At 62.9% G+C, this 115,343-nt stretch carries 100 protein-coding genes and 1 pseudogene (1 of these 101 running past the window's edge); 73 read left to right on the top strand and 28 right to left on the bottom strand.

What is annotated here, in order from left to right; genetic code table 11:
* The first annotated feature begins 324 nt into the window (after positions 1–324).
* The 35 genes from OU419_RS14765 (at position 325) to OU419_RS14595 (ending at position 45,017) form a co-directional block, all read left to right on the top strand.
* A complete protein-coding gene (locus OU419_RS14765; RefSeq protein ID WP_254476358.1) occupies positions 325–1,653 on the top strand; it encodes an MFS transporter in 1,329 nt (442 codons plus the stop codon).
* A 12-nt stretch (positions 1,654–1,665) separates the two neighbouring features.
* Positions 1,666–2,439, top strand: coding sequence for a 1,6-dihydroxycyclohexa-2,4-diene-1-carboxylate dehydrogenase (locus tag OU419_RS14760; protein WP_254476359.1), 774 nt, complete (start codon positions 1,666–1,668; stop codon positions 2,437–2,439).
* 181 nt (positions 2,440–2,620) lie between these two features.
* Positions 2,621–3,457, top strand: coding sequence for a PhzF family phenazine biosynthesis protein (locus OU419_RS14755; protein ID WP_254476361.1), 837 nt, complete (start codon positions 2,621–2,623; stop codon positions 3,455–3,457).
* Between the two features lie 496 nt (positions 3,458–3,953).
* Positions 3,954–4,898 (top strand): 3-carboxyethylcatechol 2,3-dioxygenase, encoded by a 945-nt coding sequence (gene mhpB / locus OU419_RS14750; RefSeq protein ID WP_254476363.1) that lies wholly within the window; start codon positions 3,954–3,956, stop codon positions 4,896–4,898.
* Between the two features lie 15 nt (positions 4,899–4,913).
* The gene (locus OU419_RS14745; protein WP_254476365.1) at positions 4,914–5,774 is read left to right on the top strand and encodes an alpha/beta fold hydrolase; all 861 of its coding nucleotides are present in this window, start codon (positions 4,914–4,916) and stop codon (positions 5,772–5,774) included.
* A gap of 13 nt (positions 5,775–5,787) precedes the next feature.
* The gene (gene mhpD, locus OU419_RS14740) at positions 5,788–6,609 is read left to right on the top strand and encodes a 2-keto-4-pentenoate hydratase (RefSeq protein WP_254476367.1); all 822 of its coding nucleotides are present in this window, start codon (positions 5,788–5,790) and stop codon (positions 6,607–6,609) included.
* Between the two features lie 11 nt (positions 6,610–6,620).
* A complete protein-coding gene (locus tag OU419_RS14735; RefSeq protein WP_254476369.1) occupies positions 6,621–7,553 on the top strand; it encodes an acetaldehyde dehydrogenase (acetylating) in 933 nt (310 codons plus the stop codon).
* On the top strand, positions 7,550–8,560 hold the full coding sequence (mhpE, locus tag OU419_RS14730) for a 4-hydroxy-2-oxovalerate aldolase (protein ID WP_254476371.1): 1,011 nt from the start codon (positions 7,550–7,552) through the stop codon (positions 8,558–8,560). Before OU419_RS14735 ends, mhpE begins: the two co-directional genes overlap by 4 nt.
* A gap of 246 nt (positions 8,561–8,806) precedes the next feature.
* Positions 8,807–9,250: a GlcG/HbpS family heme-binding protein gene (locus OU419_RS14725; protein ID WP_254476373.1), complete on the top strand. Its 444-nt coding sequence runs from the start codon at positions 8,807–8,809 to the stop codon at positions 9,248–9,250.
* A gap of 121 nt (positions 9,251–9,371) precedes the next feature.
* Positions 9,372–10,421, top strand: coding sequence for a WD40/YVTN/BNR-like repeat-containing protein (locus OU419_RS14720; RefSeq protein WP_254476375.1), 1,050 nt, complete (start codon positions 9,372–9,374; stop codon positions 10,419–10,421).
* Between the two features lie 34 nt (positions 10,422–10,455).
* Positions 10,456–12,828 carry an efflux RND transporter permease subunit gene (locus OU419_RS14715; RefSeq protein ID WP_254476377.1) on the top strand — a complete coding sequence of 791 codons (2,373 nt, stop codon included), beginning with the start codon at positions 10,456–10,458 and terminating at the stop codon, positions 12,826–12,828.
* A gap of 61 nt (positions 12,829–12,889) precedes the next feature.
* A complete protein-coding gene (locus tag OU419_RS14710; RefSeq protein ID WP_254476378.1) occupies positions 12,890–14,488 on the top strand; it encodes a DUF1302 family protein in 1,599 nt (532 codons plus the stop codon).
* 20 nt (positions 14,489–14,508) lie between these two features.
* Positions 14,509–15,771 carry a DUF1329 domain-containing protein gene (locus tag OU419_RS14705; protein WP_254476380.1) on the top strand — a complete coding sequence of 421 codons (1,263 nt, stop codon included), beginning with the start codon at positions 14,509–14,511 and terminating at the stop codon, positions 15,769–15,771.
* 59 nt (positions 15,772–15,830) lie between these two features.
* The gene (locus tag OU419_RS14700; protein WP_254476382.1) at positions 15,831–16,937 is read left to right on the top strand and encodes an alcohol dehydrogenase catalytic domain-containing protein; all 1,107 of its coding nucleotides are present in this window, start codon (positions 15,831–15,833) and stop codon (positions 16,935–16,937) included.
* Positions 16,938–16,947: 10 nt separating this feature from the next.
* Positions 16,948–17,487 (top strand): cupin domain-containing protein, encoded by a 540-nt coding sequence (locus OU419_RS14695; protein WP_254476384.1) that lies wholly within the window; start codon positions 16,948–16,950, stop codon positions 17,485–17,487.
* 266 nt (positions 17,488–17,753) lie between these two features.
* The gene (locus OU419_RS14690; RefSeq protein ID WP_254476386.1) at positions 17,754–18,749 is read left to right on the top strand and encodes an AraC family transcriptional regulator; all 996 of its coding nucleotides are present in this window, start codon (positions 17,754–17,756) and stop codon (positions 18,747–18,749) included.
* Between the two features lie 161 nt (positions 18,750–18,910).
* Positions 18,911–20,245 (top strand): Rieske 2Fe-2S domain-containing protein, encoded by a 1,335-nt coding sequence (locus tag OU419_RS14685; RefSeq protein WP_254476388.1) that lies wholly within the window; start codon positions 18,911–18,913, stop codon positions 20,243–20,245.
* A gap of 56 nt (positions 20,246–20,301) precedes the next feature.
* On the top strand, positions 20,302–21,162 hold the full coding sequence (locus tag OU419_RS14680; protein WP_254476390.1) for an alpha/beta fold hydrolase: 861 nt from the start codon (positions 20,302–20,304) through the stop codon (positions 21,160–21,162).
* Complete coding sequence (locus tag OU419_RS14675) at positions 21,159–22,556, top strand: amidase (RefSeq protein WP_254476392.1); 1,398 nt, start codon at positions 21,159–21,161, stop codon at positions 22,554–22,556. The genes OU419_RS14680 and OU419_RS14675 overlap by 4 nt, the downstream gene beginning before the upstream one ends.
* Before the next feature lie 147 nt (positions 22,557–22,703).
* The gene (locus tag OU419_RS14670; RefSeq protein ID WP_254476394.1) at positions 22,704–24,041 is read left to right on the top strand and encodes a Rieske 2Fe-2S domain-containing protein; all 1,338 of its coding nucleotides are present in this window, start codon (positions 22,704–22,706) and stop codon (positions 24,039–24,041) included.
* Positions 24,042–24,190: 149 nt separating this feature from the next.
* A complete protein-coding gene (locus OU419_RS14665; protein ID WP_254476396.1) occupies positions 24,191–25,210 on the top strand; it encodes a ring-hydroxylating dioxygenase ferredoxin reductase family protein in 1,020 nt (339 codons plus the stop codon).
* 11 nt (positions 25,211–25,221) lie between these two features.
* On the top strand, positions 25,222–26,565 hold the full coding sequence (locus OU419_RS14660; protein WP_254476398.1) for a zinc-binding metallopeptidase family protein: 1,344 nt from the start codon (positions 25,222–25,224) through the stop codon (positions 26,563–26,565).
* Complete coding sequence (locus OU419_RS14655) at positions 26,558–27,313, top strand: aspartate/glutamate racemase family protein (protein WP_254476400.1); 756 nt, start codon at positions 26,558–26,560, stop codon at positions 27,311–27,313. The genes OU419_RS14660 and OU419_RS14655 overlap by 8 nt, the downstream gene beginning before the upstream one ends.
* A complete protein-coding gene (gene iaaH, locus OU419_RS14650; RefSeq protein WP_254476402.1) occupies positions 27,310–28,758 on the top strand; it encodes an indoleacetamide hydrolase in 1,449 nt (482 codons plus the stop codon). The genes OU419_RS14655 and iaaH overlap by 4 nt, the downstream gene beginning before the upstream one ends.
* Positions 28,759–28,791: 33 nt before the next feature.
* On the top strand, positions 28,792–29,550 hold the full coding sequence (locus OU419_RS14645; RefSeq protein WP_254476404.1) for an SDR family NAD(P)-dependent oxidoreductase: 759 nt from the start codon (positions 28,792–28,794) through the stop codon (positions 29,548–29,550).
* Positions 29,551–29,627: 77 nt separating this feature from the next.
* The gene (locus tag OU419_RS14640) at positions 29,628–30,584 is read left to right on the top strand and encodes a VOC family protein (RefSeq protein ID WP_254476405.1); all 957 of its coding nucleotides are present in this window, start codon (positions 29,628–29,630) and stop codon (positions 30,582–30,584) included.
* Positions 30,581–31,444, top strand: a complete 864-nt coding sequence (locus OU419_RS14635; protein ID WP_254476407.1) for an alpha/beta fold hydrolase — start codon at positions 30,581–30,583, stop codon at positions 31,442–31,444. Before OU419_RS14640 ends, OU419_RS14635 begins: the two co-directional genes overlap by 4 nt.
* Positions 31,441–31,869 carry a lipocalin-like domain-containing protein gene (locus OU419_RS14630; RefSeq protein WP_254476409.1) on the top strand — a complete coding sequence of 143 codons (429 nt, stop codon included), beginning with the start codon at positions 31,441–31,443 and terminating at the stop codon, positions 31,867–31,869. Before OU419_RS14635 ends, OU419_RS14630 begins: the two co-directional genes overlap by 4 nt.
* Positions 31,870–32,846: 977 nt before the next feature.
* Positions 32,847–33,470, top strand: a complete 624-nt coding sequence (locus OU419_RS14625; protein ID WP_254476411.1) for a response regulator — start codon at positions 32,847–32,849, stop codon at positions 33,468–33,470.
* Positions 33,471–33,478: 8 nt separating this feature from the next.
* Positions 33,479–35,947 carry an ATP-binding protein gene (locus OU419_RS14620; protein WP_254476436.1) on the top strand — a complete coding sequence of 823 codons (2,469 nt, stop codon included), beginning with the start codon at positions 33,479–33,481 and terminating at the stop codon, positions 35,945–35,947.
* Positions 35,948–35,994: 47 nt separating this feature from the next.
* Positions 35,995–37,791, top strand: coding sequence for a response regulator (locus OU419_RS14615; protein ID WP_254476438.1), 1,797 nt, complete (start codon positions 35,995–35,997; stop codon positions 37,789–37,791).
* A 132-nt stretch (positions 37,792–37,923) separates the two neighbouring features.
* Complete coding sequence (locus OU419_RS14610; RefSeq protein WP_254476440.1) at positions 37,924–38,340, top strand: hypothetical protein; 417 nt, start codon at positions 37,924–37,926, stop codon at positions 38,338–38,340.
* Positions 38,341–38,628: 288 nt separating this feature from the next.
* The gene (locus OU419_RS14605; protein ID WP_254476442.1) at positions 38,629–39,498 is read left to right on the top strand and encodes a hypothetical protein; all 870 of its coding nucleotides are present in this window, start codon (positions 38,629–38,631) and stop codon (positions 39,496–39,498) included.
* 62 nt (positions 39,499–39,560) lie between these two features.
* On the top strand, positions 39,561–44,543 hold the full coding sequence (locus tag OU419_RS14600) for a YadA-like family protein (RefSeq protein ID WP_254476444.1): 4,983 nt from the start codon (positions 39,561–39,563) through the stop codon (positions 44,541–44,543).
* A 69-nt stretch (positions 44,544–44,612) separates the two neighbouring features.
* Positions 44,613–45,017, top strand: coding sequence for an outer membrane protein assembly factor BamE (locus OU419_RS14595; RefSeq protein ID WP_254476446.1), 405 nt, complete (start codon positions 44,613–44,615; stop codon positions 45,015–45,017).
* A 187-nt stretch (positions 45,018–45,204) separates the two neighbouring features.
* Here OU419_RS14595 and OU419_RS14590 read toward each other — a convergent pair whose 3' ends face one another.
* From OU419_RS14590 to OU419_RS14575, 4 genes are all read right to left on the bottom strand, one after another.
* Positions 45,205–45,675, bottom strand: a complete 471-nt coding sequence (locus OU419_RS14590) for an arsenate reductase ArsC (protein ID WP_254476448.1) — start codon at positions 45,673–45,675, stop codon at positions 45,205–45,207.
* Positions 45,676–45,702: 27 nt separating this feature from the next.
* A complete protein-coding gene (locus OU419_RS14585) occupies positions 45,703–46,986 on the bottom strand; it encodes an arsenic transporter (RefSeq protein WP_254476451.1) in 1,284 nt (427 codons plus the stop codon).
* Positions 46,987–47,006: 20 nt separating this feature from the next.
* Positions 47,007–47,354 (bottom strand): metalloregulator ArsR/SmtB family transcription factor, encoded by a 348-nt coding sequence (locus OU419_RS14580; protein WP_254476452.1) that lies wholly within the window; start codon positions 47,352–47,354, stop codon positions 47,007–47,009.
* 101 nt (positions 47,355–47,455) lie between these two features.
* A complete protein-coding gene (locus OU419_RS14575) occupies positions 47,456–48,379 on the bottom strand; it encodes a LysR family transcriptional regulator (protein ID WP_254476453.1) in 924 nt (307 codons plus the stop codon).
* Positions 48,380–48,539: 160 nt separating this feature from the next.
* Here OU419_RS14575 and OU419_RS14570 point away from each other — a divergent pair, with 160 nt between their 5' ends.
* Entirely contained in the window at positions 48,540–49,550 is a 1,011-nt protein-coding gene (locus OU419_RS14570) for a zinc-dependent alcohol dehydrogenase family protein (RefSeq protein ID WP_254476455.1), read from the top strand.
* A 176-nt stretch (positions 49,551–49,726) separates the two neighbouring features.
* Here OU419_RS14570 and OU419_RS14565 read toward each other — a convergent pair whose 3' ends face one another.
* Positions 49,727–50,068, bottom strand: a complete 342-nt coding sequence (locus tag OU419_RS14565) for a hypothetical protein (RefSeq protein WP_254476457.1) — start codon at positions 50,066–50,068, stop codon at positions 49,727–49,729.
* Positions 50,069–51,043: 975 nt separating this feature from the next.
* On the opposite strand from OU419_RS14565, the pseudogene OU419_RS29125 reads away from it, so the two are divergent.
* The 3 genes and pseudogenes from OU419_RS29125 to OU419_RS14555 form a co-directional block, all read left to right on the top strand.
* Positions 51,044–54,961: pseudogene (locus tag OU419_RS29125) on the top strand (beta strand repeat-containing protein); the annotation flags it as partial.
* A gap of 54 nt (positions 54,962–55,015) precedes the next feature.
* The gene (locus tag OU419_RS29120; RefSeq protein WP_456239213.1) at positions 55,016–56,779 is read left to right on the top strand and encodes an autotransporter outer membrane beta-barrel domain-containing protein; all 1,764 of its coding nucleotides are present in this window, start codon (positions 55,016–55,018) and stop codon (positions 56,777–56,779) included.
* 386 nt (positions 56,780–57,165) lie between these two features.
* Positions 57,166–58,095: a LysR family transcriptional regulator gene (locus OU419_RS14555; protein WP_254476462.1), complete on the top strand. Its 930-nt coding sequence runs from the start codon at positions 57,166–57,168 to the stop codon at positions 58,093–58,095.
* On the opposite strand, the gene OU419_RS14550 is transcribed toward OU419_RS14555, so the two are convergent.
* From OU419_RS14550 to OU419_RS14540, 3 genes are all read right to left on the bottom strand, one after another.
* Positions 58,086–58,529, bottom strand: a complete 444-nt coding sequence (locus OU419_RS14550) for a GlcG/HbpS family heme-binding protein (protein ID WP_254476464.1) — start codon at positions 58,527–58,529, stop codon at positions 58,086–58,088. The genes OU419_RS14555 and OU419_RS14550 overlap by 10 nt on opposite strands.
* Positions 58,530–58,531: 2 nt before the next feature.
* Positions 58,532–59,875, bottom strand: coding sequence for a metal-dependent hydrolase family protein (locus tag OU419_RS14545; protein WP_254476466.1), 1,344 nt, complete (start codon positions 59,873–59,875; stop codon positions 58,532–58,534).
* A 63-nt stretch (positions 59,876–59,938) separates the two neighbouring features.
* The gene (locus OU419_RS14540) at positions 59,939–60,115 is read right to left on the bottom strand and encodes a hypothetical protein (protein ID WP_254476468.1); all 177 of its coding nucleotides are present in this window, start codon (positions 60,113–60,115) and stop codon (positions 59,939–59,941) included.
* Positions 60,116–60,135: 20 nt separating this feature from the next.
* On the opposite strand from OU419_RS14540, the gene OU419_RS14535 reads away from it, so the two are divergent.
* On the top strand, positions 60,136–60,516 hold the full coding sequence (locus tag OU419_RS14535) for a nuclear transport factor 2 family protein (RefSeq protein ID WP_254476470.1): 381 nt from the start codon (positions 60,136–60,138) through the stop codon (positions 60,514–60,516).
* A gap of 205 nt (positions 60,517–60,721) precedes the next feature.
* Here the strand turns inward: OU419_RS14535 and OU419_RS14530 are convergent, their stop codons facing one another.
* A complete protein-coding gene (locus tag OU419_RS14530; protein ID WP_254476472.1) occupies positions 60,722–61,879 on the bottom strand; it encodes an alpha/beta hydrolase family protein in 1,158 nt (385 codons plus the stop codon).
* 182 nt (positions 61,880–62,061) lie between these two features.
* Complete coding sequence (locus OU419_RS14525; protein WP_254476474.1) at positions 62,062–63,000, bottom strand: LysR family transcriptional regulator; 939 nt, start codon at positions 62,998–63,000, stop codon at positions 62,062–62,064.
* 280 nt (positions 63,001–63,280) lie between these two features.
* On the opposite strand from OU419_RS14525, the gene OU419_RS14520 reads away from it, so the two are divergent.
* From OU419_RS14520 to OU419_RS14445, 16 genes are all read left to right on the top strand, one after another.
* Positions 63,281–64,222: a VOC family protein gene (locus tag OU419_RS14520; protein ID WP_254476476.1), complete on the top strand. Its 942-nt coding sequence runs from the start codon at positions 63,281–63,283 to the stop codon at positions 64,220–64,222.
* A 3-nt stretch (positions 64,223–64,225) separates the two neighbouring features.
* Complete coding sequence (locus tag OU419_RS14515; protein ID WP_254476478.1) at positions 64,226–64,573, top strand: Rieske (2Fe-2S) protein; 348 nt, start codon at positions 64,226–64,228, stop codon at positions 64,571–64,573.
* A 140-nt stretch (positions 64,574–64,713) separates the two neighbouring features.
* Positions 64,714–65,838 carry an FAD-dependent oxidoreductase gene (locus OU419_RS14510; RefSeq protein WP_254476480.1) on the top strand — a complete coding sequence of 375 codons (1,125 nt, stop codon included), beginning with the start codon at positions 64,714–64,716 and terminating at the stop codon, positions 65,836–65,838.
* 89 nt (positions 65,839–65,927) lie between these two features.
* The gene (locus OU419_RS14505; protein WP_254476481.1) at positions 65,928–67,601 is read left to right on the top strand and encodes a DUF1302 domain-containing protein; all 1,674 of its coding nucleotides are present in this window, start codon (positions 65,928–65,930) and stop codon (positions 67,599–67,601) included.
* A 14-nt stretch (positions 67,602–67,615) separates the two neighbouring features.
* On the top strand, positions 67,616–68,983 hold the full coding sequence (locus tag OU419_RS14500) for a DUF1329 domain-containing protein (RefSeq protein ID WP_254476483.1): 1,368 nt from the start codon (positions 67,616–67,618) through the stop codon (positions 68,981–68,983).
* Positions 68,984–69,118: 135 nt separating this feature from the next.
* Entirely contained in the window at positions 69,119–70,180 is a 1,062-nt protein-coding gene (locus tag OU419_RS14495; protein WP_254476484.1) for a WD40/YVTN/BNR-like repeat-containing protein, read from the top strand.
* 3 nt (positions 70,181–70,183) lie between these two features.
* Complete coding sequence (locus OU419_RS14490; RefSeq protein WP_254476486.1) at positions 70,184–72,670, top strand: efflux RND transporter permease subunit; 2,487 nt, start codon at positions 70,184–70,186, stop codon at positions 72,668–72,670.
* Between the two features lie 119 nt (positions 72,671–72,789).
* The gene (locus tag OU419_RS14485; RefSeq protein ID WP_254476488.1) at positions 72,790–73,971 is read left to right on the top strand and encodes an MFS transporter; all 1,182 of its coding nucleotides are present in this window, start codon (positions 72,790–72,792) and stop codon (positions 73,969–73,971) included.
* A 28-nt stretch (positions 73,972–73,999) separates the two neighbouring features.
* Positions 74,000–75,064 carry an aromatic ring-hydroxylating dioxygenase subunit alpha gene (locus OU419_RS14480; protein WP_254476490.1) on the top strand — a complete coding sequence of 355 codons (1,065 nt, stop codon included), beginning with the start codon at positions 74,000–74,002 and terminating at the stop codon, positions 75,062–75,064.
* Complete coding sequence (locus OU419_RS14475) at positions 75,057–76,010, top strand: PDR/VanB family oxidoreductase (RefSeq protein WP_254476491.1); 954 nt, start codon at positions 75,057–75,059, stop codon at positions 76,008–76,010. The genes OU419_RS14480 and OU419_RS14475 overlap by 8 nt, the downstream gene beginning before the upstream one ends.
* 10 nt (positions 76,011–76,020) lie before the next feature.
* Positions 76,021–77,085: an aromatic ring-hydroxylating dioxygenase subunit alpha gene (locus OU419_RS14470; protein ID WP_254476492.1), complete on the top strand. Its 1,065-nt coding sequence runs from the start codon at positions 76,021–76,023 to the stop codon at positions 77,083–77,085.
* A complete protein-coding gene (locus OU419_RS14465; RefSeq protein WP_254476493.1) occupies positions 77,082–77,855 on the top strand; it encodes an SDR family NAD(P)-dependent oxidoreductase in 774 nt (257 codons plus the stop codon). Before OU419_RS14470 ends, OU419_RS14465 begins: the two co-directional genes overlap by 4 nt.
* 11 nt (positions 77,856–77,866) lie before the next feature.
* Entirely contained in the window at positions 77,867–78,439 is a 573-nt protein-coding gene (locus OU419_RS14460) for a cupin domain-containing protein (protein WP_254476494.1), read from the top strand.
* Positions 78,436–79,428 carry a fumarylacetoacetate hydrolase family protein gene (locus OU419_RS14455; RefSeq protein ID WP_254476495.1) on the top strand — a complete coding sequence of 331 codons (993 nt, stop codon included), beginning with the start codon at positions 78,436–78,438 and terminating at the stop codon, positions 79,426–79,428. The genes OU419_RS14460 and OU419_RS14455 overlap by 4 nt, the downstream gene beginning before the upstream one ends.
* The gene (locus OU419_RS14450; RefSeq protein ID WP_254476496.1) at positions 79,419–80,402 is read left to right on the top strand and encodes an NAD-dependent epimerase/dehydratase family protein; all 984 of its coding nucleotides are present in this window, start codon (positions 79,419–79,421) and stop codon (positions 80,400–80,402) included. Before OU419_RS14455 ends, OU419_RS14450 begins: the two co-directional genes overlap by 10 nt.
* Complete coding sequence (locus tag OU419_RS14445) at positions 80,399–81,181, top strand: cyclase family protein (RefSeq protein WP_254476497.1); 783 nt, start codon at positions 80,399–80,401, stop codon at positions 81,179–81,181. Before OU419_RS14450 ends, OU419_RS14445 begins: the two co-directional genes overlap by 4 nt.
* A gap of 111 nt (positions 81,182–81,292) precedes the next feature.
* Here OU419_RS14445 and OU419_RS14440 read toward each other — a convergent pair whose 3' ends face one another.
* The 6 genes from OU419_RS14440 to OU419_RS14415 form a co-directional block, all read right to left on the bottom strand.
* Entirely contained in the window at positions 81,293–82,756 is a 1,464-nt protein-coding gene (locus tag OU419_RS14440; protein WP_254476498.1) for a DUF1254 domain-containing protein, read from the bottom strand.
* Between the two features lie 312 nt (positions 82,757–83,068).
* Positions 83,069–84,427 (bottom strand): chromate efflux transporter, encoded by a 1,359-nt coding sequence (chrA, locus tag OU419_RS14435; protein WP_254476499.1) that lies wholly within the window; start codon positions 84,425–84,427, stop codon positions 83,069–83,071.
* Positions 84,420–85,361 (bottom strand): chromate resistance protein ChrB domain-containing protein, encoded by a 942-nt coding sequence (locus tag OU419_RS14430; protein WP_254476500.1) that lies wholly within the window; start codon positions 85,359–85,361, stop codon positions 84,420–84,422. The genes chrA and OU419_RS14430 overlap by 8 nt, the downstream gene beginning before the upstream one ends.
* Positions 85,362–85,778: 417 nt before the next feature.
* Positions 85,779–87,077, bottom strand: coding sequence for an MFS transporter (locus OU419_RS14425; RefSeq protein WP_254476501.1), 1,299 nt, complete (start codon positions 87,075–87,077; stop codon positions 85,779–85,781).
* A 266-nt stretch (positions 87,078–87,343) separates the two neighbouring features.
* Entirely contained in the window at positions 87,344–88,210 is an 867-nt protein-coding gene (locus OU419_RS14420; protein WP_254476502.1) for an NAD-dependent epimerase/dehydratase family protein, read from the bottom strand.
* Between the two features lie 200 nt (positions 88,211–88,410).
* Entirely contained in the window at positions 88,411–89,289 is an 879-nt protein-coding gene (locus OU419_RS14415; RefSeq protein WP_254476503.1) for a LysR substrate-binding domain-containing protein, read from the bottom strand.
* 240 nt (positions 89,290–89,529) lie between these two features.
* Between OU419_RS14415 and OU419_RS14410 the strand changes: the two genes are divergently transcribed.
* The 7 genes from OU419_RS14410 to OU419_RS14380 are packed head-to-tail and all read left to right on the top strand — an operon-like array spanning position 89,530 to position 95,786.
* Positions 89,530–90,654, top strand: coding sequence for an aromatic ring-hydroxylating oxygenase subunit alpha (locus OU419_RS14410; protein ID WP_254476504.1), 1,125 nt, complete (start codon positions 89,530–89,532; stop codon positions 90,652–90,654).
* Between the two features lie 3 nt (positions 90,655–90,657).
* The gene (gene gloA / locus OU419_RS14405; RefSeq protein WP_254476505.1) at positions 90,658–91,062 is read left to right on the top strand and encodes a lactoylglutathione lyase; all 405 of its coding nucleotides are present in this window, start codon (positions 90,658–90,660) and stop codon (positions 91,060–91,062) included.
* Positions 91,062–91,406, top strand: a complete 345-nt coding sequence (locus tag OU419_RS14400; protein WP_254476506.1) for a Rieske (2Fe-2S) protein — start codon at positions 91,062–91,064, stop codon at positions 91,404–91,406. Before gloA ends, OU419_RS14400 begins: the two co-directional genes overlap by 1 nt.
* 21 nt (positions 91,407–91,427) lie before the next feature.
* On the top strand, positions 91,428–92,048 hold the full coding sequence (locus OU419_RS14395) for a hypothetical protein (RefSeq protein WP_254476507.1): 621 nt from the start codon (positions 91,428–91,430) through the stop codon (positions 92,046–92,048).
* On the top strand, positions 92,048–93,274 hold the full coding sequence (locus tag OU419_RS14390) for a YlbE family protein (protein ID WP_254476508.1): 1,227 nt from the start codon (positions 92,048–92,050) through the stop codon (positions 93,272–93,274). The genes OU419_RS14395 and OU419_RS14390 overlap by 1 nt, the downstream gene beginning before the upstream one ends.
* A complete protein-coding gene (locus OU419_RS14385) occupies positions 93,261–94,562 on the top strand; it encodes an amidase (RefSeq protein WP_254476509.1) in 1,302 nt (433 codons plus the stop codon). Before OU419_RS14390 ends, OU419_RS14385 begins: the two co-directional genes overlap by 14 nt.
* 9 nt (positions 94,563–94,571) lie before the next feature.
* Positions 94,572–95,786 (top strand): NAD(P)/FAD-dependent oxidoreductase, encoded by a 1,215-nt coding sequence (locus tag OU419_RS14380; RefSeq protein WP_254476510.1) that lies wholly within the window; start codon positions 94,572–94,574, stop codon positions 95,784–95,786.
* Between the two features lie 39 nt (positions 95,787–95,825).
* On the opposite strand, the gene OU419_RS14375 is transcribed toward OU419_RS14380, so the two are convergent.
* The 3 genes from OU419_RS14375 to OU419_RS14365 form a co-directional block, all read right to left on the bottom strand.
* A complete protein-coding gene (locus OU419_RS14375; protein ID WP_254476511.1) occupies positions 95,826–96,836 on the bottom strand; it encodes a fatty acid desaturase family protein in 1,011 nt (336 codons plus the stop codon).
* Positions 96,837–96,852: 16 nt separating this feature from the next.
* Positions 96,853–97,680, bottom strand: a complete 828-nt coding sequence (locus OU419_RS14370) for a PaaX family transcriptional regulator C-terminal domain-containing protein (protein ID WP_254476512.1) — start codon at positions 97,678–97,680, stop codon at positions 96,853–96,855.
* A gap of 212 nt (positions 97,681–97,892) precedes the next feature.
* Positions 97,893–98,516 carry a TetR/AcrR family transcriptional regulator gene (locus OU419_RS14365; protein WP_254476513.1) on the bottom strand — a complete coding sequence of 208 codons (624 nt, stop codon included), beginning with the start codon at positions 98,514–98,516 and terminating at the stop codon, positions 97,893–97,895.
* A 123-nt stretch (positions 98,517–98,639) separates the two neighbouring features.
* On the opposite strand from OU419_RS14365, the gene OU419_RS14360 reads away from it, so the two are divergent.
* From OU419_RS14360 to OU419_RS14330, 7 genes are all read left to right on the top strand, one after another.
* Positions 98,640–99,542 (top strand): crotonase/enoyl-CoA hydratase family protein, encoded by a 903-nt coding sequence (locus OU419_RS14360; protein WP_254476514.1) that lies wholly within the window; start codon positions 98,640–98,642, stop codon positions 99,540–99,542.
* 87 nt (positions 99,543–99,629) lie between these two features.
* Positions 99,630–101,414: an AMP-binding protein gene (locus OU419_RS14355; protein ID WP_254476515.1), complete on the top strand. Its 1,785-nt coding sequence runs from the start codon at positions 99,630–99,632 to the stop codon at positions 101,412–101,414.
* 487 nt (positions 101,415–101,901) lie between these two features.
* A complete protein-coding gene (locus tag OU419_RS14350; protein WP_254476516.1) occupies positions 101,902–102,294 on the top strand; it encodes a response regulator in 393 nt (130 codons plus the stop codon).
* Between the two features lie 50 nt (positions 102,295–102,344).
* On the top strand, positions 102,345–102,815 hold the full coding sequence (locus OU419_RS14345; RefSeq protein ID WP_254476517.1) for a hemerythrin domain-containing protein: 471 nt from the start codon (positions 102,345–102,347) through the stop codon (positions 102,813–102,815).
* Between the two features lie 55 nt (positions 102,816–102,870).
* Complete coding sequence (locus OU419_RS14340; RefSeq protein ID WP_254476518.1) at positions 102,871–103,083, top strand: hypothetical protein; 213 nt, start codon at positions 102,871–102,873, stop codon at positions 103,081–103,083.
* A gap of 91 nt (positions 103,084–103,174) precedes the next feature.
* Complete coding sequence (locus tag OU419_RS14335) at positions 103,175–103,726, top strand: ATP-dependent Clp protease proteolytic subunit (RefSeq protein ID WP_254476519.1); 552 nt, start codon at positions 103,175–103,177, stop codon at positions 103,724–103,726.
* A gap of 155 nt (positions 103,727–103,881) precedes the next feature.
* Positions 103,882–104,295, top strand: a complete 414-nt coding sequence (locus tag OU419_RS14330; RefSeq protein ID WP_254476527.1) for a CBS domain-containing protein — start codon at positions 103,882–103,884, stop codon at positions 104,293–104,295.
* Between the two features lie 37 nt (positions 104,296–104,332).
* On the opposite strand, the gene OU419_RS14325 is transcribed toward OU419_RS14330, so the two are convergent.
* The gene (locus OU419_RS14325) at positions 104,333–104,488 is read right to left on the bottom strand and encodes a hypothetical protein (protein ID WP_254476520.1); all 156 of its coding nucleotides are present in this window, start codon (positions 104,486–104,488) and stop codon (positions 104,333–104,335) included.
* 270 nt (positions 104,489–104,758) lie between these two features.
* Entirely contained in the window at positions 104,759–104,929 is a 171-nt protein-coding gene (locus tag OU419_RS14320) for a con-10 family general stress protein (RefSeq protein ID WP_254476521.1), read from the bottom strand.
* A 336-nt stretch (positions 104,930–105,265) separates the two neighbouring features.
* On the opposite strand from OU419_RS14320, the gene OU419_RS14315 reads away from it, so the two are divergent.
* Together OU419_RS14315 and katE are read left to right on the top strand one after the other, a co-directional pair.
* Positions 105,266–105,493 carry a hypothetical protein gene (locus tag OU419_RS14315; RefSeq protein ID WP_254476522.1) on the top strand — a complete coding sequence of 76 codons (228 nt, stop codon included), beginning with the start codon at positions 105,266–105,268 and terminating at the stop codon, positions 105,491–105,493.
* A 237-nt stretch (positions 105,494–105,730) separates the two neighbouring features.
* Positions 105,731–107,857, top strand: coding sequence for a catalase HPII (gene katE, locus OU419_RS14310; RefSeq protein ID WP_254476523.1), 2,127 nt, complete (start codon positions 105,731–105,733; stop codon positions 107,855–107,857).
* Between the two features lie 42 nt (positions 107,858–107,899).
* Here the strand turns inward: katE and OU419_RS14305 are convergent, their stop codons facing one another.
* On the bottom strand, positions 107,900–108,847 hold the full coding sequence (locus OU419_RS14305) for a methyltransferase (RefSeq protein WP_254476524.1): 948 nt from the start codon (positions 108,845–108,847) through the stop codon (positions 107,900–107,902).
* Positions 108,844–110,214, bottom strand: coding sequence for an iron-containing redox enzyme family protein (locus OU419_RS14300; RefSeq protein WP_254476525.1), 1,371 nt, complete (start codon positions 110,212–110,214; stop codon positions 108,844–108,846). The genes OU419_RS14305 and OU419_RS14300 overlap by 4 nt, the downstream gene beginning before the upstream one ends.
* A gap of 142 nt (positions 110,215–110,356) precedes the next feature.
* Here OU419_RS14300 and OU419_RS14295 point away from each other — a divergent pair, with 142 nt between their 5' ends.
* Complete coding sequence (locus tag OU419_RS14295; protein WP_254476526.1) at positions 110,357–111,481, top strand: carboxylate-amine ligase; 1,125 nt, start codon at positions 110,357–110,359, stop codon at positions 111,479–111,481.
* Between the two features lie 316 nt (positions 111,482–111,797).
* Here the strand turns inward: OU419_RS14295 and OU419_RS14290 are convergent, their stop codons facing one another.
* The 5 genes from OU419_RS14290 to OU419_RS14270 all read right to left on the bottom strand — a co-directional run.
* Positions 111,798–111,998 carry a methyl-accepting chemotaxis domain-containing protein gene (locus tag OU419_RS14290; protein ID WP_001513658.1) on the bottom strand — a complete coding sequence of 67 codons (201 nt, stop codon included), beginning with the start codon at positions 111,996–111,998 and terminating at the stop codon, positions 111,798–111,800.
* Between the two features lie 130 nt (positions 111,999–112,128).
* Positions 112,129–112,833, bottom strand: coding sequence for an IS6-like element IS26 family transposase (locus OU419_RS14285; protein WP_001067855.1), 705 nt, complete (start codon positions 112,831–112,833; stop codon positions 112,129–112,131).
* 666 nt (positions 112,834–113,499) lie between these two features.
* Entirely contained in the window at positions 113,500–114,141 is a 642-nt protein-coding gene (gene catA, locus OU419_RS14280; protein ID WP_001011941.1) for a type A chloramphenicol O-acetyltransferase, read from the bottom strand.
* A 149-nt stretch (positions 114,142–114,290) separates the two neighbouring features.
* The gene (locus tag OU419_RS14275; RefSeq protein WP_197465993.1) at positions 114,291–114,494 is read right to left on the bottom strand and encodes a hypothetical protein; all 204 of its coding nucleotides are present in this window, start codon (positions 114,492–114,494) and stop codon (positions 114,291–114,293) included.
* Positions 114,495–114,891: 397 nt separating this feature from the next.
* Positions 114,892–115,343 carry the end of an IS91-like element ISCR1 family transposase gene (locus OU419_RS14270; RefSeq protein ID WP_000050481.1) on the bottom strand. The gene runs 1,090 nt beyond the window's last position, so the window shows 452 of its 1,542 coding nt (coding positions 1,091–1,542); the start codon falls outside the window, past its right edge; it ends in the stop codon at positions 114,892–114,894.

Below are 115,343 nucleotides of genomic sequence, written 5' to 3'. Positions count from 1 at the left end.
GATCCATTGACTATGGCCCCGCCAACGAGCGTCCGCACAGCCGGAAGCGATGTCTGCTACCGGCCCGGAACGGAGGTCATCCACACCCAATCCCCACACGCTCTCCCGCTCATGAGGAACGGAATCACTCCGGCCCATTTCTGTTACGAGAAGTTTTCGCCAGCGCGAATTGAGGCCAACTATGGCTTGCATACCCTCTGGGTATGCAGGCATGCGGACAAAGTATTTTTCCTCTGCGTCGCCTCGCTCTAGCCTCCCGGCTGGGCCCTGGCTGGGCCGGCATAAAAATAATGAGCGCGGCATCGCCCGCGCAGCGGAGATCCTATGAGCCAAACCTGCAACATACCTGACGTGATAGATCACGCCGCCTTGAGTTCCTTCCAGTGGCGCGTTTTCGCGCTGTGTTTCCTGGTCGCCATCTTCGATGGCTTCGATACCCAGGCCATTGCCTACACCGGTCCGGCGATCATCGAGGCCCTGCAGCTCTCCACCAGCGGCCTGGCGCCGATTCTCAGTGCCGGCATCGTCGGCATGGCCCTGGGCGCCATGACGCTGGGGTTGTTCGGCGACCGCTTCGGCCGCCGCCCCACGGTGATGGGGGCGGTCGCGCTGTTCGCACTGGCCACGCTGGCGACGGCCTTCGCCACCAACGCCGAGCAGATCCTCGTGTTGCGCTTCCTCGCCGGCCTCGGCATGGGCGGTGCCACGCCCGTACTGCTGGCGCTCGCCTCCGAATACGGTCCGGCGCGCCTGCGCGGTGCCATCGTCACCGGCATCCTGCTGGGCTTGCCGGCGGGCGCCATGCTCGGCGGGCTGCTCGCCGCCCAGGTCATGCCGCTGATTGGCTGGCAGGGTATTTTCCTCGCTGGCGGGGTGCTGCCTTTGGTGCTGCTGGTAGGGCTGTACTTCGCGCTGCCGGAGTCGCTGCAGTTCCTCGCCAGCCGTTCGGGCGAGACGGAGCAGGTGCGCCGCATTCTCGCCCGCATCAGCTCGCGGCCGCTCGCCGAAGACGTGCGTTTCAGCGTGCCGGAGGCCGCCACCCGCACCAGCGTACGCGCCCTGTTCGGACCAGGGCTGGCGCGCAATACCCTCGCCGTCTGGCTGACCTACCTGTTCAATTGGGTGGCCTGGTTCATGTTCCTCTCCTGGCTGCCCACCGTGCTAAAGACCGCCGGGCTGCCGGTGGAGCAGGCGCCGCTGGGTACGGTGACGGTCAATGCGGTGTTCATCCTCTGCGCCATTCCGCTGTCGATCCTGCTGCCGCGGCTGAACACCCGCAACGTGCTGCTCGGCCTGTTCACTCTCGGCGTGCTGGTCAGCCTCGGCCTGTCGCTGAGCGGCGATAACTGGGCGCTGGTGTTCCTGCTAGTGGGCGCGGCGGGCCTGGGAATCGGTGGGCAGCAGATCGCCCTCAACTACCTGGTGGTTTCCGCATACCCGACCAGCCTGCGCGCTACCGCTACCGGATGGGCCATCGGCCTGGGCCGGGTGGGCGCCATCATTGGTTCGGCCCTGGGCGGAACCTTTCTCGAATGGGGCGGCGTCGGCGGTTTCTACCTGGCGCTAGCCGTCCCCCTGCTGCTGGCGCTGGTCGCCGTGGCCCTCATTCGTGGCAGCGAGAAGCCTTCGGGCGGGCTCGTGGCCGCACACTGACAGGAGAACGTCATGTCCCGTTTCGACAACAAGGTTGCCCTCGTCACCGGCGCCGCCCAGGGTATCGGCCGGCGCGTCGCCGAGCGGCTGGTGGAGGAGGGCGCGGCGGTCATCGCCGTGGATCGCTCCGAGATCGTCCACGAGTTGCAGGACGACCTCGGCCAGCGCGGCGAGGTGCTCACCCTGACCGCCGACCTGGAGCGCTTCGCCGAGTGCCAGCGCGTGGTGGACGAGTCCCTGCGACGCTTCGGCCGCCTCGACATCCTGGTCAACAACGTCGGCGGCACCATCTGGGCAAAGCCCTTCGAGCACTACGCCGAGGAGGAGATCGAGGCCGAGGTTCGCCGCTCGCTGTTCCCGACGCTGTGGTGTTGCCGCGCCGCGCTGGTGCCGATGCTGGAGCAGGGGGCGGGTGCCATCGTCAATGTCTCGTCCATCGCCACCCGCGGGGTGAATCGCGTGCCCTACGGCGCGGCGAAGGGTGGGGTGAATGCGCTGACCGCCTGCCTGGCCTTCGAGACCGCCGAGCGCGGTGTGCGGGTCAACGCCACCGCGCCGGGCGGCACCGAGGCGCCGCCCCGGCGCATTCCGCGCAATGCGGCGCAGCAGAGCGAGCAGGAGAAGGTCTGGTACCAGCAGATCGTCGACCAGACCATCGACAGCAGCCTGATGAAGCGCTACGGCAGCATCGACGAGCAGGTTGGCGCGATCCTCTTCCTCGCCTCCGACGAGGCCAGCTACATCACCGGTGTGACCCTGCCGGTGGGTGGTGGGGATCTCGGTTAATCTTCATCTCGACGTATCGAATGCGATCGGCCAGGCGGATGAGCTGCAAACGCCCGCATCTGGCCGATCGCTGCCTGCTCTTGCGGTATCGTGGCCTGAGTACCCTTCCATTGTCTGCGCGTAGCGACTAGCCTCGCCCTCCAGTTGGCGATGGTCAGCCGATAGCTATCCAGGAAATCTGATGCCGCTTTATTTGCAATTCGAACAGGTCGATGTATTTGCCGAACGTCCTCACGAGGGAAATGCGCTGGCCGTAGTAGTGGGGGCCGACGAGCTTACAACCGGGCAGATGCAGGCGTTTGCCCGTTGGACTCAACTTAGTGAGACCACTTTTATTCTGAAGCCTGAAGCGCCAGAGGCGCATTACCGCGTACGCATCTTTACCCCGCTTCGGGAGCTGCCCTTCGCCGGGCACCCTACTCTAGGGAGCTGCGAGGTATGGCTGAAACAGCAAGACCACCGCGATCACATCGAGATCATTCAGGAGTGTCCGGCTGGATTGATTCGTGTACGCAAGCAGGGCCGGTACTTGGCTTTCTCCGCTCCACCGCTGCTGCGCAGCGGTCCGTTGGACGCAATGACGCTGCACCAGATCGAGCAGGGGCTCGGTCTTTCTGCCGGGCAGATACTGGCGAGCCAATGGGTAGACAACGGTCCTGGCTGGGCGGGAGTGCTGCTTGCCAGTCGTGATGAAGTCCTGGCTATCAAACCCAACTACGCCGCACTGCAGGGGCTGAATGTCGGTGTCATTGCTCCTTGGCCAGGACCCGAGGCAGAAGCGGATGTGGAAGTCAGAACTTTCATGGGAGAGGAATGCAATGAGGATCCGGTCACGGGAAGTCTCAATGCAGGTCTGGCTCAGTGGTTGATTGGCGCAGGCATCCTTCGTGATCGTTACATGGTCAGCCAGGGCACGGTCATAGGGCGACGCGGCCGGTTACAGATCGAAGACATCGACGGGACAATCTGGGTGGGTGGAGAAGTGCAGCACTGTATTTCGGGAAGGGCTGTCTTCTGACGAGCCGGACGAACTGTAAAGGCGAGGGCGAGCGGTCGGCTTGCCCAACCGGGCGTCTGCCTGTGAGCGATTGCAGCCCTTAGTCACCGGCGCCTAGCGGGGGCTTGAGCTTAGTTCCCTTTATCGGTTGCTCCCTCCAGCGCACTTCCGGCAGTCGGTATTGGCTATCGGTGAGCGCCAGTTGCCGCGCCGAAACGGACCTTCAGCGGCGACGTCCCACGGATTGACTCAGATCCTGGCGTTTTTCGGATAACGCCGTGGTTCACGGGAGCGCCGCGTATCTCGCTGGCTTCTAGGATCGGCTCGTCTGCTGCCACCAGCGCCCGATCGACCGCATTGGTGCATATCACCTGGGCTGATCCTTCATGCCGGGCGGGTGGCGGCTGGATATCAGTCACCCGATCCGGAGTTGATTCGCCATGCAAGCCTGTACCCGTTCTGCCTGGTTCCCGACAGTTGCCGTGGGCGCTGATCTGCCTGTTATCGAGGCGTCGTTGTGAGCGCCTACTTGCACTGCCTCTCGCATACCCCCCTGCTGGGCTACGTCGATCCGGCGGACGAGGTCCTGGCTGAGGTCGACGAGGCGCTCGCTGCTGCCCGCGCGCGCATCGCAGCGTTCGACCCGGAACTGGTCATCCTGTTTGCTCCGGACCATTACAACGGCTTCTTCTATGACGTGATGCCATCCTTCTGTATCGGCATGGCCGCGCAGGCCATCGGCGACTTCCACAGCCTGGCGGGGCCGCTCGACGTGCCGCGCGAAGCCGCCGAGGCGTTCGCCAAGGCGGTGCTGGAGGATGGCGTGGATGTGGCGGTGTCCTACCGTATGCAAGTCGATCACGGCTTTGCCCAGCCGCTGGAGCTGTTGTTGGGCGGGCTAGATACCAAGCCGGTCATTCCAGTTTTCATCAACGGCGTGGCAGTGCCATTGCCGAGTTTCGAGCGCGCTCGCCGGCTCGGCGAGGCGATCGGACGCTGCGCGCAGTCCAGCGGCAAACGTGTTCTGTTCCTCGGCTCCGGTGGGCTTTCGCACCAGCCGCCGGTGCCGGAGCTGGCCAAGGTGGACGCCCGCATGGCTGATCGCCTGTTGGGCAGCGGACGCCAGCTACCGGCGGACGAGCGCCAGGCGCGCCAACAGCGGGTGATCAATGCCGCCGAAGGTTTCGTCGCCGACCCGGGCAGCCTGCACCCGCTCAACCCCGCCTGGGACAACCACTTTCTCGACCTTCTTGAGCAGCGCCGCTTCGCCGAGCTCGACCGGATGAGCAACGACGAACTCTCCGTGTTGGCCGGCAAGTCGACCCACGAGGTGAAGACCTGGGTTGCTGCCTTCGCCGCGTTATCCACCTTTGGTCCGTACCGGGCCAGCGAGCGTTACTACCGGCCGATTCCCGAATGGATCGCCGGTTTCGGCTCGCTCTCCGCCCACTCTCTTGCCTGACTTGCAGGACCTGCCATGACCCTCGAAATCAGCGAATCCACCACTAGCCGCTTCGCCCGCATCCGCGAAGGCGAACTGGATCTGCAACTGCATTACAACGACCTCGGCGAGGGCGCCGAGACTGTAGTGATGCTGCATGGCTCCGGCCCCGGCGCCAGTGGCTGGGCCAACTTCAGCCGGCACCTTGAGCCGCTGCTGAACGCCGGTTACCGCGTGCTGCTGGTCGACTGCCCCGGCTGGAGCAAAAGTGATCCCATCGTCTGCCGCGGCTCGCGCTCGGACCTCAACGCCACAGCGCTGAAGGGCCTGCTCGACGTGCTGGGGCTGGAGCGCGTGCACATTCTCGGCAATTCCATGGGCGGCCACAGCGCTGTGGCCTTCGCGCTGGCCCATCCGCAGCGCGTCGGCAAGCTGGTTCTGATGGGCGGCGGTACCGGCGGCGCCAGCGCTTTCGCGCCAATGCCCACCGAAGGCATCAAGCTGCTCAATGGCCTGTACCGCGAACCCACCATCGACAACCTGAAGAAGATGATGAACGTCTTCGTCTTCGACGCGAGCGCACTGACCGAAGAACTGTTCCAGGCCCGCCTGGACAACATGCTCGCTCGCCGCGACCACCTGGAGAACTTCGTAGCCAGCCTGGCCGCCAACCCCAGGCAGTTTCCCGACTTCAGCCCGCGCCTGCACGAAATCCAGGCGCCCAGCCTGATCGTCTGGGGCCGCAACGACCGCTTCGTGCCAATGGACGCCGGCCTGCGCCTGCTCGCCGGCCTGCCGAACTCGTCGCTACACGTGTTCAACAACTGCGGTCACTGGGCGCAGTGGGAACACGCGGAACCCTTCAACCGCCTGGTGCTGGATTTCCTCCAGCACTGATCCGAGGTGCCCCATGACCCTTTCCTCCAACACCCTCGAACGGCTGGCCGCCGACCTGCGTAGCGCCGAAGCTCAAGGTGCAGCCATTGCCCCGTTGCGTGAGACCATCGGCGTACAGGACGGCGAGGCCGCCTATGCCATCCAGCGCCTCAATGTCGAGCATTGGCAGGCGCAGGGCCGACGCGTCGTCGGTCGCAAGATCGGCCTGACCAATCCCAAGGTGCAGGCGCAACTGGGCGTGAACCAGCCCGACTTCGGCACCCTGTTTGCCGACATGTGCTACGGCGACAACCAGGGCATCGCCATCGAAGGCATCCTGCAGCCGCGCATCGAGGCGGAGATCGCCCTGGTGCTGGGGCGGGAACTGCCGCAGGTCGACACTACCTTCGACGAACTGTGCGCGGCCATCGACTGGGTCCTGCCGGCGCTGGAGGTGGTGGGAAGCCGTATCCGCGATTGGGATATCCGCTACGTCGATACCGTTGCCGACAACGCTTCCTGCGGTGCCTACGTGCTGGGCGGACCGGCGCGCCGCCTGGACGGCCTGGACCTGCTCGACTGCGGCATGCGCATGACGCTGAACGGCCAGGAAGTCTCCAGTGGACGGGGACGCGAATGTCTCGGTCATCCGCTCAACGCCGCCGTCTGGCTGGCGCGCAAGATGGCCTCGCTCGGCACGCCGCTGCTTGCCGGCGACCTCATCCTTACCGGCGCGCTCGGGCCGATGGTGGCGGTGAAGGCGGGCGACCGCTTCGAGGCGGAAATCGAGGGAATCGGCCGCGTCTGCACGCATTTCTACCGTTCCGCGTCCGACACCAACTTTCTCCCGACCTGAGTGGACCGAGCATGAACTCCAAACGCAAAGCCGCGATCATCGGCTCCGGCAACATCGGCACCGACCTGATGATCAAGATCCTGCGCAACGCGCAGCATGTGGAAATGGCCGCCATGGTCGGTATCGACCCGGCCTCCGACGGTCTGGCCCGCGCAGCACGACTGGGCGTCGCCACTACCCATGAAGGCGTCGAGGGTCTGACCCGCCTGCCGATCTTCAACGAGATCGACTTCGTCTTCGATGCCACCTCCGCCGGCGCCCACGTGAAGAACGATGCGTTCCTTCGGGGCCACAAGCCCAACCTTCGCGTGATCGACCTGACCCCGGCCGCAATCGGTCCGTATTGCGTGCCGGTGGTCAACCTGGAGCGGAACCTCGACCAGCTCAACGTAAACATGGTGACCTGCGGTGGACAGGCGACCATTCCGATGGTTGCTGCGGTTTCGCGCGTCGCGAAGGTCCATTACGCCGAGATCGTTGCGTCCATCGCGAGCAAGTCGGCCGGCCCGGGCACTCGCGCCAATATCGACGAGTTCACCGAGACCACCTCGAAGGCCATTGAAGTCATCGGAGGTGCGGCCAGGGGCAAGGCGATCATCATCATGAACCCGGCGGAGCCGCCGCTGATCATGCGCGACACCGTCTACGTCCTGTCCGAAGCTGTCGACCGGGCGCAGGTGGAGGCGAGCATCGAGGAGATGGCCGCTGCGGTGCAGGCCTACGTGCCGGGCTATCGCCTGAAGCAGAAGGTGCAATTCGACGAGGTCCGCGACCTCAACATCCCCGGCCACGGCCGTTTCTACGGCCTGAAGACTTCGGTGTTCCTCGAAGTCGAAGGCGCTGCCCATTACCTGCCGGCCTACGCCGGCAACCTCGACATCATGACCTCCGCCGCGCTGGCCACCGCCGAGCGCATGGCCCAGGCGATGGGAGCTTCGGCATGAGCAAGAAACTCTATATCTCCGACGTGACCCTGCGCGATGGCATGCACGCGATCCGCCACCAGTATTCGCTGGAGGATGTGCGTGCCATTGCCACCGCCCTCGACCTCGCCAGGGTGGATTCCATCGAGGTAGCCCACGGCGATGGTTTGCAGGGCTCGAGTTTCAACTACGGCTTCGGTGCGCACACCGACCTGGAGTGGATCGAAGCTGCCGCCGATGTGGTGAAGCACGCGAAGATCGCCACGCTGCTGCTGCCAGGGATCGGCACCATCCATGACCTGAAGGCCGCGTACGACGCTGGCGCTCGCGTGGTCCGCGTGGCGACCCATTGCACCGAAGCGGATGTCTCCAGGCAGCACATCGAATACGCCCGCGACCTCGGCATGGACACCGTGGGCTTCCTGATGATGAGCCACATGCAGACCCCGGAAGGGCTCGCAGGCCAGGCCAGGCTGATGGAAAGCTACGGCGCCACCTGTATCTATGTCGTCGACTCGGGTGGGGCGATGAACATGGACGACATTCGCGCGCGCTTCCGCGCCGTGAAGGCCGTGCTCAAGCCGGAAACCGAAACCGGCATTCACGCCCATCACAACCTGAGCCTCGGCGTTGCCAACTCAATTGCCGCGGTGGAGGAGGGCTGCGACCGCATCGATGCCAGCCTCGCCGGCATGGGCGCCGGTGCCGGCAACGCGCCGCTGGAAGTATTCATCGCCGCCGCCGACAAGCTCGGCTGGAACCACGGCACTGACCTCTACGCGTTGATGGACGCTGCCGACGACCTGGTGCGTCCGCTGCAGGATCGTCCGGTGCGGGTCGATCGCGAGACGCTCGCGCTGGGCTATGCCGGCGTCTATTCGAGCTTCCTGCGCCATGCCGAAGTGGCCTCCTCCAAGTACGGCATCAAGGCCGTCGACATCCTGGTCGAGCTGGGCAAGCGCCGCATGGTCGGCGGCCAGGAGGACATGATTGTCGATGTCGCCCTGGACCTGCTCGCCAGGCGCTAGTGGCAGCTTCGCAGGGCTTCTCGCGTCCGCGCGAATGATGGATGGCGGTGTCGACTCTGCGTGTCGTCGTCGAGCGCGGCGATACGGCTCCAGCGCGGATGGACCCGGCCGACGAAAGCTGTGCACCGCATGGCGATGTGATCGACGCTGCTCCTCGGAACGGTCCACGCAGCCGTTTCGCTCCGCTGGCCGGCCCCTGCGTGGGCCGGCCTTTTTTTCGTTCCTCTCGCCAGAGAAGGAGTTCACATGCTGTTGGATCGCAAGAGTCTGTCTTTGCAACTGGCCATGGAAGCCAGCCAGGCCGCGCTGGACCGGGCCCGGGAACTGGGTATCCGCGTCAGCATCGCGGTGTGCGACGCCGGTGGCCACCTCATCCATCTGGCGCACATGGACGGGGTGCCTGCGCACACACGCGAGATCGCCATCGACAAGGCCTACACCAGCGCCTGCTTCGGCTTTTCCACCAGCCTCTGGGCCGCGCGCCTGGACGGCATGTCGCGGATGGTTCTGGAGGGGCTGGCCAGCCGGCCGCGGATGATCCTCTTTGGCGGCGGTGTGCCGGTACTGGTGGATGGTTGCGCCGTGGGAGCGGTAGGGGTGTCCGGCGGCAGCGAGCTGGAAGACGTGGTATGCGCCGAGGCCGGCGTCCAGCAGGTGGTCGACCGCCTGGGCGTCGACGCTCGCGGGTGATTGTTGCAGGCAAGGGATAAGCCCGGCAGTAGCGGGATAGCTGCGCACCGGGCTCCCTCCCTAGAGTTGAGCTGCCTTCAGTCGTCGGTTACCGGGGCGACACCAACGTGCGGACTCAATCATGAACAAGCCTGTCACCCCATTCCCAAGCGCCTCGCCAAGGGTCGCACGGCTGCGCCCGACGCAGCGCGCGGCCAACCTGGCAGCCTCGGTTGCGCCTTGGGCGATCATCGCCGGCCTGCTCTGGGCCGGTCTTTTCATCAAGCCCCAGCCGGTGGGTGCCAGCGTTGCGCCACCGCTGCTGGAGCGCCGTGACCATCTCTACGGCCTGGCCCGCCTGCCTGATGGCGGCGTACTGGCCTGCGGCTCCAATGGCAAAATCCTCGCCATCACCGCCGCCGGTGAAATCCAGCGTCAGGCCACCCCGGCGCGCGAGACCCTGCAGGACATCGTCATGCTCGACGAGCGCCACGCGGTGGCGGTGGGCAACGACAACCTGATCCTCTACAGCGACGACGCCGGCCGCCATTGGCACAAGGCCGACCAGGTGCCTCGTTCGGAGGTGGCCAACAAACTCACTCGGGTGCGCGCGGGGCGAGGCGGCCTGGTCATCGCGACCGGCGAAATGGGCGCGCTGCTGGCCAGCCGCGATTACGGCCGCACCTGGCAGCGCCTGCGCAGCGAGGAGGATGTGGCCTGGAACGACGTTGCCATCCTCGACGACGGTGTGCTGCTGGTGGTGGGCGAATTCGGCCGCATCCTGCGCAGCGCAGACGCTGGCGTCACCTGGGAGGAGACGGCGGCGCCGGTGGCCAGCTCGCTGATGGCGGTGAGTTTCCGCGACACCAGCCACGGCGTGGCAGTGGGGCTGGACGGAGTGCTGTTGTCCAGCCAGGACGGCGGCCGCCAGTGGCAGGCGGTGAACCTGAACATGCACGACCACCTGCTCGACGTGTTGTGGAACCCCCAGAGCCAGCAGTGGTTCGCGGTCGGCACCCTGGGCCGCTGGGCCAGTGGCGGTGCCGATGCAGCCCAATGGCGCAGCGGCGTGCTCGGTGAGCGTGCAATGGCGTGGCACACCCGCGCTCTGGACGACGGCGCCGACTACTGGCTGGCCGGCGCCGACATTGGCCGCTGGAACGGCCAGCACTGGTCACCGCTGAATCCCTGAGACCTGCCCGACGCCTTCCTGCGAGTAACTCGAAATGATCGAACGCATCGCCGCTTTCTGTATTCGCCAGCGCCACTGGGTGGTGGCTGTCATCGCCGTGCTGACCACGCTGCTGGCCTGGTTCGCCCTGCACATCGAAGTGCGCACGGTGTTCGAGGACATGCTGCCCTCGCGCCACGAATACGTGCGCACCCACGAGAAGTTCAAGGACACCTTCGGCGGCTCGAACATGGTCACCATCATGTTCGAGGTCGACCAGGGTGACATCTTCCGCCCCGAGGTGCTGGACAAGGTTCGCCGCGTCACCCTCGGCCTGCGTGAGGTGGCGGCGGTCAACCAGTACCAGATCACCTCCCTGGCGTCGAAGAAGCTCAAGGAGGTACGCGCATCCACTGCCGGCATCGAGAGCCGCCCGCTGATGTGGCCGGAGGTGCCGGCAAATGCCGGGCAGCTATCCGAGCTCAAGCAAGCGGTGCTGCGCAACCCGCTGGTCTACGGGCCCTATGTATCCAAGGACTTGCAGGCGACGCTGATCACAGTCGACTTCAACGACCGGCAGATCGACTATGCCAAGGTCTTCACGCAGGTGAAGGCGCTGCTGGCCCAGGTGCAGGGTGACAGCGTGCAGGTGCGCGTGGTCGGCGATCCGATCCTCTACGGCTGGGTCAATCATTACCTGCCCGAGACCCTGCACCTCGTGCTCTATGCCCTGGCGGTGACCCTGGCCATGCTCTTCGTACTGCTGCGCACCTGGCGCGGCGTGGTGCTGCCACTGCTGGCAGGGCTGGTCAGCGCGGTCTGGGCGCTGGGTATCTGCCATCTGCTGGGGATCAGCTTCGAGCCGTTGGTGATCGTGGTCGCGATGCTCATCACCTCGCGGGCGGTGTCGCACTCGGTACAGATCGTCAACCGCTTCGACGACGAGCTGCCGCTGCTGCCACCGGGCGCCGGACTGTCCCGCGATGCGGCGCGCATCGCCCTGGCCGACCTGTTCCGCCCCGGCATGCTCGGGGTGATTGCCGACGCCGCGTGCATGGCGGTGGTGGCGTTGAGCCCGATCCCCATGCTGCAGAAGCTCACCGTGCTGTCGGTGGTGTGGGTCTGCACCCTGACCATCAGTGCAGTCATCCTCACTCCGGTGCTGCTGTCGTACATCCGCCGCCCGCATGGCGTGGCCCATCCGCTGGACTGCCAACCGCTGCTGCGCAAGCTGCTCGACCTGTGCGTGCGGGTAACCCTGTCGCGCGGCCGCTACTACGTGCTCGGCGGCGCCGCGCTGGTGGTGCTGGCCGCCGGTCTGTACTCGCTGAACCTGAAGATCGGCGACGCCAATCCCGGTTCGCCGATCCTCTGGCCGCAAGCTGACTACAACCGCGACGCCGCCGCGATCAACGCGCGCTTCGAAGGCGTCGACCGGATGTTCGTGGTGATCGGCCAGGATGGCCATCAGGGTTACGTGAAGAGCAACGAGGCGCTGCAGTCGATGAGCCAGTTCCAGCGCTTCATCGAGGCGCAACCGGAGATTGGCGGCTCGCAGTCCATTGCCGATGTGCTGCCGCAGGTCAACGCCAGCCTGCGCGAGGGCAACCCACGCTACCTGGAGCTGGGCGCGAGCGCCGACCTGAACGGCAGCCTGATGGCCATGCTCGATTCGGTGTCCGAGCCTGGCGATATGGATCGTTTCACCGATGCTCACTACGCCAACGGCGCGGTGACCCTGATGTTCCGCGACCGCCAGGGCGAGACCATCCGCACCGCCGTCGCGCGGATCAAGGACTTCATCGCCGCGCATCCGCTGCGCGAGGGCCACTGGCAGCTCGCCGGCGGGGTGATCGGGGTGATGGCGGCGGTCAACGAAATAATCCTCTCCAGCCAGATCGAGGCCATCGCCCTGGCGCTGCTGGTGCTGGCCGTGATCTGCATCGTCGTGTACCGCTCCAGCGTGGCCGGCATGGTGTTCATGGTGCCGGTGATCATTTCCAACATGCTGACCTTCGCCTTCATGACCTGGAAGGGCATCGGCATGAACATCAATACGGTGCCGGTGGCGGCGCTGGGGATCGGCCTGGGGGTGGATTACGCCTTCTATATCGCCGACCGCGTCAAGGAAGAGATCGCCATCGGCAGCACCCCCGAGCAGGCCATCCGCAAGGCGCTGCATTCCGCCGGGATGGGGGTGGTGGTCACCGCGAGCGTGCTGATCCTCAGCACCTTGCTGTGGTGGGTGTCATCGCTGCGCTTCCAGGCCGAGATGGGGCTGCTGATGGCCATCTGGCTGGGAGTCTCGGCGACCTCGGCGCTCTTCGTCATGCCTTCGCTGCTCTACGTGTTCCGCCCGCGCTTCGTTTTCGGCGAGGCCTCCCGCGCCTATGCCGTGACCGTCCATGCCGGGCCCCAGCTGTCGTGACGCGATCCAATAACAACAAGAACCCTCGTCCCTCACTGCCTCCACCTCGGAGAGAACGCACATGAATCACCTGCACGGGGCATCCGGCCCGCAACGCCAACTGCTGTTCGGGATGCTCCCGGCCCTGGCCCTGGCTTCGCTCAGCAGCCCGGCGCCGGCCGACGACAGCTTCAAGCTCGATGGCTACCTGCGCGAGGAGCTGTCCTGGAACACCAAGAACTGGGAGGACACCCCCGGCTACAGCGACGGCGGCAAGCTGTCGATGGCGCGCAGCACAGTGCGCCTGAACATGGATTGGAAACCCACCGACGGTTTGCTGGTGGTGGCCAAGGCGCGTGCCTCCCGGGAGGTCAGGACCGACTTCCTCAAGCATCTGCGGAAGATGGGGGCGAACAACTACAACGATGGCGCCGAAGGCGACATCATGGACCTCTACGACACCGAGGAGCTGCGTGAACTGTACGTGGACTTCCCGGTCGGCGAGCGTTTCAGCTTCCGCCTGGGCAAGCAGCAGATAGCCTGGGGCGAGACTGACTTCTTCGTCGCCAACGACCTGGTGCATGGCTACGACAACACCTGGCGCAGCTTCCTCGAGCCGGCTTCGGAGGAACTGCGCAAGGGCAACATCATCGCCAAGATGAACATCGATGTGCCCGAGCTCGATGGCGGCCTGGAAACCTTCATCCGCCCTGGCTGGGATCGCAAGCAGGACATCGGCACCGAACTGGATGTATACGGCGGGCGCTGGGCCGGCCAGCCCAACTCCGGCGTCGACTTCCGCAACATCGATCCGTACAACTTCAAGAATGACGAGGGCGACTACCGCGACCCCACCGGCGGTATCCGTTGGAGTGGCCTGCTGGGCGACACCAACTATTCGCTGTCGTACCTGCGCACCTTCTACAACTCGCCGATCCTCAACGCCTCGGACAACCTGGCGCTGTTCGGCCTGCCCGACACGCCCTCGGGCGCCCGGACCCACGGCACCTCGCAGACCAAGGGCCTGGCCGGCGAAATCATCTACCCGATCGTGAATATCTTCGGCTTCACCGCCAGCCGCTACTCGGACATGACCGACGCGGTGTTCAGCACCGAGATGGCCTACATCAAGGACGCGCCGTACCAGATCCAACTGCCCACCTCGACGCTGCTCAGCCAGAACATCGCTCCCGGTTTCGACGGCTACACCCGCAAGGACGTACTGGCGATGATGCTGCGCATGGACAAGAACATCGCCGCCAGCCAGCAGTGGCTGGGCACCGAGAAGCCGATGTTCTTCTCCGTGCAGCTGTTCGACAAATGGGTACAGAACTTCGACAAGGATGACGGGCTGCTCTACAGCGTGGGTTGGGGTGGCAAGGTCAAGGAGCATTCGACTCTGCTGACCACCATCTTCGACCTCAGCTACGACAACGGGCGCATTCGCCCGAACCTGGTACTCGGCGCCGACCTGAGCAACGACGGCGGTTTCGCCGTGCCCTCGGTGACCTTCGAACTGAGCGCCAAGTGGCGCTGGAAGGTGGAGTACGACGCCTTCTGGGACGACGCCTCGCGCGACCCCGCGCAATGCACCGATCAGAGTCGCTGCGACAGCACCACGCTGTTCGGCTACTTCCATGACCGCGACCAGTTCTACACCAGCCTGACCTACATGTTCTGACCCCACCCGAGGAGAGTTCCATGAACCTATCCCGCTACGTTTCGCGCCAGGCCCTGGTGGCTGGTCTGTTTTCTGCCGCCGCGGTGCCCGGCTTTGCCGTGGCTGCCGAGGTGGCTCCCGGCACGGTCATTTCCGCTGCGAACCTCGATCAGGTGAAGAACGATACCTTCGAGGGCCACAAGATTGCCGACATGCTCACCGAGAAGATGGAGTGGCGCATCCGCAACAACGGCTGGAAACTGCCGCTGGCGCACTCCAGAGCGGTCCAGCTGGATCCGAAATGGGTCAAGGCTTCCGCGGCCAACGAGGGCAAGACCTCCATCGACAAGGGGAGCTGCAAGGTCAATGGCTGGGTCGCCGGCGAACCTTTCCCGAACATCGACCTGAAGGACCCGCAGGCCGCTGAAAAAGTTGTCTGGAACTGGCATCTCGGCCAACTGGTCGGCGATGTGTCGCGGGTGCCGCAGTACACCCAGGTGCTGATCGACGGCAAGTCCGGCATCCATGCCGAGCCTGTGGCCGAGTTCACCCGTTACACCATGAAGGGCCGCCTCAACGGCGAAGCGGTGGAGGGCGATGGCGTCGAGCGCGGGCGCCAGTTGCTGTACTTCAAGTCGCCGTCGGACATGAAGGGCCTGGGCACCTATACCGTCATGTATGACTCGGAAAAGGTCAACGACGTGTGGGCCTACCTGCCTGCGGTGCGCCGCGTGCGCCGGCTTTCCGGCGGCGCCTGGATGGACCCGATCGGCTCTTCCGACCAGTTGCAGGATGACCTCGACGGCTTCAACGCGCGGCCCTGCTGGTATCCCCAGTACAAGATGGTCGGCAAGCGCTGGGTACTGGCCGTGGCCCATAGCCGCCAGGGGCTATGGAACACCGCGGGCAAAACCCCCGCCGAGAAATATCCGGGCCTGGAAGCCCAGGCGCCGTACTGGAACCTGAACAACGACGACTTCGAGCCGCGTGAGGTCTATGTGATCGAGGCGGTCACTCCGCCGACCCACCCTTACAGCAAGAAAGTCCTCTACGTCGAAACCCAGTACCCGCGCATCCACTACGTGGAGATGTACGACCGCAAAGGCGAGTTCTGGAAGTTCATGGAACTGCATTCCTACCCGAACCAGACCGACGGTGACATCCGTACCGCCGGCACCGCCAACATCGATTTCCAGCGCAATCACGCCACGGTATCGCTGATCGACACCACGACCTGGCGTACCAACTTCGAGGCCAAGCCCAGCGACTTTTCCCTGCAGACCCTGCAATCCGCCGGTCGCTGATCGCGAGCCTTTCCACCATCGGGCGTTCCAACCCGACGTCCGCACCAGGAGTTCAGAAAATGACAACCATGACTGCCGCCCGCCTGCATGAAATCGGCGGAAAATTCAGCTTCGACCAGGTGGCATTGCCGCAGCCCGGCCCGCACGACGTGCTGGTCAAGGTGGCCACGTGCGGAGTGATCCCCAACCTGCTCAACGTCACCCGGCATTTCCCCGAGTGGTATCCGTTCCTGCCATTGCCGCACCTGCCGGCGATCTTCGGCCTTGATGCCGCCGGCACCGTCACCGCGGTGGGGGAGGCGGTGCGCGGCTTCTCGGTCGGCGACCGGGTCTACGTCAATCCCGGGCTGGGCTGCGGGCAGTGCCGCTTCTGCCGCCAGGGTGAAGCGGCGCGCTGCGACGCCTACACCTTCATGGGCTATTTCGGCTTCGGCGCCGGCTCCAGCGAGCTGTTCCGCCAGTATCCGTACGCCGGCTACGGCGAGTACCTGACGGCGCCGGCGAACAATCTCGTGCGCCTGCCGGACAGCCTGTCCTTCGCCCATGCCGCACGCCTGGGCTACCTGGGCACCGCTTATGCCGGGCTGAAGAAGGCCGCCCTGGGGCCGGGGCAGAGCCTGCTGGTGCTGGGCGCCTCGGGCATCCTCGGGGTTGGCGCGGCGCTGCTTGGCCTGGCCTTCGGTGCCACCCGCGTGCTGGTGGCGGCGCGTGACGAGGCGGCGCTGGAGAAACTTCGCCAGGTCGACCCGGCTCGCGTGGTGCCGATCCACATCGGTTCCGGCGACCTGCGCGAACAGATACTCGCGGCCCAGCCCGGCGGCGTCGACGCAATGATCGACACCCTCGGCGCCAAGGCCCCGGCCCAGCTTTCGGTGGATTCGATGCAGGCAGTCACCCGTGGCGGGCGAATCGTGCAGGTCGGCGGAGTGGCCGGGCCGATTCCCATCGACCCGCACCCGTTCATGTGCGCACAACTGCAGTACATCGGGTCGCTGTGGTTCAGCGTGGAGGAGGGCGAGGAACTGTCGCGCCTGCTCGGCGGCGGACTGGTCGACCTGTCGTTGCTGCAATCGCGCGCCTACCCGCTGGAACGTCTCAACGAGGCGCTGGAGGACATCCAGACCCAGGGCGATGGCTTCAGCAACTTCCACATCGTCCACGGCTGAGGATATGCCTATGCCGAGCACACGTGTTGTCACCGGGCATGACGCCCTTGGGCGGGCTCTGCTGGTCAGCGAGGGCGCCTTGCCCGGCACTGAGTCCTTCCAGCACTCTCCCGGCTTCTCCGCCGCTCTGGTCTGGCGCACCCGCGTCGGCGCCAGTGTCGGCGTCGACGGGCGCATTGGCGATTGTGCGCCGGGTTCGGTGTTGCCCGAACCCGGTGGCAGTTGCGCCCTGCTGGTGACGTTCCCGGCGCAGAGCAGCACTCTGGCCGCCGAGGTCGACGGCGCCGCCGCAGCCAACGAGCTTTGCGAGCGGCTGCCCGGCCTGGGCGAGCGCTTCGAGGCTGATGGCTTCCACAGCACCGACAGCATCGACTACGGTGTGGTGCTGGACGGAGAGATCTGGCTCGAACTGGATCACGGCCAGCTAGTGCACCTGCGCCAGGGCGACATCGTGGTGCAGGGTGGGACCCGCCACGCCTGGCGCAACCGTGGCGCGCAACCGGCGCGGCTGCTGTTCGTGCTCACTGGAGCAGTACGCAACGGAGCCTGAAGCCCATCCGTCAGCCACTGCAGACGGAGGCACGCTAGTTGCTTCGATCCACCGACGACCCGCAAGGGTTACAGCGCGCCGGGTGGACACACCCGGTTCAGAGAGGGCCGGCCCGCGCGGGCGGGCCGGCCCTCGATGTCCGAATGGGAGAAACGGAAACAGTCAAAGCCTTGCGTAGCACCTAGAACAACCATGATCCGCCGGCGCGCCGGACGGTCAGAGCCTACTGCCTACTCCATGAAGAATAACTAAAGGAGAGGAGCTACATGGAAAACCTGATTTTTTCAAACGCTACACCGGCGGACAGCGTGCTGTCCGACTACGAGCTTTGCCAGACCCCGAGTCTCGAGGAGGCTTGCCTGTGGGGCAAGCGGATATTCTGTGATAACCGTATCTACAGCCGTGATCAGCATTTCAAGGCGCACATCTATTACCGCCGGCTCGGCGGCGTCGGCATCGGCCGCATAGGTTATGGTGCCGATACCGTGATCGACGCCGGAGTGATGGAAGAGTTCGCGCTGATCCAGATGCCCATTCGTGGCCAGGAACTGGTCGAAAGCGGCGCACACCGGGTGCGCTGCACTCCTCGGCAGGGCGTGGTGATGAATGCCCACATGCGAACGCTGATCCACCACAGCGAGAATACCGAGAAACTGATTATCCGCGTCGATCGCGAACTCATCCGCCATCTATGCCAGCAGCATCTGGGGCGTACCCTGCGCAAGGAGATCGAGTTCAGTCCGGAGATGCCCCTGGACACCGCTCACGGCCGGCGTTGGATGCACATGGTGGGCTGGATGTACGACTGCCTGTCCGTCAATGAACAGGTGCCCCCATTGCTGCGCGCCCAACTGGAGCAGACTCTGGTTGGCATGCTGCTCACCTGCCAGCCACACAACTACAGCGCCGAGCTGTGCGAGGACGACAGCCCCTCGGTGGCACCGGCTTTCGTAAAACGCGTGGAGCGCTATATCGAGGAGCATGCCGACGCCCCCATCACCATCGGCGACCTGGCAGAGCAGGCCGGTGTCAGCAGCCGTTCGCTGTTCACCGGTTTCCGCCGCTACCGCAACACCACGCCAATGCACTACCTCAAGGAGGTCCGCCTTCGCCGGGTGCACGAGGAGTTGCGCCAGGCGCAGCCGTCCAGCGGCACCGTGACTGCCATTGCCTTCCGTTGGGGCTTCAGCCACCTGGGCCACTTCACCACGGACTACAAACGTCGTTTCGGCGAGAGTCCCTCGGAAACCCTGATGCGTTGAACGCAAGGCGCGGGTAGGGACGCCCGCTCCTTCGATTTTCCTGCGCTGACGGGATAAACCTTCGTCCCAGGGAGCGCCCGGCGCCCGGCTCCTTCCTAGCATCGAACGCAACCGCCCCGCATTCGGCGGGGTGCGGTTCGATAGCCTGGAGGGGATACCCAATGTCCGATCAGCCCACCGCGCGCCGGCGCGCCGGCGACGCCGTAGTCAGCGATGCACGTCTGAACAACAGCAAGACCAAGAGCCAGTACCAGCCCTACCGTGACGCCAACTGGGGTTTCATCAACCACTGGTACCCGGCGCTGTTCAGCGACGAACTGCCCGAGGACGAGGTCAAGGGCATCCAGATCTGCGGCGTGCCCATCGTCCTGCGCCGGGCCAACGGCAAGGTCCATGCGCTCAAGGACCAGTGCCTGCACCGTGGCGTGCGGTTGTCCGAAAAGCCCATGTGCTTCAACAAGAGCACCATTTCCTGCTGGTACCACGGCTTCACCTACGACCTGGAGAGCGGGAACCTGGTGACCATCGTCGCCAACCCCGACGACAAGCTGATCGGCACCACCGGCATCACCACCTACCCGATCCACGAGGTGGCCGGGCTGATCTTCGTCTTCGTCCGCGAGGACGACTTCCCCGACGCCGACGTGCCGCCGCTGGCCCACGACCTGCCGCTGCGCTTCCCTGAAAACAGCGAGCGCTACCCGCACCCACTGTGGCCGGCGGTGCCCAGCCTGCTGGATGACAACGCCGTGGCGCTGGGCATCCACCGTACCGGTTATACCGACTGGCGCATCGCCTGCGAGAACGGAATCGACAACGCACACCTGCTGCTGCATCAGGACAACAGCATCATTCACGCCCTGGAATGGGTGCTGCCCCTGGGCCTGTTGCCGCAGGACGACTGCATCGCCGTGCTGGAGGAGGAGGGCGGGCCCAAGGGCATGCTGCAGTGGCTGAGCACCGATAAATGGAAACCGGTGCTGGAGAACAAGGAGCTCGGTCTCAAGGTGCCGGGTATCAACGGCCGACCCTATCGCACGTCGATCACCCTGCCAGGCCTGGTGGCCGTGGAGAATTGGCCCGGCGAGCACATGACCCAGCTCGAATGGTTCGTGCCGATCACCGACGACACCCACGAATACTGGGAAGTCATCGTAAGGGTCTGCAACACCCCTGAAGAGCTGGAACATCACAAGTACCGCTACGAGCGAGTCTACAAACCGCTGGCGCTGCACGGCTTCAATGACTGCGACATCTATGCCCGCGAGGCCATGCAGAACTTCTACGCCGACGGCACAGGCTGGGACGAGGAGCAGATGGTTTCCACCGACATCTCGCCGATCACCTGGCGAAAGGTCGCCTCGCGCTGGAACCGCGGCATCGCCAAGCCCGGACGCGGCGTGGCTGGGGCGCGCAAGGACATCTCGCTGCGCTTCAAGGACACCGCCGATGGCCGCCGCCCAGGCTACGAAGTGATCAAGATCCAGGAAGACTGAGCCCTGTGCGGGGCGGCGTTTGCCGTCCCGTTTCCCGCCTCCGAAGGATACTCGACATGACCCATGAGCTTCCGCCGAGCCGCCATCTGCGGGTGGACGGCGTCAATCTGCACTACCGGGAACTGGCCGGGCCGCCCGGCGCTCCGGCGCTGCTCTTCACCCACGGTGGCGGCCCCGGCAGCGGCGCCTGGAGCAACTTCCAGCGCAACGCCGAGGCCTTCTCCGCACGCTATCACTGTTACTTCCTCGACCTGCCGCAGTTCGGCGGGTCCGACCGGGTGCCGGTTGCCGGCCCGGTGTTCACCTGGCACGCCAACAAGTTGCGGGGCTTCCTCGACGGCCTGGGTATTGACCGCGTACACCTGGTAAACCAGTCCTTTGGCGGCTGCGTGGCGATCCGCTTCGCAGCCGAGCATCCGGAGCGGGTCGCGAGTCTGGTGGTGATTGCCTCGCAGCCGGTGGCTCGCGGCGTGATGCAGCCGCTGCCGCTGTTCAGCAAGCACGCCGCCGGGCTGATCGGCGACTACTACCTGGCCGACGGTGGCCCGAGCCTGGAGAAGATGCGGGCGCTGATCTGCCGCTATGAACTGCACGACGACGATCGCCTCGACGAGCAGGCCCTGCAGTTGCGCTACGCCGATAGCTGCCGGCCGGGGTTCGTTGAGCTGCTGCAGACTCCCGGTGCATTCGGGGAGTGGGAGGACCTGACATCGCTGTTCTCCCGTGTGCGTGCGCCGAGCCTGATTTTCTGGGGCCTGCATGATTGGTTCGGCGGCATCGACGTACCCATGCTGATGCTCAACCAGTTTGCCGATGCGCGCCTGTACGTGATGGGCAACGCCGCTCACCACCTGCAGAGCGAATGCCCGGACGAATTCAACGCCGCTGCCCTGGCTTTCCTCGAGGAGCTCTCATGAGTGAACCCCTGCATTACCTGGAGATGTTCGAACTGTCGTTGCTGATTCGCAGTGGCAGGCTATCGCCGGTGGAAGTCACCCAGATGCAACTGGAGCGCATCGAAAGGCTCGACGGCGGCCTGCGCAGCTACGTCACCGTCACCGCCGAGCGGGCCCTGGCGCAGGCGCGCCAGGCCGAGCGGGAACTGGCGCGAGGCGAGTGCCGGGGGCCGCTGCACGGTATTCCGCTGGCGCTCAAGGACCTGTTCCACACCGAAGGCGTGCCGACCAGCGCCGGTATGCCGCTGTACGCCGGCTTCGTGCCCTCCGAGGACGCCACGGTGGTTGCGCGCTTGCGCGAGGCCGGCGCGGTGTTGCTGGGCAAGCTGCAGATGACCGAAGGCGCCTTCGCCACCCCTCATCCTGACCTGCCGGCACCGAACAACCCCTGGCATCACGGGCACTGGACCGGCGCCTCGTCCAGCGGCAGCGGCGTAGCCGTGGCCGCCGGGCTCTGCTACGGCGCGCTGGGGACCGACAGCGGCGGCTCGATCCGCTTTCCCTGCGCCGCCAATGGCCTTACCGGACTGAAGCCGACCTGGGGCAGGGTAAGCCGCCACGGCTGCTTCGAACTGGCCGCCAGCCTCGACCATGTCGGGCCGATGGCGCGCAGTGCGCGAGACGTGCTGTTCCTGCTCTCGGCGATCGCCGGGCACGACCCGCGCGACCCCACCTCGCTGCCCAGCGTTTGCCTTGAAATACCGGGCATCCAGGACAGTTTCCAAGGACTGCGCGTAGGCATCGACGAAGCCTGGTTGAGCGATGGCGTCGATCCGGCTATCCAGGCGGCGCTGGAGCGGGTCATGGCGCTGGTGGTCGAGGGCGGTGGGCAGTTGCTTCGGGTGCGGGTGCCGGACACCCGCGCGGTCAGCACCAACTGGGAGGCTCACTGCGGTGTGCAGACCGCCGTGGCCCATGCCGCCACCTATCCTTCGCGCGCCGACGCGTACGGCCCGGCGCTGAGTCGTCTGATTGATTGCGGGCGCGCCTTGAGTGGCATGGATTATCAACGCGTGCTGCTCGAAGCGCAGCGCTTCAACGGTGAGCTGGAGGCGCTGCTGTCCGGCGTCGATCTGCTGTTGGCGCCAGTGCAGCCATTCGCCGCTCCGAACCATGAACAGCTAGCTGCCCTGGCCCAGGACCCTGAGTTGAACCGGCGGCTGATCCAGTTCACGGCGCCCTTCAACGTCAGCGGCCACCCGGCGCTGAGCCTGCCCTGCGGCTTCACCGACGGTGGGCTGCCGCTGGGCTGCCAGTTCATCGCCAACAAGGGGGGCGAGGCGGTGCTGTGCCGCGCTGGCATGGCACTGCAGAAGCTCAGCGATTGGCACCGCCAGCATCCCCCAGGGCTCTGATGCCAGGGTGTCGAATACTTCCTGCACTGGCGGGATAAGGTCCTCGGTCCCGGGAGCGCCAGCGAACGGGTGCCCTCCCTAGGATGGCTCCAACAGCGTCGCCGGCGGTCGGCGACGCGACTCTCAGTCGCCATCAAGGGGGACTTCATGTCCGACCAGCCCATCATCCGTCGCCGTGTGGTGTCGCACGGGATCAGCGACGCCCGCGTCAACAGCAGCAAGATCCAGAGCCAGTACCAGCCATACAAGGACGCCGCCTGGGGTTTCATCAACCACTGGTACCCGGCGCTGTTCAGCGACGAACTGCCCGAGGACGAGGTCAAGGGCATCCAGATCTGTGGTGTGCCCATCGTCCTGCGCCGGGTCAACGGCAAGATCCATGCGCTCAAGGACCAGTGCCTGCACCGTGGCGTGCGATTGTCCGAAAAGCCCATGTGCTTCAACAAGAGCACCATTTCCTGCTGGTACCACGGCTTCACCTACGACCTGGAGAGCGGGAACCTGGTGACCATCGTTGCCAACCCCGAAGACAAGCTGATCGGCACCACCGGGCTGACTACCTATCCGGTGCAGGAAGCGGCGGGAATGGTCTTTGTTTTCGTGCGTGAAGACGGCTTCCCCGATGCCGACGTGCCGCCGCTGGCCGACGACCTGCCGTTCCGCTTCCCACAGGAAAGCGAGCGCTTCCCGCATCCGCTGTGGCCGGCTTCGCCGGGCGTGCTGGACGAGAATGCCGTGGCGCTGGGCATGCACCGCACCGGCTTCGGCAACTGGCGCATCGCCTGTGAGAACGGCTTCGACAACGCGCACATCCTGGTGCACAAGGACAGCACCATCGTCCATGCCATGGACTGGGTACTGCCTCTGGGCCTGCTGCCGACTGCCGACGACGGCATCGAGGTGGTGGAGGACGAGAAGGGGCCCAAGGGCCTGATGCAGTGGCTGTTCACCGACAAGTGGCAGCCAGTGCTGGAGAACAAGGAGCTGGGGCTCAAGGTGGAAGGCGCCAAGGGCCGCTACTACCGCACCTCGGTGGTGCTGCCCGGCGTGCTGATGGTGGAGAACTGGCCCGGCGAGCACATGACCCAGTACGAGTGGTATGTGCCGATCACCGACGACACCCACGAATACTGGGAAGTCATCGTGCGCGTCTGTGACACCCCCGAAGAGCGCGAGAAGCACCAGTACCGCTATGACCGCGTGTACAAGCCGCTATGCCTGCACGGCTTCAACGACTGCGACCTGTACGCCCGGGAAGCCATGCAGAACTTCTACGCCGACGGCACTGGTTGGGACAACGAGCAACTGGTGGCCACCGACGTCTCCCCGATCACCTGGCGCAAGCTCGCCTCGCGCTGGAACCGCGGCATCGCCAAGCCCGGTCGCGGCGTGGCCGGTTCGTTGAAAGACACGGCGTTGCGCTTCAAGGACACCGCCGACGGCCGCCGTCCCGGCTACGAAGTCATCAGGATCCAGGAAGACTGAGACCAACGCCGCCGGGCGACACGCTTTCCTGCACTACCGGGATAAGCGTGCCGTCCCGGGAGTGCGGGCCGCCCAGCCGCCTTCCTACTATTCGTTCAGCGGCGCCCGACAGGCGCCCATAGCCTTGTTTGCCGCGGAGTCTCGCGAACATGAAAGAACACCAGGTCACCTTCAATTTCGCCGATGGCGTCAGCCGCAGCCTGGCTGTAGCCGAGGGCACCAGCATCCTCGATGCGGCCCTGGCGGCGGAAATCCCGCTGCTTCACCAGTGCCGCTCCGGCAGTTGCAGCAGTTGCGTTGCGCAACTGGCTGGCGGCGAGGCGAACACCCGGCCCGGCGCCAGTTCCACGCTGTTGGCAAGCGAGTACGCCAACGGGCAGCGCCTGCTCTGCGTGTGCCAGGCGCAATCCGACTGCAGCTTCGACCTGGCCTACGGCAGCGAGGTTGGCGCCGGCGTGGCGGTACAGGTCAACGCTTTCATCGACTCTGTGGAACGCATCGCCAGCAATGTGGTGCGCCTGACCCTGGAGTTGGCCGATGGCGACTGGCTGGAGTTCCGTCCGGGGCAGTTCATGCAGATCGAGGTGCCGGGCTTCGGGGTGCTGCGCAGCTACTCGCCAGCGAGCACCTTGGCAAGCCTTCCGAAGCTGGAATTCCTGGTGCGCCTGCTGCCCGGCGGGGCCATGTCCAGCTTCCTCGAGGAGCAGGCGCAGCCTGACCAGGTGCTGAGCCTGTCCGGTCCTTACGGTGCGTTCTTCCTGCGCGAGGAGAAGCGCCGCGCGCCGCACATCTTCGTCGCCGGCGGCACGGGCCTGGCGCCGATCCTGTCGATGATCGACAGCCTGCGCCAGGTAAGCGGGCGCAAGCCGCCGATGCTCCTGAGCTTCGGCTGCGCTGTGCCCGAGGCGCTCTTCTGCCTGGACGAGATCGAGCTGCGAAAACAATGGTTGCCGACCTTGGAGGCACGCATCTGCGTGGATCGCGAGGCTAGCGCCGGCCTGCATCCGGGCAGTCCGGTCAGTGCCCTGCGCGAGGGTGACGTCAGTACCGACAGCGTGGCCTACCTGTGCGGCCCGCAACCGATGATCGACGCCGCCACGCGGCGCCTGATCGAGCTGGGCATCGACCCGGCGAACATCTTCGCCGAACAGTTCGTGCCCAGCCATTGAGGAGCCTTGTCATGCAGCCCACCACGCCCAAAGCGTTTTCCGCCGAGCAGATGAGCTGGTACGAACAGGCTTGCGCGCACCTCGACGCCAAGCGCCTGCAGAAATTGCTGTTCGAGCTCAGCGATATCCACAGTCCTACCGGTGCCACCCGCGCTGCCAGTCAGTACATGGTCGATTACCTGGGGCGTGTCGGTTTCAGCGCGGATTATCAATCGCTGACTGACATCAGCGGCAACGTTGCAGCGCGCCGCCAGGGCAGCGGCGGTGGTGCGTCGGTGATGCTCTACGCGCCGATCGACACTCACCTGGAAGCCGACGGCAGCGAGCACCTGCTGACAGGCTCTGCGCCAGAGGCTGATATGCAGCCGCGCGCACGGCAGGTCGACGACTGGGTGTTCGGCCTCGGCGCCTCCAATCCCAAGGGCATGATCGCCACCCTTACCGAGGTAGCGACCGCACTGATCGAGGCCGAGGTGCCGCTGCGCGGTGACCTGCTGATGGGGATCGCCGACGGAGGCATGCCGGTGGACATCTCCGCGCGGCAGCACGCCGGTATGTCCAACGGTGTGCTGCACCTGCTCAACCGCGGCATGTATCCAGACTTCGCGATCATCATGAAACCGTGGAACTGGGTCTACCACGAGGAGCCGGGCATGGCCTGGTTCAAGCTGCGCGTGCACGGCACCCTCGGCTATGCCGGGGTGGGCCGTGACGTGCCGGGCTTCCGCAGCTCGGTGGTGCCCGCCGCCACGGTGATCCAGGAGCTGGAGCGCTGGATCATCGACTACGCCGAGCGCAACACCTCCGGGGTGATCAAACCCCACGGCTGGATCGCCGGGGTACGCGGCGGTGATGTCGAGCGCCCGGCCTTTCCTTCGGCGATCACCGAGCTGTTCTTCGACGTGCGGGTCAACCCACGCACTTCGCCGGCCGATGTGCGCGCGCAGTTCGCCTCCTTCGTCGAGGGGCTGCGCCGGCAGCGTCCGGAACTGGTGCTGAGCTGGGACATGTACGGCTCGGTGCCGGGCGGCAGTACCGACCCGCAGAACTGGATCATCCAGTCCTGCAAACGCGGCTGGGAGCATATCGAGCGACGTCCCCACGGCACACCCGATCTGCTGGGCGGGCAGACCGATGGCGCAGCCTTGCGCCGTTACGGTGTACCCACCGCGCGCATCGGCTGGCCCTGGCCGGCCCAGGGCGCGCCGTTGCCGGTGGCCGAAGGGCTGGGAGGCATGGGCGCCACCTACATTCCCGACCTGCTGCCGTGCGCTCGAAAGATTCTCTATGCGCTGGTCGACACCCTTACGCGTTCCCGCGCCGAACTCGGCCTGGAGGAGCACGGGCATGGCTAAGCGAATCAAGATGATCGTGCCGGTACCGTTCAGCGAAGAGGCGTGCCAGGTCATGGCCCGGCAGTTGCCGCCAACGCTGCTGCGCGACGACATCGAAGTGGAGTTCGCCGGTGCCGGGCGCATGCAGGGTTTGGCGAAAAGCCTTCACGACATGGCGGTCTTGGAACTGGCGGTAATCGAGGCGGGCATTCGGGCCGAGGAGGAGGGCTTCGACGCGGTTTGCATCAACACTGTCAGCGATTCCGGCCTCGCCGCGCTGCGCTCGCGCCTGAGCATTCCGGTAGTGGCGCCGGGGCAGGCTGCGTTCCACCTGGCCTGCACCCTCGGCCAGCGCTTCAGCGTGCTGACGATGTGGCCGCAGTGGTTGTTTCCGCTGGACCGCAAGAGCCTGTGCGAAGGGAGCCTGGAGGCACGTCTGGCGTCGATCCGTGCGGTCGACGTCCGCCGGCATGCCGAAGCACTTCTACAAGGCAGGGAAGAAACGGTCTTTGATCGCTTGCTCGAAGTGGGCCGGCGCGCCATCGAGGAGGATGGTGCGGATGTGCTGGTCCTGGGGGCAACCACCATGCACCGGGCTCACGCTTACCTCGCCGAGCAGTTGCCCGTGCCGGTGCTAAACCCCGGGCATGTCGCATTCAAACTGTGCGAAACGCTGCTCGATCTCGGCCTGAACCACAGCAGGCGCGCCAATCCGGCATCGGTCGTCGGCGAATTCCAGGCCTTCGCCCAGGCCGGGGAGCGCGTATGAGGCTTTTCCAGTCTGCCCAGGGCCATGTACTCAGCGACCTGACCATCGCCGAGGCGACCGCGGCTTTTCGCGATGGCGTACTGACCAGCGTTGAACTGGTCGCCGCCTGCCTGGACCGCGCCGAGGAGGGCGCTGAGCTCAACGCCTTCATCACTCTCGACGCCGCCGGAGCCCTGGCCGCCGCCCGTGCCGCTGACTCCGCGCGGCGTGCAGGCAAACCGGGCAAGCCGCTCAGTGGCATCCCCATCGTGGTCAAGGACAACATCCATGCCGCCGGCCTGCCGTGTACAGCCGGCACCCCGGCACTGGCCGGCTTCGTCCCGGTCAAGGATGCACCGGCGCTGCAGCGGCTGCGCGACGCCGGAGCCATCGTGCTGGGCAAGACCAACCTGCACGAACTGGCCTTCGGCGTCACCGGCTATAACCCCGCATTCAACACCGGCAGCCGTCCGGGGGTGCGTAACGCCTACGACAGCGAGCGGATCGCCGGCGGCTCGTCTTCCGGCAGCGCCGTTGCGCTCGGTGCTCGCATGGCCCTGGCCGCCCTGGGCACCGACACCGGTGGCTCGATGCGGGTGCCCTGCGCGCTGAATGGCTGCGCTTCGCTCAGGCCCAGCTCCGGGCGCTATTGCGGGCGCGGGGTAATCCCAATCGCACCGAGCCGCGACACCGTTGGCCCGATGGCCCTGTGCATGGCCGACGTAGCCCTGCTCGACGCCCTGATGACCGATGACCACGGCCTGCCGCCGGTGGAACTCCGACGCTTGCGCCTGGGCGTGCCGGCGGAGTTCTGGGGCGACCTCGACGCGGATACCGCCGCTCTCGCCAATGCCGCCCTGGAGCGTCTCGGCCAGGTCGGCGTGACCCTGGTGCCGATCGCCGAGGCTGGTTTGTTGGCGCTTAACGAAGCGGTCGGCTTCCCGGTCGTCATATATGAGGCACGCCAGGCCATGCGCGATTACCTGCGCGAGCAAGGCCCGGGCATCGCCATTGAGGAGTTGGCCAAGGACATTGCCAGCGTCGACGTGCGCGCCGTCTACGAGCACTGGGTGCTGCCCGGCAAGATTCCGCAGGGCGATGTCCTGGTGGACGTCGAGCCTGTCTACCGGGCTGCCTGTGAAGGTGGCCGCGCGGCACTGCGCGAGCGCTACCAGGATCTCTTCGAACAGCACGCGCTGGATGCCCTGGTATTTCCGACTTCCCCCATCGTGGCGCCGCAGGCTGGGCCGCAGGTCAACGAGCCGGAAGTATTCCGGCGCCTGATTCGTAATACCGAGGCCAGTGCCAGCGCTGGTCTTCCGGGCATCCAGTTGCCCATCGGCCTGGGACCGCAAAGCGGTCTGCCGGTGGGCCTGGAGCTAGATGGCGCAGCCGGCAGCGACCGCCGCCTGCTGGCCATTGGCGTGCTTCTCGAAGCCCTGTTCGGGCGCCTGTCGGCGACCTGAACTCCATACCGTCCCACCTGAGAGGTTCATCCGATGCATCTGAATTACCAACTGCAAGACAAGGTCATTATCGTCACCGGCGGCGGCAGCGGCATGGGTCGCGACGCCAGCCTGGCCCTGGCACGAGCCGGCGCGCGCGTGGTGATCGGCAACCGTAGCGCCCGTGTGGGCGCCGACCTGGTCGAGGAAATCGTCGCAGCCGGCGGCCAGGCGCAATTTCGCGTCACCGACGTGACCCGTCCCGCCGACTGCGAGGCGCTGGTTGCACTGGCCATTGAAAAGTACGGGCGCCTCGATGCCGCCTTCAACAACGCCGGCCTGCAACGCGAATTCAATGACCTGCACGAGACTCCCCTGGAGGACTTCTCCGACGTCATTGATATCAATCTGAAGGGCATGCTCTACATGATGAAGTACGAGATCGCTGCGATGCTGAAGACTGGCGGCGGCGCCATCGTCAACAACGCTTCGATCTTCGGCCTGAAGGCCATGCCCAAGACCGCTTACTACATCGCCGCCAAGCACGGCATCGTCGGAGCCACCCGCGCCGCCGCACTGGACTACGCGACCCGCAATATCCGCGTCAACGCCATCTGCCCGGGGCCGATCAAGACCCCGAGCTTCGACCGCGTGACCGGCGGTGATGACCACATGTACGACGACGGTGTACCCATGCACCGCATCGGCCAGACGCGCGAGATCAGTGCGGCGGTGCTCTGGCTGTTGTCGGAGCATTCCTCCTACGTGACGGGCGCGACTCTGTCGGTGGATGGCGGCATGTCCGCCGAGTAATCGGCGCAACTGCCCGCCGCCATTCCGGCGGCGGGCTCTGGCGCGAGGCGTCAGGATCGCTCGGAGGAGTGCCGGGGATGATTCACGCATTGAGCTACGTGGTGGCATTCACGCCGCACCTGAAGCCGTGGACGAGGATGGCGGCCGAACAGATCGGCCTGCAGGTCGAGCCATTGCCGCTAGGGCAGGGCGCCCGCCTGCGCATGGACGATAAATACCAGCGCCTGTTGCTACTGGACGCCAATCAGGCGGACATGATCATGGGGTTCGAAGTAGCCGACGCAGGTGCGCTGGAGGCGGCCGGCGGCGTATTGGCTGACGCCGGATTTCCTGTCAGGGCAGGTTCCCGCGATGAAGCGGAACTGCGCGGCGTCGCCGACTTCCTCTGGTTCCGCGACCCGGATGGCCGGCGAGTCGAGGTAGCCTGGGGGTTGCGCGCGGCTGCCACGCCGTTCCAACCGGGGCGCCCGCTGGGAGGCTTCCGTACCGGCGAACTGGGCATCGGCCACGTTGCGCTGATCACCGAGCATTTCGAGGAGATGTGCCGGCTGTACAAGGCAGTGCTCGGCTTCCGCGTCAGCGACCGTGCCCATGCGCCGTTCCGCGTCGAATTCCTGCACGTCAATGCGCGACACCACACTCTTGGCATCGCGCACACTGGCGGTCCGGCGAAGATTTATCACCTGATGCTGGAGTACCGCGACTTCGACGACCTCGGCCGGGCCTACGACATGGCCTTGGAGAATCCGGAGAGCATTGGCGTCACTCTCGGCCGGCACATCAATGACCATGTCACCTCCTTCTACCTGAAGAGCCCCGATGGCTGGATGCTTGAATTGGGCTGGGCCGCGCGTACCGTGGGCCCTGACTGGCAGGTGGAGGAACTCGAGGGCATGAGCCTGTGGGGCCACGATCGCACCTGGCTGCCGCCGGACAAGCGCGAGGAGGCCCGGCAGATCCTCAAGAGCCTGGCGCGCAAGGGCGTGCGGGTGCCGGTGGTGACCGATTCGCAGAACAGGACCGCCAATCCATGAACGCTGCACATTCGTCCGGCGACGTCTCGCCGGAAATTGGCCAGAGCCTGGAACTGGGCGACTGGTGCATCAACTATCACGACCAGGGGCAGGGAGAACCGATCCTGCTGATTCACGGCTCCGGCCCCGGAGTCACTGCCTGGGCTAACTGGCGCGGCGTACTGCCGGTGCTGGCGCAGCAGGCGAGGGTGCTGGCCCCGGACATGCTGGGCTTCGGCTACACCCGTTGTCCGTGCGACGGGATGCTGACCCCGGAAGCCTGGGTGGCGCAACTGGTCGGCTTGCTCGATGCGCTGAACATTCAGGCGGTGTCGGTAGTCGGCAACTCCTTCGGTGGTGCCATCGCCCTTGCATTGGCCCATCGCCACCCACAGCGGGTGCGCAAGCTGGTGCTGATGGGCGCAGTGGGGCTGTCGTTCCCGATCAGCGCCGGGCTGGAGAAGGTATGGGGTTACCAGCCATCGCTGGAGGCCATGCGCGAACTGATGGGCGTCTTCGCCTACAACCGTGGCCTGATTACCGACGACCTGGTCGCCATGCGCTACCAGGCGAGTATCCGCGACGACGTCCAGGAGCGCTTCTCGCGCCTGTTTCCGGTGCCACGCCAGCGCGGCGTGGACATGCTGGCGCTCACCGAGGCGGCGTTGCGCGAACTGCGGCAAGACACCCTGATCATCCATGGCCGCGACGACCAGGTAATTCCCCTGGAGGTCTCCGAGCGGCTGCTACGGCTGATCCCCCACGCCCAACTGCACGTATTCGGTGAATGCGGGCACTGGGTGCAGATCGAGCGCGCGGAATCCTTCGCTCGCCTGGTCAGCGATTTTCTTCTTCCTAACCAACAGAGGGCTACTACATGAACAAGGCAACTATCCAGGGACGCTGGGACATCCTGTCCTGGGAACAGGTCTACGACGACGGCCGCGTGGTCTATCCCATGGGCACTGAATTGGAGGGCTTCATCGAGTACGGCCCGCACGGCATGTTCTGCGTGGTGGCCAAGGCAGGGAGGGCAGGATTCACCACGGGCGGCCAGTGGTCGGCAGACGCAGCCGAACAGGTCGAGGCCTATGCCAGCTATCTGACCTACGCCGGCGACTACGATGTGCAGGAAAACGGGATCCTCCACCATGTGCGCTACAGCCTGTTTCCCAACTGGGTGGGCGCCACCCAGCACCGCGTGGCGAAGCTGGAGGCAGACGAGTTGATCCTATCGGCCCGGCTGGAGGAAAACACGAGCGAGGCTCGAACCGCACAGTTGGTATGGCGGCGTCATGCTTCATAAACGTACATATGGCGCCATAGGCATCTGAGCGATCGAATCCGCGGAACGTAGCTGCACTCGGCCAGAGGCAGCTACCGACCATTCAGTCGTAGATGTAACGAAGCGGGTCTCGATAGCGAGGCACTGCGAGGGCCGCGAGTTCATCAGTGCAGCAGCCTCGTCTCCCGAGAAGTCACCAGTCGCAAATGTCACGCTAAATCCTGCAAGCCGAGAATCCTGTCCAGCCGTGCTACCGAGCATCCCCTCGACGGTGCTGACGATCGCCCCCAAGCAAGCAGGCATTGCGCAGATCGCGCACGGCTCTGTGGGGCGACAACGAAAGACGGCGAGGCATCAGGTTTCTCACGTGTATCAGAGTGATCCGTAGTGGTCTGTCCCGGACTGAAGGGACTCTGACTTAGGGTGGACAATGTCCACCGCATGGCTGAGGTCACCATGAGCGCGAAGTAGGCGCTCACCATCTTTTCGCAGCCCGCGAAGTGAAGTTCCGCGTCATCGAAGCGTTGGCCGGTCGCTATCCCGTAGCACCTATGTGTCGGCTGCTGCGGGTATCCCGCGGCGGCTTCCATACCTGGCAGCAGTGACCGGCGAATCGGTTTCTGAGCCATGAGCTCCGCACTATCCATCATGAGACGAGTGGGATTTATGGCCATCGCCGATTCAAGGCCGAGTTGGCGGACTTGGCGCTGACGGCTGGTTTTCAGCAGCCGTCCTGCCCTGTGATTGCTCCGCCCCCCCCTGGATCGCCAGTTCGCTTCGAATCGCCCCCATTTAGCTTGCAACTCCTGATGCTGGATAACCGCGCGCAAGACTCCATACGAGGCCTTATTGTGCTCTGTTGCGCAAGTCGCTTGTAGGAGTTCATGGATTTTTGTGTAGGAATACGCCTGCCGAACAGTAAGTAACGTCTGAGGGTATCGACAAAAAAAACTTCAGAGATATCGTGGTGATAGCAATTAACTTAAGCGGTGTTTTAAATGAGCAGCGTTCTTGTTGTAGACGACCATCCGATGATCCTGCTGGCCGTTCGTTCGATTTTGGAGAGAAATGGGTACGAGGTTGTAGGCGAGGCGGAGAATGGGGTTGAAGCGCTGGTAAAACACAGGGAGTTGGAGCCTGACCTGGTTATTTTAGATGTTCGTATTCCCAAGCTGCAAGGTATAGAGGTCATTCGCCGCATTACAGCTTCCGGGCTTGGCACCAAAGTTCTCGTGCTAAGCAGCATGCCGGCTGAAATTCTAGCCAAACGCTGTGAAATGGCCGGAGCCTCGGCTTTCGTATGCAAGAAGAGCGGTCTGCAGGATCTTTTGCAAGGGGTAAAGTCCACTTTGAGTGGGTATAACGAATTGCCCGCTCCGAGTGAGTTTAAGTTTATTACAGATCAACAGGTCGAGGATTTTCGCAAGCTGGGCCGGCTTACTGATCAAGAGATAATGGTGATGCAGTATCTGGCTGCGGGTGCTACCGCGGCAGAAGCCGCACGCGAAATGATGCTAAGCGCCAAGACAATCAGTACTTATAAATGCCGCTTGTTCGAAAAGCTTGGGGTTAGGGATATGTTGCAGCTACAGGATTTTGCAAGGCGCAACTCTATCATCTGATCGCCAAAATGAATAAGTTCTGCTTTGCCGCCATCTTTTTGTTCAGCATGGCATTTTTCGAGCAGCTTGCCGAAGTGCTCCCAGACTCAGTGATGGCTGCTTCTTTGGAGGTTGGACTATCCACTGAATGTCTCAATGACTCCGGAAGGATGTCGTGGCACGCTCATCAAAACCATTTCCGCACTGCCAGCTTGAATCATGGAAAAGAATTGACTGACCTTGCGTGCCATAGAGGGAAGGGAAAGTCAGTCTTTAAAGAATTATCCGATCCAGCTCTGTCGTATTTTAATTCTGAATATGAATTGCAGGACAATAAGCGTTCGAGACGTATGAAAATGTCCGGCTACTGGCAAGCGATTTTTGAATCACTCTCTGGGCTTTGGGCTTACTATCAGGTGCAGTTTGCAAGGGTCTTCTGGGCAGCGCTGGTGATCCTCGTCGGCGTCCTGCTGTGGAACTGGCGACTATTGGTGAAGATGCGCAGCCGGGCAGTATCAGAGCGCGAGCTGATAGATCGGCTGGAGTTCAAGCGCGCCATGATTGACGGAATTCCCCATCCTGTTTCGGTGCGAGATCGGCTGGGTCGTCTTGTTACCTGCAATCGAAACTTCCTGGAACAAACTGGGATGACTCGCAAGGAAGCCCAGGGAACCCGTTTGATTGACAATGAATGGCTGTCGGAAATAGATGCTCAAAGGCTTCATCAGGAATACCTGAATCATATCGAGCAAGCGGAAAACCTGTCTGGAGATATAATTTTAGTTATCCGTGGTGAGAGGCGCGAGATCTATCATTGGGCCTCGCCCTATCGCAACAACGAGGGAGAGGTTTCCGGCCTGGTGTGCGGATGGATCGATGTGACTGATCGGGAACGCCTTCACCATGAGATTCAGTTGGCCAAGGAACAGGCGGAAGAGGCAAATCGTGCAAAAAGCAAGTTTCTCGCCACGATGAGTCATGAAATTCGCACTCCCATGAATGCAATCATCGGCATGCTGGAACTCGCCTTGATGGATTCCAGGCAGTCGCCTGATGACGTCGATGCCATTGCCGTGGCCTACGATTCAGCTAAAGGGTTGCTGCAACTGCTCGGCGATATCCTGGATGTTGCGAAGATCGAAGCGGGAAAAATGACGCTTATGCCGGAGCGCGCCAATCTTCGTGCGCTGGTGGATTCCGTGGCGCGGGTCTACGAGGGGCTTGCCCGGCAGAACGGCCTGGAACTTAGGGTTGAAATGAAGCTGGACGATATCACTGATGTGATGATTGATCCGCTGCGATTCAAGCAGATCCTCTTCAACCTAGTGAGCAACGCCATTAAGTTTACCGATACCGGCTTCGTCCGTATTGGCCTCAGAAGCGAATCTCTCGCCAATGAAGAAATAATTATATATATCGAGGTCGAAGACAGCGGCATCGGCATGAACAGTGACGACCTGGCGGAGGTCTGCGAACCATTCCAGCAGGCACGCGAGTTGGCGGGGCGTGCATCTCGCGGCGGTACCGGGCTAGGCCTGACAATCTGCCGTACGCTCGCTGAGATGATGGGAGGGGGCTTGCATATCGAAAGTGTCCCTGGGAGGGGGACAACCGTCAGCGTTCATTTGCTAAGCAGCGTGCTTGAACCTCTGGAAAACGCGGCGGTTTCGGAACGCCCAGCTCAGATTGAGTGCGCGCCAATGAAAATTCTGATCGTCGATGACCACGAAGCGAATTTGTTTCTTCTGTCCCGACAATTGGGCCATCTCGGGCACATGGTTAATGTAGCGAGCAATGCCAGGGACGCGCTGACGCAATGGATGGCCGGCGAATTCGACTTGGTAATCACCGACTGTTTCATGCCAGACATTACCGGGTATGAGCTGGCTCGCAATATTCGCATCATTGAGAGGGCAAGGGGAGTACGTCGCTGCACTGTTGTTGGTCTTACAGCGAACGCTCAACCCGATGAGATACAACGGTGCCGGGATGCCGGTATGGATGGCTGTCTATTCAAACCCATCGGCCTGCAGGATCTTCGTTCCTATCTGCAGCGCATAAACCGACCGGAGCAAACCCTTACCACCGATGCCTTTGACTTCCGGGCAGTGCAAGCCCTGTCGTGCGACGATCCAACCTTGGCGGTAAACCTGCTCCAGCGCTTGTACAGTGCCAACAGCAAGGATCTGGCGCAACTTGAGCCATTGCTGCAATCCGGGAATCTGTCAGCGTTGGCTGATCTCGCACATCGAATTCGAAGTGCCGTGTCATTGATCGGGGCGACGGAGGTCTGCGAGCGGATAAGGGAACTTGAACGAGCCTGCAGAGAGGGGGCTTGCCAAGATCAGCTACTAGTTCTCGTTGCCAAAGTTCTCGAATCGATGAACGCCTTACAGCTTCAATTGACATTGGTTATAGAGGCCGGCAGGCAAGAAGGTATTAGCCGTGGCTGCCCTCATCGCACTGAACGCTCTGCGAATCCCGACAGCGTCTTGTGACCTAGCTTCTATTCTATTCAGACCAATCTCGATCAAGGTGGCGCGTCATGAGCTCGGTGATGATCGTCGATGAGCATCCGATCGCAAGACATGCTTTGCGGTTGCTCCTGGAGGCAGAAGGCCTCACGGTTGTGGCGGAGTGCGGCAATGGTACCGAGGCGCTGGAGCTGGCGCGCCGCCTTCGCCCGACCCTTATGGTGCTGGAATTGGCGATTCCCGGTCTGGGCGGGTTAGAGACCATTCAACGAGTGGTACGCCAAGCCTCGGGGGTCAAGGTACTGGTCGTTACCGGCCAGAGTTCCGAATATTTTGCCGCTCGCAGCCATGAAGCAGGGGCGCTCGGTTTCATCAGCAAGCAGACAGATCTCCAGCAAGTGGGTGTTGCGGTCAGGGCCTTGCTGAACGGGCATACATACTTCCCCCGCGATTCAGTTCTGGCCCTGCCCAATATTTCCCCCGATCAGGTCGAGTCCAATCCTCTTAAAGCGTTGTCGACGCGGGAGCTGACGGTTCTGCAGATGTTAGCCAAAGGAATGGCCAACAATACAATTGGCGAACAGTTGTTATTGAGCGAAAAAACCATCAGCACCTACAAAGCGCGAGTAATGCAAAAATTGCGCGCCGGCTCAATGTTGGAACTGCTCGATATTGCGCGACGTCACGGGCTAATAGATGCCACGCCATTCAGCAGCGAGATCGCCGCACCGCAACTGCCGGATAGCGAAACCCAGCGGGAATTGCTCTTGCTTCGGGAAGTAATAGATGCACTGCCGCATGCAGTTTGTTTTCGGGACATAGAAGGCCGGCTAGTCACCTGCAACAAACAATATCTCGTGCAGCATTCTCTTACACTGGAGCTTGCGGTAGGGCGGCGTATTGATGAAACCGGGGAGCTGCCGCCCAAACAAGGTCAATATGCGCACGATCTGCTGCTTGCCGCAATGAAGAAGGGAGAACCCTATACCCTGGAAGTGAAAATAAGCCTGCCTGCAGGGGAGCGCCTGGTTCGCCACTGGGGCAAGCCATATAGGGACAGTGGGGGAAACTTGCTCGGACTGATTTGTGGCAATGTAGATATAACTGATCTAGACAGGAATCTGGTCGACCTGAGGAGTACCAGTAACAGACGTGAGATTTCCGTTCAGGCGAAAGAACAGTTCATGCAGTGGATTATCGACGAGATGTCCTCGCCACTTAACAGAATTGCAGCGATGCTCGATCTTTCCATTTCTCCTGCAGAGGATGTCAATAAGAATGAGGCGTTAGACGTCGCCCGTCACGCGACCAAGGGGCTGCAGGATATGCTAGGGAAATTCCGCGATTACCTGCGCTTGGAAGCAGGAAAGCAGCCCCTTTCACCCTGGGCACTGAATGTCGAGGAGTTGACTCGGAAGCTCGTTGATGAGTTTCGGCAAGCTGTGGCCGAACGTGGCCTGACAATGAAGCTGGATACTCACGCAGCACTGCATCCTGATGTCTGGCTCGACCCGAACGTGTTCAGCAACATTGCGCGGGCGGTTTTGAACAATGCTCTTAAATACACGGATCAAGGCAATATAGAAGTCTCTCTTCTTTGCTTGGGTACAGGCCAGGGACTGGTTCAGGTAGAGTTGCGGGTACGCGATACCGGTATCGGCATGGACGCTGATATGCAGTCGCGAATTTTCGAAATCTTCAACCATCGTTTTGACGATCTGAACATACGGCGTGGGAGCAATGGTATCGATTTGGCACTCTGCAAACTACTGGTCGAGCAGATGGATGGCAAAATACAACTGACCAGCTCTCCAGGGGAGGGGACTTCGATCTCCGTCACCTTAATGCTGCCTGCTGCGAATCGCTGAATTATACATTCAGGCTTTTGGGAGTTGCGAGAGATCTGTCAGCGGTATCTTACTTTTCCCTAGGCGTCTTCTGATGCCGCTGTATCGCGGAAAGCCTTACATTGGCTGAAACCTTACAATCAAAGATACGCCATGTTTAGTTATTTGACCAGGGTGTTGGTATTTTGTAGTGGCTTTGGGCGCCTGCTTACTCTTAGCGCAACGCTAAATCGTTTCGGAATCTTCAGGATGGCCCTGTGCTCAAATTTGGAAGAAGTCCGGCAGGCTTGCGCCAGGAATGCCGGGTTCGATCTTTTCATTACGGAAGAGCTCATTCCCGGCATTGATGAGTTGAACCGTTTAAGCGCAATGAGCAAAGACGGTTGCTTCAAGCGATTACTTATCGTTGGTAACTATTCTTCATGTGAGAAGAGTCAGCTTTTCAAATGGGCCTTGGAAAAGCGCGTCGGCCTTCTCGATGTTGTAGAGAAACCAATGTCCGCCATGCTTTTGCTGCAAGCATTAGAGAAGCTTCCAAAAGTCGCCGATTGTAATCTTGATGCAGATTAATCGCTGGTTTACGAGCTCTGCAGGCGTGATGTGTCGGAAGTATGATCCGAATCTTCATGCGCCATGAAAGCATTCGGCGATTGGTATTGAGAGTGCGCTGGTCGGGCTGAATCAATCCTGGAACCACGAAAGATTCCTTTGGAATGAAAAGGAATAATAGCCCGGCGGCTACGTCGCTGGAGTGATAATGAAATGGTGATTCCTACACGAAGCCCCTCTCATTCTGATATCTGGTCGTTACGTCTCTGAATATTCTATTCATGTCTTCAGTAACCCGTGTTTTTAACCATGAAAACCTTAATTCTTTGTATTGAGCCCAAGGAGAAAAGCTCGCAACCTTGTCAAGGATCGTCAATCAAATCGAACTGTAATTTTTCGTTCGGCTTTTCGGTAAGTAACGTCCTGGCAAGACTCTTGTGGGTCTGCATTGCCTCGTTCAGCACTGCCAGTGCGCAAGCCGACACTCTTGATCTCGTGCGGCAAACCCATCAGCAATTGCTTGGCGGCGAAATGGCAGCCGCGAAGGCTACTTTCAAGAAGGTTCCCCGAAGTGATCGTAGCTTGCCGCCTGTCATTTTCGAGCAGGCGTTGCTTGATGACGCGGAGGGCCACCATTTACAGGCCCGCCAACAATACGACCGCTTGAAAACGGGGCCGCTGGCAAGCTCGGCTGAAGTTCCATCAGCGGTGAACCTCGCCGCTATTGGTCGATTCAGAGATGCCGGCGAAGCTTTCAAAAAGCTAAGTACCAGCCAGGATTCGTATGTCGCCGGCTACGCTGAGCTCTGGCAACTCTGGCTGACCGCGCGAATACACAACGGCAGTTCTGCCATACATCGCGCGAAGCTCGCCGAAGCGGCTTGCAGAGTACATGCAGCCTCTCCTCAGCAGCAGGCTATTGCCCAGCTATATGCCGGCAACGGGAGTGTCGACGCCGTATTCGCTGCTATTGACAGCATGAGTTTTGCCGACCCGTTGCAGATGCGCAGTGCGCGCACCGAGGCAGCATTCTTTGCTGGTGGGTATTTGCAATATGTCCTCAAAGACTATGCCGCTGCAAAGCGCATCTATGACAAAGAACTTTCCCAGCCAAGTGCTTCTATTGAGCGGCCATTGCTGAAGCAGTCCCTTGCCGGGCTGTCCATCGTCTCTCACTAAGTCAATTTAAACCATTTTCTCATTGAATTCCGACTCTTTGAGTCGGGTGGAGTTGTATTGCCATGAACAAAGTATATCGACTTGTATGGAACGCTTCGCTCAAAACCTGGGTGGTGGCAAGTGAAATCGCGAAGTCCTATCGTAAAGGTGGCAGCCGCGCGGCCAAAATGGCTGGTGCTACTGCCGCTGTAGTGCTCGCAATGTCGGGCGGTGAGGCGGAAGCTTATACAGTCAACATTGGTTCAATAGGGAATCCGGGCACTGTCGCCAGCGATGGAGGTTATACCGAGAATACTGCAATCGGCTCTGGTGCGAATGCAGGGTCCACACCCGGTACAACTGGTTTCGGCTCCACCGCTATTGGTCATGACTCGTCTGCTACTGGATTAGGTTCAGTCGCTGTGGGGGAGAGCTCTGCTTCGGAAGGCTCTTTTTCGATTGCGATCGGCAACGGCGCAAACGTAGCCGCGAACACCGGAAGTGGTATCGCTATCGGCGCTAACTCTAAAGTGGACGCCTCCAATGGTACGGGTGTCGGGTCGGTAGCAATCGGCGACGGCTCAATGGCAGCGGGTATTGGCGCTACTGCGCTTGGCTATCAGGCCAGCGCCAGTGTGGACGGTAGTGTCGCCCTCGGTAGCAAGGCCTCGAGCAATGATTCCTGGGGGGTCGCAGTCGGGTCCAGGGCAACCGCGAACGGCAGCGGAACGGCTATCGGTGCAGATACCAATGCCGTTCAGGGCGGCGTTGCAGTTGGAGTCTCTGCGGTGGCGGCTGACAAGTTCGGTGTTGCTATTGGTTCGGGGGCCAACTCGAACTATGGCTCTGTTTCGGTTGGCAGATCTTCAAGTGCAAGTGGGCAATTTGCAGTTGCTTCCGGATGGATGGCCAACGCCACCGGTGATTATGGAATTGCGATGGGGCAATGGGCCAATGCACAGGGTAAATCCTCCCTCGCCTTCGGTTCAGAAAGCGTTGCGCAAGTTGCCGGTGGTGTGGCGCTTGGTGGTCAGTCAGTCGCCAGTACTACATCGGGGGTAGCGGGCTATGTGCCCATCGGAGCAACAACAAGCCAGACCTCTGCCGTAAATGCAACGCAGAGCACGTTGGGAGCAGTGTCGGTGGGTGACCCTTCCACGGGCAAATACCGCCAGATCAACGGGGTCGCGGCTGGCACTGCCGATACCGATGCAGTCAACGTGGCGCAACTGAAGGCGGTTGGGATGTCGACCGCAACGCATTACTACAGCGTCAACGATAACGGCACGCCAGGCGGCAACTATCTCAACGATGCCGCGACCGGTGCGAATGCCTTGGCTGCCGGAAAAAACGCCTCGGCATCCGGTGACAATGCCGTTGCCATCGGGCTGGGCAGTTCGGCCTCCGCTCAGAACGCCAATGCGATTGGCAACGGTGCGAATGCAAGTACGGTAGACGCAACCGCCATCGGCACAATCAGCCAGGCGAGCGGCGAAAAATCTGTCGCGATCGGCCAGGATGCTCAGGCTACGGCGATGAGCAGTACTGCCATCGGGCAGGGTAGCCGCGCAACGATGGACTACACAGTCGCCCTCGGCACCAATAGCCAGGCCACTGAGTTGTCCACCACGGCGGTGGGCCAGAACAGCCAGGCGATTGGGGCGTATTCGGCGGCATTCGGCAACTCTGCCGTTGCCGGCGACTTCGCGGCGACCGCACTTGGCCAGAACGCCCAGGCGACAGGTCAGTTCAGCACCGCTGCTGGCAATGGCGCTGTTGCCGGCGCTCTTGGCGCAGCGGCCTTTGGCGCCAATGCGGCGGCTACGGGTGAGCGAAGCACAGCGCTGGGCGCGGACACCAATGCTTTGGCCAAAGAGAGTACAGCCATTGGCCAGGGCGCTCGGGTAACGCATGAGACAAGCGTTGCACTGGGCGCAGGCTCCTCGGCAACTGGCTCGACGCTGGGTAACGAAGCGTACCTCTTGGGCGGCACGGCAACGAGTGAGGTCAACATCGGCGATCGCCGCATCACCGGTGTGTCCGCCGGCGCGGAAGATACGGATGCCGTGAACGTCGGTCAGTTGAAGGCTTCGACGGCTGACGCGGTGATGTACGACAACAGCACCCACAACAGCGTCACCCTGGGTGGCAATTCCTACGATTCCAGCACCCATCTTGGCGGCACCACCATCACCAACGTCGCCAACGGCGTGAACGATAGCGACGCGGTGAACATGTCTCAGCTCAACGAGACCAACACCAACGTTGCCAACATCGACAACCGTGTAACCAATGTCGAGGGTGATGTCACCACCTTGCAGGGCGATGTGAACAACCTGGATGGCCGGATCACCAACATCTACCAGACCGGCACCAAGTACTTCCATGCCAACTCCACTGGTCCCGATTCGGTCGCCTCGGGCGTGGACTCGGTGGCTGTCGGCATGGGGGCTAAAACTGCACTGGCTTCTACTGACGGCATCGCCATCGGTAGAGGTGCTGACGTCTCTTCAAATGCTCCAGGCGCCATCGCGATAGGTTCGGGGGCTGTTGCGCAGGGTAACGTGGGGGCTGTGGCGGTCGGCCGGAACACCAAGGTATGGACCGGCAGCGTAGCCGTCGGCGATTCTGCCCAGGCCTACAACAACGATGGTGTGGCCGTTGGGAACCAGGCCAACGCCAACGGGGGTACTAGTTCTGTTGCAATCGGCTACAGGGCGACCAGTGCCGCTGGCTCGAATGGTTCCACGATCGTTGGCGCCAACGCCAAGACCATCGGCGCTGCAGAGCGTTCGACGGCACTTGGCCTATCGTCCACTTCGGTGCTGGAATCAACCGCTGTGGGCGCCATGTCCTCGGCCACCGGCACTGGCAGCCTTGCGCTGGGGCACGCTTCTTCGGCGACGGCAGGATCATCGGTGGCGCTGGGCCAGGGTTCGGTGGCCAATACTGCCGCGGGTATCGCGGGCTACGACCCCTTGACGAAGCGGGCCTCCACCAGCACCAGTGCCGTCTGGAAGAGCACTTTGGGCGCGGTTAGCGTGGGCGATGCGGCCAAGGGTGCGACCCGCCAGATCACCGGACTGGCGGCAGGCACGCAAGCAACCGATGCGGTCAACGTTGCTCAGCTCCAGGCCGCCGCATCCGCCTCGGTTGCCGACGCGGTGATGTACGACAACAGCACCCACAACAGCGTCACCCTGGGTGGCAATTCCTACGATTCCAGCACCCATCTTGGCGGCACCACCATCACCAACGTCGCCAACGGCGTGAACGATAGCGACGCGGTGAACATGTCTCAGCTCAACGAGACCAACACCAACGTCGCCAACATCGACAACCGTGTAACCAATGTCGAGGGTGATGTCACCACCTTGCAGGGCGATGTGAACAACCTGGATGGTCGTGTCACCAACATCTACGAGACCGGCACCAAGTACTTCCATGCCAACTCCACCGGTACCGATTCGGTCGCTTCGGGCGTGGACTCGGTGGCCATCGGCATGGGAGCAGTGTCCAGCCACGACGGCAGCGTCGCTTTGGGTTCCGGTTCCGTCGCGGATGGCAGCACTCTGGGCCATGAGGCCTATTTGGTGGGTGGCACCGCCTCTGGAGAGGTGAACATCGGTAGCCGTCGCATCACCGGTTTGTCGGCCGGCGCGGATGACAACGATGCGGTCAACGTCAAGCAACTGAAAGCCATCACAAGCGACGCCGTCGCCAATGTCGTCATGTACGACAACAGTACCCACAACAGCATCACTCTCGGTGGCCCGACTTACAACAGCGTAACCAAGACCGGCGGCACCAGAATCACCAACGTTGCGCGCGGCCAGGAAGACAGCGATGCGGTGAACATGTCGCAGCTCAATGAAACCAATGAGCGGGTCACCAACATCGACGGTCGCGTTACCAATATCGAGGGCAGCATCACCAACATCAACAATGGGGGTGGCATCAAGTACTTCCATGCCCACTCCAGCAAGGCTGACTCGGTTGCCACTGGTGTGGACTCGGTAGCGGTCGGCCCCAGTGCGCAGGCCAGCGGCAAAGGGTCCATCGCGATGGGCGAGGGAGCCAGTGCGTCGGCTGACGGCAGTGTGGCGGTAGGGCAGGGAGCGAGTGATAACGGCCGTGGAGCCGAAAACTACAGCGGCAAGTATTCCAACGTGGCCAATGCCAGCGTCGGTACCTTCTCGGTGGGTAACTCCGCCACCGGTGAAACCCGCACCATCAGCAATGTCGCTGACGGCAAGGAGGCCACCGATGCGGTGAATCTGCGCCAACTCGATGGGGCCGTGGCGGAGTCGAAAGCCTATACCGATAACTCGGTGAAGACCATCAACAACACCGTGGTAAACGTCGACAATCGCGTAAGCAAGGTCGAAGGCGATGTTGCCAACATCCAGAACGGCACTGACGGCATGTTCCAGGTAAACAACACCGCCAACCTGCCGAAGCCAAAACCGACAGGCCGAGATTCGGTCGCCGGCGGAGCAGGAGCCGAAGCGTCTGGCGCCAGCAGTCTGGCCATCGGTACCAGGTCCAAGGCTACAGGCGAAAACTCGGTTGCCTTGGGCAACGGTGCCAGCGCCTCGGCGAAGAACTCGGTGGCGATAGGCGTCAACTCGGTTGCCGATCGTGAGAACAGCGTTTCGGTCGGCAGCGCTGGCAGTGAGCGCCAGATCACCCATGTGGCAGCAGGTCGGGCGGACACCGACGCTGTAAATGTCGGCCAACTGACCAAGAGCCTCGGTGACGTGACCAACAACGCCAATGCCTATACCGATAGCCGTTATGCCCAACTGAAGAACGACCTGGACAAGCAGGACGATGTGCTCAGCGCCGGTATCGCCGGAGCGTTGGCTCAAGCCAGTCTGCCACAGCCGTACTCGCCGGGTGCGAGCATGGCGGCAGCGGGTGTGGGTGCCTATGGCGGCCAGTCGGCCCTGGCGGTAGGCGTGTCGCGGATCTCCGACAACGGCAAGTGGGTAACCAAGCTGCAGGGTAGCGCGGATTCCCAAGGTGAAGTCGGGGTGTCGGTCGGCGTCGGCTATCAGTGGTAAGCCGTTGATCCATGAATAGGCCCGGCTCCGGTTGGGCCTTTTCAAACAGCAGAGTATGAGAAATACATCATGAGCAATTTGAATTTTTACCGTGTCATTTATCTGGCGATTACCGCCGCTGCGCTGTCCACCCTGGTAGCTTGCACCAGCACTCTGAGCGAGGTGGACGAAAATGGCTTGACTCAGGCTCCGGTCTTTCCTGCGATGGAGAGCGCTGCTCGACCTGACGGCAGCTACGTCAATATGGAAAATCTTGCAAAAGTATCCACTGGCATGAGCAAGGCTCAGATCCGCGAGTTAATAGGTCCGCCGCACTTTGCGGAGGGGATGTTCCGGGTACGAGAGTGGGATTACATCCTGAAGTTTCGAGAGCCGAACAAGACATGCCAGTACAAGGTTCTGTTCGATAGGAACATGGTCGCCCGTTCTTTCTACTTCTCGCCGGGTAACTGCTTGAAGCCTGCGCTTTCATAGGGGCTCGCACGTGGCGGGGAGGCTGAAAGGATCACGATGCCCGCTGATACAGCATTTGCGCTCGGAAGCGCGGCATCGCTTCCTCATGGTCGGCGGCACTTCCTCGAAGGCGATCGCCGTGCCTGCCACTCTGCGGGCGTAGATGAGCTGGATCGCCGGCGTGTCTTCAGGGCAGGTTTCCTCCTGTTCAGAGAGCGCCGATGCGATCCAGTTCGCGCTTGAGTTCGTCGTGGCCGAGGGTAGTGAAGGGAAGGGCGAAGAAGGCCCGGCAGCGCAACTCAATGCGGGCCAGCGTGGCGCGGAAGGCGGCGTCAATTGCAGATTCGTCACCGACGACATCGGAAGGGTCTTCCAGCCCCCAGTGGGACTTCAGCGCCGGGCCGAAGTACAGCGGGCAGGCTTCGCCGGCGGCCTTGTCGCAGACAGTGATGACGATGTCCGGCGGATTGCCTTCGAACGCCTCGTTGCCCTTGCTGCTCAAACCCTCGATGGAGATGCCGGCGTGCTGCAGCGTGGTCAGGCTGCGCGGCAGCACCTGGCCCTTGGGGAAGCTGCCGGCGCTGACGGCCTCGAAGCCTTTCGGTGCAAGATGGTTGAACAGTGCTTCGGAGAGAATGCTGCGGCAACTGTTGGCCGTGCACATGAACAGGACTCGCATGGAAGGCTCCTCCGTTGAATGCGGACGTCAGAGGCTCAGGCGCAGCGCCAGGGCCGAAAGGGTGATCAGCAGGACCGGCAGGGTCAGCAGGATGCCCACCTTGAAGTAGTAACCCCACGTGATGCGCATGCCCTTGCGCTCCAGCACATGCAGCCAGAGCAGCGTGGCGAGGCTGCCGATGGGGGTGATCTTCGGGCCGAGGTCGCAGCCGATCACGTTGGCGTAGATCATCGCCTCGCGCACCAGCCCTTCCGCGCCGCTGGCCTGGATCGACAGGGCGCCGACCAGCACGCTGGGCATGTTGTTCATCACCGAGGACAGCAGCGCCGAGAGCAGGCCGGTGCCGATGGCGGCGCTCCACAAGCCCTGTTCGGCAAGACGGTCGAGCAGGTGGCTGAGGAAGTCCGTGAGGCCGGCGTTCTTCAAGCCGTACACCACCAGGTACATGCCCAGGGAGAAGATCACCACCTGCCAGGGGGCTTCGCGCAATACGCGGCGGGTGGAGATACGGTGCCCGCGCGCGGCAACCGCGAACAGGATCGCCGCACAGGCGGCAGCCACGGCGCTCACCGGGATGCCCAACGGCTCCAGGGCGAACAGGCCGACCAGCAACACCAGCAACGTCCACCAGCCGACGATGAAAGTGGCGCGATCGTGGATAGCCGCCTTCGGTTCCTTCAGCGCATCGACTGCGTACGCTCTCGGGATATCGCGGCGGAAGAACAGGAACAGCACCAGCAGGGTGGCGGCGACGCTGGCGAGGTTGACCGGCAGCATTACCGCGGCGTACTCGGCGAAGCCCAGGCCGAAGTAGTCGGCGGAGACGATGTTCACCAGGTTGGAGACCACCAGCGGCAGGCTCGCGGTATCGGCAATGAAACCGGCGGCCATGACGAAGGCCAGCGTCGCGGCGGGGGAGAAGCGCAGGGCGAGCAGCATCGACATGACGATGGGGGTGAGAATCAGCGCTGCTCCATCGTTGGCGAACAGCGCCGAGACGGCGGCACCGAGCAATACGCAGAAGGCGAACAGGCGCCGGCCGCTGCCATTCGCCCAGCGCGCCACGTGCAGCGCCGCCCACTCGAAGAAGCCGGCCTCATCCAGCAGCAGGCTGATGACGATGACGGCAATGAACGTGGCGGTGGCGTTCCAGACAATCGCCCACACGGCCGGGATGTCGTGCAGCGAAACCGCGCCGGCGGCCAGGGCGATGATCGCGCCCAGGGCGGCGCTCCAGCCGACGCCAAGCCCCTTGGGCTGCCAGATGACCAGGACGAGGGTGAAAACGAAGACAGCAACGGCGACCAGCATCGGAGACTCGCTCGGAAAGATCAGCAGCAGGCGGTGTCACGGACGGGGCGGCCGTCCATGTTCTGCAGGCGGAGGGTGTTGTCGGCCAACCATTGTGCGTTGGCCTGCAGGGTGACCTGCAGCATCTCCCGCACCCAGGCAGGCAGTTCGGGATTGAGGCGGTAATACACCCACTGACCCTGGCGGCGATCCAGCAGCAGGCCGCTGCCGCGCAGTTGTGCCAGGTGGCGGCTGATCTTCGGCTGGCTGTCGTCGAGGGCGCACATCAGCTCGCAGACGCAGAGCTCGCCCAGGCTGGCGATGAGCAGGGTGGCGCGAGCGCGGGTTTCGTCGGCCAGGCTCCTGAAGACTTCGGGCGGAGTGATCATGGCAGCGCCTTATATATGGGAAATTGAATATATGAATTTCCATATATTTAGCGCAACCCCCGAAAACGAACGCTCGCTTCTGGCCGAATCAGACGGCCTCGCTAGTCGTCATGCGGTTCGAGCCAACGGCCAAAAATGGATGACAGATGATGTCGAATCCATTCGATAAAGACATGAACCTGCGGTGCCAAATGGGTGCGGCTTGGATAGAGGACCGAAACCGTCCGTGGGCGAGGCCGGTATGCGGGCAGTATCTCTACGAGGGTCCCCGCCTGCAGGTAGTGATCCACCGTGACACCCGGGGCCTGGATGATGCCGAAGCCTGCCACTGCGCACATCACATAGGCGTTGGATTCGGTCAGGGTGATCCCGCTGCGGCTGATGTGTTTTCTGTCGCTGCTTCCTTCCCTGAACTGCCAAGGCAGAGGCCGGCCGTTCTGTCCGGAGAGAAAGTTCACGCCCTGGTGACTGTCCAGTTCATCCAGTGCGCTCGGAGTGCCAAACTGGCGCAGGTAACTCGGGGCCGCGCAGGTGACCATCGTGGCATAGCCGACAGTGCGTGCGACCAAGCTGGAGTCCGGAAGATCGCCTATCCGAAGTACGCAATCCACGCCTTCGGCCACGAGATCGACAGTTCTGTCGCTGACCCCCAGGATCAGCTCTATGTCCGGATAGCATTGGTTGAAGGCATACAGGCTCTGGAACGTGGGCAATTGCGCGAAGGCGGTGGGGATGTCGATACGCAGCTTGCCGCGCAACGTGGCGCCGGGGCGGCCGAACATGGATGTTGCGTCCGCGATGCTGCCCAGAATCCCCTTCACGCGCTCGTAGAACTGCTCGCCTTCCGCTGTAAGCCGAACCTGCCGCGTGGTGCGTTGAAGCAAGCGGACCCCCAGCGATGCTTCCAACTCCTGGATAGCTCGGGTGACCTGCGGGCGGCCGATCTGCAGAGCTTCCGCAGTACGGGTGAAACTGCCCAGTTCCGCCAGGCGAGCGAATACCTGCATTGTCTGGAGCAGTTCCATAGAGGCCTCGCTGAGCACTATTTTGTTGCCTAGATTAGCGTTATATGGGGCGCGATTGTTGCTTCTGTGAAGAACAATCCTGTCTCTGCCCAGGCATTTATCTGCCATTGATCTCGCAGAACACTATCGCCAGCTCATTCCATCGACCTGGAGATTTTTGATGAGAGCCTGGCTGCTTGAAGATTTTGGTCTCGACAACCTGGTGCTGGGACAGGCACCGACTCCCACCCCGAAGGCGGGAGAACTGCTGGTTCGTGTGGGAGCTGTTTCGCTCAATTTCCGCGATAAAGCGATCGTCGAGGGTTTCTATGAGCCTCACCTGGTACCCAAACCGCTGATTCCTGTCAGCGATGCCGCCGGCACCGTTGTGGCCGTAGGGGAGGGTGTTTCTCGCTTCGCCGTGGGGGACCGAGTCAACTCTCACCTCTATTCCCGTTGGATTGACGGCGAGCCCGCAGCAGACGAACCTGCCTATTGCTTCGGCTCGCCACTTCCCGGTGGTCTGGCGGAGTACATGATCATCCATGAGGAGAGTGCGGTTCGGGTGCCCGACAACCTGACGGATGAGGAAGCCGCAACCCTGCCCATCGCGGCGTTGACCGCCTGGTATTCGCTGGTCGACTACGGGCAGATCGAACCCGGTCAGAGCGTGCTGGTGCAAGGCACAGGCGGCGTCTCGATTTTTGCTGTGCAACTGGCAACGGCGCTGGGCGCAAGGGTGATCGCAACTTCCAGCAGCGATGAGAATCTGCATGCGGTGAAAAAGCTCGGTGCAGTCGCCGGCATCAATTACCGCACTACGCCGAAATGGGAAGAGGAGGTGCTCAAGCTCACCGACGGCAAGGGGGTTGATCTACTCCTGGATGTGGCGGGTGGTGACGGCATCAATCAATCCATCGCAGCGACGAAGGCTGCGGGGCGCATCGCGCAGATAGGCTTCATGACCGGTCAGACGGCCCAACTGAGCTTGATGCCGCTGATATTTCGCCAGACCACTCTTCGCGGAATCGCAGTGGCACCACGTTCATCGTTTGACCGCATGAATGAGTTTCTAGGCCATCACCGGATTCGTCCTGTAATCGACACGGTCTATGCCTTCGAAGACGCTCGCGAGGCATACGAACATCTGAATCGTGGAGCGTTTGGAAAGATCGTGATCAAGGTCACTTGATCGTTCCCTGTGAGGCGCCGGGGAAGTGAAGTGCGCTTTTCTGGCCCCCTTGGATTGGTACTCGTGGCTGGCCGGCAGCTTCTTTTTACGAAAGACGGTTACCGGCCCATAGCGGGGTGGATGCGTGACTCTTGAAACCGAAGTCGTCCCATATCAGGGCGCTACTGCTTTCTGATTCACGCGATAGCCAGAGTGGCCGGCGGTATCGCGGTGCGATGGCGTATTCCGCGTTTGTCGCGGTTGCATGCGCTCGGAACATTGCCGTGCATTCTTCCGGGCGCATGCAACCGTTCGTTCTTGCCGAAAGCGGATTTGATGCCGCCATGCCGCAGGGAAAAACAATCTCGAAGACCTTTTGCCTCGTCCTGACCGAACCTGAATCCCGAACCCATGCAGGTTTTCATCGACTGGTTGCAGGACGAAGCCAGGAAGGCCACGGCGTACGAAACGTAGAACGTTTTCTTATTTTGCAGCGTGAGCAGGCGAGGGCAGCTACCCCCCTGAGCGGACGTTGGCATTTGACGTAGATCAGTCAGAGTCGGCCGTTTAGAAACGCGCTGGGGCAGCGCTCTTTGATTGCCCTATCCATATCCGCGCTAACCCGCAATGGATACCCGGCCTGAAGGCCAGAAAGCAGAGCTTCCGTTCAGCACCGATGTCTGATGGCCCAGTTGCCGGGCTGGTGGCCTCGTCGCCAAAAATACGGCAGGTGCCGTATTTAATCGCCGTGTGTGCCTGCGTATCTTGCTGTGGCTCATCCCATGCCACCGCGGATAGCTGTCAAAGCTGTCCTGCGTAATTACCGAGTTGCACCGACGCCTGAACCTTTGTGGGTGAGTCTGCGGGCACTCGAACCGTACCAGCGCAGTGTTTGATGTGGCCAAGTGACACTGTGCAAGTCGATTTGACACACCTTTCTGCCATCTGCGCCAGCCCATTTGAACTCGGTGGGATTCGCTTCAAGCCATAAGGAAGTGCACGTGATCAACCATGTCTTTGCCTTGGTCTGGAATGCCTCGATGGGTTGTTGGACAGTGACCCACGAATTCAGCAAACGCTGCCGTAAAGGCGGCCGCCGACGCGGAAAACCGACCTTGCCGGCATTGCTGCTGGGGGCCGCGAGCGGCTTGATGGTCATGCTCGGCTCGCCGGCAGGTGCCGCAACCCTTTACTGGGACGGCGACATGGGAATGCCGAACGACAGCATCGTGAATGGCGGCGCCGGCATCTGGGATAGCTCAGGTTCCAACTGGACCACCGCCGATGGTCAGATAAACGATTACTGGCGCGGTGACGTAGCGGTGTTCCAGGGCATGCCCGGTATCGTTACGGTGGATCACACGCAAGGGTTCACCGGCCTGCAATTCCTTGTCGACGGCTACCGCTTGCAGAGCGGCCCGGCAGCGCAACTGGCAGCCTTCAACGGTAGCGGCGGCACTACCGAGGTTTCGGTGGCTGATGGCGCGACGGCTAGCATTGATGTGAACATTATTGGCGGCGGCCTGATCAACAAGCTCGACACCGGCACACTCGTTCTGTCCGGTGCCAATACGTACACCGGTGGTACCCGACTGGATGGCGGAACGCTGTCATTGGGCGACAACAGCGCAATTGGTAGCGGTTCACTCCTCACCGCAAACGGCACCACACTGGACACCATCACAGCGGTGACGCTGGCCAATCCCGTCAACGTAAGCGGCAACCTCACTATCGGCGGCAGCAGCGCACTAACGCTCAATGGCCCTGTTTACGGCGCTGGCGGACTGATCAAGAACGGCAATGCGGACCTGGTGCTCAACGGCAGGAATCTCTACAGTGGAAACACGGTCCTGAACGCCGGCAAGCTGATTCTCGGCTCCGGCTGGGCGCTGGGCTACGGCGCACTCAATGCTGCGGACGGCACCACCTTGGACACCAATACCGCCGTCATCCTGTCGAACCCGGTCAATCTGGCGGGCACTCTTTACATTGGTGGCAGCGCAGACCTGACTCTGAGCTCACTCATCAGCGGCTCAGGCGGCCTGGTGAAAAACGGCGCTTCCACCCTGACGCTCAGCTGGACGAACGCTTACGCCGGCGCCACCACCGTGAACGCCGGCACTCTCAACCTCACCGGCAGGCTGAGCAGTTCTCGGGTCTCCATCAACAACGGTGCCACCCTAAAGGGCTCCGGGACGATTTTCGGCACACTGATCATCGATAGTGGCGGTCACCTGGCGTTGTCGTCGGGCGCTACCCTGCATGCAGGCTCGCTGCTCCTGAATGCCAACAGCGTGCTCGATACGTCCCTCTCCCGGCCATCGAGCACGCCGCTGATGATCGTCGACAACAGCCTGGTCCTGGACGGCACCCTGAATGTCAGCGGTCTCGGCGGCTTCGGTAACGGCGTGTACCGGCTGTTCGACTACTCCGGCACCCTGGTCGACAACGGCCTCAACGTAAACAGTGCGCCGAGCGGTTTCGGCATCGGCAATCTGGCGGTACAGACTTCGATCGGCAACCAGGTCAATCTGGTGGTATCGGCCCCCACTTCCAACATCAGCTTCTGGGACGGTAGCCAGGTCGTGCCAAACGGTGTCGTGGACGGCGGCAACGGAACCTGGAGTGTCAACGGGAACAACTGGACCGACCTTGACGGCATTGTGAACCAGACCTGGGCCGGCGACTTCGGCGTGTTCCAGGGCACCGCAGGCACCGTTCAGGTAGACGGCCAGCATGTATTCACCGGCCTGCAATTCAGCGCCGACGGCTACAGCCTGGTAAAAGGTACAGCGGGGCAACTCACGGCCGTCAACGGTAGTAGTGGCACCACCGCCGTACGGGTTGATCCTGGCGTGACCGCCACCATCGGCGTTGACATCAATGGCAGCGGCACACTCGCTAAACTCGACAGCGGCACGCTGGTGCTCAACGGTGCCAACAGCTATACCGGCGGAACCCGGCTGGATGGCGGCGCGCTCACGGTTGGCAGCAACACGGCGCTGGGGACGGGGGTTCTGACGGCAGCCAGTGGCACCCAGTTGGACAGCAACACCTCCGTCACTCTGGGCAACCCGGTCACGCTCAACGGCAACCTCTCCGTACTTGGTAGCAACAACTTGTCCCTCAATGGCTCGATCAGTGGCCCTGGCGGTCTGATCAAGAACGGTTCGGCCACTCTGACTCTGGGCGGCAATAATACCTTTCTCGGCCCGGTGGCGCTGAATGCCGGCGGGCTGATTCTGGGGGCGGACACGGCGCTGGGCACCTCGTCACTGAACGTGGCCGATGGCACCACACTGGATGCCAGCACAGTTGTGTTCGTGAGCAACGGCCTCACCCTGGCCGGCAACCTTGATATCGCCGGCAGCAAGTCCCTGTTCCTGGCTGGCCGCATCACCGGCACAGGCGGTCTGACCAAAGACGGTGGAGCCAACCTGGCCATCTTGGCTTCCAACACATACTCCGGCAACACCAGGCTGAATGCCGGCACTCTGACCTTGGGCAACAACTCAGCCCTTGGCCGGGGCTCCTTGGTAGTGGACGGAGGGTCGACTCTCGATACCGTCACCGATCTCACGGTCGGCAACGCTGTAGTCCTCAATGCCGAGCTCCTCTGCGCCAGTAACGATTCGCTGACCCTGGGCGGGGTGATCAGCGGCGCTGGCAGACTGTACAAGTACGGTATGGGCAACCTGACGCTCAATGGCGCCAATAACTATCAGGGCGGCACCTCGCTGACTGCTGGCACCCTTACCCTCGGTAGTTCGGGCGCACTGGGCACAGGCCTACTGGCCGTGGCAGGTAACTCAACGCTCAAAACCAACAACCCGTTGGCGCTGGCAAACGACATTAACCTCCTGTACGACACCGACCTGACCGTGAGCAATAGCAGCAACCTGACCCTTGCGGGCTCACTCATGGGAATCGGTACCCTGAACAAGACAGGCACGGGCAACCTGACGCTGGAGGGGAGCAACACCTTCAGCGGCGCCCTCGATGTGCAGGCCGGCAGCGTCAGTGTCGTGGGCAATTCAGCTCTGGCGAACAACGCAAAGGTCAACCTCCAGAGCATCACCGGGCTCTACCTTAACGGTTCGGCCTACCTGGGCAGTCTCAGCGGCAGCGGCGATGTGTGGACCACCGTCGGCAACACGCTGGGTATCGGCGGCAGCGACCTTGACACCACCTTCAACGGCCAGATCTACGGCAACGGCGATCTGCTCAAGCTCGGACTTGGCACCCTGACCTTGGGCAGTGGCAACAGCCTGACCGGCAACACGACGGTCGACTCGGGCACCCTGAAGGTCAACGGTACGCTGAACAGTGCCAATGTGCAGGTCAACCTGGGCAGTACGCTGACGGGTAATGGCACCCTGACCGGAAATGTGACGGTTGCCAATCGCGGTCACCTGGCGCTGAGCAGTGGCAACACCTTGACGATGGGCTCGCTGACACTGAACAACGCCAGCAGACTGGACGTCGATCTTGGCGCGCCGATCACCGGCGGTGGCCCGGCGCTGCTGGCCACTACCGGTAACCTGACCCTCGATGGCACTCTCAATATCAGCGATCTCGGTGGCTTCGGCAGCGGCGTGTATCGACTGGCCAACTACTCCGGCAACCTGACCGACAACGGCCTCCTGATCGGCAGCGTCCCAGGCAGCGTGGTGCCCAGCGAGCTGGAAGTGCAAACGGTCCTGGCCAACCAGGTCAACCTGCTGGTCTCCGCACCTGGTGTGATCGTACAGATCTGGGACGGCTCACAGCCGATCGCCAACGGCGCGATCGACGGCGGCAGCGGCACCTGGGCCAGCGGGACGAGCAACTGGACCAACGTCGACGGCACCGTCAACCGCAACTGGGCCGACAGTTTCGCCGTGTTCCAGGGCAGCGCTGGTACCGTGACAGTAGATGGCGCCCAGACGCTCAGCGGCCTGCAGTTCGCGTCCGACGGATATACCCTCAACGCCGGTAGCGGCGGTGTGCTGAACGCGGTCAACGGCGCCGAAGGCTACACCGCCGTGCGCGTCGACCCGAACGCCAGTGCTACCCTCAATGTGGCGATCCAGGGCAACGCAACGCTGGCCAAACTGGATAGCGGCACCCTCGTGCTCAACGGCGCCAACACCTACACCGGCGGTACGCTGCTCAAAGGCGGAAAACTGGTGCTTGGCAACAGTGGTGCACTGGGCAGCGGCAGCCTGACCGCTTCCGGCAGCGCCAGCCTCGACAGCAGCGCAGCCCTGACCCTGAACAACGCCGTGACGCTCGATGGTGAGCTGGGCCTGGCGGGCAGCCACGACCTGACGCTGGCCGGCGTCATCAGCGGCAACGGCTCGCTGACCAAGCAAGGCAGCAGCAGCCTGACCCTCTCCGGTGACAACACTTTCAGCGGCGCGCTGAATATCCTCGGCGGCAGCCTGGCCCTGACCGGCACCAACGCCCTGGGCAACACGACCCTGAACATCGGTGACACAGCCGCCGTGCGCGTCGGCGGCGCGCTCACCCTTGAGGCGCTGAATGGCTCCGGCGACCTGCTCCTCGGTACGGGCAATGATCTGCGGGTCGGCAGCAACGATGCCGACAGCACCTTTGGCGGCAATCTCAGCGGCGGGGGCAGCCTGTCCAAGACCGGCAGTGGCAAGCTGGTGCTCAACGGCCAGTCCGCCATTGGCGGCGGCACCCATGTCGAGGCAGGCAGCCTGGTCGTCGGAGGCGCCGCCGGCAGCTCGGCGCAGCTCGCCAGCGACGTACAGGTCGATAGCGGAGCCATGATCGGCGGCCACGGCACCATTCTGGGAGACGTCAACCTACTCAGCGGTGCGACCCTCAATCCGGGCAACTCCATCGGTACGCTCCATGTCGACGGCGACGTGAACCTCGCCGCTGGCTCGACCCTGGAAATCGAAGCCAGCCCCGATGGCAGCTCCGACAAGCTGATCTCCACCGGTACCGTCAATCTCGGCGGGGCCCGTCTGAGCGTGCTGGCCGGCGCAGGCAACTGGCTGCCCAGCACCCAGTACGGCATCGTCCAGGCCGCCGCGCTCGATGGCACTTTCTCCGAGATCACCAGCAACCTGGCGTTCCTCACACCGGAAGTGACCTATTCCGCCACTGGCGTGGAACTGACCCTGGCGCGCAACGAGGTCAGCTTCGTTTCGGTCGGACGCACCAGCAACCAGCGCGCCACCGCAGCGGCGGTCGACACCCTGGGCTCGGGCAGCCTGTACGATGCCGTGAGCACCCTCAGCGCCAAGCAGGCCCAGGCCGCCTACGACAACCTCTCCGGCGAACTGCACGCCAGCACCCAGGGCGCGCTCTTCGACGACAGCCACTATGTTCGCGACGCCATTGGCCAGCGTCTGCGAGCCGCCCAGGGCCGGGCGCCGGCAGAGGGCGTGCTGCACAGCGATGCGGACAGCGGCATCACCTTCTGGCTGCAGGGCTACGGTGGCTGGGGCAGCAGCGACGGCAACAGCAACGCGGCCGGCCTCGACCATGACAGCCGCGGCACCCTGTTCGGCATCGACCTGCCCGTCGGCGACAACTGGCGCGTCGGCGTAGCCGCCGGCTACGGTACCAGCGACCTCGATGTCGATGCTCGCAGCTCCACCGCCGAAATCGACAGCACCTCGCTGACGTTCTACGCCGCCGGCCAGTGGGATGCGATCAACCTGCGCCTGGGCGCCTCGCACGCCTGGAACGACATTGACAGCAGCCGCCACGTGCGGGTCGACGGCCTCGCAGAGCACGACAAGGCCAGTTATGACGCCAGGACCACGCAAGTGTTCGGCGAACTGGGCTATGCCGTAAGCGCGGCTGACTTCATCCTGGAGCCCTTCGCCGGCCTGGCGCGAGTGAAGGTCGACAGCGACAGCTTCAAGGAACACGGCGGCAGCACGGCCCTGCGCGGCGACGATGAGCAGGACAGCCTGACCTACGGCACGCTGGGCCTGCACGCTTCGACGGCGCTGACGACCCTCGGCAGCGTTCCACTCGCACTGCAGGGCACTCTCGGCTGGCAGCACGCTTTCGACGACCTGGACCCGGATCGCCGGATGTCCTTTGCCGGCAGCAGCGACTTCACCGTCAGGGGCACGCCCGTGGCGCAGGATACCGCGCTTGCACAACTGAGCATGACCGCTCAGGTCGCCGCCGATACCACGGTGGACCTGGGGTACTCCGGGCAGTTCGGCGATGGTTACAGGGACAGTGGCGTGCGGCTGGGGCTGAATATGAGCTTTTGAGCCGGTTCCGTCTCGCCAATCAGTGGCGACCGGCATCGGAAATGCCGAAGGCACCTGCACAATCGCGAGGTTCTCCGGAACCTTTGCTATCCAGCCTGGCAGGGCGGGTTTCGTGTGACGCAAGACGAATCCCACTGCGGAACGGAAGTGCGCTTGCGGCGCGTTGCCGCCATTCTGGAGCTGGGAGCGTGCTCCACCAGCGTCTCTCTCACCATTGGCATGGCCAACCACAGTCTTCACTGGCAGCAGGCACCGCCTCGCTGTGCCAGAAGGAGCTCCCGGCACAGATACGCGCTTGTCGGTGCGTGGGAAAGTAGTACCGGCAGCGATACCTGGTAGCGCCAAATGCGATCCTTCGATCCAGGGCGTTTGGGTATAAGTCGCTCATGCGCTACCGACGTCTGGACCTCAACCTACTGGTCGCCCTGGATGCGTTGCTCGAAGAGGGCAGCGTCAGCCGGGCGGCGCAGCGCCTCAATCTCGGGCAGTCGGCGACCAGTGCCGCGCTGGGCCGCCTGCGCGAGCACTTCCGGGATCCGCTGCTCGTCCCCGTTGGCCGTGGATTGGAGCTGACTCCACTGGCGCGTCAGTTGGCGCCCAGGGTCCGCGAGGTGCTGAGCCTGGCCGGGGAGGTGGTGGAAACCTCCACGGCTTTCGAGCCCGCCCGTTGCGAGCGGCGCTTTATCCTGGTGGCCTCGGACTATGTTGCGGCCACTCTGCTGCCGGCGGTCAGCCGTGAACTGGCGCGCCAAGCCCCCGCTGCCTCGCTGGTGTTGCGCGACCTGCCGCGGCCGCGTGACGGCGATGTGGTGGCCGAGGCATTGGAATATCGGCGCAGCGACCTGGTGATAGTCCCGCAACAGCGGATCAATCCGCGCTACCCCCATGAGGCCCTGCTTCTTGATGAGCTGTGCTGTGTCGTTTGCGCTTGCGATCCTGCGCACGCAGAGCAGCTCGGGTTGGCTGCCTATTGCGCCGCCGAGCACGTGATACGCGAGTTCACCGATGGCCAGAACCTGTCGCTGGATACCCAGCACCTGCGCGAGATTGGCATCGAGCGGCGGGTTGCAGTGGCGGTGCAGAGCTTTTCGCTGATGGGGGAGTTTGTAGTCGGTACGCCACGTATTGCCACGCTGTTCCGCCGCCAGGCAGAGGCGCTGGCGCGCCGCTATCCGTTGCGCGTGCTGCCGTCACCGATCGAATTTCCTGCTGCATCGCAGGTGTTGCAATGGCATCCGCAGCAGGCATCGGACCCCGCACTGACCTGGCTCCGCCAACTGCTGGCGGAGCAGGCCGCAAAGCTCGATCAGGGCTGAGGATCGCCCGTCTCGCCGCGTAGACCGACTTCCTCGATGGCCAGCAGCGCGCAGCGCTCGTCGTTGTCCGAGGTATCGCCGCTGACACCGATGGCCCCCAGCAACCGTCCCTCATCGTCGCGCAGGAGGATGCCGCCGGCCACTGGGACCACCTCGCCGCCGGTCAGGCTGTTGATCGCATCGAAGAACGCCGGCATGGCCTGGGCACGGCGCGCCAGCTCGCGGCCACCGAAGCCCATCCCCAGGCAGCCGCGCGCCTTGCCGGTGGCGATCTGCGGGCGGAGGAAGCTGGCCTGTTCGTCGCGCAACACGGCCAGCGGATGGCCGGCGGCGTCCAGCACGGCAGCAGCCAGCGGACGCACGCCCCGGGCGCGCGCTTGACGCAGGGTGGCGGCGGCCAGACGCGCGGCCAGTTCGAAATCGAGAAGGGTCATGTTCACTGGCTCCATTTGCCCAGTTGGGTGACACGGTCGCGGGTATAGAGGTCGGTCCACTTCAGCGAGTTGAAGTCCGACACCAGCTTGGGGTTGTAGGCGGTATGTCTGACACGTACCGGTTCGCCGGCCTTGTATACGGCCTGCAGGCGGTTGCGGTCCTGGAGAATGCGAATGTCCTTAAGCGGCGAACCGTCGAGGACCAGCAGGTCGGCCTGTTTGCCTGGTTCCAGAGTGCCCAGGGTTTCGCCGCGGGGCATCAGGCGCGAACCGACATTGGTGGCGGCGTAGAGGGCTTCGGCCGGAGTGAAGTCCAGCCGGCGCACCAGCAGTTCCAGCTCACGGGCATGCCATTCACCGTAGGGCGTCACGGCAAAACCGCTGTCGCTGCCGCAGGCGAAGGGAATGCCGGCAGCCTTGGCGCGCTTGAGTACCGGGGTGCCCAGCTCCAGCGTGCGTGCGCAGTAGCCGGCATAGCCGGTAGCGATGGCTGGGTCGTGAGGCTGGCAGAAGTCCACGGTGTTCTGCGGGAAGGTCATGGTCGGGGCGAGCACGCTGCCGGCCTCCAGCAGAGCCTCGATGCACGCATCGTCCATGTAGAAGGCGTGGAAGACCAGGTCGACGCCGGCCTTGGCAGCGTACATCACCGCTTCACGGCCATAGGCGTGGGTGGCGACGCGGCAACCCAGGCGGTGGGCTTCCTCGACCATCTCGCGGGTTTCCTCGGCGGTGAAGGCGGCGATGATTTCACCATTGGGCCGGCGGTGCGTACCGTCCATTGCGATCTTGATCAGGTCGACACCATCCTTGGCCTGCTTGCGGATTTCCGCGATGGCTTGGGTGCGGCTGGTGACCAGCGCGGCGGTGAAGTATTCCGGCGCGCCGACCCGGCTGGGGAACCAGTCGTTTAGGCTCTGCCGGTTGGTGATCACGCGGCTGCTGGCGGCGATGCGCGGGCCTTCGAAGAGCCCGGCGTTGACCGTGTTGCGCACGGCGATGCTGAGCTGGCCGCTGTCGCCGGGGCAGACCATCGAGGTGACGCCGGCGGCCAGTACATGCTGGGCGAAAAACAGCCCGCGCAGGGCGCGGAACTCATCGCTGGTCCAGATATCGATGTCTTCCTCGCTCTGTGCGTTGCCGAAGGCCAGGTGGGTATGCACATCCACCAGCCCCGGCATCACGAAGTCGCCGTGGACCTCGCGGTCGCCCGGCGCTGGAAGGGGCGCTTCGGCCGTCGGCCCGACATGGCGGATGACGCCGCCCTCGACGATCAGTGTGTGTCGCTGGCGCGTATCCAGGCCGGTGCCATCGAATAGGGTGGAGCAGTGCAGGTGCAGGGCGCCCATGGACGGACTCTCCTCGTCTTGTTGTTTGCCGGCAGGCTAGGGCGATCATGGGAGCCGGCACCATCAGATGCTGTCGATGGCTATCCATCGATGCCGTCGATACCTGGCGCAGACTGCATGGCCTGCGGGCTCCAGGCGAATTCCCGGCGTTGCCGGGCGGGTATCGGGAGTGGCGATGCCTGGCATGATGATCGGCGATTTTTCCCCGGGAGTGGCGAAGGCGAGGATGCGCTCGTCCATCAACCACCAGGGGAAAACCCATGAAGACCATTCGTGATCTGTTGCTGAATCTGGAAGCCGAACGTCAGCGCGCATTGATTCAAGAAGACCATGCGCGGCTGGATGAGCTGTTTGCCGATGAGCTGTTGTATGTACACACCACCGGACTGGTGCAGGACAAGGCGCAGTACCTGGACTATGCACGCCACGCCGTGCGCTACCTGGCGGTGGAGCGCGGCGAGCTGACGCTGCGGCTGTTCGGCGATGGCCTGGCGCTGATGAGCGGCCCGCAGTGCAACCTGTTGCAGAAGCGCGGTGGTGGCGAGCCGATCCGTGCCGAAGGTTTTGCCACCCAGCTCTGGGTGAGGAGCGAGGAGGGATGGCGTATCGCTTCCTTCCACGGCACTCGTACGCCCGCCTGAACTGACATGAATCTGTGAAGGCGAGGCCGGCGCCGTACCGAAAGCGCCGGCCCGAGATAGCTTCTCGGAGCGGTAGCCCCGGTGCGCATGGCAGCGAATCTGCAAGCCCTGGGCGGGGCGCAGGAAAAACGGCGCCCCTGGGCGCCGTGGAAGGCGGGGCCGACACCCCGCAGGAGCAGCGCCGGGAACTCCGGCGCAAGGGCTGTCAGGCGGTGTGGCCGCCCAGGGTTTCGGCGACCCAGTCGGCGATGTAGTGGCCGGCGTTGATACTGTTGTCGAAGCTCGAGTGCTGCACGCCGCCCTCGCGCTCGGTGAAGATTTTCAGCTCGCGCCGTGGGCTGTTCACCAGTTGCTCGTAGGTACGGTGCGCCCATTTCAGCGGGATCTGCGAGTCCTTCTCGCCGTGGGTGACCAGGAAGGGCACACGGATGCGGTCGAGTACGCCGTCGAGGTGTACGTTCTCGGCGATTCTCATGAACTCGTCCATGTCCTTGGCCCCCCAGACCCACTGCACGTGCGCCCAGTAGTGCGGCACCGGGAAGTTGCCTTCCTTCTCCAGGCGGCGCTTCTGCACGTCGCGCCAGTCGTGATTGGCGCCCCAGACTACGCCGCAGGCGAAGCGCGGCTCGAAGGCTACGGCGCGAGGGCAGTAGTAACCGCCCAGGGAAACGCCCTCCAGGCCGATGCGTCTGGGATCGACTTCCGGGCGAGTCTCCAGCCAGTCCACCACGCGGCTGGCCCAGTGTTCGCTGTCGTAGCGCGCGGTCAGGCCGTGCAGGCGCAGCGCTTCGCCGGTGCCGGGCTGGTCAATGATCAGCGAGGACACGCCGCGCCTGGCCAGCCAGGCCGGCAGGCCGACGCGGTATTTCATCTCCTTGGTCGAGTCCAGGCCGTTGACCTGCACCAGCAGCGGCGCCGGGCCGTCGACGCCCTCGGCGCGCACCAGCAGGCCGGAGAGGTGCTTGCCCTCGTAGGGGATTTCCACCCGCTCGCAGTTTTCCTTCGCCAGGTCGATGCCACGGGCGAAGGTTTCGAGGAAGCGCCGGTACAGCGCCTCGCGGCCCGGCGCGCCGTGGGCCTGCAGGCGTTCGCAGGTGAGGTAGTAGGTGGCGGCGCGGTTGTACTTCTCGCCAGCGGAAAGGCGGCGGCCGGCGGCTTCGTCTTCCTCGGCGAGGCCGCAGAGCTTGTCGGCCATCTTCGCCCAGGTCTCGCGGAATGCCTGGGTGCCGGCGGCATCGGGCTGCCTGGCGGCCTCCTGCAGCGGAGCGCACATTTCCTCGATCTCGCCCAGGCGGGCGCCCATCTCGATGGCCAGGTCCACCGAGAGATTCCAGACGTAATTGGTGGGGAAGTAACGGAACATTCTTCTTGTCCTTCTGCGGTCGTTGAGGCCGGCGCCCGGAAACAGCGGCAGGCACGCAGGGCGCGGTTCGCAGGCAAGGTACGCAGGCAGAGTGGGGCGGGGCCAATCGCGAGTGGGGATGCGAGGTATCGTGAAACGCGATGCCCCGGCGCGATTGAGTTGGCCGGGGCGATGGCAACGGGTCAGTTGCCGGCGTGAAGGGCGTCCGCTTGCTGGTCGACGCTCTGGATGAAGTCGCGGATGCGCTCGCGCAGCCAGCGGTGCATGGGGTCGCCGTCCATGCTGCGGTGCCAGAGCATGAATTCGCGCATCACTGGGATCTTCACCGGCGGCGGCAGGATGCGCAGCGGCAGGTAGCGCGCGTACAACTCCGCAAGGCGGCGGTGCATGGTGGCCACGCGCTGGGTGCCGACCAGCAGTTGCGGCAGCGTGTTGAAGTCATTGGTGATCACTTCCAGGCGGCGATTGAAGCCGTACTGGCTCATGAACCAGTCTTCGATGCTCAGGTGCCGGTTGCGTCCGAATCCCACCGAGATGTGGCCCATCTGCATGTACTGTTCCAGGGTGAGGGATTCGCCGACGGCGGGGCTGTCGCGCCAGACCACGCAGACGTGGTCCTCCTCGAACAACAATTGTGCCGGATGGCCATCGATGAGGTAGCGCTCGGGCACGATCATCATGTCCACCTCGCCGCGCATCAACAGTTCGGCGCTGTTGTCGCCGGGACTGAGCATCTCGAAGGTGATGTGCGGTGCTTCCTGATGGATCTTCTGGATGACCTGGGCGAACAGCACGCTGATCAGGTAGTCCGAGGTCACCAGGCGGAAGTGGCGCTTGCTGCTGGTGGGGTCGAACACCGGCTTGGCGGTGATCGACGAACGGATGGTCAGCAGCACCTCGCGCACCGGCGTGGCCAGCTCCAGGGCATAGGGTGTGGGCTGCATCTTGCGCCCGACCTGCACCAGCAGCTCGTCCTCGAAGAAGGTGCGCAGGCGCCCCAGAACGCCGCTGGTGGCTGACTGGGTCATGTGCAGGCGTTCGGCGGCACGGGTGATGTTCTGCTCTTCGAGCAGCACATCCAGCGCCACCAGGAGGTTCAGGTCCAGGTGGTGAAAACGCATGGCGATAGCTCACGATTCTTGTAGTTATTTTCGCGATACCTTCGGGCCGCGTTCCCGTTCCGTCAATACCGTTTCGCCCTGAGTGGGCGGTAAACGCCCCGCGCCATGCCTGCCGAGCCAGGTATCGCGATTGCCGATGCCTCGCATCCCCACATGCGATTGGTCAGCCAGCCGGGCGAGCCATCAACCTGCGCTCCAGTCGAGCGGCCGCTGAGCCGCGGCGACCCACCACCGGCGCCCCCCGCCTGGCGCCGAACATAATTTCAATGGAGTGGTAGCCATGAAAATTCTCGGACTCGACGCACTGGTGTTCGGCGTCGACGATATTCAGGCCTGTGCCGATTGCCTGCGTGACTACGGCCTCACGGCCGCCCAACTGGATGCCGACGGTGGCCGATTCGAGGCACTGGACGGCACCGCCATCATCATCCGCCGTGGCGATGATCCGAGCCTGCCGCCTGCCCTGGGGCCGACCCCGTCGCTGCGCGAAACCATCTACGGCGTGGCATCGGCCGCGGACCTGGAAGCCATCGCCGACGAACTGGGGCGCGACCGCGAGGTGCGCCGCGACGATAACGGCGCGCTGCACACTGTGGACGACCTGGGTTTCGCCATCGCTTTCCAGGTGTCCTGGCGGCGAGCCTTCGAGGCGCCGGCCGATCTGACCAACGCCCCCGGCAGCGAGCCGCAGCGCCCGCTCAACCAGTTGGGCATCACCCCGGATATGCCGGCGCTGCCGCGCACTCTGTCCCACGTCGTGTACTTCGTACCCGATGCCGCCAAGGGTGAAGCCTTCTACCGCGACCGCCTGGGCTTCGTCACCACCGACAGCTTCGTCGGTGTCGGCCCCTTCATGCGCACCGCCGGCATGGACGACCACCACTGCCTGTTCATGATCCAGACTCCGCCGCATATGCAGGGCTGCGAGCACTTCACTTTCCACCTGGGCAGCGGTACCGAGGTATTGCTGGCCGGCACGCGCTTCCAGCAGAAGGGCTGGACCAGCTTCTGGGGCCCCGGCCGCCACCTGCTTGGCTCCAATTGGTTCTGGTACTTCAACAGCCCGCTGGGCTGTCACATCGAGTACGACGCGGACATGGACAAGCACGATGACGCCTGGGCTGCGCGCCAGGCGCCGATGTCGGCGGACAACTCGCAGTTGTTCCTCTTCACCTCGCGGGAGAAATGGGCGCCCAGCGGCCCGCCGCCCAAGCAGGGCTGAAACGTGGAATGCGTGGCGCTATGCCGGCTCGACGAGCTGGGCGAGGGCCGGTCGCGCGGCTTCGACCCGCAGGGCCGAGGGGCGGACAGTCTGTTCGCCCTTCGCCACCAGGGGCAGGTGCGCGTGTACCGCAACCGCTGTCCGCATCTTTCGGTACCGCTGGAGTACCGCAAGGACCGCTTCCTCAGCGCCGATGGCCAGTGGGTCGTCTGTTACGCCCACGGCGCGCGCTTTCGCCCCGCTGACGGAGCCTGCGTGCATGGCCCCTGCCGCGGGGAAAGGCTGGCGGCACTGCAACACCGGGAGGTCGACGGGTGGCTGCTATTGCCGCTGCAGCAACTGGAGGCGTGAGGTATCGCGCCACGCGATAGGTCGCATCCGCGGACTCGATTAGTCAAAGCCCGGCCCCGCCGGGAAGCTGTGCCCAGGGCACAGGAAACGGCCACCGCGCCCGGCGCGGCGGACAACAAGAACAACACGTGAGAAATGCCATGAATTCTGTGAGCAATGTGCTGATCGTGGGTGGCGGGATTGGCGGGCTGTGCGCCGCCATCGCCTTGCGCCGCAAGGGTATAGCGGTCGATCTGGTCGAGCTGAAGACCCAGTGGACGGTCTACGGCGTCGGCATCATCCAGCAGAGCAACGTGGTGCGCGAGATGCATCGCCTGGGCCTGCTCGACGCCTACCTGGACGCGGCCTACGCCTTCGAGGACGTGGCCATCTACACCACGCAGGGTGAACAACTGGCGCGCATTCCCGGCCAGCGCCTGGCCGGTCCGCAGTATCCGGCAAACGTCGGTATATCCCGACGCGCCCTGCACAAGGTGTTGAGCGAGACCGCCATCGGGTTGGGCACCAAGGTGCGCCTGGGCACCTCGGTGGAAAGCCTCGAGCAGGACGCCAGTGGCGTCGACGTGCTGTTCAGCGACGGCAGCCAGGGCCGCTACGCCCTGGTAGTGGGTGCCGACGGGCTGTTCTCCAGGGTTCGCGGCCTGATCTTCGGCGACCGCTACCAGCCGCAGTTCACTGGTCAGTCGGTATGGCGCCACAACTTCCCGCGTGCCGCCGGTATCGATCACCTGGCCAACTATCAGGGCCCATCGGGCAACGCCGGGCTGGTGCCGCTGGCCGATGACCTGATGTACCTCTTCACCACCTCCCACGAACCGGGCAACCCCTGGATGGACCCGGCCAGCCTCGCCGATGGCCTGCGCCAGCGCCTGGCCGGTTTCGGCGGGCTGATCGGCGAGCTGCGCGAGCGAATCGTCGATGGCACCGAGGTCGTCTACAAGCCGCTGGAGGCCGTGTTCGTCGACGAGCCCTGGTACCGAGGCCGCGTGCTGCTGATCGGCGACGCCGCCCATGCGACCACGCCGCACCTGGGCCAGGGCGCCGGCATGGCCATCGAGGACGCCGTGGTGCTGGCTGAGGAACTCACCGCCGGTGGCGATCTGCAGGACCAGTTGCAGCGCTTCATGGGGCGCCGTTTCGAGCGCTGCAAATTCATCAGCGAGATGTCCCTGCTGGCCGGCGAGAAGGAGATCCAGCGCGACCCGTCCTTCGACCGCATCGGCCTGGTCAGGCAGATGCTGGAGGTCACCGCGCGCCCCATCTGAACCAACGCCCGGCGCGCCCTGCCTTGATGGCGCGCCACGGCTCACAACCGCCAACACCGACGCAGAAGAACAAGAAAGAGGAAACCCCGATGTTGACTCGTACGCGTGCAACCGCGCGGCCACTGCCGCCGCTCAAACCCATCACCCTGGCGATTGTCGCGCTGGCCGCCACCAGCCATGCGCAGGCCTTCGAATTCGGCACCGGCAACCCCGACCTGCGGGCGCGCTGGGACAACACCCTGAAGTACAGCGCTGCCTGGCGCACCCAGGACCCCAGCAGCAAGCTCACCGAAGGCCAGACCGCGCTGAACCTGGACGACGGCGACCGCAACTTCGACAAGGGCCTGATCTCCAACCGCCTGGACCTGCTCTCCGAGCTGGACATCACCTACGGCAATGTTGGCGCCCGGGTCAGCGGTGCGGCCTGGTATGACGATGTCTACAACCGCGGCACCGATAACAACGATCCCGGCCGCGCCAACAGCTACTCGGTGGGCTACGACGAATTCACCGACGATACCCGCACCCTGCATGGGCGCAAGGGCGAGCTGCTGGATGCCTTCATCTTCGGCAAGACCGAGATCGGCGAGATGCCGGTATCCGGCCGCCTGGGCCGCTATGCCATGCAGTGGGGCGAGAGCCTGTTCTACGGCATGAACGGCATCGCCGGCGGCATGGCACCGGTCGACGTGGTCAAGGGCCTGTCGGTGCCCAACACCCAGTTCAAGGAACTGATCCGGCCGGTGCAGCAGGTCTCCGGCCAGCTGCAGCTGACCCCGGACGTCTCCCTGGGCGCCTATTACCAGTTCGAGTGGGAAGCCAACCGCCTGCCGGCCGCTGGCAGCTACTTCTCCAACGACGACTTCTTCGGCGACGGCGGTGAGCGCATGTTCGTCGGCGCGCCGGTGATGCCCGGCGGCCAGCCGCTGGCCTTCTATCGCGGCAACGACAAGGAAGCCAAGGACTCGGGGCAGGGTGGCGTGCAATTGCGCTGGCGCACCGAGACGGTGGACTGGGGCGTCTACGCCATCCGCTTCCACGATAAGAGCCCGCAGCTCAACGTGCGCCCGGACTTCGCCAACCTCAACCCAGTCAGCGGCAAGGCCGGCGAGTTCTACTGGGTCTACCCCGAAGGCATCGAGGCGCTGGGCGCGAGCTTCTCCACCACCCTGGGCAATTTCAACGTGGCGGGCGAGCTGTCCACCCGCTGGAACCAGCCGCTGGCCTCCACCAGCCAGCACGCCCTGGCGCCGGGCGAGGCGATCGACAACGACGACGACCCGGTGTACGCCACCGGCCGCACGCTGCACGCCAACTTCTCCTGGCTGGCGAGCCTGGAGCCGAACTTCGTTGCCGCCGAATCCAGCTTCCTCGGCGAGATCGCCTGGAACCGGGTGATGAGCGTGAGCAAGAACGCCGATGCGCTCGACCCCAACGCCGACCGCGACGCGACCAGCCTGCGCCTGGTGTTCGAACCGATGTACCGGCAGATCTACCCCGGCCTCGACCTCTCGGTGCCCATCGGCGCGAGCTACACCAACGGCGCTTCCGAAGCGCTCGGTACAGGCTTCGGCACCGACCACGGCGGCGACCTGAACATCGGCCTCAAGGGCAACTACCTCAATACCTGGAACCTGGGCCTGACCTACACGCACTACTACGGCCCGGAGAACACCTTCCTCGACGCCGACAACCACTACACCTTCGAACAGTCGCTGAAAGACCGCGACTTCATCGCCTTCACCGTCAGCCGCACCTTCTGACCGAGGACTGCCCGATGAAACACAACAAGAAAGTCGTTTCCCTGCTCACCGCCTTGAGTGCTTCCCTGCTGTTCGCCCACGGCGCCTTCGGCGCGGTGTCCGCCGAGGAGGCGGGCAAGCTCAAGACCACCCTGACTCCGCTGGGCGGCGAGCGCGCCGGCAACGCCGACGGCAGCATACCGGCCTGGACCGGTGGCTACACCCAGGTCGATCCGGCCTACAAGGAGGGCGGCAAGCGCGGCGACCCCTTCGCCAGCGAGAAGCCGCAACTGACCATCACCGCGCAGAACATGGCGCAGTACGCCGACAAGCTGACTCCGGGTATTCAGGCGATGCTGAAGAAGTACCCCGACAGCTATCGCCTGGAGGTCTACGCAACCCATCGCAGCGCCGCCGCGCCGCAGTCGGTATACGACGCGACCTTCGCCAACGCCACCAGCGGCAGGCTGGTGGATGGGCCCGCCGGGCCGATGCCCGAAGGAGCCGCAGGGGGCATTCCATTCCCGATTCCGGCCAATGGCGTGGAGGCCATCTGGAACCACCTGCTGCGCTGGCGGGGGGCCTCCTGGCACTCGAACTTCAATCAGTACCTGACCACCGCCGACGGCAAGCACGTGCTGACCAACGATTCGCGCGGTGATTTCCAGATGCCCTGGTACCTGCCAGGTGGCAGCGGCGAGAAGGGCGTATTCTGGTCCATCCGCATGATCAACGACGGCCCGCCGCTGCGCGCCGGCGAAGCCATCACCGGCCTTGAGAACCTCAATGCCGACAAGGCTGCGGTCTGGACCTACCTGCCCGGCCAGCGCCGTGTGCGCCGCCTGCCCAATGCCTGCTGCGACACCCCGACGCCGGCTACCGCCGGAGTCATGAGCTTCGATGAGCTGTATGTGTTCAACGGCCGCGTCGACCGCTTCGACTGGAAGCTGCTGGGCAAGAAGGAGATGTACATCCCCTACAACGCCAACAAGGTCTTCACCGCCCCCAGCGCCGAATCGATGCTCGATGCGCACCATCTGAAGTCCGACGCCATCCGCTGGGAGCTGCACCGCGTCTGGGTGGTGGAAGCGACCCTGAAGGACGGCCAGCGCCACGTGATGCCGAGAAGCACCTACTACCTCGACGAAGACACCTGGGCCGCCGTGCTGGGCGAGCGCTACGACGCCCGCAACCAACTGGCCAAGGTGGTCTGGACTTCGCCGGTGGTGATGCCTGACCTGCCTGGCGTGGTGACCCTCACCAACGGCTTCTACGACCTGCTCTCCGGGGCCTGGTTCGCCGGTGACCTGTTCGCCGGCAAGAGCGAGCAGTACCGCATCGTGCCGCCCTACAAGGACTCGGTATTCACTGCCGACGCGATGGCCGGAGAAGGCGTGCGCTAAAGGGGAAGTGGATCACCTGCAGGAGCCTGCCATGCCCGCGATCGAGGGCATGGGCCGGACGCCACCGCGCTCCTGCAGGAAGCCCCGTTGCGATCCCGTGGTACCGATTACAAGAAAGAAGAAAGGTTGCGTGCGATGAAGAAGACTCTCTGCGGCTGGCTGCTGGCAGCCTGTTGTGCCGTACCTGCCGCCCATGCCGGAAACGGCGTGGATGTCCTGGCGCAGCCCGCTGTGCATGGCCCGCAGGCCCTGCACGCGGTGCTGCAGGATGTGGCCCGTGCCGGTGAGCGCCTGGTAGCAGTGGGTGAGCGCGGTGTCGTGCTGCTCTCCGACGATAGCGGCATGACCTGGCGCCAGGCCACCGCGGTGCCGGTGAGTGTCGGCCTGACTGCCGTACAGTTCATCGATGCGCGGACTGGCTGGGCTGTCGGCCATGCCGGCGTGGTGCTGCGCAGTGATGACGGCGGCGAGCATTGGACCCTGCAACTCGACGGCAAGCGTGCCGCTGCCCTGGAGCAGCGGGCTGCCGAGGCGTCCGACGATGCTGCCCGCGTCGCCAGCGCACAACGCCTGGTGGCCGATGGAGCCGACAAACCGCTGCTGGCGCTGAGCTTCGCCGATGCCCGCCACGGCCTGGTGGTCGGTGCCTATGGCCTGGCGCTGAGTACCGCCGACGGCGGGCGCAGTTGGCAATCCGCGATGGAGCGCTTGCCGAATCGGCGCGGGCTGCATCTGTACGCCCTGGCCCGTCGCGGCAGCGACTTGTATGTCGCCGGGGAGCAGGGCCTGCTGCTGCGTTCCCGCGATGACGGCGCCCACTTCGACGCATTGCAAGGCCCCTACGACGGCAGCTATTTCGCCGCCGCCGTGCTGCCCGGCGGACGCCTGCTGGTGGGCGGGCTGCGTGGGACCCTGTTCGCCTCCGACGATGCCGGCGAAAGCTTCCAGCCGCTGGCCAATCCGATTCCCGCGTCGATCAACGGCATCCGCGTGGCCGACGGGCAACTGCTGCTCGCCAGCCAGGCCGGGATGCTCCTGCGCAGCGGCCTGGATCATTTCGCCGTGCAAGCGCTACCCGTGTCCGACGGCCTGCCGCTGACGGCTGCCATTACCGCCGCCGACGGCGCCACCGTGGCTGTCGGCATGGCCGGCGCGCGTCGCCTGACGCCTTCTTCCCAACCCTCTCGCGCGGACTGAGCCATGCACGCCAACACTTCCCCTGCGCCGTCCAGCGGCCACCTCGACGACTTCGACAGCGCTTCCGGCTCGCTGCTGGAGCGCGCGCTGTTCAACCACCGTGCGCTGGTCCTGCTGCTGTGCCTGGCGGCGACCCTGCTGCTGGGATGGCAAGCCACGCGCCTGACGCTCAACGCCAGCTTCGAGAAGATGATCCCGCGCGAGCATCCCTTCATCCATAACTACCTGGAGCACCGCCAGGAGCTGGCCGGGCTCGGCAACGCCGTGCGCCTCGCCGTGGCGAATCCGCGCGGCAGCATCTACGACAAGGAGTACCTGCACAGCCTGCAACAGCTCAACGATGCGGTGTATCTGCTGCCCGGCGTCGATCGCGCCGCGATGAAGTCACTGTGGACGCCCTCGACCCGTTGGACCGGCGTGACCGAGGACGGCCTGGAAGGCGGCCCGGTGATTCCCGACGGCTATGACGGCGGCGCCGCCAGCCTGGAGGCGCTCAGGCGCAACGTCGAACGCTCCAATGAGATCGGCCAACTGGTGGCCTTCGACCAGCGTTCGAGCATCCTCTACGTGCCCTTGCTGGAGAAGACCCCGGACGGCCAGGCGTTGGACTACACGGCTTTCGCCCAGGAACTGGAACGCTTGCGCGAGCGCTTCCAGGGGCAGGGCGTGGACATCCACATCACCGGCTTCGCCAAGGTGGTGGGCGACCTGATCGACGGGTTGAAGCAGATCCTGCTGTTCTTCGCCGCCGCCATCGCCATCACCGCCGCGGTGCTCTACTGGTACACCCGCTGCGTGCGCAGCACCGCGCTGGTAGTGATCTGCTCCCTGGTGGCGGTGATCTGGCAGCTCGGCCTGCTGCCGCTGCTGGGCTACGAGCTGGACCCGTATTCGGTGCTGGTGCCGTTCCTGGTGTTCGCCATCGGCATGAGCCACGGCGCGCAGAAGATGAACGGCATCATGCAGGACATCGGCCGCGGCATGCATCGCCTGGTAGCGGCGCGCTTCACCTTCCGCCGGCTGTTCCTCGCCGGTCTCACCGCGCTGCTGTGCGACGCCGTGGGCTTCGCCGTGCTGATGATCATCCGTATCCAGGTGATCCAGGACCTGGCGGTGATCGCCAGCCTGGGCGTGGCGGTGCTGATCTTCACCAACCTGATCCTGCTGCCGGTGCTGCTTTCCTACCTGGGTGTCAGCGCCCGCGCGGCGCGGCGCAGCCTGCGCGCCGAAGAAGCCGAGGCGAGCGGGGCGGACAAGCATGCGCTGTGGCGCTTCCTCGACCTGTTCACCCGTCGTCGCTGGGCCGCCGCCTGCATCGCCGTAGCCGCGCTGATGGCCGCCGGTGGCTATGCCGTGAGCCTTCACCTCAAGGTCGGCGACCTCGATGCCGGCGCTCCCGAGTTGCGTCCGGATTCGCGCTACAACCGCGACAATGCTTTCGTCACCGCCCACTACGGCGCCAGCAGCGACGTCTTCGCGGTGATGGTGCAGACCCCGCCCGGCGCCTGCTCGGCCTACGACACCCTCAAGCGTGTGGATGAGCTGGACTGGCAACTGCGCGGCCTGCCCGGCGTGGACTCGACCAATTCGCTGGCGCTGCTCAACCGCCGCGTGCTGGTGGGCCTCTCCGAAGGCAGCCCGAAGTGGTACGAGCTGGTGAACAACCAGGCGACCCTGAACATGGTCACCGCCAACGCGCCACGTGGCCTGTACAACGATGATTGTAGCCTGCTGACGCTCTACGCCTACCTCACCGACCACAAGGCCGACACACTCGCGCATGTCGTCGACAGCGTGCAGGCCTTCGCGCGCGACAACGACAGCGAGCAGGCGACGTTCCTCCTCGCCGCCGGCAGCGCGGGCATCGAGGCAGCCACCAACCAGGTGGTGAAACAGGCCAGCCGCGACATGCTCTGGTGGGTCTACGGTGCAGTGATCCTGCTCTGCCTGGTGACTTTCCGCTCCTGGCGCGCGGTGCTCTGTGCGGTGCTGCCGCTGGTGCTCACCTCGATCCTCTGCGAGGCGCTGATGGTGGCGCTGGGCATCGGCGTGAAGGTCGCGACCCTGCCGGTGATCGCCCTGGGCGTGGGCATTGGCGTGGACTATGCGTTGTACGTCATGAGCATCGTGCTGGCGCAACTGCGCCAGGGCGCCAGCCTGTCCGAAGCCTATTACCGTGCGCTGCTGTTCACCGGCAAGGTGGTGATGCTCACGGGCGTGACCCTGGCCATCGGTGTGGGAACCTGGGTCTTCTCGCCCATCAAGTTCCAGGCCGACATGGGGGTGCTGCTGGCCTTCATGTTCGTCTGGAACATGGTTGGCGCCCTGATCCTGCTGCCGGCGCTGGCCTGCTTCCTCCTGCCGCAGCGCCAGTCTCGCGAGCAGGCGCAACCTGCCGCGCCGGCGCACCACCTGCAGGAAATCCATCACGACAGCGCCTGCTGCCAGCAGCACGCCACCATGCCCCTGGCCTGCAGCCAGGGGCGCTGAGTCCGCACAACCAGAACAAGAGGACGACTCCATGCCCTGCCTGAAGACCCTGTGGCGCGAACTGCGCGCCGGCCTGATCCAGTACGGCGCCGCCCACTGCCCGCTGGCGGAGGTGCGCCATGAGCACTGAGCGCCGCGCCGGTAACGCGCAAGCCCTGTTGTTGCTGTTCGGCAGTTGCCTGCCGGTGCTCGGCGCGGTGCTCATCGCGCCGGTGCTGCCGCGCATGCAGGCGCACTTCGCCGAAGCCTCCGGCGCCGCTGTGCTGGTGCCGGTGGCGCTGACCCTGCCGGCGCTGGTGATCGCCTTCCTCGCGCCGCTGGCCGGCGTGCTGGCGGACCGCGTCGGCCGGCGCTCGCTGCTGCTGGCCAGCATGCTGCTCTACAGCCTGTGCGGGGTGCTGCCGCTGTGGCTGGATTCCCTCGGGCTGATCGTTGCCAGCCGCGCCGGCATCGGCCTGGCCGAAGCGGGCATCATGACCTGCTGCACCACGCTGATGGGCGATTACTTCGATGGCCCGCGCCGCGAGCGCCTGTTCGCGCTGCAGATGGTCGCCACCTCGTTGTCCGCCGCCTTGTTCATGGGACTGGGCGGCGCGCTGGGGGAGAGCGGCTGGCGCACGCCCTTTGCGCTCTACGCCGTGGGCGTGCTGTGCCTGCCGCTGATGGCCGCGTTGCTGTGGGAACCGCAGGCGCGCCGCGTCGAGCTGCAAGCGCCGAGCGCGGCAACGTTCCCCTGGACCGCGCTGGCACCGTTGTACCTGCTTACCGTGCTGGCCGGCGTCAGCCTGTTCATCGTGCCGGTACAAGCGGGCTATCTGCTGCAACTGCTGCATGTCGATGGCCCGCAGCAGATCGGCCTGACCATGGGCGCCAACCAGCTCGGCGTGCTGGCCGGCGCGCTGACCTTCCGCTTGCTCGCAGCCTTGCCGGCGCGCCGTCTCCTGGCGCTGGGCTTCGCCACGGCCGGGCTGGGGGGAGGGTTGATGGCGCTGTCATCCAGCCAGGCGCCGGTGGTTCTCGCCGTGCTGCTCAACGGGCTGGGAGTGGGGCTGCTGCTGCCGACGCTGATCACCCAGGTGATGCAGCAGGTCGGCTTCGACCAGCGCGGCCGCGCCACCGGTGGCTTCACTGCATCGATCTTCGCCGGTGAGTTCGTCAGTCCGCTTCTGATTCTGGCGCTTACCGGCGGCGTCGCCAGCCAGTTGCCGCTTGCCCTGCTGCTGGTGGCGCTGGCCCAGCTCGCGCTGGCTCCACTGTGCCTGCTGCTGGGGCGGCAGACCAAGGCTCAGGCGCTGGCCTGATCACGACAACAAGAACGAGGACATGAGCGTGAGCTACTTGCGTAATACCTGGTATGCCGCCGCATGGGACAACGAGGTCGAAACGGGACAACTCTTCCCGCGCACCCTGCTGGATGAGCCCGTGCTGCTCTACCGCGACAGCCAGGGCATCGCCCGGGCCATCGGCAACCGTTGCCCGCACCGTTTCGCGCCGCTGCACATGGGCTGCCTGAAGGGTGACGAGGTGCAGTGCGCCTATCACGGCTTGCGTTTCGACAGCAGCGGCGCCTGCAGCCACAACCCCCACGGCGATGGCACCGTCCCCCGGGCAGCCAAGGTCAAGGCCTATCCCCTGGTGGAGCGCCACAGCCTGCTGTGGATATGGATGGGCGACCCCGCACTGGCCGATCCGCAGCGCATTCCGGACTTCAGTTGCATGGATGCGGAGCACTGGTACGTCGGCAAGGGATACCTGCACGCCAAGGCCAACTATGTGCTGGAAACCGACAACATCATGGACTTGAGCCACGTCGAGTTTCTGCATCCTTCGACTCTCGGCGGCGAGGGTGTGAAGAGTGCGATCACCAGCGTCGAGCAGGAGGGCGACAGTGTCTGGTCGAACCGCCAGACCGTGGCCGAGATAATGCCGGACTTCCTCTACCAGGCGATGAACATCCCCCTGGGCACCCCGGTGGATCGCTGGATCGACGTGCGCTGGGATGCCCCCGCCAACATGTTGCTCTACGCTGGTGCGGTGCCTACCGGACGGCCGCGTAGCGAAGGGGTCAGCAACCCGATTCCCCATTTGTTCACCCCGGAAACCGGCAAGACCACCCACTACTGGTTCGCCATGTGTTTCCCCAGGGAAATGGGCCCGCTGGGCGAGCGACTGGCCCGTGAACAGGTCGAGGCGATCCGTCGGCCATTCGCCGCCGAAGACCTGCCGATGCTCGAAGCCCAGCAGGCGATGATGGGCGACGCCGAGTTCTGGTCACTCAAGCCGGTGTTGCTGGTCGGCGATGCCGGAGCGATCCGCGCCCGCCGCGTACTCGACCGGCTGATCGCCCAAGAGCGTACGGTCGCCGAGTCTGCGAAGGAGGCCGGCGATGCTTGAGGTCCGCGTGAGCCGTCGCCAGCGCGAGGCGCAGGATATCCTCGGCCTGGAACTGCGCGCTCTGGATGGCTCCAGCCTGCCGCCGTTCAGCGCCGGTTCGCATATCGACGTGCACCTGCCCAACGGGCTGGTGCGCCAGTACTCCCTGTGCAACGACCCGCGCGAGCGCGACCGCTACCAGATCGGCGTGCTCCTCGACCCGGCCTCGCGCGGTGGCTCGCGCTGCCTGCACGAGGCAGTGGAAGAGGGCATGCGGCTGCGCATCAGTGAACCGCGCAACCTCTTCCCGCTGGCTCATGAGGCGGGCCGCAGCCTGCTGTTGGCCGGTGGCATCGGCATTACGCCGATTCTTTGCATGGCCGAACGGCTCGCTCAGAGCAATGCCGCTTTCGAGCTGCACTATTGCTGTCGCTCGGTGGAACGCGCGGCCTTCCTCGGGCGCCTGGGGCAGTCCAGCTACGCCGACCAGGTGCAATTGCATTTCGACGACGGCCCCGCCGGCCAGCGCCTGGACGCCAAGCGCCTGCTTGCTGCGCCGGATGACGACACACACCTGTACGTCTGCGGGCCTGCCGGCTTCATTGCCCATGTGCTTGACAGCGCGCGCCAGGCCGGCTGGGACGAGACGCGCCTGCATCGGGAGTACTTTGCCGCCGCGCCCGAGCCGCAAGTCGCCAGCGGCAGCTTCGAAGTCCAACTGGCCAGCAGCGGGCAATGCTTCCTGATTCCACCGCAGCGCAGCGTCGCCGATGTGCTGCTGGAGGCCGGCGTGGACATTCCGCTGTCCTGCGAACAGGGCATCTGCGGCACCTGCGTTACCCGCGTCCTGGCCGGCGAGCCGGAGCACCGCGACCTGTTCATGACCGATGCCGAACATGCCCGCAACGATCAGTTCACGCCCTGCTGCTCACGCTCCAGGAGCCCGCGCCTGGTACTCGACCTCTGAGGAGCCACCGATGATTCCCAACCCCATCGCCACCGTCGTCCCCGCCAGCGGGCCGGACTTCCCGCAGGACCGCTGGTACGTCGCCGGTTTTTCCTGGGAACTGTCCGGCAAGCCGCTGGCGCGCACATTGCTCGGGCAGCCATTGGTGCTGTTCCGCACCGCCGACGGCGGTGTCGCCGCGCTGGAAGACCGTTGCTGCCACCGTGCCTTGCCGTTGTCACTTGGCACCCTGGAAAGCGGCGGCCTGCGCTGCGGCTACCACGGATTGCTGTTCGGCGCCGACGGACGCTGCCTGGAAATCCCCGGTCAGGCCAAGGTACCTGGCAAGGCACTGGTGAAGGCTTTCGTCCTGCGCGAGCGAGACCATATCCTCTGGCTCTGGCACGGCAGCGACTCGCACATCGTTCCTGACCGCGAACCACCGGCCTACCCGCACCACGACAGCGGCCAGTACTGCTTCGGTGGCGACGTCTACCACTACGCGGCACCCTGGCAGCTCATCCACGACAATCTGCTCGACCTCAGCCACCTGGGCTATGTACACCTGCGCACCATCGGTGGCAACGCGCACATCCACATGAATGCGCAGATGCACGTCAGCGGCGATGAACAGTCGGTCCGGGTGGTGCGCCACATGCTCGACTCCGAACCTCCGCCCACGTACTGCGATGCCTATCCGTTCAAGGGACGTATCGACCGCTGGCAGGAGATCGAATTCCAGCCCTCGCACCTGTGCATCTGGACCGGCGCGGTTGACGCCGGCAGCGAGCCCATCGATACGGCAGACCGAGGCGGCTTCCATTTGCGCGGCTTCCACGGCGTGACTCCTGAAACCAAGGAAACCTGCCACTACTTCTGGACTCAGGCGACCAACCCCGTGGCCGCCCCGGAGGAGAACCTGCGCCGGGTACTGGAGCAGACCCGCCTGACCTTCGATGAAGACAAGCAGGTGATCGAGGCGCAGTACCGCAACCTGCTGCGTTTTGGCGAGCGGTCGATGGTCGACATTCATGTCGATGCCGGCGCCAACCGTGCCCGGCGAATCATTGCCGGCCTGCTGGCGAGCCAGGCATGAGCGCGCTGTTCTCCCTGGCCGGCAAGGCTGCGCTGATTACTGGCGCTACCCGTGGCATCGGTCTGGCCATCGCCCGCGAATATGGCCGCGCTGGCGCGCGCCTGGTGATCAGCAGCGAGAACGCCGAAGACTGCGCGCGAGTGGTCAATACGCTGACGGAGGAGGGCATCGACGTCATGGCCGTGCCCGCCGACCTGTGTGATGCGCACGCCGTTCATGCACTGGCGCATCGGGCTCTGGAACATCTCGGCCGGCTGGATGTGCTGGTCTGCAACGCTGGCGTCGCACCGCACATGGGGCCGCTGGGCAGCGCCAGCGATGCCGACTGGGAGCTGACCTTTACTGTCAACCTGCGCAGTGCGCTGTGGCTGACTGCTGCGCTGTTGCCGGTCATGGCCGAGCACGGCGGCGGCAGCGTCGTGCTGATGGCCAGCATTGCCAGTGTGCGCGGCAACAAGGGCCTGGGCCTGTACGGCCTGTCCAAGGCCGGCCTTGCCCAACTGGCGCGCAACCTGGCGGTGGAGTGGGGGCCGGCGAACATCCGCGTCAACGCCATCAGCCCCGGGGTGATCCACACCGACTTCGCCCGCCCGCTCACCGACAACCCCGAAGTCATGCAGCGCCGCCTGGCACTCACGCCGCTGCGCCGGGTCGGCCGGCCTGAAGAGGTGGCTGCCCTGGCCTTGCTGCTGGCAGCCCCCGGCGGAGCCTTCATCAGCGGACAGAACCTCATCGTCGACGGTGGCACGACCATCGGCGACGGCAATTGAAAGGAGACAACATGCAAGAGCTTCCCCCATTCAAACGCGTGGTCACCGGCCACGATGCCCAGGGTCAGGCGGTGGTCGCAAGCTGCGGGCCGACGCCGAACAACTTCCCGCTCAAGGCGGTGCCCGGCACCTTGTTCTATGAGGTATGGAACAGCCGCGGCAGCCCCGCGCCGCTGGACAGCGGCGACGATCCCACCGCACAGCCGCTGCAATTGAGCCCAGGGCCGCTGGGCAGCGTCATCCGCGTAGTGGACATTCCACCGGACAGCGTGCAGAACCAGGTCAGTGCCGAAGACGCCGCGGCGGTCTTCGCCGAAATCGGTGAATCCCACGCTGGCACCGGCAAGGCCGACTCGAAGCACAAGCTGATGCACCGTACCCAGACCCTGGACTACGGCATAGTCACCGAGGGTGAGGTCTGGCTGGTGCTGGACGATGAAGAGGTGCATCTCAGGCGCGGCGACATCGTGGTGCAGCGCGGCACCAACCATGCCTGGAGCAACCGCACCGAGCAGATGGCGCGGATGGTCTTCATCCTCCTCGACGGCCGCTACGCCGATGAGCTGAAGGAGCTGCTGCCATGAAGCTCGCCACCCTGGACGACGGCAGCCGCGATGGCCGCCTGCTGGTGGTTTCCCAGGACCTGACGCGGGCGGTGGATGCCAGCGGTATCGCCGCTACCCTGCAGGCCGCGCTGGACAACTGGGTACTGCTGGAGTCCGGCCTGCAGCGTCTGTACCAGCGGCTCAACGCCAATGCAGTGGCCGGTGCCTTCGACCTGGACCTTGCGCAACTGGCTGCGCCGCTGCCGCGCGCCTGGCAATGGCTAGACGGTTCGTGCTTCCTCAGCCACGGCGAACTGATGCAGAAGGCCTTCAACCTTGAGCCCATCGAAGGCGTCGAACGCATCCCGCTGATCTACCAGGGCGCTGGTGACGACTTCCTCGGTCCGCGCGCCGACATCCCGCTGCCCAGCGAGGCCCACGGTATCGACTTCGAAGGCGAGTTCGCCGTACTGCTCGACGAGGTGCCTATGGGCTGCCCGGCCGAGCGCGCGCTGGAGCACGTGCGTCTGCTGCTTCAGCTCAACGATGTCAGTCTGCGTGCGTTGGCGCCACGGGAAATGAAGACCGGTTTCGGCTTCATCCAGGCCAAGCCGGCATCCAGCTTCGCCCCGGTGGCGGTGACTCCGGACGAGCTGGGTAGCGCCTGGCGTGATGGCCGCGTGCACCTGCCGCTGACGGTGGAGTGGAATGGTGAATGGTTCGGCCACCCCCACGGCGGCGCCATGCACTTCGGCTTCCATGAGCTGGTCGCCCATGCCGCGCTGACGCGGCGCTTGAGCGCTGGCACGCTGATCGGCTCAGGTACCGTATCCAACGCCGACCGTTCCGTGGGCTCGGCGTGCATCGCCGAGCGGCGTGCCATCGAGACCATTGTTCACGGCGCACCGCGTACCGGCTTCATGCGCTTCGGCGACCGCGTGCGTATGGAGGCGCGTGGTCGCGAAGGCGAAGTATTGTTCGGCGCCATCGACCAGCGCGTGGTGCAAGGAGGCTGGCCATGCGCGTGATGGTCAGCGGGGCCAATGGCTTCGTCGGTCGTCTGCTGGTGCGGCGCCTGCTGGAAGTGGGCGAGCTGCGCGGACGGCAGATCGGGGCCTTGCTGCTGCTGGACCAGAAGCTCGAAGGCCTGCCCGACGATGCGCGCCTGCGCCGGCATCACGGCAGCGTCACCGATCCGGCCTTGCTGCGCCGGGTGCTGGCCGATGGCGTCGATGTGGTGTTCCACCTGGTCAGCGTACCTGGCGGCGCCGCCGAGGCGCAGTACGAGCTGGGTTATCAGGTCAACCTGCAGGCCAGCCTCGAGCTGTTGCAGCAGTTGCGCAATGCCGCACGGCCGCCGGTGCTGGTGTACGCCAGTAGCGTGGCCGTTTACGGCGGCGAGCTGCCGGCGCGGATGGACGAGGACCAGACGACCGCGCCTCAGTTGTCCTACGCAGCGCACAAGCGCATGGTGGAAATCGCCCTGCAGGACCTGGCGCGCCGCGGCGAGGTGGACGGTCGTGCGGTGCGCCTGCCCGGCATCGTGGCGCGCCCGCGCGAGACCAACGGCCTGCGCTCGGCCTTCATGAGCGACCTGCTGCATGCCTACGCGGCGGGGGACAGCTACACCTGCCCGGTGTCGCCAGAGGCCTGCGCCTGGTGGATGTCGGCGCGCTGCTGTGTAGACAACCTCCTGCACGCCGCCGAGCTGGAGGCCCCTGGCGAGCAGCGGGTCTGGCAACTGCCGGTACTGCAGTTGTCCATCTCCCAGGTGCTTGCCGGGCTGGCGTCCTGCTTCGGTGAAGCAGGGCGAGAGCGCATCACTTTCGATCCCGATCCGCGACTGGAGGCGCTGTTCGGCGCCTACCCGCCGCTACGTACGCCCAAGGCCCGCGAACTCGGCTTCCGCCACGATGGATCGGTGGCGGCCCTGCTGCGCAACGCCCTCGATGTCCCATCGCGCCGCCATCGTGCGGCTGCCCGCAAAGGAATCTCCGCATGAGCCTGAACAAACGCCGCCTGCTGGACCTGTCCGTGACCTTGGACAACAACCCCTATACCGATCCGCCCCCCTTGCTGCCGAAGATCGACTACATGGACCACCAGCAAGGTTGGCCGGAGATGGCCGCGATGTTCCCCGGGCTGCGCAAGCAGGACCTGCCCGGTGACGAATCCTGGGCCGCGGAGCGCCTGCAGATCACCACCCACAGCGGCACCCATATGGACGCGCCGTGGCATTACGCATCCACCACCGACGGCGGCAAGCCGGCCTTCGGCATCGATGAGCTGCCGCTGGAATGGTGTCTGCAGCCGGGCGTCAAGCTGGACTTCCGCCACCTGGCGGATGGTCATGTGGTCACCGCCGCGGAGGTTGAGGCGGAGCTGGCGCGCATTGGTCATGCGCTGCAGCCGCTGGACATCGTGCTGGTGAATACCCGCGCAGGCAGTCTGTTCGGCCAGCCGGGATATCTGGAGGCGGGCGTCGGCATGGGCCGCGAGGCGACGCTCTATCTGCTGGAGCGCGGTGTGCGGGTGGTGGGCACCGACGCCTGGAGTTGGGACGCGCCGTTCAAGTACACCCGCGAGCGCTTTGCCGCCTCCGGCGATGCTTCGATCATCTGGGAAGGGCACAAGGCCGGGCGTGACATCGGCTACGGGCAGATGGAAAAACTCGCCAACCTCGAGCAGTTGCCCGACTGCGGCTTCCTGGTCAGTTGCTTCCCCTACAAGATCCGCCACGCCTCCGCCGGCTTCGTGCGGGCAGTGGCGATACTCGATTGACGCCCGCTCGGGCCTGAACACCGGCCCGAGGGCGGGGCGCCGGCAAAGCCGGTTGACGACGCTGGCGCTCGAACCTCTGGAGGCTTGCGTGCCAGCGCCTGTTTCGCTGGGTCAGTGAACCTTCTTGATCACTGGGGGTTTCCAACTGCCGTCAAGAATGGGCTCCTTGCCCCAGTAGGAGCGGATGTAGAGCGAGATCGGCTCTTTGGGCGATGGCAGCCAGTTGCTTTCCTTGTCCTGGCCCGGAGAGGTGGGGCCGACGTACAGAGTCAGCGAACCATCGGCGTTGCGCTTCAAGTCCTTGTTCTTGGTGCCCAGCGAGTAGCGGTTGAGCTTGTTGGCGCTGAACAGGTGATGCTGGTTGTACAGCGTCAGCGACCAGAAGCCCTGGACGGGCGGCTCCTCGCCCTTGGCGAAGGTCACCTCGTAGCTGTGGCTGCCATTGAGCGGCGCGCCGCCATTGTCGAAATCGGTATAGAAATACTGGGTCTCGTTCGGCCGGTTCTCGAACATATTCGACTTGGCCGTGGCGGTGCGGTTGAAATAGTCGTAGCCGAACTGTGCGTTGTTGGCCGAGCGGGTCCAGCCATTGCCTGCCGGAGTGCCGTTGTGCTTCCACTGGAAGAACGGCTCGATCAGCTCCTTTTCGGCTTTCACTGCCGTATCGACCAGCAGTTTCTTCACGGCCGGGTCTTTGGCGGCTGCGTCCACCAATGCCTTGAACTGCGCATACAGTGCTTCTTCGCCCGGCTGCGGCGGCACCATCTCCAGCACCTGTGGCAACTGATCGAAGAACTTCTCGGGGATCACCCAGCGGGTTTCCCCGCCGCTGGCCTTGGCGGCGTTGGGGTTGGGAATGTCCGGAGTGTTTTTCCAGTCGATGGTCTTCATCTTCCCGTCAAAATCCTTCAGCGGGTAGAAAACGACCTGGTTGAGCTTTTCCTGGATCGCTGCGCGGTCCTCGTCGGTGTCATCCATGAAGATGCGCGGGATGATGTTGTTCAGTGCCGTGGGGCTGCGAATGACCGCCTCGACACCTTCGGGCTTCTCGCCTTTCCAATTCGGCCCTACCAGCAGGTAGAAGCCCGGCTTGGTGCCGTAGGGCTTGCCCAGTTCGCCGAACTGGTCGGTACGCTGGTCGTACATGGCGTACACCCAGAAGCGCTCGCTGAAGTCCGGTACCTGCGCAATCACCGGTTCCTCGTCCAGGGAGAAGAAGCCCAGGCCGTAGACCACGTCCTGGTTGGGACAGGTTACGAAGGTTTCGTCGGGGGTGATGTAGTTGTGCAGCATGCCGAGGTGACCGCGCGGAGCCACTGGCAGGATGCCGCCCAGCAGCCCGGGATGGGGCGCCTTGGTGATGGTCTGGCTGCGGTTGAGCTGGTTCACCATTGGCCAGCCCCAGAGGTAAGCCGTACGCGCTATCGCTTTCACGTACTCTTCGGGCATCTGAACGCCGGAGGCGGGCAGGGTGATCGGCTTGGCAGGTGGGGCAGAGTCTTCGGCGTGGGCCAGTGGAATGCCCACAGAAACCAGCATCAGCGCGGCAGACAGGGTTTTAAGGGCGGAGTTCATCGTCGACGTCCTTGCGTTCGTGAGAAGCGTTGGACGGAGTCGAAACTGCGAACGGCGGTGAGGACTTCTCGGCCTTCACACTCAGCGCTCCGTGCTCCGAAGTGGATTCTCCGGAGTCTAGACAGGGGCGCCGAAACCGCCATCAAGCGATTTCCCGATGATTCCAGGCGGCGGTCGGCGCGGGATGGAGCCCAACCGCCAGGGCGGCATAGTCCGCCAATCCGCTGCTGGGGTTATCGGCTCAATGGCCGGCCTGGCTCCGGCATTGGCAATGTGTTCTGCAGGCGCCTTGAGGCGGAACGCATCTGGACATCAGCCGCGCAGCAGATGAACTGCCAACCCGGCCAAGGCGCAGCCCACCAGTACCTGGATTACGCCGCGTTTGAAGCGGAACAGCGCAACCGCCGCCGCCAAGGCGATCATTGCCGACGGCCATTGGAAGGTTCCCTCGAAACCTTGTGGCCAGAGCACGTGATAGCCGAAGAAAAGCGCCAGGTTAAGAATCACCCCGACCACGGCGGCAGTAATGCCGGTCAGCGGCGCGGTGAACTTCAGTTCGTTGTGCGTCGATTCCACCAGCGGACCGCCGGCGAGAATGAAGAGGAAGGATGGCAGGAAGGTGAACCAGGTAACCAGGGAGGCCGCGATGGCGCCCGCGAGGAACGGGTACTGGGCGCCGAACATCGGGTGCACGTAGCCGCCGATGAAGCCGACGAAGGCCACCACCATGATCAGTGGCCCGGGCGTGGTTTCGCCCAGGGCAAGGCCGTCGATCATTTGTGTCGGCGACAGCCAGCTATAGTGGCCGACTGCGCCCTGGTACACGTAAGGCAGAACGGCGTAGGCACCGCCGAAGGTTAGCAGCGCGGCCTTGGTGAAGAACCAGCCCATCTGTGTCAGCGTGCCGTTCCAGCCGAAGCTGGCCGTCAGCAGGCCCATGGGCAGCAGCCAGAGCGCGGCGCCGATCAATGCCAGGCGCAGCAGATGCGCCCAGCGAAAGCGAGCATGCTCGGGCGTCGGCGTGTCGTCGTCGATCAGCGCCGCGCCGAAGCTGGCCGTCCTTGCGGCGTGTCCGCCGCCGATGACAAAGCTGCCCGGCAGCAGCCTGCCGCCGATATAGCCTATTGCGCCTGCCGCCAGCACGATCAACGGGAAGGGTACATTGAGCGCGAAGATGGCAACGAAGGAGGCGGCGGCAACAGCCCACAGCCAGCCGTTCTTCAGCGCGCGCGAGCCGATGCGATGGGCCGCGTGCACGACGATGGCCGTCACCGCAGGCTTGATGCCATAGAAGATGCCGACCACCACCGGCACTTCGCCGAAGACGATGTAGACCCACGACAGGCCGATCAGGATGAACAGCGACGGCAGCACGAACAGCGCCCCGGCGATCACCCCACCCCAGCTCCGGTGCATCAGCCAGCCGATGTACGTGGCCAGTTGCTGGGCTTCCGGCCCCGGCAGCAGCATGCAGTAGTTGAGCGCATGCAGGAAGCGCCGCTCGCTGATCCAGCGGCGTCGCTCCACCAATTCCTGGTGCATGATCGCGATCTGTCCCGCCGGCCCGCCGAAGCTGATGAAACCCAGCTTCAACCAGAACAGGAAAGCTTCGAACAGACCGATTGGCGCCCTGGCGACAGGTTCGGAGGACTGCAAGGTGGAGTCAGTCATGGTTTTTCTCATCGTCCGCGAACGCGGTCAGTAGGCCATCGAAGATACTGCCGGCCGCCTGCAAGAGCAGATCGTCATCGCTGATGCCCGCTCTCAACCCGGCCAGAACGCGCTCGATGCCCGAGGCCTCGGCAGGCTGGAGTCCGCCGATGTCCAGGTAGTGCACGATGGCGCCGATGCGTATCAGTGCGGTGCTTTCAAGCTGGAAGCTGGCCAGCAGGGTTTCGAAGGTGACCCGCCGCCCTGCGTGGCTGAACGCAGCGCCATCGAAGTCGAAGCCCAGTGCGTCGGCGGGGCAGTCGCCCGGCGAGTCCAGCCAGAGAATCTGCGCCTGCGGGTCGATGAAGCGGCGGATCAGCCAGGCGCTGGCCAGGCGGTCGACCCAGGGACGCTTGCGAGTGGCCCAACGCCGGCCTTGGAAGTCTCCGGGCGCGAGTAGAGCGACGGGAGCATCGCTGGGATACGGCTCGTCCGCCGAAAGCGTGCGGCCTATAGCGGTTTCCAGCTCCTCAAGCGCAGAGTCGGCCTGCTGTCTCGCCTCGCCGGGAAAGAAGTCGATGGCGCTCAGTTGGGCGAAGGCCTTGCGCAGCTTGCGAGCCTGCCGCGCGGCCTGCAGGGCGGTCTCGCCCGTCAGCTCGTCCCGGCACTGTGCAATATCGCCGCACAGCCTGGCATAGTCCTCGCGTCGGTCGAACAGCGGGATGAAGCGTTCATCCTCGCCCTGGACCTGAAGCAGATAGGCTGTTCCGTTGATGGCGAGTACTTCCCGCTCAACTGTTTCGAGAGCCTCTCGACCCGCCGGATGTTCCGGCAGCAGATAGACGCCGTCGCGGAGCACCGCCGATCCGCAAGCCTTGAGCGCACGCCAGGCTCGCATACGCTCGGTTGCGTTTGCCGTGGGCAGTCCAAGCACCAGGAGAAGCCAAGTACTCATGTAGAGTCTCAAACAGTATCTGTAGTGATCCCTACTATATTTGTGTTTCTGAGTTCTGCAACTCGATTCGAAGGAAAAACAGCGCCCAGTGACCGGGCCAGGCTGGACCGTTAGACAGCGCCGTGCCGATCACTTCCCATCAGCCATGCCACAGCGCTCACGCCGCCGGACAGATGGCCGGGAAGCGGTCATCCTTGCCCTGCGTTATCGAGAACAGCGCCGGGGGCGGCAATCCCTGTGCGTCCACACCTGAAGGCATCGGTTTCCGCCAGCGCCTGCAGCCTTCAAAAAAAATCCGCCGCAGAGTTCCTTCCTGCAGCGGAGAGTGTGAACCTGAAGATGCTTGTTGCCCGGCACATCCTGCGTGGCCGGAGGGGAAGTCCAGGCCCTCGGAGCGTTGCCGGGGCCGGATTGCAATCAGACTCCGCTTGCTTCGGAAAGGGAGCGGCCTTTGGTTTCCGGGGCCAGGAAGTAGGAGATGATGAAACCAACCGCTGTCATGGCGGCCATGATCAGCATCGTGCCTCCATCACCGTAATGCTCCAGCGACAGGGGCAGCAGGAAGGTCCCCAGTGCCGCGCCGATCCGGCTGACCGCGGTGATCACGCCCATTGCAGTGGCCCGGATGTCGGTGGGGAACAACTCGTTCGGATAAGACCATTCGAGAATGTTCGGACCGCCCGAAGTCACTGCGTAGAGGCAGAACCAGAAGATGATCAGCCCGACCGGTGCTTCAGGAGCAATGCCCAGGGCGAGGAAGGGCAGAATCATCAGGGCGAAGGACCACAGCAGCAACGGACGACGGCCAATGGTTTCCGAGAGCCGCAGCGCCGGCAGACAGCCCAGAAGGAACAGCAGGCTGATCAGCGCGTAGCCGATATTGCTGAGGTTTCCCTCGTTCATCCCGAATGCCGAAAGCATGACAGGACCAAAGGTATAGATCGCGAAGACCGGGGTGACCGCGCAGAGATAGAACATCCCGCAGAAGAACGTACGCTTGAGGTATTCGCCCTGGAGCAGCGCCGAGTATCCGAGGCGCTTCGGACGAACCGACTCGGCGTCGCGGATGGACGAAAGATCTGCGTCCTGCCCATAGATTTTCCTGACGACGGCTTCTGCCTCATCGATCCGGCCCTTGGAGATCAGCCAGCGCGGAGACTCCGGGGTACCGATGCGCATGAGCAGGATGATCAGGCCCGGAACCCCCGAGCTGGCCAGCATCCAGCGCCAGGAATCCTCACCGAGATACTCGACCATTGCGAAGCCGAGGAAGGTCGCCACGGTAGCGCCGAGGAACCATGCCACCACCAGGGAGCCGAGCATTGCCGCACGCTGCCTGGTAGGAAGCCATTCGGCGAGCAGCGACGTGGCGATGGGGTAGTCGGCGCCGATGGCGACCCCGATCAGGAAGCGCAGCAGGATGATCTGCCAGGCGTGATCGACGAAGGCGCAGAGCACCGAGCCGACGACCAGAACGATCAGGTCGATCGTGTACATCAGTTGGCGCCCGATGATGTCGGTCATGCGGCCAAAGACCAGGCCGCCGAAGAAAATCCCGATCAAGGCGGCTGCGCCTGCCAGGCTCAGGTCCGTACCGGACAACCCGAGCGCCGGTGTCATGCCGATCAGCGCGACGCCGATGATGCTCAGCAACCAGCCATCGAGGAAGGGGCCGCCAGCGGATTGAAGAAGCAGCCGCCAATGGAAGAATGTCATTGGGCTGTCGTCGATGATGGAGGAACCACGATTCGCTCCTGATGACGAATCAGCGAGCATTGCCGAGTCGGATCCAGTGATCACAGTCATTTCATTCACCCTGTTCTAATTGTTTTCATTCGTGGGTTCAGCGACAACCAGCTCGTTCATCGAGCGGTGCCGGCCAAGGTCATTTCGCGCGCAAGTAGATGTACGGACGAGGCTGGATCCTCCGACGAGAATGTAGGGAAATCCGGCTCGTGAGAACCGGAGCGGGAGATCAGGCCCTACAGGAAGTCCTGCCAGCGACTCTCTGCAACGAAGTCGAGTTCCTGACGAGCCTTGTCGCCGGAGAAGATCGAAGCGTAAGGGTCACGCTCATAACGCTCCTTGTCGCGAATCTCCGGGAGCTTGCCGAACACCCGTTCCACCCATTGCAGAGTCGGTTCGGCACGGCAGCTATCCTGAGCGGTGATGAAGAAATTGCCGCTGCTGATATGGGTAGCCCGCAGCGCAGCCTCGAAGGCGCGCGCGCAATCTTCGGGAGTGATGTAGTAGAACAGCCAGCGTGAGGATGGATCATCCGCGCGGGCAATGGTCGGCGCGATATTCTCGGGGATAAGGACCATCATCGGGCGCAGGCACACCACCTGAATGTCGCCGCGTCGAACGAAGCTCGCAGCCATGTTCTCCATCAACTGCTTGCTGACGCTATAGGCCTGTATGGGGTAGTGAGGATGCTCTTCGTCGACAGGGAGGTACTGCGGAGTGAAGGAGGGATTCGCTTCCGAGAGACCACACGCCGAAATACTGGAGCAGAGAACTACCCGCTTGATACCCAGTTCATTGGCTGCCTGAAGCACATTCCAGGTTCCCTGGACGTTGACGTGAATATAATCCTCGGGCTTTGCCTGGTGGTCAAAGTCAATGGCTGCCAGATGAACTACCGCATCGGCACCTACGAATTCCTTGCGAAGAGTATCCAGATCGAGAACATTCGCTTCCGCGAATTTCACATTCTGCCTGGGCGGACGAAGATCGAGAACTTTAACTTCGAAGTTCTTGTGGAGTTGCTCGACTACATATTGACCGAGACGTCCGCTACCGCCGGTTACTACAACTTTTCGCGGTTGGGGGAGGGAGGTTTCACGCACTGCATATCTCCTGCTCAGAGATTATTGGATTTATGAGGCAGGAGGATATGGAATTCATCTCGGGGGCGCGAAGTATAAATACTTGGTCACTTGTGAGAATTTTTCATTGGCCTGGATGAGTTCTGTTCATCAGGCAGCAGCCACCTGACAGGTAGCTGCCGTCCTGTGCTCTGGAGGCTGGCGCTGAACGGGCAGGCCGCTCAGGCGGCCTGGGCCTTCAACCAGTCGATGAAGATACGAGCCTGCGGGTTGTTGAGGACGTCCGGGCGGTACAGCAGGTAGTAGGAGTAGTGCGGTAGTGCTGTGGCGAATGGAGCCACCAGAGTGCCTTCGCTCAGCTCCCGCTCCAGCAGTGAAAGGCAGGTCAGAATGAAGCCCTGCCCATCGATCGCCGCGTGCAGCCGGACGTTGGTGTCATCGATGCTCACCCGCTTGAAGGGCTTCAGGCGCGGTTGCCCGGCCAGATCGAGCCAGCGATCCCAGTTGTCCGAGGTTTCCTCGTCCAGCAGCACTTGTCCTGCCAGCGCGGCAGCAGTCGCGGGTTCTCCCAGAGCCTTCAGGGTGCGCGGGCTGCATACGGGTGTGAGGTCGCCATTCACCAGAAGGTGCGACTCAAGGCCCGGGAACTGCCCGCTGGCCCAGGCTATGGCTATGTCGTAGGTGTCGAGGCTGGTCGGCGAGAACTGGATCGTGTGGTGCAGGCTCAGTTCGATATCCGGGTGTTGCTGCCAGAAAGACGACACGCGCGGCATCAGCCACTTCTGCGCGAAATAGGGGCGCAAGGCGATGGTGAGCGGGCGTCCGTTCCCCAGTTCGCGGACCTTCTGGGTGACATCCAGCAGGTGGGTGAAGGTACGGCTGCACTCCGGCAGCAGGTAGCTGCCTGCATCGGTGAGCAACAGGCGGTTGTTTTCCCTTCGAAACAGTCGAACCCCGAGGTTCTCCTCGAGCAGCTTGATCTGATGGCTGATCGCGGAAGGGGTTACATTCAGCTCCAGGGAAGCTTGCGTGAAACTGAGGTGGCGCGCCGCGACTTCGAAGGTCTTGAGCGTATTCAGGGGAGGGAGCCGATTGGTCATGATTTTTGTTCTATTTGCAGCAAGGCTATAACGGCGTACGCATTGAGCGCTCTTCGAGTGTTGGGCAAAAGACTTGTTGCGTCAATCGTTCCCAGACCGCTGACAAGCTTTCCATGCCCTTTTTATTTTTTCTCATCCGCCGTTGAATTCTTATCGTTTGTTCCCCTGGCAGTGGGTTTCTAGGATGCAGCTCGAGTCAATAGAAACTCATCATCAGCCTGACCAGGAAGGAATAAAAACATGTCAGTCGTTGAAGAAGTAATCCGTATTCGTGAACAGTCGTGCACTCTTGAGCCCGGTAATGTTCTTCCGGGACTTTCCCAGGGCGCCTATATCAGTGAAGAGTTCTTCCGTACGGAACAAGACAAGGTATTCGCGAAGAACTGGGTCTTCGTCGGTTTTGTTCATGAGTTCGTCGAGCCTGGTACTTGCGCACCGATCGAAGTCGCTGGTCAGCCGCTGCTCATCGTCTCCAATGACGATGGCGAGATTGGTGTCTTCCACAACATCTGCCGCCATCGCGGGCTGAAGCTCGTAACCGATCGCTGCAATGTCCAGGGGTCGATCAGTTGCCCTTACCACGCCTGGTCCTATTCGCTCGATGGCGAGCTTGAAGCTGCCCCGCACTTCGGTGGTTTCCGCAAGCAGGACGTCCCCGGTTTCTCCCGCGCCGATCATGGTCTCAAGCGCGTACGCCATGTGGAGTGGAATGACTGGATCTTCGTCAACCTGTCCGGCGACGCCGAGGAGTTCGAAGAGTACTCCCGCTCCTTCGCCGAGCAGATCAAGATCCTCGACGTGAAGTTGCTCAAGCCGATCGGCAAGATCGATCTGGGCGAGGTGAAGTGCAACTGGAAGTTCCTGATGGAGAACTTCATCGAGCCCTACCACGTACCTATCGTGCACGACGAGACTGCGTCGGGCCAGCCGCTCAAGGACCACTACACCATCGTCGCCGGACGCTGCCTGGGTTCGGCGATCGACCTCGAAGCGGAGAAGGAGACCACCGCGAAGTCCAGTGCCCTGGACATGAGTGCCCGCTATCTGACGCTGTTCCCGAACTTCGTGCTGGGAATCTACCTGCCGGACCAGGCGGGCGTGCACCTGAACATCCCGGTTTCCGCCGACCGTACTCGTCAGTTCCGCGTGCTCTATAGCGTGGGTGAGCAGCACTACACCGATTCCGACAAAGAGAACCTGTGCAATCTCTGGTACAGCGTGCACAAGGAAGACCACGAGATTGCCGAGTTGCTGCAGGAAGGTCGCCGCTCCCCGGTCATGAACGATGGTGGTGTCATGTCGCCTCACTGGGAAGACAGTGCCAACCAGTTCCAGAACCTCGTTCTCCAAGCGATGAAGGACTGATCCATGCGGGTACGCCTGATGCACACGATGCTGCGGGTCATGGATCTGCAGCGTTCGCTGGACTTCTACGTTGGCCAGTTGGGGATGCGGCTTTTGCGCAGCACGGATTACCCCAATGGCCGCTTCACCAACACCTTCATAGGTTTCGAGGAAGAGGAACGTGGGACTGTCCTGGAACTGACGCATAACTGGGATCGAACCGAGCCATACGAACACGGTACGGCCTGGGGGCATCTGGCATTCGGTGTGAGTTCTCTTCGCGATTTCGTGGAGCGCTTGCGTGCCGCCGGTGTGCCGGTGGTGCGCGAGCCCGGCCCGATGTCCGGCGGTACCCGGGAAATCGCATTTGTACTCGACCCGGATGGCTTTCGGGTCGAGCTGCTGCAGTCTGTGGTGGAGGACGCCTGATGTCCGTGCGCGAAGAGGATTGGGCGGTTGCCTGTCGAGTCGACGAAATCGACGACGAGCAGGCCAAGCGAGTTCAGATCGGCGATCAGGCGATCGCTGTCTTCAATCTCAATGGTTGCTTCCATGCACTGGCGGACCGATGCCCCCACGGCGATGCGTCGCTTGCCGAAGGCTGGATCGAGAACGGCGAAGTGGAATGCCCTCTGCATCAGGCGCGGTTCGATATCGCGACCGGTGAGGTTCTCTGCGCGCCCGCCAAATCCTGCGCCCGGCGCTATTCGGTCAGGGTTGAGAACGACGTGGTGTTGATCGGCCTGTTCGAAAACACCCTGCAAATCGCATAACAAGAATTCAGGAGTCTACGTATGCCCATCATCCAGAATGGTGTCGTCAGTTGGTCGGGGGAGAATCCCGGTATCTATCTGAAGAGCGCTTCCGATCCCCAGGGCGATTGGCAGGTTCTGGCCCTCTATTTCCGAGTGATCGCGTCTGCTCATGGCCGTGGCCGCGGCATCCTCCTGTTGGGCGACCCTGCCGTCGAGGCCGGGTATCCCGCCGCGAGGAATCTGTGCATCAGCGACAACCTGGAGCTGATGGACTATCTGCTGAGCCAATTCGTTCCGAAGTTCGGCGCCTTCCGCGGACGTGCAGCGTTGCCTCACGTCACATTGCTGCAGGCCACCGGCGGGAGTACCGACGAAAAGGATCCGACCCAGTGGGTGGAGACCATTGCAGCCGGCGATGTGAGCCTGTCGCTGGCGTGGAAGGGGCTCAAGCAGCCCTTTGCCGCGGATGTCGGCCCGGGTTTTTCCGCGACCGGCGAACACCGGATGTACAGCCTCTTCCAGGGGGCGGAGAGAGGTGAGATCCGCCTGGACGGCGAACTGCTCGACGGTGTGGTGGTGGAGCGCGACTTCCTCGACGGCAAGCTCAACTCGGCGTTTCTCGCCTTTGCGGAGACCTGGGTAGAAGAGGGGGATCAGTAATGAACCTTGCCCTGCGCCGTCATCCGGCGGATTCGATGGCAGTCGATGCCATGATCGGTTGCCGACCGCGTTGGACCGCCATTGCCTCTGCCAGGGATGTTCTGAACCTGCGGGGACGCTATCTACTCCACGCTGGCCCGCCGATCACCGATCGCAGCCTGATCGCTCTGCCACAGAAGAATTCGATGTTGATGGCCATTCTGTTCGAAGGGTGGGCTACCGACCGCAGGGGCGCCGAAGACTTGCTGATGTCTGGCGAATTGGCCTTGCATGCGGCCCAGGATCACGGCTGTGCCGTGCCATTGGCCGATGCGCTTTCCCCAGGCATGCAATTGCTGGTGGTCGAGGATGGAAGTTGTCCATCGCGGCAAGGCTATAGCACGATCAACGGCGGCGATGGGCCCGTAATGCGCGTGGGGCAGTACAGCGAAAGTGTCCTGGAGCGGCTGCGCTGGATCAATCGGCATCTGGCGCCCCAGCTCCAGTCTGTCATCGCTCGAAGCCCGATCGATCTGCTACCGGTGGCGGATACGGCGTTTGCGGCGGGGGATGATTGCCACGGCCAGACCCGGCAGGGGAGCCAGTCGATCGCTCAAGCGCTCCTGCTGCGTGCCGGTTCCGACGGCTTTGACGATGAAGCCAGGCGCTTCCTCGATCAGTCCGCGGCCTTCTTCCTGAACCTGTGGATGGCGGCTGTGAAGTGTTGCTTCCTCGCTGCGGAAGACATTCCAGGCAGCAGCGTCGTGACGGCCATTGGCGGCAACGGCAGACAATTTGGCATACAGGTCTCTGCAATGCCGGGTCGTTGGTTCGTGACCACCGCAGAAGCGCCGTTGGTGCCCGGAGCGGACGAACAGGTCCGCCAACGTGCCCTGGGAGCCATTGGCGACAGCGCGATTGTCGATGCTTTCGGCAGTGGCGCGATGGCTCGCGATCTCGCTCCGCTCACTGCGCAGCGCCTGGCGAAAACCTGTTCCGAGCACGGCCGTGTATTTCCAGGCAAGCTGCTTCAGTATCCGCACCCTCAACTGATCCAGTCGCAGGCCTACCGCACCGGGCTGGATGCTCGGCAAGCCTGCCGCCTGGAGCAGGGGCCGGTCGTCAGTCTGGGCGTACTCGACTGGCAAGGGGTGCTGGGGCGTCTCGACGGTGGCTTCTTCTTCAGTCCGCTGAAACCATTCCAGGCCGCTATCGAGGCGTTGGAGGCTGCCGATGCGTCCGCATGAGCTTGGCCTGGTGGAGGCAGCGGAGGCCATCGCGGCCCGCAGGCTGAGTTCCGTTGAGTTGGTGACGGATTGCCTGGCTGTCGTCGCGGCGAGAGAACCTCAAGTCGGTGCCTGGGTCCACATCGATCCGGATCAGGTCCTGCGAGAGGCCCGGCGGTTGGATAGCGAGCCTGCTAGCGGCCCGCTCCACGGCGTGCCCGTTGCCATCAAGGACATCATCGACACCTGCGGCATGCCGACCTGCAGTGGTTCTTCGATCTATGCCGGGCGTCGTCCCGGCATGGACGCCGCTTGCGTCGCACTGCTCAAGCGGGCAGGCGCCTTGATGATGGGCAAAACCGTCACCACCGAGTTCGCTTACTTCAAAGCCGGCAAGACCCGAAACCCGCACAACCTGGACCACACCCCAGGCGGCTCTTCCAGTGGATCGGCGGCGGCCGTTGCGAGCCTCATGGTGCCGGCTGCGCTGGGCTCGCAGACAGCAGGCTCGTTGATCCGCCCGGCGTCCTACTGTGGCGTGGTCGGCTACAAGCCTACCTATGGCGACTTCCCGGTCGCCGGGGTCAAAGGGCTCTCGCATTCGCTGGATACGTTGGGTGTCCTCACTCGTTCTGTGGACGACGCCCGTTTGCTGCGCTCCGTGCTCACGGCAGACACCGTATTCCCTTTCAGCAGCAGTGAGCGCTGGATTCCTTCCATTGGCCTGTGCCGCACGCCGGATTGGTTGCAGGCTTCGCCTGAAACGCGCCACGGGCTGGAGCAGTTGCTGTTGTCCCTCGGTGCCTGCGGCGCCCGCGTTGGCGATGCCCAACTGCCATCCAGCTTCGCGATGTTCGCCGATCTGCAGCGCAAGGTGATGGCCTATGAAACCGCACGCAGCCTCGCTCCGGAGTACGACGGCTATCGGGAGCAGCTCAGTGAGCCTCTCCTGGCTCTCATCGAATATGGCCAGGGACTCTCCACCGAGGAGTACAGCGAGGCGCGCTCCAGCGCCGAACAGGGCATGGTTGCGATCTCGCCGATCTTCGATGAGTGGGACGTGCTGCTGGCCCCCAGCGCTCCTGGAACCGCTCCGCTTGCCAGCGATGGAACGGGTGACCCGTTGTTCAGCAGGATGTGGATGTTGCTGGGAGTGCCCACCATCTCGCTACCGGCACTCGACGGCCAGAATGGCTTACCTGTCGGGATCCAGTTAGTGGGTTCGCGGTTTGGCGATGATCGTTTGCTGCGAGCAGCACAGTGGGTCGAGAAAGTGCTTTCCGACCGTCCCAGGTTTTCCCTTCTCTAGGAGTACGCCATGCGTGCGGATTATCTGATTGTCGGTGCGGGCCAGGCTGGCCGTCGCGCTGCGGAGGCGCTTCGTTCGTTGGCCCCGCAGGCTCGGGTTTGTCTCGTGGGCGATGAGGCTGAGCTTCCATACGATCGCCCCATCCTCTCCAAGGAGGCTCTGCTCAGTATCGAGGATGAAGCCAAGGCATTCATCCAGGGGAGAGACTTCTACGAGAGTCAGCGGATAGAGCTGCGCCTCGGAAGCCGTGTGACAAAGGTTGATCGTGCAGCCAGACAAGTCGAACTGACCAATGGGGAGACGATCGCGTACGAGAAGTTGTTACTGGCTACCGGCTCGCGCGCGCGTCCTTATCCGGGACAGGTCGGCGAAGGGGTGGAGCTGCTGTACCTGAGAACCCTCGAACAGGCTCGCCAATTGCGTGAACGACTGGTCGCGGGTAAGCGCCTGGCAATTCTTGGTGGCGGATTCATCGGCCTGGAGGTGGCGGCCAGTGCCCGCAAGCTCGGCTGTGAAGTCACTGTCCTGGAGCCTGCGTCGTCTCTCCTGCAGCGCGTGATGCCCAAGGTCATAGGCGACCATTTGCTGGCGCTGCACCGCCAGGCTGGCGTGAAGGTGCAACTGGATACGCTCCCGAGCCGGATCACACGCTGCGCTGACGGCCTGCTGATCGAGACTACTCGAGGCACTCATGAGGCAGACGAGATTCTGGTGGGTATCGGTGCCCTGCCGAATGTCGAACTGGCGAGCGAGATCGGCCTGCTTGTAGAAAACGGTATCGTGGTCGACGAGCATTGCCGGACCAGCGATCCGCACATCTTCGCCGCCGGCGACGTGACCAGCCATTTCAACCCGCTGCTGGGGCGCCACGTGCGAGTGGAATCATGGCAGGTGGCCGAGCATCAGCCCCAGGTGGCCGCCGCGAACATGCTCGGGGGCAAGGAAAGCTATGCGCAGACGCCGTGGCTGTGGTCCGATCAGTACCAGTGCAACGTACAGACGCTTGGCTTCTTCAGCGGTACAGGTCAGGTACTGCTGCGCGGCAAGGTCGAAGAAGGCGCGTTCAGCGTCATCGAACTGGATGCCGAGGGACGTCTGCTCGCTGTCGCGACCGTGAACCAGGGGCGTGACATGGCCGCCTTCAAGCGCATGGCGGCTTCTGCAAAGCCTCTTGATGCGACGGCGGTGGCGGATACCGCCGTCAATCTGCGCAGCCTGTTGTAAGCCGATGGCGCCCCTTGTCTTCGACAGGGGCGCCTCTGGTCAGGCCGGTTTTTGCGAGGAAACGATGCGCAGCACTTCCAGATAGCCTGGCGGTTCGTCGATAGCGTTGCGTTCGCGGAGCATGCGGTGCATCAGTGGCAGGCGGAAGTAGGGCACCGATGCCATCACGTGGTGCTCGATGTGATAGTTCACGTTGATGGGCGCTACGGTGGCCCGTGCGATCAGACCGGCACGCGTAGTGCGGGTATTGAGAAAACTGTCGGCGGAAACTTCCGTACAGGCGTGTTCAGCCATCGAACGGATGCGCACGAAGGCAGCGAAAGGCGTCATGTAGGCGAGAATCCAGGCCAGGTACAGCCAGGGGTGCCCGGTCGCCCAGAGCACGCCGAAAAGCACGGCGTTGGTGATGACGGTGGGCGTCACGTTGCGCACGAACATCCGGGCGCGGCTGCTGAACGTCTGTCCGTCGGCTGGCAGGACAGTCCGGTCGTTGGCCACTGTCCACTTTAGATATCCGGCATCCATGAGGAAGCGCCCGACAAAGAACTTGATACCCGTCAGGCCGCTGATGTCGCGCAGCAGCTTGCGCACCAGCGATGCGCGCGTCGTCGGGAAGGGGGCTACCAGAGAGAGGTCGGTATCCTCTGGCTGGCCGGTCTTTGCATGATGTACCAGGTGATGCGTGCGGTACTTCTTCAGGTCGTTCCAGATGGGCCTGGCGCATATCCAGTCGACCAGGACCTCATTGAGAAAGCGAGTCTTGAACAGCGTGCCGTGGGAAGCATCGTGCATCAGGATCGCCAGCGCCAGTTGGCGGCCAGCCAGCACTGCCAATGCGATCAGGAACACCGGAATTGCCACTATCAGCGGCTGTGAACCGGCCCAGGCCATTGCGACGAAAGCCAGGGCAATGACGCCCCAGGTGAAACCGACGGCGGCAAATCCCATAAGGTCCGAGCGCTCTGTCAGCATGCGTATTTCGTCGCGGCTGAATACATCGGTGATCTTGCGGCGTGAACGTTCCTGGTTAACGGTTGAGTCCTGGAGCATGGCAACCTCGTGGCGGTCAGTGGTGGAGATGTCTTTCGGTGGTATCGGTCGAGGGTCCGGCAAGTGGCGATGCTCGCAGGCTGCGCCAGATGGCATGGCCGACATCGTCATAGCGCAGCAGCACTTCGATGAAGGCGTGCCGCTCCTGCGGATTGACCAACGGCTCGGGCAGCAGTGGGTCGTAGACCAGTTGGCGAATAGCTGCGCTGCCCAGCAGGAAGGACTCCCGGGCGGCGGCGTCCACTTCCATCGCGTCCACTCGCGTCAGCCATTTGCCGAGTTTCTCGGCAGTCTTGCGGTAGGCGCGGTTGAGCGCCTTGCCATCCCATAGTGCACGTGCGCGCGATTCGCGCACCGGATCGAATTCTGTCGCCAGGAAGACCGCGGCCGATGGTTCGAGGCCCAGTTTGATCAGGCGCTCCCTGACCATAGCGACACCACCCACGAGGTTGTCGGGGCGGACGAAAAGCTCGCGTTCCAGTTCGCGGAAACCCAGCAGCTCCAGAGCCCGCTCACGGCGCCGCAATTGTGCGCGGTCGGTGCGGCCCAGGCCGGCGCAATGGGCGACTATCCAGCCGCCATGCCAACTGCCGATGCGCGCTTCGGCGCTACGCCAGTCGCGAACATCTTCCGCCAGGTCGGCCGCGTTGGCTCCCAGGCAATAGGCGCCGCGTCCCGCAGCTTCGATCATGCCGGCGGCGGCGAGGCGGACAAGTGCCACCCGCACGCTGTTCTCGCGAATACCGAACAGGGCGCAGGCAGATACCGCATCGCGGGCGCTGAGCACGCCGTCCTCCGCGGTCAGGATGAACTTGAGAATCAGGTCTCGAGGATGTGGCGTCATACTGATGACTCTTTTCCGCGTATTGTGCTTGCCGGTGTAATGTTACTGAGAAATACATATACGTCTTTTTCGGTAACTTTAACCAGACCGAACGATGGGATTTCGCGGAAAGGGGGGAGCCATCGACCGCTGGCAGGCAAAGTTCAGGAAGAGGATGAGCCCGCAGCGGGCACCAGCGACCCGACTGGCGTGGTGCCCGATACACAAGGCGCTCAGTTGCTATCGTCGAACGGTGGAGCGTCGAGCAGCACCTGTACGGCCCATACCCATTGGGCCACCAGTTTTTCCTGGTGATCCGGGTTGCTCACCAGAACGCTCGACAGCGCCATGCCGCGCAGGAATCCGATACTCAGCGCCTTCACTACCTCGTAGTTCGGTTCTTTCTGCACTGCTGCCAGCAGGTTCTCCACGACGCGCTCCCGCTCCGCTCGTGCCGCTCGCTCCGCCCCACGGATAGCCGATTGCAGATCGCCGTCCGTCCGCGATGCCGCCCACAGCTCCAGTTCCGCCAGAAAGGCCGGCTTCAGGCTCATCGCCGACAGGACCCGTATGGCCCGCTCCAGCGGGTTGGAGATATCTCCCATTGCCTGCTCCGCCTGGCATACCGCCTCGTCATTGCGGCGGACCAGTTCCTCGATCGTTGCCGACAACAGTGCGGCATGGGTGGGGAAGTGGTGCAGCAGCGCGCCCCTGCTGGCTCCGGAACGACGCTGTACTTCGAGGGTGGTGGTCCTCGCGACCCCCAGTTCGATCAGCGACGACACCGCGGCGTCCAGAAGGCGTTGCCGGGTAGCGAGCTTGCGAGAGGCGGCGGTTGGGTTGGTTGCTGTCTGCATGACGAGGCATTTACTCGATGAATGATGAATACAGTCAGTATTGACTGTCTTTGCTTTGGTTTCTTACAGTCAGCCCTGACTGTCCTTCTTGCCTGACCATGATCGTACTGCCTGGAGCCCGATATGCCGACCTTCACTACCGTCACGATTGAACAGGATCAACAATCGCCCCGAGTGGCGCGCCTGCTGCTGAACCGCCCCGAGCGGCTCAATGCGATCACCAACGAGACGCCCAGTGACATCCGTGCCGCGGTGGAGTGGGCGGAACGCAACGATGAAGTCCATGTGATCATCGTCGAAGGTGCTGGCAAGGGCTTCTGCGGTGGCTACGACCTGGCCGAGTCCGCCGAGCAGATGCTCGAGCATCCATGCCAGCAGGAGAGTACGCCGTGGGACCCGATGGTCGACTACGCCTTCATGAAGCGCAACACGGAGGACTTCATGAGCCTCTGGCGTTGCAGCAAGCCAACCATCGCCAAGGTGCACGGCTATGCCGCGGCAGGCGGCAGCGACATCGCGCTGAGTTGCGATCTGCTGGTCATGGCCGAGGACGCCAGAATCGGCTACATGCCCACTCGGGTCTGGGGTTGCCCGACGACCGCCATGTGGACCTTCCGCCTGGGGTTCGCGCGGGCCAAGCAGTTGATGTTCACCGGCGACCCCATCGATGGAGTCAAGGCTGCAGCCTGGGGACTGGCCAACGAGGTGGTGCCGAAGGAGGAGCTGGAGGCCGCTACCATGAAGCTCGCCGAGCGGATTGCCGGCGTGCCCAAGTCACACCTGGCGATGCACAAGATGGTGGTCAACCAGGTAATGCTGAACATGGGGCTCGAGCAGACCCAGATGATGGCCACGGTGTTCGACGGCATCACCCGGCACAACCCGGAAGGCGTCTGGTTCCGCCGCTACGCTCAGGTGGAAGGCTTCAAGGCGGCGGTGCAATGGCGTGACAGCGGGCGGCCGATCCCGGAACGGGAAGAAGCGCGTGAGCTGATCAGGGAGCTGGAGGCTCGCCTGAACGAGTGATCCCGTCTCTTCCCTCCACCCATGCGCAGTGGGGCGCCTGTTCTCGCTGCGCCAGGGTGGAATCCTACGGCCCCAAGGAGATGCCTGATGTCGACTGCCGCATCCAATAGCTCCTGCATACAACATCGCATGGAGTCGACGACCTCGCCCTTTGAACTGCTGGCCCGTACGGCGCAGCAGTTGCCAACCCGCACCGCGCTGGAATTTCTTCCCGGCGATCTCGAAGGAGCCCCCTTGGAGGTCACTTATCGGCAACTGCTGCAGGAGGTGCAGCGGATCGCCTCGGCCCTGAAGGCGACGGGCATCCGCGAGGATGAATCCGTCGCCATCCTGCTGCCATTCGTTCCCCAGGCGGTATCCGTTCTGATCGCCGCCAGTGCCGTGGCCGTGGCGTTTCCCGTCAACCTGCTGCTATCGGCAGAGGCCATGCGCGCGCAACTCAGTATCGCCCGTTGCAGGGTGGTCGTGACCCTGGGCCCGCATCCTGCGCTGGACGTCCATGCGCGTGTCGTGCGCGCGGTCGAATCCATGCCAGTGGCGCCCACGATCATCGAAGTCCCCCTGGCCGGGCCTGCCCACAACTGGGAAGCGTTCCTCGGCGCCTCCACATCGGCCTTCGAACAGCCGGTGGATCCTGGGCGTGTCGGCGCATTGGTCCACACCGGGGGTACGACCGGGCATCCCAAGCTGGCCCGGCTGTCGCTGCGCAACATGGCAGTGGCGGCAGTCATGGCGAGCGCCGGCCTGGGTATCGAGCCATCCGACCGCCTGCTGACCGGGCTGCCGCTGTTCCATGTCGGCGGAGCCATCGATGGCCTGATGGCCGCACTCTCGGTGGGCGCCACGGTTGTCTTTCCCACGCCGCTGGGCATGCGCAACCCGGCAGTCGTACAGCGCCTCTGGGAGATCGTTTCCCGCTATGGGATTACCGTGCTGGGCGTCGTTCCGACATCGCTCGCGGCAATCCGGGATACCCCGGTCGGGACATCGGAACTCGCCGGGCTCAGGGCGATCATGACGGGCGGGTCGCCCTTGTCGGAGGATCTTTCCCAACACATCCAGGCGCTGACCGGAAAGCCTGTCTATCAGCTCTACGGGATGACCGAATCCAGCGGCATTGCAACGGCGCAATCGACCACTGGCCGGCGTGCAGCCCATGCGGCGGGCCTTCCGGTGCCTGGAGTGGAGATCAGCCTCGGACAGGCTGGCGCCGAGTACCGGCCAGGAGCGAAAGGCGAAGTCCTGATCCGTGGGCCGAACGTGTTCCAGGGCTATCTGACCGACCAGGGCGTCGTCGGTGATCCGCGAGGCGGCTGGCTCTCGTCCGGTGACCTTGGGGAGGTGGCCAGCAATGGCGAGCTGCGGATCATTGGCCGCTCCAAGGATGTGATCATCCGCAGCGGACACAACATCGATCCGCAGCTCATCGAGGATGTCGCGCACCGTCACGCCGGCGTGGTCCAGGCGGCGGCAGTCGCGATGCCTGACGACTATGCCGGGGAGGTTCCGGTACTGTTCGTGGTGGCCCGCTCCACTGCGGAGTTCTGCCTGAGCGAGCTGGCCGGCTTCATGGCGCAGCAGATCGCCGAGCCGCCGGCGCGGCCCAAAGGTATTTTCGTACTGGATGAGTTGCCGCTGACCCCGTTCGGCAAGGTCGCACGCTATCGCCTGCGGCAATTGGCGGTTGAACGCAAGGTGGCCGAGCTGCTGGCAGACCTCGTCGAAGCGCCCGCGGTGACATGCCGCGACCCCGCCGCCAGGCGGGTGGAGATCGGCACCAGGGAACCCCTGACCGACTCTCTGATTGAAGACATCGTCCGCCGCCTCAGACGCCTCGACCTGGAGATGGAAAGACCGGGGACGACTATCTAGAGGTGCACCGAGGTCTCGGCACGGCTCGACGCCAATCGAGTCAGGCGCGTTGTTGCGGGCTGCGCCGGAACCTGCGGCTCTCAACACCACTGCCGAACCGCGCATGGAGCTGGACCAGGCCGCCTCCATGCCGCTGCCCACCCCGTGCTGCCGGCCTTACCCTGGCGGCGGCCGGCTGCATCTTCGGCCAGGCGACCTGCCTGATCGCCGACCAGAGCGGGCCACGGATTCACGCTGATCGAGCTGCCGATAGTACCTGCGGCCAACCTGCAGGCCGGCGAGCCTGCGCATCCCGATAGCCGGCTCCGGAAATCCGGGGCCGCGGTCCGTTCAGGCATTTTGCATCGCCGGCTCAGGCCGGTCGGGCGTTTTGCTGATTGCAGGGTGCGATCATCGAGGGTAGCCGCCGCTCTGTCCCGCGGGTGCGCGGAATGCGCGGGGAAGGCGCGAAAGTTGCTGCGTCTGCTCATTGGAAGAGGAGACAGCCATGAGCCTGTGTGACGCATCGGTACTGGTACTCGAAGAAAAGGCGGACGAGCTCTGGCGCATCGAGCAGTACCTGCTGGACAAGGGCCACGCAGTGCTCAGTGCGCGGAACCATGAGGAAGCGCTGGAGCACTTGGGCTCCGGCGCGGTCATCGATCTGTTTCTGGTCGACGAGCCGATCACAGGTCCCTTGACCGGCAATGAGCTGATCGAGGCCTGCCTGCCGTCGCGGCCGCGCATGCGCGTGCTGATGCTGTCGTCATCGCAGGAGCGCGCGCTGGACCACAGCTCGCCGTATCCGACCCTGCTCAAGCCGTTGCGCCTGGATGAGCTGGGCCGCGCCATCGACCGCGCCCTCTGCCGGCCACCGGTAAAACCCTGGGAAGCGACCTGAAACCGCCGACCCGGATGATCCTTCAGCGAAGCCTGACCGAGGAGAAACCAATGAATGCCATCGATCTACTCAAGCAGGACCACAAGACCGTCAAGACGCTGCTCGCCGAACTGAGCGAGACCACCTCGCGTGCGGTGAAAAAGCGCAGCGAACTGCTACGCAAGATCGATCTGGAGCTGAGCCAGCACACCGCCATCGAGGAAGAAATTTTCTACCCGGCGCTCAGGCAGGTGGGCGAAAAGGAAGACGAGAAGATGTACTTCGAGTCCAGGGAGGAGCACCGCACGGTGGATTCGCTGGTACTGCCTGACCTGAAAAATACCCGCCCCGACAGCATGGAATTCGCCGGCCGGGTGAAGGTGCTCAAGGAGCTGCTGGAGCATCACATTCAGGAAGAGGAAAAGGAGATGTTCCCGCGCGCGGAGCAGTTGCTCGACCATCCCACGCTGGATCGACTGGCGGTGGCGATGCAGCAGATGAAGAAGGACATCAAGGCGCAATGGGAGAAACGCGCCGCCTGACCGTTCGCCAGGCGCTTGCGTCCCGGCGCGGGCGCCCTTGCAGAGGAGAGCCGAGATGACACCCGCATTCCTGATCAGCTACATCCTCAACGACCAGCCGATGAGCGTCGTGTTGCACCAGGAGCAGCTCAGCGTCGATGACGCGCGCCGCTTCCTGGTGGCGCTGCACAGCCCGCTCGATGAGCGCTCCATCACCGACGTGCAGGTCAGCAAGGTGTTGCGCAGCCAGGAGCGCGACACCACGCCAGGACACTATCGCCAGCCCTGAGCGTGTCCACTCGTCGTGTCGTTGGCATGGCAGCAGCCATGCGGGACTCAGTTGAAGACGTATTCGAGTCTCCAGCCACAAGGAGCCGCGCATGGCCACACATATCATCCATTTCACCGGGCCGATCAATTCGTCCACCTGCGGCAATCTGATTGGCACCTGTACCAGGGCGATGCAGCAGGGCGCAACGCAGTTGCAACTGAACATCGTCACTATGGGCGGCGACTGCGCCTATGGCTTCAGCCTCTACAACTACCTGCTGTCGCTGCCGGTGCCGGTGGACACCCACAATCTGGGGACGGTGGAGTCCATGGGCAACATCCTGTTCCTGGCGGGCCGGCGGCGCACGGCCTGCCCGTTGAGCAAATTCCTGTTCCATCCGTTCCACTGGACGTTGCATGGCTCGGTGGACCATGCCCGCATGAGTGAATATGCCATGAGCCTGGAGCACGATCTGCGGCTGTACGCGGAGATCGTCCAACAGCGCACCCTCGATGCCAGCGAACGAATCGACGTGCCCGAGTGCCTGACCGGTCATGCGCGGATAGTCGAGCCTGACGAAGCGCTGGCCTGCGGGCTGATCCATGCCATCGATCCGCTGCGAATCCCCGAAGCGGCCTGCCAGTGGAGCGTGCATGCCTGAATCTGCGCCTTCGCGCGGAAAGTTCGAACCATCGCAGGGGAAGTCTTTCCACTCTCAGAGGCTCTGGTGTTCAGGGCCGCCACAGGAGGCAGACCATGAGAGAACAAAGCGTGAAAGAACAGTCCATGCGCGACAAGTCATCCGGGCATGGCTCCATGACAGTGCGGGAAATCATGAGCAGGGAAGTGCGGACCATCTCGCCGGACAGCACATTGCAGGAAGCGGCGCTGCTGATGCGGCAGGTGGATATCGGCGCGCTGCTGGTGAGCGAAGGCGACCAACTGATCGGCATGGTCACTGACCGTGACCTGGTGGTGCGCGGGCTGGCTGATGCGCTGGCCACCACGACGCCGGTCAACGAGGTAATGAGTGCTGGAGTGTGCTACTGCTTCGAGGACGAGACGGTTGACCACGTGTCGAAGAACATGGCCCAGATCCAGAAGCGCCGGTTGGCCGTGGTGAATCGCGAGAAGCGCCTGGTTGGCATCCTGTCGCTGGCCAACGTCGCCAGTTGCAATGCCGAAAAGCTCAGCGCCAATCTGCTGCGCAGTGTGGCGCGCCCGCATTGACGGTCGGGACGGCGCTCCAGCCGCCGCCGTACGCCGTTCAGCGGATGCTGTCGATCAGCCCTTCCTGATGTGCGGCGGAAAGGTGCGGCTGCTGGTCGCCGTCTTCGGTATCAAGGTCGATGAGGTCATCGAGTGCCAAATCTTCGCGGGTTACGACCGGATCGGGTTCGGGCAGGTCATGTGGATTTTTCATGGGAAGTTCCTCGGATTTCGATCCTCGGGAAAGTAGTCTGCGGAAGCTTAAATCCAGTGCGAGGAGCTGGGCAGAATCATTGCGCCGCCGCTGATCGATAAATTGGATACAGCCCCGCTGTTTGTGGTTCGCGCTATTCTGCGCGTTCTTTGCGCTTCGCTTGTCGCGCAAGAATTAATTCAACGAAAACCCTTCGGTATTCTCAATCCGTATTTCCAGGCCACGACGGAGCGAAGAATTTCGCCCCGCCGTGGTTTTTATCAGCGCCAATCAGCGATTGTCCTCATGACTGTGCTGCCCACCCTTGCGTCCTGCTTCCGACGCGCGCTGCGGGTCATTCTTGAAGTTGCCGCCGCTTTGCTGGCCGCCTTTCTTGCCGGCTTCGGATGCGCGCTCCGGGTCTTCTGCGAAATTGCCTTTGCCGCCTCTATGTTCAGCCATTTCAGTTCTCCTGATAGTTCTGAATTTAGGAATGAGCGTGTGCCGCTCACTTCATCCGATGGAGTGTGCCGGCAGATGTTCGAATCTTTTTCAGAACGATGAGTCATCTTTTCCTGGCCTTGAAGTTATAAGTAAATAAATTACCTCCGGTCACTTTTGTTTGCCTTTTAATTCGCCATTTTCTCGGCGCTGTAAGTGATTGCCCTCGGTAAGCCGAGGGAAATGCTGACAATTGATCAAACCTTTTTCGATGAATGTAAAAACATAGTGGCAGGTGGCCGCATATTCAGGTGGCAATGTAGCGCCTATTGTGTGCTTGCAAACGGAGGACAACCGATGACCGATTCGAAATGCCGGGAGGTGGAAGACCTGCTTCGGCACACTTATCCAACCTTCACCTTTGCCTGCGCGCTCCAATCCGATGGGCAATACCAGATCAGCCTTGCCAGCCAGATAACCGCCGTGCCACAGACGATAGTCGTGGGCATCACCGCCGAGGAGCTGCGAACACCGGCCCAGGTTCGAAATCTGGGTCTGGAATTGATCAACTGCTTCGCAGATTGATTCCCTTCACTGCCTCGGCACCTGCGCAGAGCGATGCGGCAGGTGTTGACGCATGATTCCTCTTCCTTCGATTACTTGCGTAGCCTCGCAGAGTTGCGCAAGCGACCAATCGGGAAAAAGCTGGAACTTGAAGCTCCCAGTCGGTCCCAACGGGTAGGCGGCGCATGTCGGCCGGCAATCAACGAATGCCGGCTATCGCTGCGCGAATCGCCGTTTACCTGGCATGAGGACAATCGCATGAATCCCACACGAGAGGACCGGCAGAGTCAGATGGCCGGCACCCAGACCATCGACCGCAGCAACAGCAGCGACAAGCAGGAACAACTCGAGCGCTACCGCGAAGACGCCACCGATCAAGCGCTCACCACCAATACCGGCACGCGCATTTCGGACAATCAGAACACCCTGAGGGCCGGCGTACGCGGACCGTCGTTGCTCGAAGACTTCATCATGCGCGAGAAGATCACCCACTTCGATCACGAGCGCATTCCCGAACGCGTGGTGCACGCCCGGGGGGCGGCGGCGCATGGCTATTTCGAGTCCTACGGCGACTGGAGCGATCTGACCAAGGCTGCGTTTCTATCCGGCAATGGCGTGCGCACACCGGTCTTCGTGCGCTTCTCCACAGTCCAGGGGCCGCGCGGTTCTGCCGATACCGTGCGCGATGTACGTGGCTTTGCGGTGAAGTTCTACACCGAGGAGGGCAACTACGATCTGGTCGGCAACAATATGCCGGTGTTCTTCATCCAGGACGCCATCAAGTTTCCCGATTTCGTCCACGCGGTGAAGCCCGAGCCGCAGAACGAAATACCCACTGGCGCATCGGCGCATGACACCTTCTGGGACTTCGTATCGCTGACTCCGGAGTCGGCGCACATGGTCATGTGGCTGATGTCCGACCGTGCCATACCCATCGCCTACCGCAATATGCAGGGCTTCGGCGTGCATACTTTCCGCCTGATCAACGTGAATGGCGAAAGCTCGCTGGTGAAGTTCCACTGGCGGCCGAAGTCGGGCACCTGTTCGCTGGTATGGGATGAGGCGCAGAAACTGGCGGGCAAGGATCCGGACTTCAACCGTCGCAGCCTGTGGGAAGACATCGAGAATGGCGACTACCCCGAATGGGAGCTGGGCGTGCAGGTCATCGCCGAGGACGACCAGGACTCCTTCGACTTCGATCTGCTCGATCCAACCAAGCTGGTTCCCGAGGAGCAGGTACCGGTACAGATACTCGGGCGCATGGTGCTCGACCGCAATCCCGACAACTTCTTCGCCGAAACAGAGCAGGTAGCCTTTCACGCCGGCCACATCGTGCCGGGGATCGACTTCACCAATGACCCGCTGCTGCAGGGGCGGCTGTTTTCCTATACCGACACCCAGTTGCTGCGCCTGGGCGGGCCGAATTTCAACCAGATCCCGATCAACCAGCCGCTATGCCCGTTCCACAACAACCAGCGTGATGCCTTTCACCAGCACATCCTGCATCGCGGACGCGCATCCTACGAACCCAACTCGATCGATGACGGCTGGCCGAAGGAAACCGCGTCAGCGGCGCGTCACGGCGGCTTTGCCAGCTATCACGAGCCCATGAGCGGGACCAAGGTGCGCGAGCGGGCGGGTTCGTTCGCTGATCACTTCAGCCAGGCGGCGCTGTTCTGGCACAGCTTGAGCGAGACGGAGCAGAACCATGTGGTGGCCGCTTACGTCTTCGAGCTCTCGAAGGTGGGGCGTGCATCGATCCGGGATCGGGAGGTCAACGAGATTCTGCTGAACATCGACAGCCAGCTCGCCCGGCGCGTGGCTGACCAGGTCGGTGTGGCCATCGTCGGCCAGGGTGCGCCGACGCAACCCACACCGTCGCCGGCGCTGAGCCAGATGCAATTGCTGTCGGGCGATATCCGCTCGCGCAAGGTGGCGATACTGATCGCCGATGGTGTCAGCGAGTCTGATGTGAGTGATCTGCGTGATGCGCTCCAAAAGGCCGGTGCAAGTGCCAAGCTGGTCGGTCCCGGTGTGGCGCCTGTCACCGCCGAGAACGGCGCGACGCTGATACCGGAGGGGTCCTGGGAGGGCTTGCCCTCGGTGGTGTTCGACGCAGTCTTCGTCCCTGGGGGCGCGGCGGCCACCAATACGTTCAGTGGTGATGGTCGGCTGTTGCACTATCTGCTGGAAGCGTACAAACACCTCAAGCCGATGGCCTTCAGCGGAACCGCACAAGCGCTGCCTGGCCAGCTTGGCCTGCCGGGGGATCCGGGCGTGGTGCAGGGAGCGACGGCCAGCGATCTGTTCGGCGACCTGCAAGCAGCCCTGGAGCAGCACCGTATCTGGTCGCGGGAAGCGCAGATCGCCAGGATTCCCGCCTGAAGCCATCGCCCGCCGCCTCGCAGGAACGCGGGGCGGCGCCGCTCAGGCCAGGCGCTTGAGCGTAAGGCTCACCGCGGCGATACGTTCGACATTCCGGTAGGCCGAGGTTTCCAGCTCTTCACCGAACACGTCCGGGTCGATTTCCCGAAGCTCCCAGCGTAGCCCAGGGTCATCCAGCAGCACCCGCAGCTGCCGATGCAGCGCAGACTCGCCGTCAACCACCGCGGCGCCGGTATACAGCAGTAACTGGCCGCCGGGCCCGAGACGCTTGAGCGCGCACTCGACGATGCGCAACGACAGTCCGCATCCCAGCTCGCCGCCGCCGTGACGGTAGGCGCGCTCGGTGGGATCGAGCAGATAGGGCGGATTGGCGACGATCAAGTCGAACTCGCCGTTCACCTCATCGAGCAGGTTACTGTGGCGGATCTGTAAATGCTCGACGCCCGCCAGCCGGGCATTGGCGCGGGTGAAGTCGAGTGCCCGAGGGTTGATATCCACCGCCGTGACTTCTGCTCCTGGATAGGCGCGCGCCACCAGGATTGCTCCTGGCCCGGCGCCGCAGCCGATGTCCACCGCGCGGCGCATCGGCTTGCCGTTGGCTTCGAAATGCCGGTGCAGCAATTGCGCGAAGCGGTAGGTGTCAGGGCCGAAGAATACCGAGTCCGCTTCCAGGGTCGGGTAGGCCGAGTGAGCGAACAGCAGGCTATCCAGGCTTGACCAGCGCACTGCGCTGCGCCAACGGTTATCGTAGCGTTGCAGCAGGCCGCCGGCTTCCAGCAGGGCAAGCATGCGCTCGTCGAGAACGCCATCGGAAAATGCCCGGTTCCAACCGAATACCCTCGCCAGGTCGGCAGCGGCGTAGTTCTCCGCTCGCGCATTGACGCGCGCGTGGGTGGCAGGAGTCGTAGTGATGAAGTGATAGTTCTGCTTGTGCAGTTCCTGGCCCAGCGTAACCAGTACCTGCAGGCGAGAGTCGAGAAAGGCGCTCATGGTTCGATTCCCAGTTTGTCGGCGAATATCCGCGTGGCCATCAGCCCGGCGGACGTCCAATGCTTGTGCGGCGCCATCAGGGCGATGAGTCGATGCCTCCGGTTGCGCGGCGACAGGCCACTCAGTTCGTTGAGCAGCGCACGCTCCTCGGCGGCGAAGTCCGCGCGGGCTGGCGCATCGCTGGCGCCGAGCCTGCCGCCGCCGCGCCAGTGTGACTGGGCCTGTGGGGCGTGCCAGTCGCCGGCGATCCAGTCGTGCAGCAATTGTTTCTCGTAGGGCGTGAAAACCCCGAACATTGCCGCTTCGTCACCTTCCACCAGGCGCCACAGCCGGCTGCGCGCCGGTTCGGCATGGCGGATGAGCCAGCCCTCGTCTTCCAGTGCCTGGAGAAACTCCCCCATGCGCCCCGGAGCGGCCAGCCACTGATTGACGGTAAGCCCGCCGATGCGTGCGCGGTCGTCGTGCATCCGCTGCGCGAATGGACGCTTGCGTTCGAGCATTTCCAGCAGTTCCGCATGCAGGTCGAAACCATCGATAATCTGCTGGCAGGAAAGCCCGGCGTCGTTGAGCCGGTAGCCAGCCTGTACCCGGCGCAGGAAGCTTTCACGGTCGCCCAATCGCGGCAGGTAGGCATTCAATGCCGCCAGGGCCTTGCGGCCGTGGCCGCTGCCGGCGTTATCGATGGTTACGTGCAGGCGGAAATAGCGCGGGTCGATTCCCAGCTCGCGCAACTCGTGGCTGGTAATCATCAGGTGCAGCGGCGGCAGTTCGTAGCCGAGGTTGTAGCCCAGCAGTTCGGGCAGATAGTCATCGGCCAGATAACCGAAGGCTAGCTGCACGGCGCCTTGCAGATAGTGGGCATCGCTCAGCGGCAGTGGCGTGTCGCAGCCGAGGCTTTCGAGCAGTTGCCGGTAGATCAGCACGTGGTTGCGCGCCGTGATGCCATGCCCCAGTTCTTCCAGATAGATATGTACCAGCGGCAGCGCGCGCGGATCGTCGCAGTGGTTCAGCGCCCCGTACAGCCAGGCGCCGTCCACCAGCTTGGTCGGTCGCACCGCCTGCAGGAAGTACAGCGCATGGATGCGACTGTGGAAGAACCGGCGTGGTGCACCTGCGCGGCGCTCGCTCAAGTAGGCGGCATATTCGCTGGCGCTGCACCTGGCACGCTCGGCCAGCCAGCCCGGCCATCGTTGCGGGTCGCCGGGCAGATCGCCGCCGCCGATCACCTGCGCCTGCAACTGCTCGTCCAGAAACCGCGCAGCCGCTTCGGAGTACTCCTCCGGCGTACGCAGAAGGGCGTCGTACAGCTCGCGGGCGTCAGGAAGTTCGCGGCAGAGGGCGGTTTTCCGTGAGGCAGAGAGGGTCATGCGGGGCTCCTCGTGCAAAGTCGGTTACTTCCATTGCGAGTGGGCAAGCCGGCAAAGGTTTCAATGAAGTGACGGAGCGAAAGACTGAACGGGCGGGCGCTCCAGCGCGTCTGAGGGTTAACTGCCCGCCGTCAGGATTGCCATGCCCGCACTCGCACGATTTGGCATCGAGGAGGAATGCTTCCTGCTCGACCGCAGCACACTGGACATCGTCCGCGATGTGCCACTCGGTTTCCTGCACGCCTGTCGCGGCGTGCTGGGCGAGGAAGTCATCGGGGAAATCTTCGATTGCCAGATTGAGCTGGTCAGCCCGGTCTTCCGCCAGCTCGCCGACGCCGGCCGCTATCTTGCGGACCGTCGCAGGCGCCTGGCCGCCATCGCCCAGGCTCACGAGCTGGAAACCCTTTGCGTGGCTGCGCATCCCTTCACCCGCCTGCATCGGCAAAGGCCAGCCGTACGCCCGCGCTATCAGCGATTGATCGCCCAACAGGCTGGTGTCGCGGGGGAGAGTCTGCTGTGCGGGTTGCACGTTCACGTCGAAGTCAAGGGTTTCGACCGGGTGCAACTGATGAATCGGCTGCTGCCGTGGTTGCCCCTGCTGCTGGCGTTGAGCGGCTCTTCACCGTTCTGGGGCGGACGGGACACCGGCCTGGCGAGTCATCGTCAGGCGATGTGCGGAGAGTGGCCACGCATGGGGCCGCCGCCGCATTTCCACGACGAATCGCAATGGCGCCGCTATGTTGCGCTGCTGTTGGAGCATCGGTTGATGGACGAGGCTGGACATACCTGGTGGATCATCCGTCCCTCGGCGCGCTATCCAACGCTAGAGCTGCGGATTCCCGACGCCTGCCCGCGTATCGACGACGCACTGTGCATCGCCGGGCTGTTCCGCTTGCTGGTTGCGCAGGCACGGTGGGGCGAGGATATCGCCGCCCCCGAATGGCAACGCGCCCTGCTGCTGGAGAATCTCTGGCAGGCGCGCCGGCACGGCTGCACGGGAAGCTTCCTTGTCGAAAGGAACCGTTGCGTATCCGCGCTGGACTGGCTGAGGTTGGCCGAAAAGACCTGCGCGGGACAGGCTGACGCAGGCAGTCGCCGGATCTTCATGCAGGCACGACGGATCATCAAGCAAGGTAACAGCGCCGATCGACAACTGCGGGTCTACCGGGCAGCGCGCAACGCCGGGGCAGGTAGCGCCAAGGCGTTGCGCTGTGTGGTCGAGCATCTGCTGGCGGAAAACCGTCGGCCGCCCGGCGACACTGACTGACGGCGGCCACAAGCCCGCACCCGGCGGGCAAGGAATGCGGGTCCTACTTGCCGGCCAGAGCCCGAAGTTTCTCCCCGGCCATGACCACCTTGCGCTGGCGTCGCTGCGGATTCACCGGAACGAAGGTGGGGGAACCGCAGAATTCGGAAAAAATCGTACGCTAAGCTAACGGTGTTCTCGTGACAGCTCTTTGACTAGGCTTTCTAAGGCCATTCTGATAGCCCTGACTTCCTGAAAAGCCATGGCTAAAATTTGTGCGGCTAAAAGGGATAACCGATGGTAAAGTAAGTTATCCCTGTCGAGATACTGAAAAGCGTTATCCTCGTTTTTCCCAAAACTGTTTTGCCAGTTCGCTCAGAGCGCTAGTTAACTGAGCGACAGATTTCGCACTTTGCAAATTATTCTGCCCGGTCTGTACATTGGTATCAGCAGCATCGCGTATATTGATAATACTGCGGTTTATGTCTTCACTTACTGCTCCCTGCTGCTCGACCGCAGTCGCTATTTGCGCGTTCATGTCGGTAATTTCGTTAACGCGTTGGCCAATTCCATCAAGAGCTGTAGCTGCTTCCTCTGCGTGAGCTACACTCGTGTGGGCACTGTTGCAAAGTTAGCGATGAGGCAGCCTTTTGTCTTATTCAAAGGCCTTACATTTCAAAAACTCTGCTTACCAGGCGCATTTCGCCCAGGGGATCACCATAATAAAATGCTGAGGCCTGGCCTTTGCGTAGTGCACGCATCACCTCAATACCTTTGATGGTGGCGTAAGCCGTCTTCATGGATTTAAATCCCAGCGTGGCGCCGATTATCCGTTTCAGTTTGCCATGATCGCATTCAATCACGTTGTTCCGGTACTTAATCTGTCGGTGTTCAACGTCAGACGGGCACCGGCCTTCGCGTTTGAGCAGAGCAAGCGCGCGACCATAGGCGGGCGCTTTATCCGTGTTGATGAATCGCGGGATCTGCCACTTCTTCACGTTGTTGAGGATTTTACCCAGAAACCGGTATGCAGCTTTGCTGTTACGACGGGAGGAGAGATAAAAATCGACAGTGCGGCCCCGGCTGTCGACGGCCCGGTACAGATACGCCCAGCGGCCATTGACCTTCACGTAGGTTTCATCCATGTGCCACGGGCAAAGATCGGAAGGGTTACGCCAGTACCAGCGCAGCCGTTTTTCCATTTCAGGCGCATAACGCTGAACCCAGCGGTAAATCGTGGAGTGATCGACATTCACTCCGCGTTCAGCCAGCATCTCCTGCAGCTCACGGTAACTGATGCCGTATTTGCAGTACCAGCGTACGGCCCACAGAATGATGTCACGCTGAAAATGCCGGCCTTTGAATGGGTTCATGTGCAGCTCCATCAGCAAAAGGGGATGATAAGTTTATCACCACCGACTATTTGCAACAGTGCCATCTGATCCATTATCCGCGCCCGGCGGACAAATAAAAAAGCAGGGTATAATAAATATACCCCGCTTTGACTTAACGGATCGTCTTACTTTATTTGTAAAATAAAACCAAAATAAATATGTGTTCAGCTTAACTTATTATATATCATCCTTATACCAACCGGGATGATATGTTTATACTGAACAGAAAAGCATGCCATTCAGAATACTATCTTCTGTTATATATGGCGGTTTATTTATTGTTTAATTACACACACTCAGGCATATCACTATGCTATCGTGATGTTTTCACTGGTGTTGTTACTACTGCCTTTACGGCATTTTGGTGTTGTTCAAAATGACTGTCGCAGCAGTCTTTCTGGTGTCTTAAATACTATTATTATAACTGCATCTGGTGTTGTTAATATTATTGTTACTGCTTACTTTATTATTATTGCTGTCAGTCTTTGCTGTTTCTTTTTTATTAAGGGTATTACCAAACTGCGGGGGCATTATCGTACAGTGATCCTGAACCATTCTGAAACGAAATTACAGATTACGGTTAAAATATAAAAAAAAGCCACCATTCCTGCCGGATACGGTGGCTTAAATACAGAATTAATTAATTTATTTCAGTATGTTATCACACATCAGCTGAAGTGTATTAATAAACCGTGCTGCATGAAAGCCATCACAGACTGCATGATGAACCTGTACAGAAACAGGTAATAATACGCGGTCACCTTCCTGCTGAAACTTTGCCATCGTAAAAACCGGGGCAAAATAATCATCATTTCCGGTGATGTTCAGGTTAAATCCGTCAAAACTCACCCACGGTAATGATGATATATTCAGGTGATTCTCCGGTAAATTTCCCTGCGGAAACAATCTGGTATCATGCTGATATTCTGCCGTTACCGCATTATAACCTGCCATAAACTCACTGAGATCCGGAAAATAACGGCAGGACAGTGCAGAGAATGTTTCGGTTTCTTTATGAAAGACAGTAAAGACCGGGTCTGACTGGTCCCAGTAAATAAGTTCATTGTCTTTCAGTGCCATCCGGAACTCCGGAAACTGATTAACAGCCCGGGAGATCAGGTAAATCATCAGCGGATAAAACTTATAACCTGTCTCCGCCAGTGCGGTACGCAAAGCGGTAATATCGAGTTTGGTGGTCAGGCTGAATCCGCATTTATTCTGCTGACGATAAAGGGCAAAGTGTTCCCTGCGATTCCAGGTATTCAGGTCAATCCGGGTAAAATTCATGGTTATTCCTTCTGATTAATAGTGAAAAATATTAATAATCAGAAGGCAGTCTGGTTGTCTCAATGGGTAACATTCCGTCCTCCGTAAGCTGTTTGGTATTCAGTAATAATACCCTATACGGGCTTAATCTGTATTAAGCCCGGCTTTATTTATTCCGGCCAATCATCCGCAAACACATAGCGGATCAGTTCTGCGGATTCACGGGGCGGTGCTCTCAGCACATCCGCCATTAAATCAATCTCCATCTGACAGGTTTGCAGCTTGTCTTCCGCCGGTACATACGGATCATCCGTCAGGAAACTATCGCCGTATTTATCCATCGACCCCTGTATTTGTGCCGAAAATAAAGTCACGGTACTCTCCGGAGGCCTTTTTCATATCCGGCGGGCCTGACACTTCCGGATGCAGCACACGAAAACAGAAGTCACCGGAACACGCCATTCTGAGAAAACTGTCACTAATCTGTTTTATTCCGCAAACAGAAAACCACCGGATAACCGGGGTATAGGAAGTATAAAGGGTATAGGAAGTATAAACCACCTTTTTGCTCCTCATCCGAAGTATCTTACCTGAAATTCCCTCACTCGTTTACCGCTCAAGCCCCAATTTTAACTGCCGGTCCAGCCTAAACCGCTCTAATAAGGTTCGATTTGGCGGTAAAATCTCTAGCCTGATAGCTCGAGAGATACAAACTGCCCCACCGCCCCGTTTAAAAGTTGGCAGTGTTGAGCAGTGTTGGATTTGGGGTCGTCAGTCAAAGAGACGACTCTGTGATGGATCGAACAGGCTGGGAGTCAGTGGCGGCGCTCGTTCTGGTGGCAGCTCACGCTGCTTGGCGGCATTCGCCTTGGCTGTTTTCTGTTTCAGATGCTTGAGAATCTGCTCAATGACCTTCGGATCTTCGATGCTGGCAATCACTTTGACGTGACCGCCGCAGTGTTCGCAGACTTCAATATCAATATTGAAGACTCGCTTGAGGCGTTGCATCCAGGTCATGGCGCGGTGGCGCTCTGCAGGACTCTTGTCACGCCAGTTAGTATCGAGACCTTCCGATTTGTCGGGCTTCTTGCCCCGCTTGGCGGGTGTTACTTGAACTCGGTGTTTGCTGTTCGGTGCAAAGACGCCGTGGAAGCGTGTGAGGTTGACTCGCGGCTTAGGTACCAACGCAGCGAGTTTGGCGATGAAGTCCAGCGGCTCGAAGA

The sequence above is a fragment of the Pseudomonas triclosanedens genome (assembly GCF_026686735.1).
GTDB lineage: Bacteria > Pseudomonadota > Gammaproteobacteria > Pseudomonadales > Pseudomonadaceae > Pseudomonas > Pseudomonas triclosanedens.
Note: the sequence above shows the minus strand (reverse complement) of the source record. Positions and strands in the feature narration are given on the sequence as shown.

Bases quoted from the DNA above. Each gene is read 5' to 3' on its own strand.
- OU419_RS14765 (WP_254476358.1), top strand. From the start codon at position 325: ATGAGCCAAACCTGCAACATACCTGACGTGATAGATCACGCCGCCTTG.
- OU419_RS14760 (WP_254476359.1), top strand. From the start codon at position 1,666: ATGTCCCGTTTCGACAACAAGGTTGCCCTCGTCACCGGCGCCGCCCAG.
- OU419_RS14755 (WP_254476361.1), top strand. From the start codon at position 2,621: ATGCCGCTTTATTTGCAATTCGAACAGGTCGATGTATTTGCCGAACGT.
- OU419_RS14745 (WP_254476365.1), top strand. From the start codon at position 4,914: ATGACCCTCGAAATCAGCGAATCCACCACTAGCCGCTTCGCCCGCATC.
- mhpD (WP_254476367.1), top strand. From the start codon at position 5,788: ATGACCCTTTCCTCCAACACCCTCGAACGGCTGGCCGCCGACCTGCGT.
- OU419_RS14735 (WP_254476369.1), top strand. From the start codon at position 6,621: ATGAACTCCAAACGCAAAGCCGCGATCATCGGCTCCGGCAACATCGGC.
- mhpE (WP_254476371.1), top strand. From the start codon at position 7,550: ATGAGCAAGAAACTCTATATCTCCGACGTGACCCTGCGCGATGGCATG.
- OU419_RS14725 (WP_254476373.1), top strand. From the start codon at position 8,807: ATGCTGTTGGATCGCAAGAGTCTGTCTTTGCAACTGGCCATGGAAGCC.
- OU419_RS14720 (WP_254476375.1), top strand. From the start codon at position 9,372: ATGAACAAGCCTGTCACCCCATTCCCAAGCGCCTCGCCAAGGGTCGCA.
- OU419_RS14715 (WP_254476377.1), top strand. From the start codon at position 10,456: ATGATCGAACGCATCGCCGCTTTCTGTATTCGCCAGCGCCACTGGGTG.
- OU419_RS14710 (WP_254476378.1), top strand. From the start codon at position 12,890: ATGAATCACCTGCACGGGGCATCCGGCCCGCAACGCCAACTGCTGTTC.
- OU419_RS14705 (WP_254476380.1), top strand. From the start codon at position 14,509: ATGAACCTATCCCGCTACGTTTCGCGCCAGGCCCTGGTGGCTGGTCTG.
- OU419_RS14700 (WP_254476382.1), top strand. From the start codon at position 15,831: ATGACAACCATGACTGCCGCCCGCCTGCATGAAATCGGCGGAAAATTC.
- OU419_RS14695 (WP_254476384.1), top strand. From the start codon at position 16,948: ATGCCGAGCACACGTGTTGTCACCGGGCATGACGCCCTTGGGCGGGCT.
- OU419_RS14690 (WP_254476386.1), top strand. From the start codon at position 17,754: ATGGAAAACCTGATTTTTTCAAACGCTACACCGGCGGACAGCGTGCTG.
- OU419_RS14685 (WP_254476388.1), top strand. From the start codon at position 18,911: ATGTCCGATCAGCCCACCGCGCGCCGGCGCGCCGGCGACGCCGTAGTC.
- OU419_RS14680 (WP_254476390.1), top strand. From the start codon at position 20,302: ATGACCCATGAGCTTCCGCCGAGCCGCCATCTGCGGGTGGACGGCGTC.
- OU419_RS14675 (WP_254476392.1), top strand. From the start codon at position 21,159: ATGAGTGAACCCCTGCATTACCTGGAGATGTTCGAACTGTCGTTGCTG.
- OU419_RS14670 (WP_254476394.1), top strand. From the start codon at position 22,704: ATGTCCGACCAGCCCATCATCCGTCGCCGTGTGGTGTCGCACGGGATC.
- OU419_RS14665 (WP_254476396.1), top strand. From the start codon at position 24,191: ATGAAAGAACACCAGGTCACCTTCAATTTCGCCGATGGCGTCAGCCGC.
- OU419_RS14660 (WP_254476398.1), top strand. From the start codon at position 25,222: ATGCAGCCCACCACGCCCAAAGCGTTTTCCGCCGAGCAGATGAGCTGG.
- OU419_RS14655 (WP_254476400.1), top strand. From the start codon at position 26,558: ATGGCTAAGCGAATCAAGATGATCGTGCCGGTACCGTTCAGCGAAGAG.
- iaaH (WP_254476402.1), top strand. From the start codon at position 27,310: ATGAGGCTTTTCCAGTCTGCCCAGGGCCATGTACTCAGCGACCTGACC.
- OU419_RS14645 (WP_254476404.1), top strand. From the start codon at position 28,792: ATGCATCTGAATTACCAACTGCAAGACAAGGTCATTATCGTCACCGGC.
- OU419_RS14640 (WP_254476405.1), top strand. From the start codon at position 29,628: ATGATTCACGCATTGAGCTACGTGGTGGCATTCACGCCGCACCTGAAG.
- OU419_RS14635 (WP_254476407.1), top strand. From the start codon at position 30,581: ATGAACGCTGCACATTCGTCCGGCGACGTCTCGCCGGAAATTGGCCAG.
- OU419_RS14630 (WP_254476409.1), top strand. From the start codon at position 31,441: ATGAACAAGGCAACTATCCAGGGACGCTGGGACATCCTGTCCTGGGAA.
- OU419_RS14625 (WP_254476411.1), top strand. From the start codon at position 32,847: ATGAGCAGCGTTCTTGTTGTAGACGACCATCCGATGATCCTGCTGGCC.
- OU419_RS14620 (WP_254476436.1), top strand. From the start codon at position 33,479: ATGAATAAGTTCTGCTTTGCCGCCATCTTTTTGTTCAGCATGGCATTT.
- OU419_RS14615 (WP_254476438.1), top strand. From the start codon at position 35,995: ATGAGCTCGGTGATGATCGTCGATGAGCATCCGATCGCAAGACATGCT.
- OU419_RS14610 (WP_254476440.1), top strand. From the start codon at position 37,924: ATGTTTAGTTATTTGACCAGGGTGTTGGTATTTTGTAGTGGCTTTGGG.
- OU419_RS14605 (WP_254476442.1), top strand. From the start codon at position 38,629: ATGAAAACCTTAATTCTTTGTATTGAGCCCAAGGAGAAAAGCTCGCAA.
- OU419_RS14600 (WP_254476444.1), top strand. From the start codon at position 39,561: ATGAACAAAGTATATCGACTTGTATGGAACGCTTCGCTCAAAACCTGG.
- OU419_RS14595 (WP_254476446.1), top strand. From the start codon at position 44,613: ATGAGCAATTTGAATTTTTACCGTGTCATTTATCTGGCGATTACCGCC.
- OU419_RS14590 (WP_254476448.1), bottom strand. From the start codon at position 45,675: ATGCGAGTCCTGTTCATGTGCACGGCCAACAGTTGCCGCAGCATTCTC.
- OU419_RS14585 (WP_254476451.1), bottom strand. From the start codon at position 46,986: ATGCTGGTCGCCGTTGCTGTCTTCGTTTTCACCCTCGTCCTGGTCATC.
- OU419_RS14580 (WP_254476452.1), bottom strand. From the start codon at position 47,354: ATGATCACTCCGCCCGAAGTCTTCAGGAGCCTGGCCGACGAAACCCGC.
- OU419_RS14575 (WP_254476453.1), bottom strand. From the start codon at position 48,379: ATGGAACTGCTCCAGACAATGCAGGTATTCGCTCGCCTGGCGGAACTG.
- OU419_RS14570 (WP_254476455.1), top strand. From the start codon at position 48,540: ATGAGAGCCTGGCTGCTTGAAGATTTTGGTCTCGACAACCTGGTGCTG.
- OU419_RS14565 (WP_254476457.1), bottom strand. From the start codon at position 50,068: ATGCCAACGTCCGCTCAGGGGGGTAGCTGCCCTCGCCTGCTCACGCTG.
- OU419_RS14555 (WP_254476462.1), top strand. From the start codon at position 57,166: ATGCGCTACCGACGTCTGGACCTCAACCTACTGGTCGCCCTGGATGCG.
- OU419_RS14550 (WP_254476464.1), bottom strand. From the start codon at position 58,529: ATGACCCTTCTCGATTTCGAACTGGCCGCGCGTCTGGCCGCCGCCACC.
- OU419_RS14545 (WP_254476466.1), bottom strand. From the start codon at position 59,875: ATGGGCGCCCTGCACCTGCACTGCTCCACCCTATTCGATGGCACCGGC.
- OU419_RS14540 (WP_254476468.1), bottom strand. From the start codon at position 60,115: ATGGACGAGCGCATCCTCGCCTTCGCCACTCCCGGGGAAAAATCGCCG.
- OU419_RS14535 (WP_254476470.1), top strand. From the start codon at position 60,136: ATGAAGACCATTCGTGATCTGTTGCTGAATCTGGAAGCCGAACGTCAG.
- OU419_RS14530 (WP_254476472.1), bottom strand. From the start codon at position 61,879: ATGTTCCGTTACTTCCCCACCAATTACGTCTGGAATCTCTCGGTGGAC.
- OU419_RS14525 (WP_254476474.1), bottom strand. From the start codon at position 63,000: ATGCGTTTTCACCACCTGGACCTGAACCTCCTGGTGGCGCTGGATGTG.
- OU419_RS14520 (WP_254476476.1), top strand. From the start codon at position 63,281: ATGAAAATTCTCGGACTCGACGCACTGGTGTTCGGCGTCGACGATATT.
- OU419_RS14510 (WP_254476480.1), top strand. From the start codon at position 64,714: ATGAATTCTGTGAGCAATGTGCTGATCGTGGGTGGCGGGATTGGCGGG.
- OU419_RS14505 (WP_254476481.1), top strand. From the start codon at position 65,928: ATGTTGACTCGTACGCGTGCAACCGCGCGGCCACTGCCGCCGCTCAAA.
- OU419_RS14500 (WP_254476483.1), top strand. From the start codon at position 67,616: ATGAAACACAACAAGAAAGTCGTTTCCCTGCTCACCGCCTTGAGTGCT.
- OU419_RS14495 (WP_254476484.1), top strand. From the start codon at position 69,119: ATGAAGAAGACTCTCTGCGGCTGGCTGCTGGCAGCCTGTTGTGCCGTA.
- OU419_RS14490 (WP_254476486.1), top strand. From the start codon at position 70,184: ATGCACGCCAACACTTCCCCTGCGCCGTCCAGCGGCCACCTCGACGAC.
- OU419_RS14485 (WP_254476488.1), top strand. From the start codon at position 72,790: ATGAGCACTGAGCGCCGCGCCGGTAACGCGCAAGCCCTGTTGTTGCTG.
- OU419_RS14475 (WP_254476491.1), top strand. From the start codon at position 75,057: ATGCTTGAGGTCCGCGTGAGCCGTCGCCAGCGCGAGGCGCAGGATATC.
- OU419_RS14470 (WP_254476492.1), top strand. From the start codon at position 76,021: ATGATTCCCAACCCCATCGCCACCGTCGTCCCCGCCAGCGGGCCGGAC.
- OU419_RS14465 (WP_254476493.1), top strand. From the start codon at position 77,082: ATGAGCGCGCTGTTCTCCCTGGCCGGCAAGGCTGCGCTGATTACTGGC.
- OU419_RS14460 (WP_254476494.1), top strand. From the start codon at position 77,867: ATGCAAGAGCTTCCCCCATTCAAACGCGTGGTCACCGGCCACGATGCC.
- OU419_RS14455 (WP_254476495.1), top strand. From the start codon at position 78,436: ATGAAGCTCGCCACCCTGGACGACGGCAGCCGCGATGGCCGCCTGCTG.
- OU419_RS14450 (WP_254476496.1), top strand. From the start codon at position 79,419: ATGCGCGTGATGGTCAGCGGGGCCAATGGCTTCGTCGGTCGTCTGCTG.
- OU419_RS14445 (WP_254476497.1), top strand. From the start codon at position 80,399: ATGAGCCTGAACAAACGCCGCCTGCTGGACCTGTCCGTGACCTTGGAC.
- OU419_RS14440 (WP_254476498.1), bottom strand. From the start codon at position 82,756: ATGAACTCCGCCCTTAAAACCCTGTCTGCCGCGCTGATGCTGGTTTCT.
- chrA (WP_254476499.1), bottom strand. From the start codon at position 84,427: ATGACTGACTCCACCTTGCAGTCCTCCGAACCTGTCGCCAGGGCGCCA.
- OU419_RS14430 (WP_254476500.1), bottom strand. From the start codon at position 85,361: ATGAGTACTTGGCTTCTCCTGGTGCTTGGACTGCCCACGGCAAACGCA.
- OU419_RS14425 (WP_254476501.1), bottom strand. From the start codon at position 87,077: ATGACATTCTTCCATTGGCGGCTGCTTCTTCAATCCGCTGGCGGCCCC.
- OU419_RS14415 (WP_254476503.1), bottom strand. From the start codon at position 89,289: ATGACCAATCGGCTCCCTCCCCTGAATACGCTCAAGACCTTCGAAGTC.
- OU419_RS14410 (WP_254476504.1), top strand. From the start codon at position 89,530: ATGTCAGTCGTTGAAGAAGTAATCCGTATTCGTGAACAGTCGTGCACT.
- gloA (WP_254476505.1), top strand. From the start codon at position 90,658: ATGCGGGTACGCCTGATGCACACGATGCTGCGGGTCATGGATCTGCAG.
- OU419_RS14400 (WP_254476506.1), top strand. From the start codon at position 91,062: ATGTCCGTGCGCGAAGAGGATTGGGCGGTTGCCTGTCGAGTCGACGAA.
- OU419_RS14395 (WP_254476507.1), top strand. From the start codon at position 91,428: ATGCCCATCATCCAGAATGGTGTCGTCAGTTGGTCGGGGGAGAATCCC.
- OU419_RS14390 (WP_254476508.1), top strand. From the start codon at position 92,048: ATGAACCTTGCCCTGCGCCGTCATCCGGCGGATTCGATGGCAGTCGAT.
- OU419_RS14385 (WP_254476509.1), top strand. From the start codon at position 93,261: ATGCGTCCGCATGAGCTTGGCCTGGTGGAGGCAGCGGAGGCCATCGCG.
- OU419_RS14380 (WP_254476510.1), top strand. From the start codon at position 94,572: ATGCGTGCGGATTATCTGATTGTCGGTGCGGGCCAGGCTGGCCGTCGC.
- OU419_RS14375 (WP_254476511.1), bottom strand. From the start codon at position 96,836: ATGCTCCAGGACTCAACCGTTAACCAGGAACGTTCACGCCGCAAGATC.
- OU419_RS14370 (WP_254476512.1), bottom strand. From the start codon at position 97,680: ATGACGCCACATCCTCGAGACCTGATTCTCAAGTTCATCCTGACCGCG.
- OU419_RS14365 (WP_254476513.1), bottom strand. From the start codon at position 98,516: ATGCAGACAGCAACCAACCCAACCGCCGCCTCTCGCAAGCTCGCTACC.
- OU419_RS14360 (WP_254476514.1), top strand. From the start codon at position 98,640: ATGCCGACCTTCACTACCGTCACGATTGAACAGGATCAACAATCGCCC.
- OU419_RS14355 (WP_254476515.1), top strand. From the start codon at position 99,630: ATGTCGACTGCCGCATCCAATAGCTCCTGCATACAACATCGCATGGAG.
- OU419_RS14350 (WP_254476516.1), top strand. From the start codon at position 101,902: ATGAGCCTGTGTGACGCATCGGTACTGGTACTCGAAGAAAAGGCGGAC.
- OU419_RS14345 (WP_254476517.1), top strand. From the start codon at position 102,345: ATGAATGCCATCGATCTACTCAAGCAGGACCACAAGACCGTCAAGACG.
- OU419_RS14340 (WP_254476518.1), top strand. From the start codon at position 102,871: ATGACACCCGCATTCCTGATCAGCTACATCCTCAACGACCAGCCGATG.
- OU419_RS14335 (WP_254476519.1), top strand. From the start codon at position 103,175: ATGGCCACACATATCATCCATTTCACCGGGCCGATCAATTCGTCCACC.
- OU419_RS14330 (WP_254476527.1), top strand. From the start codon at position 103,882: ATGACAGTGCGGGAAATCATGAGCAGGGAAGTGCGGACCATCTCGCCG.
- OU419_RS14325 (WP_254476520.1), bottom strand. From the start codon at position 104,488: ATGAAAAATCCACATGACCTGCCCGAACCCGATCCGGTCGTAACCCGC.
- OU419_RS14320 (WP_254476521.1), bottom strand. From the start codon at position 104,929: ATGGCTGAACATAGAGGCGGCAAAGGCAATTTCGCAGAAGACCCGGAG.
- OU419_RS14315 (WP_254476522.1), top strand. From the start codon at position 105,266: ATGACCGATTCGAAATGCCGGGAGGTGGAAGACCTGCTTCGGCACACT.
- katE (WP_254476523.1), top strand. From the start codon at position 105,731: ATGAATCCCACACGAGAGGACCGGCAGAGTCAGATGGCCGGCACCCAG.
- OU419_RS14305 (WP_254476524.1), bottom strand. From the start codon at position 108,847: ATGAGCGCCTTTCTCGACTCTCGCCTGCAGGTACTGGTTACGCTGGGC.
- OU419_RS14300 (WP_254476525.1), bottom strand. From the start codon at position 110,214: ATGACCCTCTCTGCCTCACGGAAAACCGCCCTCTGCCGCGAACTTCCT.
- OU419_RS14295 (WP_254476526.1), top strand. From the start codon at position 110,357: ATGCCCGCACTCGCACGATTTGGCATCGAGGAGGAATGCTTCCTGCTC.
- OU419_RS14290 (WP_001513658.1), bottom strand. From the start codon at position 111,998: ATGAACGCGCAAATAGCGACTGCGGTCGAGCAGCAGGGAGCAGTAAGT.
- OU419_RS14285 (WP_001067855.1), bottom strand. From the start codon at position 112,833: ATGAACCCATTCAAAGGCCGGCATTTTCAGCGTGACATCATTCTGTGG.
- catA (WP_001011941.1), bottom strand. From the start codon at position 114,141: ATGAATTTTACCCGGATTGACCTGAATACCTGGAATCGCAGGGAACAC.